Source organism: Flexivirga aerilata, assembly GCF_013002715.1.
GTDB classification, from domain to species: domain Bacteria; phylum Actinomycetota; class Actinomycetes; order Actinomycetales; family Dermatophilaceae; genus Flexivirga; species Flexivirga aerilata.
On the sequence record NZ_JABENB010000001.1, the window covers coordinates 2433104 to 2524017 of the forward strand.

Annotated in this window: 80 protein-coding genes, 4 tRNA genes, 1 pseudogene and 1 riboswitch (1 of these 86 cut by a window edge); of the genes and pseudogenes, 49 read left to right on the plus strand and 36 right to left on the minus strand. The window is 68.2% G+C overall.

Annotated elements, in window-relative coordinates:
- The 8 genes from HJ588_RS11445 to HJ588_RS11480 all read left to right on the plus strand — a co-directional run.
- Window positions 1-107, plus strand: the 3' end of a protein-coding gene (locus tag HJ588_RS11445) for a class I SAM-dependent RNA methyltransferase (RefSeq protein WP_171155052.1). It extends 1231 nt beyond the left edge of the window; only the last 107 of its 1338 coding nucleotides appear in the window; its start codon lies beyond the left edge, outside the window; it ends in the stop codon at window positions 105-107.
- A 136-nt stretch (window positions 108-243) separates the two neighbouring features.
- Window positions 244-2913 carry an aconitate hydratase AcnA gene (gene acnA / locus HJ588_RS11450; RefSeq protein ID WP_171155054.1) on the plus strand — a complete coding sequence of 890 codons (2670 nt, stop codon included), beginning with the start codon at window positions 244-246 and terminating at the stop codon, window positions 2911-2913.
- Between the two features lie 251 nt (window positions 2914-3164).
- Complete coding sequence (locus HJ588_RS11455) at window positions 3165-3956, plus strand: ATP-binding cassette domain-containing protein (protein WP_171155056.1); 792 nt, start codon at window positions 3165-3167, stop codon at window positions 3954-3956.
- The gene (locus HJ588_RS11460) at window positions 3953-4789 is read left to right on the plus strand and encodes an ABC transporter ATP-binding protein (protein WP_171155058.1); all 837 of its coding nucleotides are present in this window, start codon (window positions 3953-3955) and stop codon (window positions 4787-4789) included. The genes HJ588_RS11455 and HJ588_RS11460 overlap by 4 nt, the downstream gene beginning before the upstream one ends.
- On the plus strand, window positions 4786-5667 hold the full coding sequence (locus HJ588_RS11465; RefSeq protein WP_171155060.1) for a branched-chain amino acid ABC transporter permease: 882 nt from the start codon (window positions 4786-4788) through the stop codon (window positions 5665-5667). Before HJ588_RS11460 ends, HJ588_RS11465 begins: the two co-directional genes overlap by 4 nt.
- The gene (locus tag HJ588_RS11470) at window positions 5660-6781 is read left to right on the plus strand and encodes an ABC transporter permease subunit (protein ID WP_171155062.1); all 1122 of its coding nucleotides are present in this window, start codon (window positions 5660-5662) and stop codon (window positions 6779-6781) included. Before HJ588_RS11465 ends, HJ588_RS11470 begins: the two co-directional genes overlap by 8 nt.
- Window positions 6782-6818: 37 nt before the next feature.
- Entirely contained in the window at window positions 6819-8099 is a 1281-nt protein-coding gene (locus HJ588_RS11475; RefSeq protein WP_171155065.1) for an ABC transporter substrate-binding protein, read from the plus strand.
- A gap of 92 nt (window positions 8100-8191) precedes the next feature.
- Window positions 8192-9556 (plus strand): C39 family peptidase, encoded by a 1365-nt coding sequence (locus HJ588_RS11480; protein ID WP_171155067.1) that lies wholly within the window; start codon window positions 8192-8194, stop codon window positions 9554-9556.
- On the opposite strand, the gene HJ588_RS11485 is transcribed toward HJ588_RS11480, so the two are convergent.
- The 3 genes from HJ588_RS11485 to HJ588_RS11495 all read right to left on the minus strand — a co-directional run bounded on the left by HJ588_RS11485 (window position 9557) and on the right by HJ588_RS11495 (window position 12319).
- A complete protein-coding gene (locus HJ588_RS11485; protein ID WP_171155069.1) occupies window positions 9557-10255 on the minus strand; it encodes an energy-coupling factor transporter transmembrane component T family protein in 699 nt (232 codons plus the stop codon).
- Window position 10256: 1 nt separating this feature from the next.
- On the minus strand, window positions 10257-11687 hold the full coding sequence (locus HJ588_RS11490) for an ABC transporter ATP-binding protein (protein WP_171155072.1): 1431 nt from the start codon (window positions 11685-11687) through the stop codon (window positions 10257-10259).
- Window positions 11684-12319: an ECF transporter S component gene (locus HJ588_RS11495; RefSeq protein WP_171155075.1), complete on the minus strand. Its 636-nt coding sequence runs from the start codon at window positions 12317-12319 to the stop codon at window positions 11684-11686. Before HJ588_RS11495 ends, HJ588_RS11490 begins: the two co-directional genes overlap by 4 nt.
- Window positions 12310-12412, minus strand: a riboswitch (TPP riboswitch). Its footprint overlaps the gene before it by 10 nt.
- Window positions 12413-12584: 172 nt before the next feature.
- On the opposite strand from HJ588_RS11495, the gene dxs reads away from it, so the two are divergent.
- Complete coding sequence (dxs, locus tag HJ588_RS11500) at window positions 12585-14459, plus strand: 1-deoxy-D-xylulose-5-phosphate synthase (protein ID WP_171155077.1); 1875 nt, start codon at window positions 12585-12587, stop codon at window positions 14457-14459.
- Window positions 14456-15466 (plus strand): phosphotransferase, encoded by a 1011-nt coding sequence (locus tag HJ588_RS11505; protein ID WP_212755430.1) that lies wholly within the window; start codon window positions 14456-14458, stop codon window positions 15464-15466. The genes dxs and HJ588_RS11505 overlap by 4 nt, the downstream gene beginning before the upstream one ends.
- Here HJ588_RS11505 and HJ588_RS11510 read toward each other — a convergent pair.
- Entirely contained in the window at window positions 15429-16712 is a 1284-nt protein-coding gene (locus HJ588_RS11510) for a DUF1479 domain-containing protein (protein ID WP_171155079.1), read from the minus strand. The two genes, HJ588_RS11505 and HJ588_RS11510, sit on opposite strands and share 38 nt — an antisense overlap.
- A gap of 85 nt (window positions 16713-16797) precedes the next feature.
- Here HJ588_RS11510 and HJ588_RS11515 point away from each other — a divergent pair, with 85 nt between their 5' ends.
- Both HJ588_RS11515 and HJ588_RS11520 read left to right on the plus strand, forming a co-directional pair.
- Window positions 16798-17889, plus strand: coding sequence for an ROK family protein (locus HJ588_RS11515; protein WP_171155081.1), 1092 nt, complete (start codon window positions 16798-16800; stop codon window positions 17887-17889).
- On the plus strand, window positions 17886-18458 hold the full coding sequence (locus tag HJ588_RS11520) for a hypothetical protein (protein WP_171155084.1): 573 nt from the start codon (window positions 17886-17888) through the stop codon (window positions 18456-18458). The genes HJ588_RS11515 and HJ588_RS11520 overlap by 4 nt, the downstream gene beginning before the upstream one ends.
- Before the next feature lie 6 nt (window positions 18459-18464).
- Here HJ588_RS11520 and HJ588_RS11525 read toward each other — a convergent pair whose 3' ends face one another.
- Complete coding sequence (locus tag HJ588_RS11525) at window positions 18465-18842, minus strand: MerR family transcriptional regulator (protein ID WP_171155086.1); 378 nt, start codon at window positions 18840-18842, stop codon at window positions 18465-18467.
- 54 nt (window positions 18843-18896) lie between these two features.
- On the opposite strand from HJ588_RS11525, the gene HJ588_RS11530 reads away from it, so the two are divergent.
- Both HJ588_RS11530 and HJ588_RS11535 read left to right on the plus strand, forming a co-directional pair.
- The gene (locus HJ588_RS11530; protein ID WP_171155088.1) at window positions 18897-19772 is read left to right on the plus strand and encodes an alpha/beta fold hydrolase; all 876 of its coding nucleotides are present in this window, start codon (window positions 18897-18899) and stop codon (window positions 19770-19772) included.
- A 109-nt stretch (window positions 19773-19881) separates the two neighbouring features.
- The gene (locus HJ588_RS11535) at window positions 19882-21207 is read left to right on the plus strand and encodes an HNH endonuclease (protein ID WP_171155090.1); all 1326 of its coding nucleotides are present in this window, start codon (window positions 19882-19884) and stop codon (window positions 21205-21207) included.
- On the opposite strand, the gene HJ588_RS20190 is transcribed toward HJ588_RS11535, so the two are convergent.
- Complete coding sequence (locus HJ588_RS20190) at window positions 21156-21269, minus strand: SDR family oxidoreductase (protein ID WP_425483541.1); 114 nt, start codon at window positions 21267-21269, stop codon at window positions 21156-21158. The two genes, HJ588_RS11535 and HJ588_RS20190, sit on opposite strands and share 52 nt — an antisense overlap.
- A 120-nt stretch (window positions 21270-21389) precedes the next feature.
- Here HJ588_RS20190 and HJ588_RS11545 point away from each other — a divergent pair, with 120 nt between their 5' ends.
- Window positions 21390-22766: a DEAD/DEAH box helicase gene (locus HJ588_RS11545; protein WP_171155092.1), complete on the plus strand. Its 1377-nt coding sequence runs from the start codon at window positions 21390-21392 to the stop codon at window positions 22764-22766.
- 2 nt (window positions 22767-22768) lie between these two features.
- Here HJ588_RS11545 and HJ588_RS11550 read toward each other — a convergent pair whose 3' ends face one another.
- From HJ588_RS11550 to HJ588_RS11575, 6 genes are all read right to left on the minus strand, one after another.
- Window positions 22769-23512, minus strand: a complete 744-nt coding sequence (locus tag HJ588_RS11550; RefSeq protein ID WP_343036681.1) for a glycerophosphodiester phosphodiesterase family protein — start codon at window positions 23510-23512, stop codon at window positions 22769-22771.
- 46 nt (window positions 23513-23558) lie between these two features.
- Complete coding sequence (locus HJ588_RS11555) at window positions 23559-25088, minus strand: helix-turn-helix domain-containing protein (protein ID WP_171155094.1); 1530 nt, start codon at window positions 25086-25088, stop codon at window positions 23559-23561.
- 137 nt (window positions 25089-25225) lie between these two features.
- Complete coding sequence (locus tag HJ588_RS11560) at window positions 25226-27343, minus strand: 3-hydroxyacyl-CoA dehydrogenase NAD-binding domain-containing protein (RefSeq protein ID WP_171155096.1); 2118 nt, start codon at window positions 27341-27343, stop codon at window positions 25226-25228.
- Entirely contained in the window at window positions 27343-28578 is a 1236-nt protein-coding gene (locus HJ588_RS11565; RefSeq protein WP_171155099.1) for an acetyl-CoA C-acyltransferase, read from the minus strand. The genes HJ588_RS11560 and HJ588_RS11565 overlap by 1 nt, the downstream gene beginning before the upstream one ends.
- Window positions 28579-28629: 51 nt before the next feature.
- A complete protein-coding gene (locus HJ588_RS11570) occupies window positions 28630-29913 on the minus strand; it encodes an HRDC domain-containing protein (RefSeq protein WP_171155101.1) in 1284 nt (427 codons plus the stop codon).
- Window positions 29910-30497, minus strand: a complete 588-nt coding sequence (locus HJ588_RS11575; protein ID WP_343036682.1) for a DUF3000 domain-containing protein — start codon at window positions 30495-30497, stop codon at window positions 29910-29912. Before HJ588_RS11575 ends, HJ588_RS11570 begins: the two co-directional genes overlap by 4 nt.
- Before the next feature lie 101 nt (window positions 30498-30598).
- On the opposite strand from HJ588_RS11575, the gene HJ588_RS11580 reads away from it, so the two are divergent.
- Entirely contained in the window at window positions 30599-31438 is an 840-nt protein-coding gene (locus tag HJ588_RS11580) for a DMT family transporter (RefSeq protein WP_171155106.1), read from the plus strand.
- A gap of 26 nt (window positions 31439-31464) precedes the next feature.
- Window positions 31465-32526, plus strand: coding sequence for a uroporphyrinogen decarboxylase (hemE, locus tag HJ588_RS11585; protein ID WP_343036683.1), 1062 nt, complete (start codon window positions 31465-31467; stop codon window positions 32524-32526).
- On the opposite strand, the gene yczE is transcribed toward hemE, so the two are convergent.
- Window positions 32432-33145: a membrane protein YczE gene (gene yczE, locus HJ588_RS11590; RefSeq protein ID WP_246241809.1), complete on the minus strand. Its 714-nt coding sequence runs from the start codon at window positions 33143-33145 to the stop codon at window positions 32432-32434. The two genes, hemE and yczE, sit on opposite strands and share 95 nt — an antisense overlap.
- 61 nt (window positions 33146-33206) lie before the next feature.
- Between yczE and HJ588_RS11595 the strand changes: the two genes are divergently transcribed.
- From HJ588_RS11595 to hemQ, 4 genes are all read left to right on the plus strand, one after another.
- On the plus strand, window positions 33207-34658 hold the full coding sequence (locus HJ588_RS11595) for an aminotransferase-like domain-containing protein (RefSeq protein WP_171155108.1): 1452 nt from the start codon (window positions 33207-33209) through the stop codon (window positions 34656-34658).
- Window positions 34659-34720: 62 nt separating this feature from the next.
- Window positions 34721-36169 carry a glycoside hydrolase family 68 protein gene (locus HJ588_RS11600; protein ID WP_171155110.1) on the plus strand — a complete coding sequence of 483 codons (1449 nt, stop codon included), beginning with the start codon at window positions 34721-34723 and terminating at the stop codon, window positions 36167-36169.
- Between the two features lie 20 nt (window positions 36170-36189).
- Complete coding sequence (hemG, locus tag HJ588_RS11605) at window positions 36190-37593, plus strand: protoporphyrinogen oxidase (protein ID WP_343036684.1); 1404 nt, start codon at window positions 36190-36192, stop codon at window positions 37591-37593.
- 74 nt (window positions 37594-37667) lie between these two features.
- Complete coding sequence (hemQ, locus tag HJ588_RS11610) at window positions 37668-38375, plus strand: hydrogen peroxide-dependent heme synthase (protein WP_171155712.1); 708 nt, start codon at window positions 37668-37670, stop codon at window positions 38373-38375.
- A gap of 18 nt (window positions 38376-38393) precedes the next feature.
- Here the strand turns inward: hemQ and msrB are convergent, their stop codons facing one another.
- Together msrB and HJ588_RS11620 are read right to left on the minus strand one after the other, a co-directional pair.
- Window positions 38394-38810: a peptide-methionine (R)-S-oxide reductase MsrB gene (gene msrB, locus HJ588_RS11615; protein ID WP_171155113.1), complete on the minus strand. Its 417-nt coding sequence runs from the start codon at window positions 38808-38810 to the stop codon at window positions 38394-38396.
- Window positions 38811-38952: 142 nt separating this feature from the next.
- Complete coding sequence (locus tag HJ588_RS11620; RefSeq protein WP_171155116.1) at window positions 38953-41334, minus strand: lamin tail domain-containing protein; 2382 nt, start codon at window positions 41332-41334, stop codon at window positions 38953-38955.
- 158 nt (window positions 41335-41492) lie between these two features.
- Here HJ588_RS11620 and HJ588_RS11625 point away from each other — a divergent pair, with 158 nt between their 5' ends.
- The gene (locus HJ588_RS11625) at window positions 41493-42575 is read left to right on the plus strand and encodes a DNA polymerase domain-containing protein (RefSeq protein ID WP_171155117.1); all 1083 of its coding nucleotides are present in this window, start codon (window positions 41493-41495) and stop codon (window positions 42573-42575) included.
- 3 nt (window positions 42576-42578) lie between these two features.
- Here HJ588_RS11625 and HJ588_RS11630 read toward each other — a convergent pair whose 3' ends face one another.
- On the minus strand, window positions 42579-43631 hold the full coding sequence (locus HJ588_RS11630; RefSeq protein ID WP_171155119.1) for an ATP-dependent DNA ligase: 1053 nt from the start codon (window positions 43629-43631) through the stop codon (window positions 42579-42581).
- A gap of 37 nt (window positions 43632-43668) precedes the next feature.
- Between HJ588_RS11630 and HJ588_RS11635 the strand changes: the two genes are divergently transcribed.
- Window positions 43669-44799, plus strand: a complete 1131-nt coding sequence (locus HJ588_RS11635; RefSeq protein ID WP_343036685.1) for an alpha/beta hydrolase family protein — start codon at window positions 43669-43671, stop codon at window positions 44797-44799.
- A gap of 7 nt (window positions 44800-44806) precedes the next feature.
- On the opposite strand, the gene HJ588_RS11640 is transcribed toward HJ588_RS11635, so the two are convergent.
- Entirely contained in the window at window positions 44807-45463 is a 657-nt protein-coding gene (locus HJ588_RS11640; protein WP_171155121.1) for a dihydrofolate reductase family protein, read from the minus strand.
- 33 nt (window positions 45464-45496) lie between these two features.
- Between HJ588_RS11640 and HJ588_RS11645 the strand changes: the two genes are divergently transcribed.
- Window positions 45497-46387: a polyphosphate kinase 2 family protein gene (locus HJ588_RS11645; protein ID WP_171155123.1), complete on the plus strand. Its 891-nt coding sequence runs from the start codon at window positions 45497-45499 to the stop codon at window positions 46385-46387.
- A gap of 52 nt (window positions 46388-46439) precedes the next feature.
- On the opposite strand, the gene glgX is transcribed toward HJ588_RS11645, so the two are convergent.
- Window positions 46440-48563, minus strand: a complete 2124-nt coding sequence (gene glgX, locus HJ588_RS11650) for a glycogen debranching protein GlgX (RefSeq protein WP_171155125.1) — start codon at window positions 48561-48563, stop codon at window positions 46440-46442.
- A 162-nt stretch (window positions 48564-48725) separates the two neighbouring features.
- On the opposite strand from glgX, the gene HJ588_RS11655 reads away from it, so the two are divergent.
- The 5 genes from HJ588_RS11655 to HJ588_RS11675 all read left to right on the plus strand — a co-directional run bounded on the left by HJ588_RS11655 (window position 48726) and on the right by HJ588_RS11675 (window position 50563).
- Complete coding sequence (locus HJ588_RS11655; protein WP_171155128.1) at window positions 48726-49838, plus strand: YihY/virulence factor BrkB family protein; 1113 nt, start codon at window positions 48726-48728, stop codon at window positions 49836-49838.
- 40 nt (window positions 49839-49878) lie between these two features.
- Window positions 49879-49954, plus strand: a tRNA-Gly gene (locus HJ588_RS11660).
- 1 nt (window position 49955) lies between these two features.
- Window positions 49956-50029: transfer RNA gene (locus tag HJ588_RS11665), tRNA-Cys, on the plus strand.
- A 365-nt stretch (window positions 50030-50394) separates the two neighbouring features.
- Window positions 50395-50467: transfer RNA gene (locus HJ588_RS11670), tRNA-Gly, on the plus strand.
- A gap of 21 nt (window positions 50468-50488) precedes the next feature.
- Window positions 50489-50563: transfer RNA gene (locus HJ588_RS11675), tRNA-Val, on the plus strand.
- 990 nt (window positions 50564-51553) lie between these two features.
- Here the strand turns inward: HJ588_RS11675 and HJ588_RS11680 are convergent.
- Window positions 51554-51916 carry a hypothetical protein gene (locus tag HJ588_RS11680; protein WP_212755431.1) on the minus strand — a complete coding sequence of 121 codons (363 nt, stop codon included), beginning with the start codon at window positions 51914-51916 and terminating at the stop codon, window positions 51554-51556.
- A 374-nt stretch (window positions 51917-52290) separates the two neighbouring features.
- On the opposite strand from HJ588_RS11680, the gene HJ588_RS11685 reads away from it, so the two are divergent.
- Complete coding sequence (locus HJ588_RS11685; RefSeq protein WP_171155132.1) at window positions 52291-53409, plus strand: three-Cys-motif partner protein TcmP; 1119 nt, start codon at window positions 52291-52293, stop codon at window positions 53407-53409.
- Window positions 53410-53416: 7 nt separating this feature from the next.
- Here the strand turns inward: HJ588_RS11685 and HJ588_RS11690 are convergent, their stop codons facing one another.
- From HJ588_RS11690 to HJ588_RS11720, 7 genes are all read right to left on the minus strand, one after another.
- Entirely contained in the window at window positions 53417-54169 is a 753-nt protein-coding gene (locus HJ588_RS11690; protein ID WP_171155134.1) for a DUF5131 family protein, read from the minus strand.
- Between the two features lie 346 nt (window positions 54170-54515).
- Window positions 54516-55499: a hypothetical protein gene (locus tag HJ588_RS11695; RefSeq protein ID WP_171155136.1), complete on the minus strand. Its 984-nt coding sequence runs from the start codon at window positions 55497-55499 to the stop codon at window positions 54516-54518.
- Window positions 55500-55819: 320 nt separating this feature from the next.
- Window positions 55820-56731: a tyrosine-type recombinase/integrase gene (locus HJ588_RS11700; RefSeq protein ID WP_171155138.1), complete on the minus strand. Its 912-nt coding sequence runs from the start codon at window positions 56729-56731 to the stop codon at window positions 55820-55822.
- 839 nt (window positions 56732-57570) lie between these two features.
- Entirely contained in the window at window positions 57571-59823 is a 2253-nt protein-coding gene (locus HJ588_RS11705) for a hypothetical protein (protein WP_171155140.1), read from the minus strand.
- A 148-nt stretch (window positions 59824-59971) separates the two neighbouring features.
- Window positions 59972-62005 (minus strand): hypothetical protein, encoded by a 2034-nt coding sequence (locus tag HJ588_RS11710; RefSeq protein WP_171155142.1) that lies wholly within the window; start codon window positions 62003-62005, stop codon window positions 59972-59974.
- On the minus strand, window positions 62002-62811 hold the full coding sequence (locus HJ588_RS11715) for a hypothetical protein (RefSeq protein ID WP_171155144.1): 810 nt from the start codon (window positions 62809-62811) through the stop codon (window positions 62002-62004). The genes HJ588_RS11710 and HJ588_RS11715 overlap by 4 nt, the downstream gene beginning before the upstream one ends.
- Before the next feature lie 709 nt (window positions 62812-63520).
- Complete coding sequence (locus HJ588_RS11720) at window positions 63521-63715, minus strand: helix-turn-helix transcriptional regulator (protein WP_171155146.1); 195 nt, start codon at window positions 63713-63715, stop codon at window positions 63521-63523.
- 309 nt (window positions 63716-64024) lie between these two features.
- On the opposite strand from HJ588_RS11720, the gene HJ588_RS11725 reads away from it, so the two are divergent.
- Window positions 64025-64465, plus strand: a complete 441-nt coding sequence (locus HJ588_RS11725) for a helix-turn-helix domain-containing protein (protein ID WP_171155148.1) — start codon at window positions 64025-64027, stop codon at window positions 64463-64465.
- On the opposite strand, the gene HJ588_RS11730 is transcribed toward HJ588_RS11725, so the two are convergent.
- Complete coding sequence (locus HJ588_RS11730; protein WP_171155149.1) at window positions 64462-65463, minus strand: GAF domain-containing protein; 1002 nt, start codon at window positions 65461-65463, stop codon at window positions 64462-64464. The two genes, HJ588_RS11725 and HJ588_RS11730, sit on opposite strands and share 4 nt — an antisense overlap.
- A 16-nt stretch (window positions 65464-65479) precedes the next feature.
- On the minus strand, window positions 65480-66256 hold the full coding sequence (locus HJ588_RS11735; RefSeq protein ID WP_171155150.1) for an SDR family NAD(P)-dependent oxidoreductase: 777 nt from the start codon (window positions 66254-66256) through the stop codon (window positions 65480-65482).
- A gap of 763 nt (window positions 66257-67019) precedes the next feature.
- Between HJ588_RS11735 and HJ588_RS11740 the strand changes: the two genes are divergently transcribed.
- The 16 genes from HJ588_RS11740 (at window position 67020) to HJ588_RS11815 (ending at window position 80260) form a co-directional block, all read left to right on the plus strand.
- Entirely contained in the window at window positions 67020-67616 is a 597-nt protein-coding gene (locus HJ588_RS11740; RefSeq protein ID WP_171150739.1) for a hypothetical protein, read from the plus strand.
- 311 nt (window positions 67617-67927) lie between these two features.
- A complete protein-coding gene (locus HJ588_RS11745; RefSeq protein ID WP_171155151.1) occupies window positions 67928-68542 on the plus strand; it encodes an ATP/GTP-binding protein in 615 nt (204 codons plus the stop codon).
- A 43-nt stretch (window positions 68543-68585) separates the two neighbouring features.
- Window positions 68586-69299 carry an SAF domain-containing protein gene (locus HJ588_RS11750; RefSeq protein ID WP_246241810.1) on the plus strand — a complete coding sequence of 238 codons (714 nt, stop codon included), beginning with the start codon at window positions 68586-68588 and terminating at the stop codon, window positions 69297-69299.
- Between the two features lie 3 nt (window positions 69300-69302).
- A complete protein-coding gene (locus HJ588_RS11755) occupies window positions 69303-70097 on the plus strand; it encodes a hypothetical protein (RefSeq protein WP_171155153.1) in 795 nt (264 codons plus the stop codon).
- Window positions 70094-71716, plus strand: coding sequence for a TadA family conjugal transfer-associated ATPase (locus tag HJ588_RS11760; RefSeq protein ID WP_171155155.1), 1623 nt, complete (start codon window positions 70094-70096; stop codon window positions 71714-71716). The genes HJ588_RS11755 and HJ588_RS11760 overlap by 4 nt, the downstream gene beginning before the upstream one ends.
- Window positions 71713-72582 (plus strand): type II secretion system F family protein, encoded by an 870-nt coding sequence (locus HJ588_RS11765; protein WP_171155157.1) that lies wholly within the window; start codon window positions 71713-71715, stop codon window positions 72580-72582. Before HJ588_RS11760 ends, HJ588_RS11765 begins: the two co-directional genes overlap by 4 nt.
- Window positions 72579-73496, plus strand: a complete 918-nt coding sequence (locus tag HJ588_RS11770) for a type II secretion system F family protein (RefSeq protein ID WP_171155159.1) — start codon at window positions 72579-72581, stop codon at window positions 73494-73496. The genes HJ588_RS11765 and HJ588_RS11770 overlap by 4 nt, the downstream gene beginning before the upstream one ends.
- Window positions 73497-73587: 91 nt before the next feature.
- The gene (locus tag HJ588_RS11775) at window positions 73588-73797 is read left to right on the plus strand and encodes a hypothetical protein (RefSeq protein WP_171155161.1); all 210 of its coding nucleotides are present in this window, start codon (window positions 73588-73590) and stop codon (window positions 73795-73797) included.
- A 17-nt stretch (window positions 73798-73814) separates the two neighbouring features.
- Window positions 73815-74237: a TadE family protein gene (locus HJ588_RS11780; RefSeq protein ID WP_171155163.1), complete on the plus strand. Its 423-nt coding sequence runs from the start codon at window positions 73815-73817 to the stop codon at window positions 74235-74237.
- Entirely contained in the window at window positions 74234-74671 is a 438-nt protein-coding gene (locus HJ588_RS11785; protein WP_171155165.1) for a TadE family protein, read from the plus strand. Before HJ588_RS11780 ends, HJ588_RS11785 begins: the two co-directional genes overlap by 4 nt.
- A gap of 5 nt (window positions 74672-74676) precedes the next feature.
- Entirely contained in the window at window positions 74677-75114 is a 438-nt protein-coding gene (locus tag HJ588_RS11790; RefSeq protein WP_171155167.1) for a TadE/TadG family type IV pilus assembly protein, read from the plus strand.
- A gap of 314 nt (window positions 75115-75428) precedes the next feature.
- Window positions 75429-78386, plus strand: coding sequence for a LysM peptidoglycan-binding domain-containing protein (locus HJ588_RS11795; RefSeq protein ID WP_171155169.1), 2958 nt, complete (start codon window positions 75429-75431; stop codon window positions 78384-78386).
- A 222-nt stretch (window positions 78387-78608) separates the two neighbouring features.
- Window positions 78609-78917 carry a macro domain-containing protein gene (locus tag HJ588_RS11800; RefSeq protein WP_246241811.1) on the plus strand — a complete coding sequence of 103 codons (309 nt, stop codon included), beginning with the start codon at window positions 78609-78611 and terminating at the stop codon, window positions 78915-78917.
- 177 nt (window positions 78918-79094) lie between these two features.
- On the plus strand, window positions 79095-79469 hold the full coding sequence (locus HJ588_RS11805) for a hypothetical protein (RefSeq protein WP_171155173.1): 375 nt from the start codon (window positions 79095-79097) through the stop codon (window positions 79467-79469).
- Complete coding sequence (locus tag HJ588_RS11810; protein WP_171155175.1) at window positions 79469-79945, plus strand: hypothetical protein; 477 nt, start codon at window positions 79469-79471, stop codon at window positions 79943-79945. The genes HJ588_RS11805 and HJ588_RS11810 overlap by 1 nt, the downstream gene beginning before the upstream one ends.
- 30 nt (window positions 79946-79975) lie before the next feature.
- Window positions 79976-80260, plus strand: a complete 285-nt coding sequence (locus HJ588_RS11815; protein WP_171155177.1) for a hypothetical protein — start codon at window positions 79976-79978, stop codon at window positions 80258-80260.
- A 5-nt stretch (window positions 80261-80265) separates the two neighbouring features.
- On the opposite strand, the gene HJ588_RS11820 is transcribed toward HJ588_RS11815, so the two are convergent.
- Complete coding sequence (locus HJ588_RS11820) at window positions 80266-80865, minus strand: recombinase family protein (protein WP_171155180.1); 600 nt, start codon at window positions 80863-80865, stop codon at window positions 80266-80268.
- Window positions 80866-81173: 308 nt separating this feature from the next.
- On the opposite strand from HJ588_RS11820, the gene HJ588_RS11825 reads away from it, so the two are divergent.
- Window positions 81174-81479: a hypothetical protein gene (locus tag HJ588_RS11825; protein ID WP_171155182.1), complete on the plus strand. Its 306-nt coding sequence runs from the start codon at window positions 81174-81176 to the stop codon at window positions 81477-81479.
- A 52-nt stretch (window positions 81480-81531) separates the two neighbouring features.
- Here HJ588_RS11825 and HJ588_RS11830 read toward each other — a convergent pair whose 3' ends face one another.
- From HJ588_RS11830 to HJ588_RS11855, 6 genes are all read right to left on the minus strand, one after another.
- The gene (locus tag HJ588_RS11830; RefSeq protein WP_171155184.1) at window positions 81532-82878 is read right to left on the minus strand and encodes a dihydrolipoyl dehydrogenase family protein; all 1347 of its coding nucleotides are present in this window, start codon (window positions 82876-82878) and stop codon (window positions 81532-81534) included.
- Window positions 82879-82997: 119 nt separating this feature from the next.
- Window positions 82998-84377 (minus strand): mercury(II) reductase, encoded by a 1380-nt coding sequence (merA, locus tag HJ588_RS11835; RefSeq protein WP_171155186.1) that lies wholly within the window; start codon window positions 84375-84377, stop codon window positions 82998-83000.
- Window positions 84374-85429: a cytochrome c biogenesis protein CcdA gene (locus HJ588_RS11840; RefSeq protein ID WP_171155188.1), complete on the minus strand. Its 1056-nt coding sequence runs from the start codon at window positions 85427-85429 to the stop codon at window positions 84374-84376. The genes merA and HJ588_RS11840 overlap by 4 nt, the downstream gene beginning before the upstream one ends.
- A complete protein-coding gene (locus HJ588_RS11845) occupies window positions 85426-85956 on the minus strand; it encodes a TlpA family protein disulfide reductase (RefSeq protein ID WP_171155190.1) in 531 nt (176 codons plus the stop codon). The genes HJ588_RS11840 and HJ588_RS11845 overlap by 4 nt, the downstream gene beginning before the upstream one ends.
- Before the next feature lie 14 nt (window positions 85957-85970).
- Window positions 85971-86282, minus strand: coding sequence for a hypothetical protein (locus HJ588_RS11850; RefSeq protein ID WP_171150740.1), 312 nt, complete (start codon window positions 86280-86282; stop codon window positions 85971-85973).
- A gap of 32 nt (window positions 86283-86314) precedes the next feature.
- Window positions 86315-86698 (minus strand): ArsR/SmtB family transcription factor, encoded by a 384-nt coding sequence (locus tag HJ588_RS11855; RefSeq protein ID WP_265443906.1) that lies wholly within the window; start codon window positions 86696-86698, stop codon window positions 86315-86317.
- A gap of 99 nt (window positions 86699-86797) precedes the next feature.
- On the opposite strand from HJ588_RS11855, the gene merB reads away from it, so the two are divergent.
- Entirely contained in the window at window positions 86798-87442 is a 645-nt protein-coding gene (merB, locus tag HJ588_RS11860) for an organomercurial lyase MerB (RefSeq protein ID WP_171155192.1), read from the plus strand.
- A gap of 74 nt (window positions 87443-87516) precedes the next feature.
- Here merB and HJ588_RS11865 read toward each other — a convergent pair.
- Window positions 87517-90660, minus strand: a pseudogene (locus HJ588_RS11865) (Tn3 family transposase).
- Window positions 90661-90914: the final 254 nt, after the last annotated feature.

Sequence of the window (90914 nt, forward strand, 5' to 3'; positions counted from 1 at the left end):
CCGCGGACGCCGGTTACGGGGTGACTTCGCTGCGCGCCTTCGACGCCTTCCCGATGACGCATCACGTGGAGTGCATCGCGATCTTGTCCCGGGTGGGAGAATCGTAAGCCGGTGGACGTCGCAGACCGACCGGCGCGGAGTTAGGTTCACCTTCGCTGACTGCCGCTGGACCCCTGTGATTCACTTATCTTGACGTCAAGATAAAATGCCTGGTGAAGCAGAGAGACTGACGAAGGAGTCGGCGTGAGCCCCAGCACCAATAGTTTCGGAGCACAGGACACCCTCACCGTGGGTGGGGAGTCCTACGAGATCTATCGCCTCGACAAGGTCGAGGGCAGCAAGACCCTGCCGTTCAGCCTGAAGGTGCTGCTGGAGTGCCTGCTGCGCACCGAGGACGGTGCCAACATCACCAAGGAGCACATCAACGCGCTCGGCCAGTGGGACGAGACCGCCCAGCCGAGCACCGAGATCCAGTTCACGCCGGCCCGCGTGATCATGCAGGACTTCACCGGTGTGCCCTGTGTCGTCGACCTCGCCACCATGCGGGAGGCGGTCGCCGACCTCGGCGGCGACGCCAAGAAGATCAACCCGCTCGCGCCCGCCGAGATGGTCATCGACCACTCGGTGATCATCGATGTCTTCGGCCGCCCGGACGCCTTCGAGAAGAACGTCGAGATCGAGTACGGCCGCAACAAGGAGCGCTACCAGTTCCTGCGCTGGGGCCAGACCGCGTTCGACGACTTCAAGGTGGTGCCCCCGGGCACCGGCATCGTGCACCAGGTCAACATCGAGCACCTCGCCCGCTCGGTGATGACCCGTGACGGCGTCGCCTACCCCGACTCCTGCGTCGGCACCGACAGCCACACCACGATGGTCAACGGCCTCGGCGTGCTCGGCTGGGGCGTCGGCGGCATCGAGGCCGAGGCCGCGATGCTCGGCCAGCCGGTGTCGATGCTCATCCCGCGCGTCGTCGGCTTCAAGCTGACCGGCGAGATCCCCTCGGGCGCAACGGCAACCGACGTCGTGCTCACGATCACCCAGATGCTGCGCGAGCACGGTGTGGTCGGCAAGTTCGTCGAGTTCTACGGTGACGGCGTCGCCTCGGTGCCGCTCGCCAACCGCGCGACGATCGGCAACATGAGCCCGGAGTTCGGCTCCACCTGCGCGATCTTCCCGATCGACGACGTCACCCTCGACTACCTGCGCCTCACGGGCCGCACCGAGGAGCACGTCGCGCTCGTCGAGGCCTACGCCAAGGAGCAGGGCCTCTGGCACGACCCGAGCGTCGAGCCGCGCTTCTCCGAGAAGCTCGAGCTCGACCTGTCCACGGTCGTGCCGTCGATCGCCGGCCCGAAGCGCCCGCAGGACCGCATCGTGCTCGCCGACGCCAAGCAGAAGTTCGGCCTGGACGTGAAGAACTACGGCGTCGAGGGTGACTTCCGCGAGGCCGAGGTCACGCCGGCCGAGGGCCCGGCATACGGCCTCAAGGACGGCGCGGTCGTGATCGCCTCGATCACCAGCTGCACCAACACCTCCAACCCGTCGGTGATGATGGCCGCGGCGCTGCTCGCCAAGAACGCCGTCGAGAAGGGCCTGACCGTCGCGCCGTGGGTGAAGACCTCGATGGCGCCCGGCTCGCAGGTCGTCACCGGCTACTACGAGAAGGCCGGCATGTGGCCCTACCTGGAGAAGCTCGGCTTCTACCTGGTCGGCTACGGCTGCACCACCTGCATCGGCAACTCCGGCCCGCTCAACGAGGAGATCAGCCAGGCCGTCCAGGAGAACGACCTCACGGTCGTCTCGGTGCTGTCCGGCAACCGCAACTTCGAGGGCCGCATCAACCCCGACGTGAAGATGAACTACCTGGCCTCGCCGCCGCTGGTCATCGCCTACGCGCTCGCGGGCACGATGAACTTCGACTTCGACACCGACGCCCTCGGCACCGACCAGCAGGGCAACGACGTCTTCCTCAAGGACATCTGGCCGACGCCGGACGAGGTGGAGTCGACGATCGCGTCGTCGATCGACCGCGACATGTTCATCAAGGACTACGCCGACGTCTTCGCCGGCGACGAGCGCTGGCAGTCGCTGCCGACGCCCGAGGGCGACACCTTCGAGTGGGACGGCGAGTCGACCTACGTGCGCAAGCCCCCCTACTTCGACGGTATGGCGAAGCAGCCCTCGCCGGTCGAGGACATCACGGGCGCGCGGGTGCTTGCCAAGCTCGGCGACTCGGTGACCACCGACCACATCAGCCCGGCGGGTTCGATCAAGGCCGACAGCCCGGCCGGCAAGTACCTGTCCGAGCACGGCGTCGAGCGCAAGGACTTCAACTCCTACGGCTCGCGCCGTGGCAACCACGAGGTCATGGTCCGCGGCACTTTCGCCAACATCCGGCTGCGCAACCAGCTGCTGGACGGCGTGGAGGGCGGCTTCACCCGTGACTTCACGCAGGACGGCGAGCAGTCGACGATCTTCGACGCGGCCGAGAACTACGCCAAGGCGGGCACGCCGCTGGTCGTGCTCGGCGGCAAGGAGTACGGCTCGGGCAGCTCGCGCGACTGGGCCGCCAAGGGCACCCGGCTGCTCGGTGTGAAGGCCGTGATCGTCGAGTCGTTCGAGCGCATCCACCGCTCCAACCTGATCGGCATGGGCGTGCTGCCGCTGCAGTTCCCGCAGGGGCAGAACGTCGAGTCGCTCGGGCTGGACGGCACGGAGACCTTCGACATCACCGGCATCACCGCGCTCAACGAGGGCGGCGACGTGCCGGAGACGGTCCACGTGACCGCGACGAAGGCCGACGGTGCGAAGGTCGAGTTCGACGCCGTGGTGCGCATCGACACACCCGGTGAGGCCGACTACTACCGCAACGACGGCATTCTGCAGTATGTCTTGCGCTCGCTGGTCAACTGACGAACGAGCCTGACACAGGCCAAGATTCGGCGCCGCGGTGGCTTGATCACCGCGGCGCCGCTTCGTTTTCCGGGGCGGCTATGTAACGAATCAGTCACAGCCGCACGTGTGCTCGCCAACACTGGCCGGTAATCAGTCACAGTAACCGCCAGCGAGGATGTCTGTGGCGGGGGTCACACGCAACTCCGCGACCCCGTCCCATCCGTCAGTGCGGTGTCGTCAGCCCCGCACGATCCCCGGCGAGGAGCAACGTGCTCGCGATCTCCGATCTCAGCGCGCGCTATGGCCGTTCGGTCTCGGCGCTGCGCGGGGTGTCCTTCGACCTGCCCGACGAGTCGATCGTCGCAGTCCTCGGCAGCAACGGAGCCGGGAAATCGACTCTGCTGCGAGCGATCTCGGGCACCCTCGGTCTGCACGGCGGCCAGTTGACCAGCGGCCACATCGAGCTGGACGGTCAGCGCATCGACCGACTGGACCCGGCCGCGATCGTGCACCGCAAGGTGATGCAGGTGCCCGAGGGGCGGCAGGTCTTCGGCCGGATGAGCGTCGAGGAGAACCTGCGAGCCGGCGGCCTGGCCACCGAGCCCGGCAAGCGCGCCGCTGCCCGGGCCGCGGTGCTCGAACTCTTCCCGGTGCTCGGCCAGCGACTCGACCAGACCGCCGGACTGCTGTCCGGTGGCGAGCAACAGATGCTCGCGATCGGCCGGGCGATGATGGCCGAGCCCCGCCTGCTGCTCCTGGACGAGCCGTCACTCGGGCTCGCGCCGCAGATGATCGAGCGCATCGGCGAGGTCATCGCCGAGATCAACGGCCGGGGTACGGCGGTGCTCCTCGTCGAGCAGAACGCCGCGATGGCACTGCAACTCGCCCACCGTGCGGTGGTGCTCGAGGTCGGTGAACTCGCCCTGGCCGGCGACGCCGCCGAACTCGCCGCGTCCGAGGACGTGCAGCGCCTTTACCTCGGCGGTCAGCTGGAGGCCGACGACGCCGCACCGCAGGAGCGGCATCGGGTGCGTCGAACGCTGGGAGTGTGGGAAGCATGAGCGCCGCGGAAACGGTCGACAACCTGCCCGAGCGCAACGTCCAGCCCCTCGAGATCGACGGCGTGACAGTCGGTTTCGGCGGCATCACCGCACTGGACGAGGTGTCGTTCACGGTGCAGCCGCGGACCATCCACGCGCTCATCGGGCCGAACGGCGCGGGCAAGTCGTCGTGCTTCAACGCGATCACCGGCGTCTACCCGGTGCGCTCCGGCCGGGTGCGGCTGGGCGACACCGAGCTGACGGGCAAGTCGGCTCACCAGGTGGCGAGGCTCGGCATCGGCCGCGCCTTCCAGAACATTGCGCTGGTGGGGGAGTCCAGCGTGCTGGACAACGTGATGCTCGGCCGATACAGCCTCACCCGCGGCGGGTTCCTGTCCTACGGGCTGCGGGCGCCGTGGACGATGCGCGCCGAGCGGCGGCACCAGGACCGGGCGGCGGAGATCTGCGACTTCCTCGGCATCGGCTCCCGGTTGCACCAGCGCGCCGGTTCGCTGCCCTACGGCGACCAGAAGCGGGTCGACATCGCGCGGGCACTGGCCGTCGAGCCGACGGTGCTGCTGCTCGACGAGCCGGCGGCCGGCATGAACTCCGCCGAGACCGCGGAGCTCGCCGAGCTGATCCAGCAGATCCGGCACGGCCTCGGCATCTCGATCCTGTTGGTCGAGCACGACATGGGCCTGGTGATGGGCCTCGCCGACCGGGTCACCGTGCTCGACTTCGGCAAGCACATCGCCGACGGGCCACCCGAGCAGGTGCAGCGTGACCCCGAGGTCGTGCGGGCCTATCTCGGGACCACCGCAGACAACCCCGGCGAGAAGGAGGGGCGGCCATGACGACGTTCGTGCAGGCGATCGTCAACGGACTCGGCGAAGGTGCCGTATTTGCTTTGCTGGCACTGGGTTTCGTGATCATCTATAAGGCGACCGAGACGGTGAACTTCGCCCACGGCTCGCTGGCGCTCTTCGGCGGTTACATCATCTTCCGCGCGAAGGAGCACCTGCCGTGGTTCCCATCGGTGGTGATCGGGGTCGTCGCCGCGGCTCTGCTCGGTCTGCTGATCGAGCGGCTGTTGCTGGCCCGCGCCAAGAACGCGACGCCCGACAGCCTGGCGATCCTGACGATCGGTGTCGACATCGTCATCCTCACCGAGATCACCCGGCGTCTCGGCACGGCCGCGGCCCCCTTCCTCGGCGACCCCTATGACTCCAAGCCGATGCACCTCTTCGGGGCGACCGTCTCGCGCACCTATGTCGTCGCGCTGATCGTGGCCCTGGTGCTGATCGGGCTGTTCTTCCTCGCCTTCCGCTACACCAACTGGGGGCTGGCGATGCGCGCCCAGGCGGAGAACCGCGAGGCGTCGGCACTCATGGGCATCCGCAGCTGGCGGGTCACCGCGAGTGCCTGGCTGGTCGGCGGTGGCCTCGCCGGGATCGCCGTGATCTTCCTCGCCACCAACGACATCGGCGGCGGATCCGGTCTGTTGGCCTCACACACCGTCGCGTTCGCCGCCTTCCCCGCGGCGGTGCTCGGCGGCCTGACCTCGGCCGAGGGCGCCGTGGTCGGCGGCCTGCTCGTCGGGCTCACCGACTCGATCGCGTCGCAGTATGTCGACCTCAACTTCGCCAGCGTCGCCGTCTACCTGGTGATGCTGCTCGTCCTCGTCGTGCGTCCGGCCGGACTCTTCGGAAGGGTGGAACAAGCTCGTGTCTGAGGCAGTCGAAGCACCGGTCGTGACCGCGCGTCGCGATCACGAAACCGTCCGGACCGCAGTCAAATACGCGTTGATCGTCGCCGCGGGCATCGTGGTGTGGCTGCTCCCGGCATACGTGAAGAACGAGTGGCTGGTCGTGCTCATGTGGATCATGACCGGAGCGGTCGGCGCCATGGGCCTGACGATGCTGATCGGGCAGGCCGGCCAGCTGTCGCTCGCGCACACCTTCTTCCTGCTGGTCGGCGGTGTCGCCTACGCGGTGTTCGCCAGCAAGGGCACCAGTGAATACATCGGATTCGGTCTGCCCACCCTGCTCTCGGCGTTGCTCGCGGTGCTGGTGAGCGCCGCCGCGGGGGCATTGTTCGCGCCGATCTCCGGGCGATTGCGGGGCATCTACCTCGGGGTGGCCTCACTCAGCCTGGTCTTCCTCGGCTTCTGGCTGGCCAATCAGCTGCCGTCGCTGGCCGGCAGCGCCTCGAGTGGCCGCTACGCGCCGTCGCTGAATTTCTTCGGCTTCGACTTCGGGGTGCAGACACCGTCGCTCTACGTGCTGAACGTGCCGATGGGCCAGACCGAGCGCACCTTCTGGCTGTTCGCCGCGCTCACCGCGATCGCCTACGCGCTCGGCCGCGGCGCGATGAACGGGCGCGTCGGCCGCGGCTGGCGTGCGGTGCGCGACAACGAGGCGATGGCCGCGGTGATGGGTGTCTCGGTCGTGCGGCAGAAGGCGATGGCGTTCGCGATCTCCTCGGCATACGCAGGGCTGGCGGGAGTGATGACCGTCTGGTGGTACTCCGGGCTGATGAAGCCGGACGAGGCGGTCGACCACGGCACCTACAGCACCACGGTCGCCATCTCCTTCCTCGCGATGTGCGTGATCGGCGGACTCGGTTCGCTCGGCGGATCGGTGATGGGCGCCGCGCTCGTCTTCGGCCTGCCACTCGCGATCCCGCTCATCCGGTCCGAGGACACCGTGAGCGCCGGCGGCACCGCGTTCACGCCGGTCGTCATCACCAACCTCATCTACGGCGCCCTCATCGTGCTCATCGTGATCTTCCAGCCGCGCGGCCTCGCCGGGCTGTGGGATCGGGCAATCCGATTGGTGCGCCGATGAACTCGCCCCGTCATACCTCCAGGAAAGGACTGCGAATATGCGGCTGAATCGACTGACCACCACCGGACTGGTCACCACCTGCGCGATCGGGCTCGCGCTCAGCGGCTGCAGCGTGAAGGACCCGGAGGCCGGCGGCATCGGCGGCGGAGGAGGCGGCGCGCGCGGCATCAAGACCGACGTCGGCGTCACCTCCGACACGATCACGCTCGGCGCGATGACCGACGAGTCCGGCGTCTTCAAGGTGCTCGGCCTCGGCATCACCCAGGGCAACCAGATGTGGGCCGCGGACGTGAACAAGTCGGGCGGCATCTGCGGTCGCAAGATCAAGATCGTGCCGGCCGACACCGGCTACAGTGCGGAGAAGGCCGTCCCGCTCTACAACCAGCTGAAGGGGCAGGCCCTCGGGCTGGTCCAGCTGATCGGTTCGCCGATCCTCGCGGCGCTGAAGAAGCCGATGGTCAACGACAAGATCGCGGCCATCCCGTCGTCGTGGGCGTCGACCAACCTCGACGTGCCCAACGTGGTGATGGTCGGCCCGACGTACGACGTCGAGATGATCAACGGGCTGAGCTATCTGCAGTCGCAGGGCAAGATCAAGAACGGCGACACGATCGGGCACATCTACGTCGACTCCGAATACGGCAAGAACGGCCTGCTCGGCTCGAAGTACTACGCCAGCAAGCACTCGATGAATGTCGTGCAGGCGCCGGTGAGTTCGACCGCGAGCGACCTCACCTCGGCGGTCACCAAGCTGAAGGGCGCCGGCGCGAAGGCGGTGCTGCTGACCACCACGCCGGCGCAGACGGCGTCGGCGGTCGGTGTCGCCAAGGCGCAGGGGCTGACCGTGCCGTTCTACGGCAGCGGCCCGACCTACACGCCGCAGTTGCTCGACACTCCGGCCGGATCTGCTTTGTTGTCGGGGCAATTCCTCACCGACGCCCTGATGGTGCCGTGGAACAGCACGGTGCCGCAGGCGGCCTCGATCCGGTCCCAGTGGACCAAGGACAACCCGAAGGGCGAGCCGACGTTCGGCCCGATCCAGGGTTACGTCTTCGGGCTGGTGTGGGGCCAGATCCTGCTGCAGGCGTGCTCGGACGGCGACCTCACGCGCGCCGGTGTGCTGAAGGCCGTGCAGAAGGTGTCGGTCGACACCCGCAACCTCACCGCGTCGCTGGACTTCACCCACCCGGGCCAGCCCTCGACCCGGGCGCAGTTCCTGATGAAGCCGGCGCGGGTGCCGGGCGGCCTCGACCTCGTGCAGCCGCAGGCGTACGTCTCGAAGGAGGCGCTGAGCTACAAGACGCCATTCCAGAAGTAGCGTTCTGGAAATCTTTGCCACGCTTTGACCCAGGTCGGCTGTCATTTCCGCAAGGCTGAGGATGAACAGACCACCGAACGAGGAGTCGAGCAATGTCCGAGCGTTCCCTGCAGGATGTGTGTCGTAGCATCGCGCTGAGCCGACGCCAGGTCCTGGGCGGCAGCGTCGCGGCCGGGGGAGCCTTGTTGTGGGGCGCCTCTGCGGCGCGTGCCGAGACGCGCCCAAAGCCGGCCCGTCGCACGCGGGTGGCGGCAGGGGCGCCGCGCCACATCCGGTTCCATCGCTTCGAGGGCATCGGCTCGTGGGCGTCGGGCACCCGCCAGGGTGTGGCCGTCACGGCAGCGGGTCTGCGGATCGGCACCCCGACCGGGACGGTGCACTATGCCGACCCGATCCCGGCCGGATCGCCGTCACGCACGTATGACGTGGCCAGCTGGGTGTCGCCGGTGCAGCGCAGCGGGTTTGCGCTCACCGAGCTGATCGCGTCGTGGAACGCCGACACCCCGAAGGGCACGTGGGTGCAGATCGACGTGCGGGGCCGCGCCGAGGACGGCACCCAGACCGGCTGGTTCGTGCTCGGCCGCTGGTGCCGCAACGACCCCGACCAGGGCGGTGCGATCCGCCGGACGTCGGTCGACGGGCAGGGGACCGCCTACGCCACCGTGTGGACCGACACCCTGCACCTGCTCAACAACCACAGCATGACCGACTTCCAACTGCGGGTGCAGCTGATGCGCCTGCACGGCACCAGCGCGACGCCGACCGTGCGATCGCTCGGCGCGATGGCCTCGGCGCTGCCCGACGACACGACCGTCCCGGTCAGCACCTTCACCCTCGGCCGCGAGCGGATCCTGAACGTGCCGACCTACTCCCAGGAGGTGCACGCCGGTCACTACCCGCAGTGGTCGGGCGGCGGCGAGGCGTGGTGTTCGCCGACGTCGTCGTCGATGGTGCTGGCCTCGTGGGGTCTCGGGCCGAGCAAGGCCGACCTGTCGTGGGTGCAGCCGCCGGTCGACGCCCAGGTCGACTACGCGGCGCGCGACACCTTCGACTACACGTATGACGGGTGCGGCAACTGGCCGTTCAACACCGCCTACACCGGCAGCTATGGGCTGGACGCGTTCGTCACCCGGCTGCGCAGCCTCGCCGAGGCCGAGGCGTTCATCGCGGCCGGCATTCCGGTCATCACCGCAGTGTCCTTCGACAAGAGCGAGCTCGACGGTGCCGGCTACTCGACGGCCGGGCACCTGATGGTGCTCGTCGGTTTCACCGCGGCCGGCGACCCGGTGATGAACGACCCGGCGTCGCACCTGAAGCCGGACGACGCGCAAGTGCGGGTGACCTACAAGCGGGCGCAGTTCGAGAACGTCTGGATCCCGCGCAGCGGGGGCACGGCATACATCAACCACCCGGCGAGTGTGCGGCTGCCGCGCGCTCCCCAGGAGGCCAACTGGTGATCAGCTGACCGCCAGCGCGAGCGGCAACGCCACCGTCACTGCGACGCCGACGATCGCGGCGACGGTGTCCACCCGGCGCCACGGAGCCGGCTCCGCCCAGGTGCGGTGGGTTGCAGAGCCGAAGCCGCGGGCGTCCATCGCCAGCGACAGTTGCGTGCCGCCGCGCAGCGCCGCGACGAGCAGCGCGAAGGTCATGCCGGCGGCCCACGGGATCCGCGCCAGCGGGTTGCGGCCGGGGCCGGTGCCGCGCGCTCGACGCGTGCGGTCGAGCTGGTCCCAGACCTGGCCGAGAGACGTGAAGCGGGTGAGCGCAGCCGTTGTCGCCGCGACGAATCTGCCTGACAGCTTTACCCTTTGGGCGAGTTGGTCGCCGAGGCTGGTCGGGTCGATCCACGGCGTGAGCAGTGCGCCGGGCACGGCGAGCACGAGCACCCGCAGTGCCGCGATGCCGGCGTTCGCCGCCTGATTGCCGCCGAGCAGCCAGGTCGACCAGAGCACCGACAGCGCGGCGAAGGCGACGAAGCCCAGCCGCCAGAACACCCCCTTGGTCCACGGCACGAACACCCCCGCCAGCACCGCGTATGACGCAAGCACGACCAGCGCCTGCGGCGTCGTCCGGACGAGGAGGGACCCGAAGACGGGCAGCACGCCCAACACGAACAACACGAGCGGATTGACCTGCGGCAGAAGACGTTTCACGCTAGGCCACCTGCTTGCGGGCGAGCGCGACCTCGGCGTCGGAGAGCGCGATCAGATCGGTGTCGTGGGTGGCGACCGCGACCGTCGCCCCGGCCGCCGCCGCGGCGGTGCACCAGCCGGCGACCGCGGCCCAGGTCTGCCGATCCTGCCCGACGGTGGGCTCGTCGAGGAACATCGCGGCCGGCCGGTGGGCGAGCGCGGCGATGAGGGCGACGCGGCGCTGCTCGCCGCCGGAGAGCTGATAGGGGTTTGCGCCGCCGAGGTCTGCGAGCCCGACGAGGTCCAGCAGTGCGTCGACGTCGACGCGTCGCCCGAGTTTGCCTGCGGTGAGCGAGATTTCGTCGCGGACGGTGCGCGCGAGAAAGCCGTGCTCCGGGTTTTGCGGGGCCCAGCCGGCGGCCGCCGCCAGCTGGGGAGAGCGTCGTCGCTGCAGCGGCGGGGTGGGTCCGGCGATGCTGCCGCCGGTGAGTGGTTGCAGTCCGGCGAGCGCGGCGAGGAGCGTCGACTTGCCGGCGCCCGAGGGGCCGGTGAGCGCGGTGAGGTACCCCGCGGCGGCCCGCGCGGTGACGTGGTCGAGCGCGCGGGTGCGGACGGCCCCGCGCAAGGTGCGCAGCTCGAGGTCGACGCTGATCGACTCGGCGTCGACGTCGACGCCGGGGGAGTCGGGCGTGACGAGGTCGCCCGGCACGGCGAGCGGGGCCGGCGCCGCGGCCCCCGGCATCCACACACCGGCACGCAGCATGCGGTCGTGCTCGGTGCGGGCGAATGCGCCGGGAGTGGTGTCCGCGATCACTGCGCCGCGCTCGAGCACGACGACGCGGTCGACGTGCGGCAGCCACGGCCCGATGCGATGCTCGACGACGAGCATTGCGGCGCCGGTGGATGCGGCGGCTCGCACGATGGCTTCCCGCACGGTGGCCGCGGTCTCGTCGTCGAGCATGCTGGTCGGTTCGTCGAGCAGCAGCAGGCCGGGACGCACGGCGAGCACCCCGGCCAGCGCGAGCCGCTGCAGCTCACCACCGGAGAGGGCGGCCGTCGACCGGCCGGTCGGGTAACGCAGCCCGACCGCGTCGAGGCACTCGTGCACCCGCGACCAGATCTGGTCGCGGGGGAGCGAGAGGTTCTCCGGGCCGAAGGCGACCTCGCGGCCGATGGTCGCGGCGACCAGTGAGTCGGCCGGGTTCTGCAGCAGCAGACCCGCCCGGCCGTCCACCTCGACCAGGCCCGACGGGTCACCGGCGACCGTGCTGCCGAGCGCTCCGGTGAGGGCGCGCAGCACGGTCGACTTGCCGGCGCCGCTGCCGCCCGCGAGCAGCACGCGCTCGCCCGGCGCCACCGTCAGGTCGAGACCGGTGATCACCTGCTGTTTGCGGCCGAGCGGCCGCCAGCCGAACCCTTGCAGACGCGCGATCGGTGACGCGGCTCCCGTCATACCGAACGACGGTCGTGGAACTCCCGGCCCGGACCGAACGCGTCGAGCGCTCCGGTCGAGGCGAGCGCGCGCACCAGCAGCCAGCCGCCGATGCCCGCGACGACCGCGCCGGAGAGCGCGAAGAAGCCGAGGTAGGCCAGCTTGTAGTTGAACGTCCAGTAGTCGTAGTAGGAGTGCCACTCGTAGAGCACGACCTCGAAGACCGCCGCGAGCGTGCCCGCCGCCGCGGCGACCGCGGGGCCGAAGCGCCGGTAGGCGAAGGCGAGGAAGACGAGTTCGGCGCCGATGCCCTGCAGGAAGCCGGACACCATCACACCGCCGCCCCACTGGCTGGTCAGCAGGTATTCGACGTTGGCGCCGATCAGCTCGGTGACGAGGGCTGCTCCGGGGCGGCGTACGACGAGGCCGCCGACGACACCGCCGAGCAGCCAGGGGCCGGACAGCAGGCCGGCGGACGGCGGGAAACCGAACGCCGAGAGGGTGCTGAGGCCGGCGAACGCCTTGCCCCAGCCCCAGAACGCGACGCCGATGGCGACGCCCAGCGTGACGACCGTGACGATGTCGATGGTGCGGTAGGCGAACAGCGACCGCAGGCCGGACCGGCCGGTTTCGGGCGTGCTGACAGTGGCCATGGATGACTCCCTTCGCCGGTGCTAACCGGGGCAGGTTCGAGGGTCTGCGGCGAACCGCACTCTCAGCGCCGAGGCGCTCCCCTGTCTTTTCTGGTTGGTTTCGCCAATCTAGCAGCGGGTAGGACGTGGGCAGGCCAGGGGGAACGGGCTGGGGAACGATGGGCAACCCCGGGCGGCCGCCGTGCGTCTTCACCGAAGCGGTCCGCCCGGCCGCGTAGACTCGACCGACGCCGCAAGTTCGCGACCGAAAGGGCCAGGAAGACCAGTGGGACTGCTCGACACGATTTCGTCGCCCCGTGATCTGCAACGGCTGCCGACCGACCGGCTGGACGACCTGGCGGGCGAGATCCGTGAGTTCCTCGTCGACTCGGTGTCCCGCACCGGCGGCCACCTCGGACCCAACCTGGGTGTTGTCGAGCTGACCATCGCTCTGCACCGCGTCTTCGACTCCCCGCGCGAGAGCATCGTCTTCGACACCGGCCACCAGTCCTACGTGCACAAGCTGCTCACCGGACGGCACGACTTCTCCAAACTGAAGAAGCAGGGCGGCCTGTCGGGTTATCCGTCGCGGGCCGAGTCCGAGCACGACGTCGTGGAGAGTTCGCACGCGTCGTCGTCGCTGTCCTGGGCGGAGGGCATCGCCAAGGGGCGCGTGATCGCGGGGGAGCGGCAGCGTCATACGGTCGCGGTGATCGGGGACGGCGCACTGACCGGCGGTATGGCGTGGGAGGCGCTCAACAACATCGCGGTCGAGCGGGACCTGCCCCTGGTCATCGTGGTCAACGACAACGAGCGCAGTTACGCGCCGACGATCGGCGGCCTCGCCGACCACCTCGCGGCGCTGCGCACCACCCGCAGCTACGAGCGCATGCTCGACTGGGGCAAGCACGCGCTGCAGGGCACCCCGGTCGTCGGTGAGCTCGTCTACGACACGATGCACGGCGTCAAGAAGGGCATCAAGGACATCGTCGCCCCGCAGCAGGGGATGTTCGAGGACCTCGGCATCAAGTATCTCGGTCCGGTCGACGGGCACGACGAGCCGGCCCTGGAGCAGGCCCTGCGCCGGGCGCGTGCCTATGGCGGGCCGTGCATCGTGCACGTGATCACGCAGAAGGGCCGGGGCTATCAGCCGGCACTCGACGACACGGCCGACCACATGCACGGCATCGGCAAGATCAACCCCGAAACCGGTTTGCCCTTCGAGGTTTCCGGCCGCATCTGGACCGACGAGTTCAACGACGAGCTGGTCCGCCTGGGTGCCGAACGACCGGACCTGGTGGCGATCACCGCCGCGATGATGATCCCGGTCGGCCTCGACGGCTTCGCCGCCGCCTACCCCGAGCGCGTGATCGACGTCGGCATCGCCGAGCAGCACGCGGTGACGATGGCGTCGGGCCTGGCGTATGCCGGGATGCACCCGGTCGTCGCGATCTACGCGACGTTCCTCAACCGCGCGTTCGACCAGATGTTGATGGACGCCGCCCTGCACAAGGCCGGCGTCACGTTCGTGCTCGACCGGGCCGGCATCACCGGCTCGGACGGCCCGTCGCACAACGGCATGTGGGACATGTCGATCTGCTCGATCGTGCCGGGGCTGCGCCTCGCCGCGCCCCGCGACGGCGAGCAGGTCAAGGCGCTGCTGCGCGAGGCGGTCGACGTGGACGACGCGCCGACGGTGGTGCGCTTCCCCAAGGGTGACGTGGCCGACCCGATCGAGGCGATGCGCACCGACGGCACCCTCGACGTGCTGCACGACGCCGAGGCTCCTGAGGTGCTCGTGGTCGGGGTCGGCGCAATGTGCCCGACGGCGCTGCAGGTCGCCGAAAAGCTTGAAGCACAAGGTCATTCGGCCATGGTTGTCGACCCACGCTGGGTCCTCCCGGTGTCGCCCGACCTGGTCCGCCTGGCCGGCACCGTGCGCCACGTGGTGGTCATCGAGGACAACCTGGTGACGTCCGGCATCGGCGCCGCGGTGAGCCACGCGCTGCAGGAGGCCCGCGTCGCCGCCCGGCTGCACACGTTCGGCGTGCCGAAGGTCTTCCCGGACCATGCGTCGCGCGGGCAGGTGCTGGAGGCGGTCGGTCTCACCCCCGACGTCGTCGGCACCGAGCTCATCGCCCGCCTCACCACCGCAGAGTGACTGCCGGCGAGCAGCCCGCTTCGCAGCTGTGGCAGTCGGATCCGTGGCGCCGTGAGGCGACCCGGTGGATCGACGAGTCTCTCGAGCGGCGCGGCGTGGCCCGCGTGCCGGTGACGCCACGACAGCCGCGGGTGCGGCCCTGGTCGACCCAACTGGTCGTCGACACCACCGACGGCCGCCGCATGTGGTTCAAGGCGTCCTCGCTCAGCACCTCGCCGGAGCCGGCGATCTACCGGTCACTGGCAGCGGTTGCGCCGGACCGGGTGCCGGAGATCTGGGCCGGTGACGACGACCGCGGCTGGCTGCTGATGGCCGACCAGGGTCCGCTGTTGCGCGAGGTGGCCGACGCGGACTCGATCGTCGGACTCTGGTCGGGCGCGCTGCGGCGCTATGCGCGGATGCAGCGGGCGACCGTCGACGTCGCGGACACTCTCGTGGCGGCCGGGGTGCCCAGATGGGAGCCGGACGACCTGGTGTCGTGGTGGATGGCCGGGCGGGGAGCCGGCCACCGCGAGACCGAGCGACCGTTGCGGGAGGCCGCCGCGCGGCTGTCGTCCGTCGGGCTGCCGCCGACGATCGACCACAACGACCTGCACGCCGGCAACGTCTTCTGCGCCGACGGGTCGGCCGGTGCCATCCACGACTCCAGGTTTTTCGACTGGGGTGACGCGTATGTCGGAAACCCGTTGGGATCACTGCTGATTGCGCTTGCCGGCCCGGCATACCACTTCGGCATGCCGTCGGACCCCGAGCGCGACGCTCGCCTCGTGCGGGCCTACCTGTCGGTGTGGGCGGACCTGGTGCCGAGCAGCCGGCTGCAGGCCGTGCTGCCGGACGCGCTGCTGATCGCCAAGCTGGCGCGGATGCGCGCCATGGAGCGGGCTCTGGAGCAGGCGACGCCGGCGGAGCGCGCGGAGTGGACGCCGCGGGTCATCGACACGACGGTGCGCGACGTCCTGCGCGAAGCCGCTACTCCAGGCCCATCCCGCGGCGACCGGTCCGGTTGAGTTCGGCCTCGGTGAAGCGACCCGCCCAGTCGCGCTCGTAGTGCTCGGCCGGGAAGTCGGCGGGGCTGTCGCCGCTGCGGAACGCCTCGCGCACCGACACGGCATAGCGCTCGTTCTTCGGGCACCAGGGAGCCGCCGGGATATACATCACGTTGCCCCAACCTTGTTGATCCACAACCGAATCCACGCCGTGTACCAGGTCGCAGTGCCACCACACGGAGTCGCCCGCCTGGATGTCCGGCAGGCCGCAGGTGGCCTCCATCAGCAACGGGTGCCACTTCCAGTTGACCGGGAAGGCGCGGCCGATGCCGACGCCGCACATCTCGTCGCTCGGCACGTCGTCGAGCAGCGGGCGCAGCATGAGGTAGGCCATCGCCTCGGGGATCGGGACGGTGTGCAGCACGCCCTGGTCGTGAGCCATGTCGGAGAGCGCGGTCCAGCCCTGGAAGGTGCGGAACGCCGAGCACATGGTGCTGCCGGGATATTGCGCGCCGTCGGTGCGGTGGGCGGCGTCCCACGGGTCGTAGAGTTCGACGTCGCCGTCGAAGAGGTGCCGGAAGGCCTGCTGATAGCTCTGCGTCATCCAGAGGTCGAGAGTGCCGGGGTCGAGGTGGGTGCCGAGCCCGGCCGAGTCGGCGCCCGGCGGCCGGCGGCGAATGCGGTCGGGGTAAAGGCTGTCGCGGTCGGGGTCGAACCACGTGCGCCCCTCGGAGTCGTGCTTCCAGACGCTGTTGAGGAAGCCCTGCACGGTGGCCATCCGGTCGCTCTGGCGGGCCTCCATCTGCGGGTATGACCAGTAGACGGGATAGATCTCCGGCGCGGAGTCGACGCTGTCGAAGAAGTCGTCGCCCGGGCCGCGGTAGTGCTCGAAGAACTCGTTGCGCTCGACGTAGTCGACGATCTGGGCGTCCCAGGCGAGTGCCTGCTCGCGCGGGAAGTGACCGCGTATGACGGCGCACCCGCGCCGGCGCACGAGGTCACGGAGTGCGTCGAGGTCCTTGCCGTCCGCGATCTGGTCGAACTCGAGGACCGGCCAAGGGCTTTCGCCACGTGCCTGGACTTCGCGCAGCTCGGCGATCCGGGCCGCGACGGTGCGCTCGATGACCTCGAACACCTCCTCCGGCGTGCGCCCCGAAGCCTCGATCCGGCGGCGGAGGGCATGCTTGACGTGGCGGACGGCACCGGCCAGGTCGGCGGGCGGTTCCTCCCAGTGCGGCAGGGCGGGCTGCGAAGTTGTCGAGGTCATGCGTTGTGTCCTTTGTTAGGTGCCCTTACAAAGGACTAAGATAGGCGCGCTGGGCCGGACCTGCAAGCCGACGAAGGGATTTCCCGTGGTGGCGACTGCCGGACGAGACGTGGTGCGCGCGCTCACCGACGAGCGTGTCGTGACCGCGTTGATCGATCGCGGCGCGCAGTCGCGCGCCGACCTTGCGGCGGCTGCCGAGGTCTCGCGGCCCACCTCGTCGGAGAGTGTGCGGCGGCTGGTCGAGGTGGGGCTGGTGCGGGAGACGGCGGAGGTCCGGAAGGGCGCCGGTCGGGCCGGCAACCTGGTCGACCTCGGGCCGGCAGTGGGCACCGCGCTCAGCGTGGTGGTCGCGCCCGAGGGTGTCACGACCGAGGTGCTGGACGTGCGTGGCCAGGTGGTGACCGAGCAGCGGGTCCATCTGCGCGGATCGAGGACGCGTCCGAGTGCCGCCGTACGGCAGGCGCTGCGTGGGCAGGGCGGCGGCCCCCATGTCGCCGCGGCGGTGAGTGTGGCCGATCCCGTGGATCGCACGACGGGACGTGCGGTGGAGCTCGCGGATGCGCCCTTCCTCACCGGGTCGCTCGACCCGCGCACGCTGCTCGCGGGCGTGGTGGCCGGCCCCATCGAGGTCGACAACGACGTCAACTGGGCGGCCCGTGCGGAGCTGGCCGCGGGTGCGCCCGGCGATTTCGCTTACCTCCACCTCGGCGAGGGCCTTGGTGGCGCGATCGTCAGCGAGGGCGCGATCGTGCACGGCGGGCGCGGGCTGGTCGGAGAGGTAGCGCACGTCGTCGTGGCGGGTCCGCGGGGCAAGGCGATGCCGTTCACCGAGGTGTTTGCGAAACTTGGCCTGCGTCAACGGGATTCGACGGCCCTGGACGTCGATGCGGTGCTGCGCCTGCTCGATCGTGACCCGGGTCCGGTGGTGCGGGCGCTTGCCGGCGTGGTTGCCGGAGTCGTTGCGTTCGCGGATCCGAGCGAGCTCGTGCTCGGCGGCCCGTGGGCTGCGCCGGCGGTGGCGCCGGTGCGGGCGGAGCTCTCGTCATACCCGAGGGATGTGGTGGTGCGCGAGGCGCGCGTGCCCGACGATGCGGCGTCGCGCGGGGTGCGCGACGGGGCGGTCGCGTTGCTGCGAGACCGTGTGCTGGAGCAGGTGCGTGGCACACTCGGGCCATGAGCAGGAGTGGTGTGTCGACGGTCGCCTTCCCGCCGGGTGACCTGGCACCGGGGCGGGTGGCGAAGCGGGCACTCTTCCTGCCCGGGCGCGCTTATCCGATCGACGCGCCGCTCCTCTTCTGGACGGCATCCGCGCTGGTCCGCGACGGGTGGACCGTGCGGGCGGTGCGCTGGCAGCCACCGGAGGGCGCCGGCGGCGAATTCGTCACGGAGGCCTTCGAATTGGTCGAACGCGAAGCGCCCTCCGCGGACGTCACGCTGCTCGTCGCGAAATCGCTCGGCACGCTGGCGGCGCCGGCTGCCGCGCAGCAGCGGCTGCCGGCGGCGTGGCTGACACCCGTGCTGACGGATCCTCTTGTCGCGCAGACACTTTCGTCATACCCGGTGGAGCAGCTGGTGGTCGGCGGCTCCGCCGACCCGCTCTGGCCGGCAGGCACCGCCGTCGCCGGTCAGACGATGTATGTCGAGGGCGCCGACCACGCGATGCACCGCGGCGGGCTCCGCGAGTCGGCCGGGTTGCACGTCGACGTCGCCGAGCGGGTCGTGGAGTTTGCGAAGCAGGTGGGTTGACGGAGCTTACGTGCTCGCTGCGTCTTCGGCGTACGCGCTGCAGGCGGGGCAGCGGGTGAGGAGGTCATGCCGGCAGTCGATGACGTGCGTCAAAAACTGTTCGGTGCGCTCGAGTGCGATCCGCTGTTGCCGGACGCGATGCAGTTGGTGGGTGATGGCGGTGGCGCGGCCGGGCGCACCTCTGCGCAGGACGTTCCGGATCTCGGCCAGGCTCATCCCGATTCCCTGACAAGCCTGCAGGATTCGCAGACGATAGAGATGCTCCTCGGTATAGATGCGGTGTCCCGAGGCGCTGCGATCGGCGACGACGACGCCCATGTCGTCCCAGTGCCGCAGCACGTGGATCGGTACGTCGAGACGCTGCGCAACTTCGCCGATCTTCATGAGTGCATTGTGCATCTTGACCTCAGGTCGACCTGAGGTTCTAGCGTCCAAGCCATGGAAACGTCCCTCCCCGCACTCCCGGATCCCGAGCTGGTGCTCATCGACGGCATGAGCATTGCGACCTACCTCCTCGAGCCGGAGGGTGCGGCTTCCGGCGGCGACGTCGTGATCTGCCATGGCACCCCGTGGTCCGCGCGCGTATGGGCGGGGCCTGCGTCATACCTGAGTCGGAAGTATCGGGTGTTCCTCTGGGACATGCCCGGATATGGCCGTTCGACAATGGATTCCGCGGTCCCGGTCGACCTGGCGTCGCAGATGCGCCGGCTCGCGAGGTTGCTCGAGGCATGGCGTCTCGATCGCCCGCACGTGGTGGCGCACGACATCGGGGGAGCGGTCGCGCTGGGTGCGCACCTGCTGCATGGAAGCGATTTTCGCTCGCTCCACCTCTGGGACATCGTGACGCTCGACCCATGGGGCTCGCCGTTCTTCCGGCTGGTTGCCGAGCACCCGGACGTCTTCGCCCAGCTGCCCGAGGCACTTCATGCCGCCCTGGTGAAGGAGTACATCTCCAGTGCGGCGGCCAAGCGGCTCTCGCCGGCGTGGCTGGAGGCGTTGGCGGAGCCGTGGCTCGGCGAGGTCGGTCAACCGGCCTTCTATAGGCAGATCGCTGCGCTCAGTGCGGAACACACCCGGCCCGTCGCTGAGCGGTTGGCCGAGGTGAGGTGTCCCGTGCGGATCGGCTGGGGTCGGCAAGATCCATGGATCCCGCCCGATCAGGCCTATCGGCTCCAGAGTCTGCTTCCGGGTGGTGTGGACGTGGTGGAGGTGCCGGACGCGGGGCATCTCGTCTCGATCGAGGCGCCGCGGGAGGTGGAGCGTGCGGTGGCGGACTGGATCGTGGACGTCGCCGGCGCGTCCGAGAGACCCTGAATCAGCCCGCAGGTTGTCCACATCCCCGATGGGTCACAAGGGTGATGTGGACAACTTCAGCTCATGAAAAATGTTGTAAGACAGGGCAATTGGGCGTAACATCGAACACATGATCGACATACTCGCGACCACCACCACGGGATCACATCCGACCCCGGCGGAAGATCTGCGTCGTGTCATCGCCAGTCTGCCGGCACTGGAGGCGACGTCGGATCCGGAGGACTGTCTCGCGCTGATCCGGACGCTCGAAGAGCTGAAGAATGTCGCGTCGGCGGTGCAGGCATCGCTGACGGTGACCGTGCACGATGCGCAGCTCGCGCGGGATCGGGCTCGTGGCCTGTCCGCGGCCGACTCCGCGCGGGTGGCAGGGCAGCAGGTCGCGTTCGCACGGCGCCAGTCCCCGCACCGCGGATCCCGTCTGCTTGGTCTGGCGCGCGCGATCACGCACGAGCTTCCGGCCACGCGGGGCGCGATGCGGCGGGGGTTGATCGGCGAACACCAGGCGTTCGTCATCTGCCGCGAGACCTCGCATCTGCGCCGAGATCACCGCCAGCAGGTGGATCAGCACGTTGCGAAACACCTGGGCGGGGTGTCCGACCGCCGGCTCGAACAGTTGGCGCGCGCCCGCGCCTACGAGCTGGATCCGGGCGGGGCGGTGACTCGCCGGGCCAACGCGGAGCACGACCGATATGTCAGCCTCCGCCCCGCACCCGACTGCATGACCCTCCTGACCGCGCTGCTCCCGGTGAAGGACGGCGTCGGCTGTTGCGCAGCCCTGAAACAGGCCGCCGATGCGGCGCGCCCTGAGGGTGACGAGCGAGGACGTGGCCAGGTGATGGCCGACACCCTCGTGGAGCGTGTCACCGGCCGCGCGCCGGCCGACGGCGTCGACGTACAGGTCAAACTGCTGATGCCGCTGGCGACCCTGATCGGGGCAAGCCCGGACGCGGCCGTCCTGGACGGTTTCGGCCCGGTCCCGGCCGACCTCGCACGAGAGATCGTCGCCCATCCCGACGGCGAGCGGTCCCGGTGCTTCCTCCGGCGCATGTTCACGGCGCCCGGCACAGGTGAGCTGGTCGCCATGGAGTCGCCCGCCCGGGTCTTTCCGAAGCTCCTCGCCGAGCTGATCGCCGCGCGCGACCAGCTGTGCCGAACACCGTTCTGCGGAGCGCCGATTCGGCATACCGACCACATTCTCCGGCACGTCGACGGTGGCGTCACGAGCTACGACAACGGGCAGGGGCTCTGCGAACGCTGCAACTACGTCAAGGAGCACCCGGACCTGCGGGTCACCGGCGATGCCAGGCGGACGACGGCGAGCACGGCCGGCTTCGACATCGAGTCGCGACCGCCGCCGTTGCCAGGTCGGCCGGTTTCGCCGATTCAGCCGAACGGACCTCGCACACTGGCTCCACCGTCGATGGTGAGTGCCTGACCGGTGATGTATGACGCCGCGTCCGAGGCGAGGTAGGCAACACACTCGGCGACCTCGTACACTATGACTCATCGACTCGTCACAGTCCCCGCCGCGAGTTGGTGCGCATGTCGAGCTTGCTCCATGCCCAGCCCACAATCTGGCTGATCGGCGGGGCGACCGACCAAGAATGTAGCTTTTTCATGAACTCTTTCGCTGAGCTCGGCGTGCCCGCACGCCTGGCCGAAATCCTTGCGGCACAAGGGATTACCACCCCGACGCCGATCCAGGCAGCAACGCTGCCCGACTCCCTCGACGGGCGCGACGTGCTCGGCCGCGGGCGCACCGGCAGCGGCAAGACCTACGCCTTCGCGCTGCCCGTCGTCGCACGGCTCCAGGCGCAGCGCACCAAGCGCACGCCGGGCCGCCCCCGTGCACTCATCCTCGCGCCGACCCGTGAACTGGTCACCCAGATCCAGGCCGCGATCACCCCGTTCGCCGACGCCGCACAACTCAACGTGCTCACCGTCTTCGGTGGGGTCGGGCAGAACCCGCAGGTGCGCGGCCTGCGCGCCGGCGTCGACATCCTCATCGCGTGCCCGGGCCGGCTGGAAGACCTGATCGCCCAGGGACACTGCTCGCTGGACGCGGTCGAGATCACCGTGCTCGATGAGGCCGACCACATGGCCGACCTCGGCTTCCTGCCCGGTGTACGCCGGTTGCTCAAGCAGACTCCGCGCGACGGTCAGCGGCTGCTCTTCTCCGCCACGCTCGACAAGGCGATCGACGTCCTGGTGCGCGAGTTCCTGCGCAAACCCGTGACGCACGAGGCGGATTCGCCCCAGTCGCCGGTCGCCAAGATGCGCCACCACGTGCTGCACATCGACCGTGAGCTGCGCATCCCCGTCGTCGCCGACCTTGCGTCGGCCCCCGGCCGCACCGTCGTCTTCACCCGCACCAAGTACGGCGCCAAGGCCCTCGCCCGGCAGCTCAACAAGCGCGGGGTGCCCGCGGTCGAGCTGCACGGCAACCTCGGTCAGGGCGCGCGGACCCGCAACCTCGACGCCTTCCACTCGGGAGCCGCCTCGACGCTGGTCGCCACGGACGTCGCCGCCCGCGGCATCCACGTCGACGACGTCGCGCTCGTCGTGCACGCCGACCCGCCGGCCGAGCACAAGGCCTACCTGCACCGCTCCGGTCGCACCGCCCGAGCCGGCGCCGAGGGCACCGTGGTGACCCTCATGACCGACGACCAGCGCGGCGATGTGCGCAGCCTCACCAAGGCCGCCGGCATCAACCCCACGACCACCAAGGTCGCGGCGACCGACCACCCGGTGCTGCGCGAACTCGCGCCGGGGGAGCGGCAGCTCGTCGAGGGTGGCTTCGTCGTGCCAGGCCAGGCGCCGGCCAAGCCGAAGGCGGGCGGGGGAAACGCCAAGCGCCAGAACGGTGCCGGCCGCCCGCAGCGCAACCGCAACGACGGCCGGTCTCCCAAGAGCGGCGGCGCCGGCGGCAAGTCACGCTCGCGCGGTGCCGGCGGACACTCCGCGGCTGCGTTCAGCTCACGCCGCGGTCGCTGACCTCAGTCCCACTGACCGCGCTGCTGCAGCACGCTCTTCAGCGTGTCGGCGCGGTCGGTGATGAGGCCGTCGACGCCGAGGTCGAGCAACCTGTGCATGTCGTCGGCCTCGTCGACCGTCCAGACGTGCACCTGCGTGCCGTCGGTGTGGGCCCGCCGCACCATGCGCGCGGTCACCACCGGTAGCGGTCCCGCCGCCTGCGGCACCTGCACGCAGTCGACCCCGTCGAGGGCGCGCATCCCGAGCACGAAGCGGGTGATCACCGACTGGCCGCCGGACGTCGCGACCGGCCTTGTGAGCCGGCGCAGCACGGCACGACGCCGCTTGTCGGAGAACGACGCCACGCACACCCGGTCGTGCGCGGCGTGCCGCTCGATCGCGTCGGCGAGCGGCGCCACCGCACCCGCAGACTTGCAGTCGATGTTGACGCGCAGCTCCGGCCAGGACTCCAACACCGCGTCGAGCGTCGGAATCTCTTGTGTGCCAGCGATTTTCGCCGCGCGCACCGTCGACCACGGCAACGCGGCGATCTCACCAGAGCTGTCCGTGACGCGATCCAGCTTGTCGTCGTGGAAGGCGAGCAGCACCCCGTCGGACGTGGCGTGGACGTCGGTCTCGACATACGAAAAGCCGAGATCGACGGCAGCGCCGAACGCCGCGAGCGAGTTCTCCGGCGCACCGCGGCCGGTGAAGCCGCGGTGCGCCATCGCGATCACGCCGAGGTGATCGAGATACGGAGTGATCACGCGCGGAATCGAGCCTGGCCCGACGCGCGGAATCGAGCCATCAAGCTCAGATGTCGCGGAAGGTCTGGATGTTGGCACCCAGCTTGTTGAGGCGGGTGTCGAGCTGCTCGTAACCGCGGTCGATCACGTAGATGTTGCGCAGCACCGAGACCCCGGGGGCGGCGAGCATCGCAAGCAGGATGACCACGGCCGGCCGCAGCGCGGGCGGCGACATGACCTCCGCCGACCGCCAGCGGGTCGGGCCTTCGATCAGCACCCGGTGCGGGTCCATCAGCTGCACCCGCACGCCGAGCGCGGTGAGCTCGGTCAGGTAGATCGCGCGGTTCTCGTAGACCCAGTCGTGCAGGGTGGTCGCCCCGTTGGCGTAGGCCGCGATCACCGCGAAGAACGGCAGGTTGTCGATGTTGAGCCCCGGGAACGGCATCGGGTGGATCTTGTCCTTCGGCGCCTCGAGCGGACCGGGCTGCGTGGTCAGGTCGACCAGCCGGGTCTTGCCGTTGTCCGAGACGTACTCCTCGCCGAGGCTGTACTTCATCCCCATGCCCTCGAGCAGGGTGAGCTCGATCTCCATGAACTCTATCGGCACCCGGCGGATGGTGATCTCCGACTCGGTCACGACCGCGGCCGCGAGCAGCGTCATCGCCTCGATCGGGTCCTCCGACGGGTGGTATTCGACGTCGACGTCGATCTCCGGCACGCCGTGCACCCGCAGGGTGGTGGTGCCGATGCCCTCGATGCGCACGCCGAACTTCTCCAGCATGAAGCAGAGGTCCTGCACCATGTAGTTCGGGCTGGCATTGCGGATGACGGTCTCCCCGTCATAGAGAGCCGCCGCGAACAAAGCGTTCTCGGTCACGGTGTCGCCGCGCTCGGTGAGGATGATCGGCTTACGCGGCCGCACCGACGAGTCGACCTTGGCCTCGTAGTAGCCGTGCGAGGCCACCACGTCGAGACCGAACGCCTGCAGCGCGTGCAGGTGCGGCTCCACGGTGCGCGAGCCGAGGTCGCAGCCGCCGGCGTTGGGCAGCTTGAACCGGTCGAACTGGTGCAGCAACGGCCCGAGGAACATCAGGATCGTGCGGGTACGACGGGCCGCCGTCTCGTCCATCGCGTCCAGGTCGAACTGCGCCGGCGGCACGATCTCCAGGTCGCTGCTGTCCGGCAGCCAGCGGGTCTTGACCCCGATGGAGGTCAGCACCTCGGTGATGCGGTTGACCTCCTCGATGCGGGCGAGGTTGCGCAGGGTGGTCTTGCCCTTGTTGAGCAGTGCGGCGCACAGACACGCGACCGCGGCGTTCTTGGAGGTGCGCACGTCGATCTCGCCGGACAGCTTGCGGCCGCCCTCGATGCGCAGGTTGAGCGGCGTGGAGGAGGCGACTGCCACGACCTCGGTGTCGAGCGCTTCGCTGATGCGCGCGAGCGTCTCCAGACTGAGGTTCTGTTTGCCCTGCTCGATGCGGGCTACGGCGCTCTGCGAGGTCTGCAGGGCCTCGGCCAACTCGCTCTGGGTGAGCTTCTTGTGTCGTCGCGCATCGCGAATCAGCGTGCCGACGCGGACCAGGTAGTCATCGGTCATGTCGAGAAGTGTAAACCACATATGAGATGGAATGGCCCCGTGACACCAGGCGAGATGTCACGGGGCCGTCCTCACCCCTGGGGATTAGTCGCCCCGGGGTATTTTCCGCAGCTGTTTGGCGGAGTGTATGACGGGGGCTACGCCTCCGGCACGCTCGCCACGCCGATCGGCAGGAATCGTGATCCGGTCACCTTCTCGGCGATCCCGGTGCGGTCCAGCAGCGGGGTGACGCCGCCGTTCCAGAACGGGAAGCCGGCCCCGGTGATCATCGCCAGGTCGATGTCCTGCGGTGCCTGCACGACGCCCTCGTCGAGCATGCGGCGCACCTCGTCGGCCAGTGCCTCCAGCGCCCGCTCGCGCACCTGCTCTGCGGTGAGCACGACCGGCTCCGCCGGCGCCTCGAAGAGCTCGAGCACCTTCGGGTCGAGCGTGCCGTCGCTGCCGTAGAAGCTTGGCAGCTTGGCCTCGACCACCTTCGCCAGATTGGGCGACGCGGCGAACCGGTCGGGGAAGGCCGCGGCCAGTGTCTCGCTGTTGTGCAGCGCGATCGCCGGGCCGACCAGGCTGATGAGCATGAACGGCGGCATCGGCGTCAGGCCGGCGAACGCCTGCTCGACGACCTCGATCGGCGTGCCCTCGTCGACGATGCGGCCCGACTCGCCCATGAAGCGGCCGAGCAGCCGGTTGACCACGAAGGACGGGCTGTTCTTGACCAGGATGCTGGTCTTGCCGAGGCTGCGCGAAGTGGCGAATGCCGTTGCGAGAGTGGCGTCGTCGGTCGCGTCCCCGCGGATGATCTCCAGCAGCGGCATGACCGCGACCGGGTTGAAGAAGTGGAAACCGACGACCCGCTCGGGGTGCTTCAGGTCGGCCGCCATCTCGGTGATGTCGAGCGAGGACGTGTTGGTCGCGAGCACGCACTCGGCCGGCACTGCCGCCTCGACCTGCGCGAAGACCTGCTTCTTGACCGACATCTCCTCGAAGACCGCCTCGATCACGAAGTCGGCGTCCGAGAAGGCCGTGAAGCCGTCCGCCGAGACCGAGCCGGTGACGAGCGCCTTCAACCGGTTGCTCGCGTCGGGGCTGAGCCGGCCCTTGCCGGCGAGCTTGTCGATCTCGTCGTGCACGTAGGCGACGCCCTTGTCGACCCGCTCCTGGTCGAGGTCGGTGAGGACCACCGGCACCTTCAGCTTGCGGGCGAAGAGCAGCGCCATCTGGCTGGCCATCAGACCGGCACCGACGATGCCGACCTTGGTCACCTTGCGGGCCAGCGACTTGTCCGGCGCGCCGGCCGGTCGCTTGGCGCGCTTCTGCACCAGGTCGAACGCGTAGAGACCAGAACGCAGTTCGTCGCTCATGATCAGGTCGGCGAGTGCCTGGTTCTCGGCCTCGAAGGCCTCCTCGCGGCTCGCGGTGCGCGCCAGCCGCATGAGGTCGATCGCCTTGTATGCCGCGGGCGCCGCCTTGCCGGTGCGCCCGTCCGCGTCCGCGGACGCCTTGTCCAGCGGGCCCTCCCAGGCCGCCTCGGAGGTGTCCACGGTCGCGCGCTCGACCTGCTCGGTGCCGGCGATCACGCCGGCGGCGAAGGCGAGGGAGTCCTCGAGGAAGGTCACCGGCTCGATCAGCCGGTCGGCGAGCCCGAGCTCGAAGGCGTTCTTGCCCTTGATCATCCGGTTCTGCGACAGCGGGTTGGTGACGATCAGCTGCGCCGCCTTCTCGGTGCCGATCAGGTGCGGCACCAGGTAGGTGCCGCCCCACCCGGGCACCAGCCCGAGGAAGACCTCCGGCGTGGCGTATGCCGGCACGTCCGACGAGATGGTGCGGTAGTCGGCATACAACGCGATCTCGACGCCGCCGCCCATGGACGCACCGTTGATGAACGCGAAGGTCGGCACCGGCAGGGCGCTGATCTTGCTGAACGTCTCGTGGCCGAGTCGGGCGATCTCCAGCGCCTGGTCGCGCGAGGTGATCGCGGGCACCGCGGTCAGGTCGGCGCCGACGGCGAAGATGAACGGCTTGCCGGTGATGCCGACGCCGACGATCTCGCCCGCCTCGGCCCGCCGCGCGACGGTGTCCAGCGCCTCGCCGAGCTCGCGCAGGCCGGCGGCGCCGAACGAGTTGGGCTTGGTGTGGTCGAAGCCGTTGTCCAGGGTGATCAGCACGAAAGTGCCTGCGCCACCGGGCAATTGGACGTCCTGTGCCCGCGCGTGGGTGACGACCTCGTCGACCTCGGGCAGTGCGGTGGTCGTGGTCATCAGGCGGCCCCTTCCGTGTCGGCGCTGACGCTGCTGACGTAGTCCTTGTGGTGCGGGTTCTCCCAGATGACGGCGCCGCCCATGCCGATGCCGATGCACATCGCGGTGAGGCCGTAACGCACCTCCGGGTGCTCGGCGAACTCGCGGGACAGCTGCGTCATGAGACGGACGCCGGACGAGGCGAGCGGGTGGCCGGTGGCGATCGCACCGCCATACGGATTGACGCGCTCGTCGTCGTCGGCGATGCCGAAATGGTCGAGGAAGGCCAGCACCTGCACTGCGAAGGCCTCGTTGAGCTCGAAGAGGCCGATGTCGTCGATGGTCAGGCCGGCGTTCGCCAGGGCCTTCTCGGTGGCCGGCACCGGGCCGATGCCCATCACCTCCGGCTCGACGCCGACGAAGGCGTAGTTGACCAGGCGCATGCCGATCGGCAGCCCGTGCTCGGTGGCGGCCTGCTCGGAGGCGAGCAGGCAGGCGGTCGCGCCGTCGTTGAGGCCCGCCGCGTTGCCGGCGGTGACGTTGCCGTGCGGACGGAACGGGGTCTTGAGCGTGGCGAGGTCGTCGACGGTCGTGCCTGGCCGCGGCGGCTCGTCGGTCGTGGCCAGCCCCCAGCCCTTCTCGTCATGACGCGTCGCAACGGTGACCAGGTCGGGCTGGATCTTGCCGTCGTCATACGCCTTGGCCAGCTTGTCCTGGCTTGCGACCGCGAACGCGTCGCAGCGCTCCTTGGTGATCTCCGGGAAGCGGTCGTGCAGGTTTTCGGCGGTCTCGCCCATCACGAGCGCGGACGGGTCGACCAGCTTCTCGGCGATGATCCGCGGGTTGGGGTCGACGCCCTCGCCCATCGGGTGCCGGCCCATGTGCTCGACACCACCGGCGATGCCGATGTCGTAAGAACCGAAGGCGATGCTGGAGGCGGTGTTGGTCACCGCGGTCATCGCACCCGCGCACATGCGGTCGATGGAGTAGCCCGGGGTCGACTTCGGCAGGCCGGCGAGCAGGCCCGCCACCCGGCCGAGAGTCAGGCCCTGGTCGCCGATCTGCGTGGTGGCCGCGATCGCGACCTCTTCGACCTTCGCGGGGTCGAGGTCGGGCTGGCGGCGCAGGATTTCACGAATGCATTTGATGACGAGGTCGTCGGCGCGGGTCTGGGCGTAGATGCCCTTGTCACCGGCCTTGCCGAACGGCGTGCGGACGCCGTCGACGAAGACGACCTCGGAGAGCGTGCGGGGCACGATGCCTCCCGAAGGTGAGACGAGTTGACGGGCTCGACTCTAACCGCTTTGTTACTCGTCAGTAGCAGCGGGTTCGGTGGGCGCCTCGAGGAGCAGCGGAGTGACCAGGTCGACCTGCCACTGCCGCGCACCGAGCTCGGTCAGCCGATCGCGAATCACGTTGTCCACGAAGGGTTCCGGGGGAGTCCACAACACTCGCCGCAGCGTGTCGGGCGTGATGAGGTTTTCCAGCGGGACGTGCTGTTGCTCGGAGAAGTCGGTCAGCCGCTCGCGCACCCACGCCAGCCGCGCCGCGGCCTGCGGGTTGCGGTCCGCCCAGGCCCGCGGGGGCGGCGGCGCGTCATTGCGCACGGTGGCGGGTGGCAGCTTCTTGTCCGGCAGCGCGGCCACGGCGGCGATCGCGTCGAGCCACTCCCGCTGATATCGGGTGAGCCCGCGATGGGCGATGCGGCCACGGCTGCGGCTGCGCGAGGACGAACGGGCCGAGGCACCGACTTCCTGCAGCTCCTCCGGCGTGGCCGGAGCCCGGTTGGCGAGCTCGACGATGATCGCGTCGGGCAGCACCCGCCCGGGTGCGGTGTCGAGGTCACGGGCGATTCGGTCCCGGGTCAGCCACAACTCGCGGACCCGCGCGATGGCCCGTTTGTTCTTGATCTTGTGCATGCCGGAGGTGCGGCGCCACGGCTCGGCGCGCTGCGGCGGCCCGGTGAAGTGGGTGAGCGCCTCGAAGTCCTGCAGTGCCCACTCCAGCTTGCCCTGCTGCTCCAGATCGGCACGGAGGCGGTCGCGCACCTCGACCAGCACCTCGACGTCGAGTGCGGCATACGTCAGCCAGGGCTCGGGCAGCGGTCGCGTGGACCAGTCGACCGCGGAGTGCTCCTTGGCGAGCGTGATGCCGAGGTAGTGCTCGATCACCGCCGCGAGGCCGACCCGGGGAAGGCCGGCGAGGCGGGACCCCAGCTCGGTGTCGAACAACGCCTTCGGGTGCATGCCGACCTCGGCGAGGCACGGCAGGTCCTGGGTCGCTGCGTGCAGCACCCACTCGGCGTCGCCGATCGCATCCTGCATCGGCGAAAGATCAGGCAGCGCAATGGGATCGATCAGGAAGCTGCCGGCACCCTCGCGGCGCAACTGCACCAGGTAGGCGCGGTTGCCGTAGCGGTAGCCGGCGGCGCGCTCGGCGTCGACCGCCACCGGACCGGTGCCGCCCGCGACCGCGCCCGCGGCAGCCTGCAGGTCGCGCTCGTCGGTGAGGACGTCGGGAACGCCGTCGGCCGGCGCCGTGAGGACCGGGTATGCCGGAGCTTCGTCGCCTGTGTCGGGGCTCTCGCTCATCGCCGCTGGCCGGGCAGGGCGACCACGCCCTCCGGCAGCGGCGGCAGACCGGCGACGGTCGACAACAGCGAGGTCCAGGCGGCCAGGTGGGTGCCGAGGTCGGGGCCCACCGGGGTCCAGGACGCCCTGATCTCCAGCTCGACGGTGGTCGCGTTGTCCGCCAGTGAGCCGAAGCCCTCGGAGACCACGCGGGTCACGGTGCCGGCCTCGGCACGAAACTCCGCGCCGCCGTCGCGCAGACAGTCCATGAGCCAGCTCCAGCCGACCTCACCGAGCAGTGGGTCGGCCCCGGTCTCGGCCTCGAGTTCGGCGCGGGCGAAGGTGACCACCCGCCAGGCACCCTCCCAGGGGTCCGGCAGCGCCGGGTCGTGCAGGACGACGAAGCGGCCGGTCGCGAGTTCGTCGTCGTCCTCGGCCGGTCCGCCGAGCACGTCGGCGGTCATGGCGACGGAGTATGGCGCGATGCGACCAGGAGCCGGCGTCTCGGTCAGCCGCAACTCCGGGCGCAGGCGCACAGCCTGCAGCGCCTCGACGGCGCGAGAGAAGTCGAGCGCGGCGTCCCCACCCAGGTTTCGTGTGCCCACGACGGCAAGCGTAGGTCGTACAAGCCTTCGATGGACGGACCTTTCGGCGCCCGGCGGGTCGCGTGCGACCATGCGGTCATGCGAGCGAGGAACATCACCTGATGGGCGTGGTTTTCGCGCTCGCGTCCAGCCTGGTGTGGGGCACAGCGGACTTCTTTGGCGGCCTCTTCACCAAACGCATCGTGGCCCTGCGGGTCGTGGTCCTCTCCCAGTGCGGCGGCCTGATCGCGATGTCGCTGCTGATGATCGTCGAGGTCGCGCGCAACGGCTGGTCCGGCGGCCCGTGGTGGCTGTGGGGCGGGCTGTCCGGACTGGTCGGCGGCCTCGGGCTCTGCAGCTTCTATGCGGCGCTGTCCAGCGGGGTGATGGGCGTCGTCTCGCCGATCGCCGCCCTCGGCGCGGTCGTGCCGGTGGCGCTCGGCCTGCTCACCGGCGACCGTCTGGGCCTCGTCGTCGGGCTCGGCCTGGCGCTCGCGCTCGCCGGCGCCGCGCTGGCGTCCGGGCCCGAACTCTCCGGCGCGGCCAGTCGCCGGTCGGTGTTGCTTGCCGTCGCGGCCGCGATCGGGCTGGGCCTGTCGCTCTACTTCCTGCACCAGGCGTCGGGCCACGGGGTCGTGCCCTCGCTCTGGGCGATGCGGGTCGCCAGCGTCAGCGAGCTCGCGCTGGTGTGGTGGTGCTGGCCCGGGGGAGTGCCCGGCGGTCGCGCGCAGGCCCGCGTCATACCTCTGCTGATGCTGGTGGGCTGTGGTGACCTCGCCGCGAACGGCCTCTTCGCCCTCGCCTCGAGGCACGGGGCGGTCAGCGTGGTGAGTGTCCTCGGCTCGCTCTACCCGGTGGCCACCCTGGTGCTCGCCCGGGTCTTCCTGCACGAGCGGCTGCGGCCGGTACAGCTGGTCGGTGTCGCGCTGGCGCTCGTCGGAGTGATCCTCGCCGTCTCGTGATCGCGGCTCGTGCGAGGATCGGGGCCGTGACGCAGCCCCCCGGCGCCCCCGCCGACCCGAAAGACAGCAACCTGGTCCGCGCCGCGCGTGGACTGCCGACGACGCACACCCCGGTCTGGTTCATGCGCCAGGCGGGCCGGTCGCTCCCCGAATACCGGCAGGTGCGCGCCGACGTGCCGATGTTGCAGGCCTGCCGGACGCCGGAGCTCGTCTGCGAGATCACCCTGCAGCCGGTGCGCCGGCACAAGGTCGACGCGGCGATCTTCTTCAGCGACATCGTGGTGCCGCTCGCGGCCGCTGGCGTCGAGGTCGACATCAAGCCGGGTGTCGGACCGGTCGTCGCGTCGCCGGTGCGCACCAAGGCCGACGTCGACGCGCTGCCCGAGCTGGACGCCGACGACATCACCGACATCGCCGAGTCGGTGCGCCTGATCACGGCCGAGCTCGGCGGGACCCCGCTGATCGGTTTCGCCGGCGCGCCGTTCACCCTCGCCAGCTACCTCGTGGAGGGCGGGCCCTCGCGCAACCACGAGCACACCAAGGCATTGATGTATGGCGAGCCGGACGTCTGGAATGCGTTGTGCGCCAAGCTGGCCCGCATCTCCGGCACGTTCCTGCGCACCCAGGCCGAGGCCGGGGCGAGTGCCGTGCAGCTCTTCGACTCGTGGGTCGGTGCGTTGTCGCTGCGGGACTATCAGCGCTTCGTGCAACCGCACTCGGCCGCCGCGCTCGCGGCCGTCGACGGACTCGACGTGCCGCGCATCCACTTCGGGGTCGGCACCGGCGAGCTGCTCGTCGCGATGGGCGAGGCCGGCGCCGACGTCGTGGGCGTCGACTTCCGGGTGCCGCTGGACGAGGCGGCGCGTCGTGTCGGGGCGTCATTCAGCCTGCAGGGCAACCTCGACCCGGCGCTGCTCTTCGCGCCGTGGGAGCCGCTCGCGCAGCAGGTGGAGGAGATCCTCACCGCCGGTCGCGCTGCCCGCGGGCACATCTTCAATCTTGGCCACGGGGTGCTGCCGGACACGGATCCGGGTGTGCTGACCGCAGTCGTGGAGCTCGTGCACGAGAAGTCGAATCGTCAAGGCTGACAATCGAATACGGCAGGAAGAACTGCACGAGCGGACCGATCGCGACGGCGTAGAGCACGGTCCCGACGCCGACCACACCACCGAGCAGCCAACCGACCGCGAGCACGGTGAGCTCGAGGCAGGTGCGGACCAGTCGCAGGCTGAGCCCCGTCCGCCGGTGCAGGCCGGTCATCAGCCCGTCGCGCGGGCCCGGGCCGAGCTGGCTGCCGATGTAGAGCGCGCCACCGAGCGCGTTGATCACGAGCGCGGCCACCAGGAAGACGACCTGGGCCGGCAGCCCGTGCGCGGTCGGCACCACGGCGAGGGCGAGGTTGGTCGCGACCCCGATCCAGATGGCGTTGGCGATCGTGCCGAGCCCCGGCCACTGCCGCAACGGGATCCAGAGCAGCAGCACCGGGAAGCTCACCAGGATGACCGCCGTGCCGAGGTCGAGGCCCAGGTGCTTGGCGACGCCGTAGTGGAAGACGTCCCAGGGGTCCAGCCCGAGCCCGGCCCGCACGAAGATCGCCATCGCGGCGCCGTAGAGGCTGAGGCCGACGAACAGCTGCACGAGGCGGCGTGGCAGCCGGCCCGCGGTGAGTTGCTGGCGCGGGGTGAGCGTGGCGAGCGTCGGCGTCATACCGACATCGTCCCGCTCAAGTGGCCTTGCAGAAAATAGCCACTTCGCCGAGAGTGGCCTCATGGCACCGACCCTGAGCGCGCACCGGCTGGCCAGCATGGTCGGCTCCCCGGCCGACGACGGCCCCGCCTACCGTTGGCTCGCCGACACGATCCGGGTGCTGGTCAGCGACGGACGGCTGGTGCACGACACCCGGCTGCCGAGCGAGCGTGACCTCGTGAGCGCCCTCGGCCTCAGTCGCACGACGGTCACTCGCGCCTACGGACTGCTGCGCGACCAGGGCTACGCGCAGGCGCGACACGGCTCCGGCACCCGTGTGGTGGTGCCCGGTGGTCCGGTCGCCGGCGGCGGCGAGCCGATGCCCTCGGCGCTGGGAGCGCTCTCGGCGCCACCGGCCGGCGCGATCGATCTCACCTGTGCGGCACCTCCTGCCGCACCCGGATTGACTACGGCGTATGCCGATTCGGCGCCTCGGCTGGCCGGCTACACGAGTGGGGCCGGTTACTTCCCGCTCGGCGTGCCCGAACTACGGGAAGCCGTCGCGGAGCGCTTCACCGCACGCGGCGTGCCGACCGCGGCCGACCAGATCATCGTGACGACCGGCGCGCTCGCCGCACTGGCCACGGTGTTCCGCGCGCTCGTCGGTCGTGGCGACCGCGTCGTGATCGAGAACCCCACCTACCCGAATTCGCTTGCCACACTGCGGCATTCGGGTGGTCGCCCGGTTGCGGTGCCGGTGCTGGGCGACGTCGACGGCATGAGCGGGCTGCGGTCGACGCTGGCCTCGGCGAAGGCGATGCTGGTCGTGCCGGACTTCCACAACCCGACCGGGCGGCTGTTGGACGATGCGGCGCGCGCCCGGCTGGCGGGGGAGTGGCGACGGGCCGGTGTGGTCGGCGTAGTCGACGAGACGATCGCCGAGCTCTGGCTCGACGGCACCCCCGACGTGCTGCCGATGGCGGCGCACAGCCCCGATTGCGTCACCGTCGGCACCGCCTCCAAGACACTGTGGGGTGGTCTGCGCGTCGGCTGGATTCGCGCGCCCCACAAGCTGATCGGGGCGATCGCGACCGCGCGACTCACCCTCGATCTCGGCGGTCCCGTGCAGGAGCAACTCGTGACCGCGTCGATGATCCGCGAGCACGGCGGACTCCCCGAGGACGCCGCGCGGTCGATCCGGGAGGCGCGCGATGCCGTGCTGGGGCTTCGCGACCTCCTGCCCGAGTGGTCGGTGACCGTGCCGCGCGGCGGACTGCTGCTGTGTGGCGACTGCCCGTCGCCCGCTCGTCGGCGCTGGCGAGAGCGGCGGCGGCCCGGGGAGTGCGCATGGTGCCGGGCTCGGCCTTCGCGGTCGACGGCCACGGCCTCGAGACGTTCATCCGCACGCCCTACGCCTTGCGTGCCGACCAGTTGCGCGACGCCGTGCCGCGGATCGCTGCCGCCTGGCACGACCTGCGTGGTTAACGGATTTAACCAAGCCGGAACGACATTCGGCGCTCTGACGAACGTCTAGCGTGAAGCGTGCGAGCCGGGCCTTCCCCGGGGCTCGGCCGCTTCACTCATCTGGAGGAAGCCATGTTCACGAGGCGATCAATGCTGCTCGCCGCCGCCGTCACCAGTTGCGGCGCAGCGTTTGCGGCCGTCCCCGGAGTGCCCGCCGCGCATGCGGCCGGCGACGTGCACACCGGTCAGGCATATGACCCGGCATCGAGTTACACGATGAAGTGGACCCGCGCCGACGCGATGAAAATCATGCAAACACAGAACAATCCGAATGTGCCGCCCGGCGCGAACTCTCTGCTGCCGTCGCTCACGATGCCGGCGATCCCGCGGAACTTCCCGGTCATGACCGACCCCAACGGCAAACAGGTCTGGGTCTGGGACACCTGGCCGCTCACCGACCTGCAGGGCAACAACGTCAGCTACAACGGCTACAACATCATCTTCTCCCTGGTCGCCGACCCGTATGCCGGATACACCTTCGACGACCGGCACGTGCATGCCCGGATCGGCTACTGGTATCAACCCTCGGACAAGCCGACCAGTGGCTGGACGTATGGCGGTCAGGTATTCGCCGGCCGCACCCCCGCGACGCAGGCCGAGTGGTCCGGCTCGGCGAAGATCGGCAAGAACGGTCAGTTCCAGCTCTTCTACACGCACATGAACTTCGCCGACCGCAGCAAGCCGAAGGCCGTGATCACGTTGTCGAACGGGCGGATTCGCACCGACCATCCGGCCGACGGCCCCGCGCTCAGCATCACGATGGGCAAGGACCAGCCACTGCTGGAGCCGGATGGCAAGTGGTACCAGAACGTCGCCCAGAATCCCTACTACTCGTTCCGGGATCCGGCAGTCTTCACCGACCCGGCCAACCCGGGTAAGACCTACATGGTCTTCGAGGGCAACACGGCGGGGCAGCGCGGCGCCTACCAGTGCCAGCAGTCCGACCTCGGAGCGAGCGGCGAGAACCCGGCGCAGGTCACCGCGAGCGGCGCCAACTTCCAGATGGCCAACATCGGCCTGGCCGTCGCCACCGACAGGAAGCTCACCTCCTGGAAGTTCCTGCCGCCGATCCTCTCCGGCAACTGCGTCAACGACCAGACCGAGCGGCCGCAGTTCGTGATCAAGAACGGCAAGTACTACCTCTTCACGATCAGCCACGCCTTCACGTATGCCGCGGGTCTGCGCGGCCCGGACGGCCTCTACGGGTTCGTCGGCGACGGCATACGGTCCGACTTCAAGCCGCTCAACACCTCGGGTCTGGCGATGGGCAACCCGACCGACCTCAACCTGAGCCCGACCGATCCGCGGCAGAACGGCCGCCAGTATCAGTCGTATTCGCACTACGTGATGCCCGGTGACCTGGTCGAGTCGTTCATCGACGACGTGGACGGTCGGCGGGGCGGGACGCTCGCGCCGACGGTCAAGCTCAACATCTCGGGCGCGACGACGAGCGTCAACCAGCAGTTGCTGCCCTACGGCTACATCCCGTCGAACGTCGCGGTCGGACATCCCGGAAAGTAGTTTGGTGAGACGCTGGTGTCGTGGCACGCATCGCGATCATCGGTGGAGGCATTTCCGGTCTGAGCGCCGCGCTGGAGAGCGCGGCCTCCGGGCACGAGGTCGTCGTGCTGGAGGGATCCGCGCAGGTCGGCGGGAAGCTCCGGACGGCGCAGGTGGCCGGGCACCGGGTGGACGTCGGCGCCGAGTCGATGCTCGCCCGGCGCCCGGAGGCGCTGGAACTGCTCGCCGACCTCGACCTGGCGCCGGTCCACCCGGCGGCGGTGGGCGCGTCGGTCTGGAGTCATGGGGCGCTCGACCCGATGCCGCCCGGCACCCTGCTCGGGGTGCCGTCCGACCCGGCCCGTCTGCGTCCGTTGCTCTCGGAGGCGGAGGTCGCGCGGGCGGCGCTCGAGGAGCCGGTGGCGGTCGAACACGACCTGACCGTCGGCGACCTGGTGGAGCGGGCGCTCGGTGCCGCCGTGGTCGACCGTCTCGTCGAGCCCCTGCTCGGTGGCGTGTATGCCGGGCACGCCCGCAGGTTGTCCGCGCAGGCGTGTGCGCCCGCGCTCTTCGCGGTTGCGCAGCGCGGAGAGTCGCTCACCGAGGCCGCGCGGGCGGCGGCCCGCCGTGCGCGCGCCGGAGGCGCGGGTCCGGTCTTCGCCGGCCTTCGCGGTGGTGTCGGGTCGCTGCCCGACCGGATCGTCGATGCGCTGGCGCAGCGGCACGTGCAGGTGCGCACCGATGCCGTCGTCCGGGAGCTGTCGCGCCGGCCGGAGGGCTGGCAGGTGGTCGTGGGCGAGACCCGCACGCCGGAGGCGCTCGACGTCGACGCCGTGGTGCTGGCCACTCCGGCTCGGCCGACCGCCCGACTGCTGCAGCAGGTCGCGCCGGAAGCGAGCACGTTGCTCGGCGACATCGACTACGCCTCGATGGCGATTGTCACGTTCGCCTTCGCCGCTGCCGAATCCGCAGCGTTTGCAGGAAGTTCCGGCTTCCTGGTGCCACCGGTGGAGGGGCGGGCGATCAAGGCATCGACGTTCAGTTCGACCAAGTGGCCGTGGCTGGCCGACGCCGCCCCGGGCGTGGTCTTCGCGCGGGTGTCGCTCGGTCGGCAGGGTGAGGAGGCCGAGCTCCAGCGGTCGGACGAGGAGCTCGCGGCGGCCGGACTGGCCGACCTTCGGGCGGCGCTCGGTGCGGCGCCCGACCCGATCGACGTGCACGTGCAACGGTGGGGCGGCGCGCTGCCGCAATATGCCGTGGGCCACCTCGACCGGGTCGCGCGGGTGCGGACCGCGGTTGCCGAGCACGCCGGCCTGGCGGTCGCCGGCGCGGCATACGACGGGGTCGGCATCCCGGCGTGCATCGGCTCCGGACGGCGCGCGGCGGCGGAGGTGCTCGACCACCTCGCAGGCGCGTCGGCGGCGCGCGGGAGAATGGGGGCATGAGCGACGACCGAGTCGAGGACACGAGCGAGGCACGAGCGAGGCCCGCAGACGAGGAAAGAGGCGCGACCAACAGCATGAGCGAGCGACTGCGACCCGGTGCCAAGGCGATCAACGAGATCAACGACACGGTGCGCTACACCATGTATTCGGTGTTCCGCGCGGCGCGGGAGTTGCCGGCCGATCGTGGCGAACTGAGCGCCGGTGCCGAGCGGTTCTTCAAGGAGCTGTCGGCCGACGACGTCGTGGTCCGGGGCACGTATGACGTGGGCGGCCTGCGCGCCGACGCGGATCTGCTGATCTGGTGGCACGCGCCGAGCATCGAGCCGCTGCAGGCGGCATACCACGGGTTCCTCGCCACGGAGCTGGGCCGCCACTTCGAGCCGGTGTGGTCCAACGCGGCGGTGCACCGTCCGGCGGAGTTCAACAAGTCGCACGTGCCGGATTTCCTGGTCGATCCCGACCCGAAGAAGTACCTCTGCCTCTACCCGTTCGTGCGTTCCTACGAGTGGTATCTCCTCCCGGACGCCGAGCGCCGCACGATGCTCAAGGACCACGGGCTGGCCGCCCGCGACTATCCCGACGTGCGCGCCAACACGGTGCCCGCGTTCGCGCTCGGCGACTACGAGTGGCTGCTGGCCTTCGAGGCCGACGAGCTGCACCGCATCGTCGACCTCATGCGCGACCTGCGCGCGACCGAGGCCCGGCGGCACGTGCGCGAGGAGACGCCGTTCTTCACCGGACCGCTGACGCCGATCGGCGACCTGGTGCAGCGGCTGCGCTGAGCAGCCGCCGCACGCCCGTCACTCCTTCGGGTCCAGCTTCAGCGACACCGAGTTGATGCAGTAGCGCTGGTCGGTCGGGGTGTCGTAACCCTCACCCTCGAAGACGTGGCCGAGGTGGGATCCGCAGTTGGCGCACCGCACCTCGGTGCGCACCATGCCCATCGAGCGGTCCGTGATGAGCTCCACGTTGTCGTCCTCGGTCGGTGCGTAGAAGGACGGCCAGCCGCAGTGGCTGTGAAACTTGGTGGTGCTGCGGAACAGCTCGGCACCGCAGGCCCGGCAGCTGTAGACGCCCTCGGTCTCGGTGTCGGTGTATTCGCCGGTGAACGGGCGCTCGGTGCCGGCCTGGCGCAGCACGGCGTACTCCGCCGGGGACAACTGCTCGCGCCACTCGTCGTCGGTCTTGGTGACGTTGTATGCCGTCTGGTCGGTCATCGCACTCTCCTTGAGGCCGCCGGTGAAGTCTTTCCATGTGTATCAACAAGGAGCCGCCCCGGTACGTTCCCGGGGCGGCTCCCTGTCGACTGCGCGTCGATTGCGCGTCGATGGCAATCCGATGGCAATCCGACGGCAGGGGCTACTGCACGCGCACCACCTGCGGGTCGTGGTCGGAGTCCTGGTCGTAGAACTCGGAGTTGGTGTGCACGATGTCGTACGACCACTTCTTGCCGAAGCCCTGGCTGATCAGGATCTGGTCGAGCACCTGGCTGTTGCCCTGGTAGTCGTAGGTGTAGCGCTCACCGACCGGCAGCGTGCGCGGCAGGTCGGTCAGCGCGGTCTTGCCGGACCCGACCAGGATGTCCGCGGTCTGGCTGAAGTCGAAGTCGTTGAGGTCGCCGAGCACGACGACCTGAGCGTTCTTGTCGGCGGCCAGCAGGTCGTCGACGAAGCCGCGCACGACGGTCGCCTGGGCATGCCGCTGCGTCTCGCTGCCGCGCACCGGCGGCTGGAAGCGGCCCATGATCGAGTCGTCGCCGCCCTTGGAGTTGAAGTGGTTGGCGATCACGAACAGCGGCTTGCCCTGCCACTCGAACTGGCCGACGAGCGGCTTGCGCGAGTTGTCCCATGCGGCGTTGGTCGGGTCGATCCGGCCGGGGGAGAAGGTGATCGACGTCTTCGGCCCCTTGCCAACGACCTGCGTGGAGGTGGTGGCGGTGCCGCCGTCCTTCTGCACGAAGCTCATCCCGCGGTCCGTGCGGTAGAGGAACACCTGGCGGATGTTGCCGCCCGGCTGCCCGCCGTCGGTGTCGTTCTCCGGGTTCACCCACGTCGCCTGGTATGCCGGGCCGCCCGCGGCGGCGATGGCCGCGATGAGCTTGTCGCTGGTCGCGGTCGAGTCGACGGTGCCGTCGTCGGCGGCGCCGCTGTTGTCCTGGATCTCCTCGAGCGCCACGATGTCCGGCGCCTGCAGGTTGCGCACGATCTGCCCCGCCAGCCGGTCGTACTTGGTTTGCGGGTCGGACGGGGCGAGGTTCTCGACGTTGAAGGTCGCGATCGCGGCCTCCTTGCCCGACTGCGCGGTCGTCGTCTCGCGCTGCAGGCCACCCGACTTCAGCGCCGGCACCTCGGTGCCCATCAGCACGAAGTTGCCGAAGTTGTAGTCCAGCACGCCGACCGTGGCTCCGGGGAGGCTGTCGCCGACGTTGGCCGGCGCGACCGAACCCGTGGGCAGCAGCGCGTCGCTGAGGATCAGCCGCATCGCGTTGGGGGTCTCGTAGCTCTTGTAGAGGATCCCGCCGCGCGGCGTGTTCGTGACGTCGGTGGTGTTGCCGGGGATGATCGGGGTCTCGCCATAGTTGGTCGCGGTCGGGCCGACGACACGGGCGTCGTCCTCCTGGATCCGCATGCCTTCCAACGACTCCCAGAAGTCGAGCGCGTTCTTGGCCGGGTCGAGGGTGAGACCGGCCGTCTCGACGTTGCCCGGGGCGCCGGACTCGACGACCTGGGCCGGCGGAACGTGACCCGGCGAGCCGACGACGACCGGTGCGGGCAGCTGGTTGCCGGAGCTGTTGACGATGACCGTCGGGGCGGTGAGCTCGGTGGTGGTCAGGTTGCCGGTGCCGCTGCGGCCGCCGGGGCGATATTCGGTCACCTTGGCGGCGACCGTCACGTCGTCACCGACCTTGGCGGTGCTGCCGCCATACACGTAGATGCCCTCGCTGGTGCGCGGGTCGTCGTCCGGGGTCGCCGCCTGCATCCAGAAGCCGGAGGTGCCGTTGACGGCGGTCACGATGCCGCGCACGTCCCGGACGTTCTTGCCGGCGAGCGGCGACTGGAAGCCGGTGCCCTGCACCTGCTCGATGGTCGCTGGCTCGCCAGTGGGCGGCGGGGGAGTCGTGCTGCCGGAGCCGCAAACTCCTTGCGGCGCAGACGAATTCAGCGGGGATGGTGCACCCGAGACGAAGTCGCTCGCGTTGTTGTCGGTGTCGGTGCAGCCCTTGGTGCGGATGTCCGAGAGGGTGTTGGACATGGCGGGCGCGGGGGAGCTCTCGACATACGTCGAAGTCACGTTGCCGTAGCCGACGGTGTCGACGGTGGTGCCACCCTGGGCAAGGACCACGCTACCGGCGGTGGCCGACATGTTGAGCGTCCCGGTCGCGTCGGGCGCCGGCAGCGCCGCCGCGGAGCCGCTGCCGGCGCCTTCCTGCACCAGGAAGTGGCCGCCCGGCGCGATGCTGCCGGTGAGCGCGGTGCTGCCGCCGCTGCCACCACTCGCGGAGCGATAGGTGAGCGACCAGCCGGACAGGTCGATCGCGGACGAGCCGGTGTTGTAGAGCTCGATGTAGTCGTTCTTGTAGGGCGCGCCGCTGTTGCCGCCCCCGCCATACACCGCGGAGATGACGACGTTGGGCGACGCGGCGTGCGCGGCCGGGGTGGCGAGGGTGACGGCGCCGGCGCCGCCGAGGGCAGTGGCGGCAAGCAGCGTGACGAGGCGCACGCGGGCAGACCGGTGGGACATGGAGGACCTCTCGGGGGATGCGTTCGTTGCGGGTGACGGAGCGGTACAACCATCGGACTTTACGGACTGCGGTGGCCCGATGGGGCCGTGTCGTGTGACGTGTCCTTGAACGTCCGGCGAAAAGCGCGAACGCCGCCGGTGCCACTAGCGTGGGCCGTATGGCGAAAACCCCTGCAGCCGAGGTGGCGGCCGGCGACCGCGACGTGCGCGTGACCAGCCCCGACCGCGTCATCTACGAGGCGACCGATCGCACGCCGGAGATCACCAAACTCCAGGTCTGCCAATACTTTGCGACCGTGGGCGACGCGATGATGCTGAGCATCGGGGAGCGACCGACCGCGATGGAGCGTTGGCCGGACGGCTGGCGCGAGGGGATGCGGCTCGCGGTGGGACCCAAGGACCGCGACGCCGACGGCTTCTATCAGAAGCGGTTGCCGAGGGGCGCGCCCGACTATGTCGAGACGGTGCCGATCACCTTCCCGAGCGGGCGCACCGCCGACGAGCTGTGCCCGACCGAGCCGGCGTCGCTGGTCTGGGCGGCCCAGATGGGCACGCTCGTCTTCCACCCGTGGCCGGTCCGCCGGCCCGACGTGGATCACCCCGACGAGTTGCGCATCGACCTCGACCCGCAGCCGGGCACCGACTTCGCCGACGCGCAGCGCGTCGCCGGCGTCGCCAAGGAACTGCTCGAGGAGCTCGGCCTGCGCGGTTACCCGAAGACCAGCGGTAACAGGGGGATTCACATCTACGTGCGGATCCGCCCGGAGTGGACCTTCGACGACGTGCGGCACGCGGCGATCGGCTTCGGCCGCGAGCTCGAGCGGCGCGACGACGGTGTCACGACCGCCTGGTGGAAGGAGGAACGCGGGGCCCGCATCTTCGTCGACTTCAACCAGAACAACCGTGACCGCACCATCGCCGGTGCGTGGAGCCTGCGGGCGCGCCCCGGTGCGCCGGTCAGCACGCCGATGACCTGGGCCGCCATCGCCGACGTCAAGGACCCGGCCGACTTCAACCTCACGACGGTGCCGGACTACCTGTCCGACGGCAACCCGTGGGCCGACATGGACGACGAATCCTATTCACTGGCACCGCTGCTCGACCTCTGGGAGACGCTGCCCGGTGGCGAGCTCAACTGGCCGCCGGACTACCCGAAGCAGCCCGGCGAGCCGCCGCGCGTGCAGCCCAGCAAAAAGGTCGCCGAGCACTGGGACGCCGACGGCAACCGGATCGAGCAGTAGCGCTCAGCGCAGGACTTCCCCCAGGTCGTATGCCGGGGCCCGCTCGACCTGCGAGAGCTTGCACGACTCCGGGTCACGATCGGGGCGCCAGCGCAGGAAGCCGACACCGTGCCGGAAGCGGGCGCCCTCCAACTGGTCGAACTTGACCTCGACCACCTTCTCGGGCCACAGCCGCACGAAGGACACGTCCTTGTTGCTGCTGAAGCGCGACCGGTCGGTCTCACCCTTCAGCGCGTCCCCGGCGTCGTCGGTCTCGACGAGGGGAGCGAGCTCGTCGATCAGCTCCAGCCGGCGTTTCGCGGTGAACGACACGATGCCGCCGACATTGCGCAGGTGGCCGTTGTCGTCATACATGCCGAGCAGGAGTGAGCCGACACCGTTGCCGCTCTTGTGGATTCGATAACCGATCAGCACCGCCTCGGCGGTGCGCGAATGCTTGATCTTGAGCATCGTTCGCTTACCCGGCTGGTATGACGACAGCTTTGGTTTGGCGACGACACCGTCGAGGCCGGCGCCCTCGAAGCGCGAGAACCAGTCCTCCGCCACCGCGGCGTCGTCGGTCACCCGCGTCACGTGGAACGGCGCGCCGACGCCCTGCATCGTCGCGACCAGCGCCTCTCGCCGGTCCGCGAACGGCGCGTCGAGCAACGACTTCCCGTCGACCACCAGGGCGTCGAAGAGGATGATTTCCGCGGGCGTCTCCTGCGACAGCTTGGTGATCCGCGACTCCGCCGGGTGGATGCGCTGCCCGAGCGCCTCGAAGTCCAGGCGGGCCGCACCGTCGGCGCCGGAGCGCACGACGACCTCACCGTCGAGCGCGCACCGGTCGGGCAGTTGCTCGCGGGCTGCCGCGACCAGCTCCGGGAAGTAGCGGGTCAACGGCTTGGATCCCCGTGACGCCAGCTCGATCTCGTCGCCGTCCCGTAGCAGGATGCAGCGGAATCCGTCCCACTTCGGCTCGTAGAGCATCCCGCCGTCGACGCTGTCCGCGGCGGGCACCTTCGCAGTCGCCTTCGCGAGCATCGGGGTGATCGGCAACTCCAGTGGCAGGTCCATGGCGCCATTCTGCCCATGTCCCTGAGACGATGGCGGGGTGCCGAGCCGAATGCCACTCGCCGTGCCGCCCACCGTCGCCGCTGCGGCCGGAGGCGCGGCAGTCGGCGCCGCCGGTTACTTCGTCCGGCAGATCCTGACGCCCGAGCCACCCGTCGACGACCTGCCGGTGCTGGCGATCGACGGCGACCGCATCGTGCTGGCCCGCACCGAGGAATCCGTGGCGCCCGGTCGATATGGCTTGTGGCAGAACGGTTTCCAGACCCACGCGCGCCTCGGTGAGGTGCTCGAGGTCGGCGATCGGGAGGTCGTGCGCGAGCTCGACGGGGTCGACTTCGGCACACTCGACGCGGCACCGGCCCGGATGAACGGCTACTACTTCTGCGGGCCGCCCTCGACCCCGCTGGGGGTGGAGCTCCGGGATGCCGTGCTCGACCCGCCGCTGGGTCCGATGCCGGCGTGGCTCGCCGAGGCTCCGGGGAGCAACCGCTGGGCGGTGCTGGTGCACGGTCGGGGCGCGCAACGCGGCGAGTGCCTGCGCGCCATGCGCACCCTGCACGCGCTCGGCATCAACTGCCTGATCCCCAGCTACCGCAACGACATCGGCGCGCCCGCCTCCCGCGACGGTCGCTATCACCTGGGTCTGTCGGAGTGGGAGGACGTCGAGGCCGCGCTGCTGTATGCCGTGGAGCGCGGCGCGCGCGAGGTGCAACTGTTCGGCTGGTCGATGGGCGGCGCCGTCGTGCTGCAACTGCTCGACCGATCCTGGCTCGCCGACGTGGTGACCCGGGTGGTGCTCGACGCACCCGTCGTCAGCTGGCCGGCGGTCTTCGACTTCCACGCCGGTCTCAACAACCTGCCGCGGCCGATCGACCGGCTCGGACAGCTGCTGATGCGCAGCCCGCTGCACCGGGTGGTCGCCGGTCTGGGGGAGCGCCTCGACCTGCGTCGCACCGACTGGGTCGCCCGATCCGGGGAGCTCCGGGTGCCGATCCTGCTGATCCACTCCGCGGTCGACGAGTTCGTGCCGTTCGCGCCGTCCGCCGCCCTCGCGGCCGCGCGCCCCGATCTGGTCCGGCTCGAGCGCTGGAACGTGGCGCGACACTGCCGCGAATGGAATGTCGACCCGGCGCGTTGGGAGCGACTGGTCGCTGAGTTCTGCTCCGGCTGAACGGGATTCAGCCGACCTGCCACCGACCGATGAGCGTGCCGTCTTCCTCGAGCATCGACAGCAGAGTCAGCGGGCGGTCCATCTGCGGGCCGCGGGTGATGCGCGGCCCGTCGCCTCCGACGACCATCGGGGTCCAGGTCAGGCACAGTTCATCGATCACGCCCTGTGCGAGTGCTTCGCCGGCGATTGTCGGTCCGCCCTCGAAAAGGATGCGTCGATAACCCTTTTCGTGCAGTTGGTCGATCACCTCGGAGAACGGGCGGGCGGCGGACGACCGCACTCCCAGGACCTCGCCTCCGGTGCTGGTGTCGACCTCGGACGGCACCGTGCCGGACGAGGTCAGCACGGCCAGTGCCGGATCCGCCGGTCTGCCCTCGCGCAGTTTCGTCCATCGCGGGTCGGTCACGGCCGCGTCGTAGTGCTCGGCCAGCACGGTGCCCGACCCGGCGACGATCACGTCGGCCCATGCGCGCAGCAGTTGGAACACCCGGTTGTCCGGCGGCGTGTTGATCGATCCCGCACGGTTGTCGTCGCCGGTCGCCGAACCATCAACGGTGGCAGCCATGTTCAGCCGCACGAGCGATGGGTCGGTGGCGGTCCCGGCATACAACTCGATCAGGTCGTCATCGCTGAGTTCGGCACCCGTCGGCAGCAGTCGTCGCATGCATCCATGGAACACCATGTGCGACGATGTGGCATGGCCAAGAAGGATGCGAAGAAGTCCAAGAAGAAGGCGAAGAAGAACGGCAAGCCGAAGCCGACGATCGCGGAGTTGCTCCGTGTCACACCCGGTTTCCAGCTCGCCGACGTCGATCCTGCTGCCACGCCTGGGTTTTCGGGTGACAAGAAGGACGCCGAGAAGGCGATGGCGGCCGTGCGTGACGAGATCGACGACCTCCAGGAGCGGTTGTATGCCGGGGGTCGCGACGGCGACGGTCCCGCGATCCTGCTGGTGGTGCAGGGCATGGACACCGCCGGCAAGGGCGGCATCATGCGCCACGTGGTCGGCACGGTCGACCCGCAGGGGGTGAAGCTGCACGCGTTCAAGGCGCCGACCGCCGCGGAGCGTCGGCACCCGTTCCTGTGGCGCATCCGGCGGGAGCTGCCCGAGCCGGGTTACATCGGTGTCTTCGACCGTTCGCACTACGAGGACGTCCTGGTCGTGCGGGTGCACGATCTCGTGCCGCCGGCGACGTGGAGCCGCCGCTACGGGCAGATCAACACCTTCGAGCGCAGCGCGAACGCCAAGGGCATCCACATCATCAAGGTGATGCTGGACATCTCCCCGGACGAGCAGAAGAAGCGGCTCACCGAGCGGCTCGACCGCCCGGATAAGTATTGGAAGTTCAACCCGGGCGACATCGACGAGCGCGAATACTGGGACCACTACATGGAGGCCTACCAGGCGATGCTCGAGAAGACCTCCACCGACGAAAACCCTTGGTATGTCGTGCCCGCCGACCACAAGTGGTATGCGCGCCTCGCGGTGCAGCAACTGCTGCTGGACGAGTTGCGGTCGCTCGACCTGCAGTGGCCGAAGGCCGACTTCGACGTCAAGGCCCAGCAGAAGCGGCTCGCGGCCACCTGATCGGGCCGGGCTCGGGCTACCCGGGCTACTCCGTCCGCTGCGGGCGGTCGCGTCACTCGTCGGTCGCGACCGCCTGCAGCACGACCACCGACCGGCTCTCGACCGAGATGCCGTCGCCGGAGGCGTAACTGCGCTCGGCGTCGACCTGTTCGGGGTCGGAGGTGTGCAGCGCGATGGCCCACTGGCCGTCGTGCAGGTCTTTCGGCACGGTGAAGTCGACGCTCTCGTGGTGGCCGTTGAAGAGCAGCAGGAAGTGGTCGTCGACGACCTCGCGGCCCTTCTCGTCGGGGGTGTGGATCGCCTGCCCGTTGAGGAAGACCATGAGGGCCCGCGCATAGCCGTTGCGCCAGTCGAGTTCGTTCATCTCGGTGCCGGTGGGGGAGTACCACTCGATGTCGCCGACGTCACTGGCCCCGCCGTGGTGGGCGTCGCCCTCGAAGAACCGCCGGCGGCGGAACGTCGGGTGGTCCCGGCGCAGCGCGATCACGTCCCGGGTGAAGTCGAGCAGCGAGTGCTCCTGGTCGTCGAGCGCCCAGTCGACCCAGGAGATCTCGTTGTCCTGGCAGTAGACGTTGTTGTTGCCCTGTTGGCTTCGCCCGAGCTCGTCGCCGTGGGCGAGCATCGGCACGCCCTGGCTGAGTAGAAGAGTGGCGATGAAGTTGCGCTGCTGGCGGGCCCGGAGTGCGTTGATCTGCGCGTCGTCGGTCGGTCCCTCGACGCCGCAGTTCCAGGACCGGTTGTGGCTCTCGCCGTCGCGGTTGTCCTCGCCGTTGGTCTCGTTGTGCTTCTCGTTGTAGGACACCAGGTCACGCAACGTGAAGCCGTCGTGCGCGACGACGAAGTTGATCGAGGCGATCGGCCGACGGCCCGAGTGGGCGTAGAGATCGCTGGAACCGGTGAGGCGAGAGGCGAATTCGCCGAGCGTTGAGGGTTCGCCGCGCCAGAAGTCGCGGACGGTGTCGCGGTATTTGCCGTTCCACTCCGTCCACAGCGGCGGGAAGTTGCCGACCTGGTAGCCGCCGTCGCCGAGGTCCCAGGGCTCGGCGATCAGCTTGACCTGGGAGATGACCGGGTCCTGCTGGATGATGTCGAAGAACGCCGACAGCTTGTCGACCTCGTGGAACTGCCGGGCGAGGGTCGCGGCCAGGTCGAAGCGGAAGCCGTCGACGTGCATCTCCTGCACCCAGTAGCGCAGTGAGTCCATGATCAGCTGCAGCACGTGCGGGCTGCGCATCAGCAGGCTGTTGCCGGTGCCGGTGGTGTCGTAGTAGTGCGACTTGTCGTCGTCGACGAGCCGGTAGTAGGCGGCGTTGTCGATGCCGCGGAAGGCGAGCGTCGGGCCGAGATCGTTGCCCTCGGCGGTGTGGTTGTAGACGACGTCGAGGATGACCTCGATGTTCGCCTCGTGCAGCGCCTTGACCATCGCCTTGAACTCGGTCACCTGCTGGCCGTCGGTGCCGGAGCTGGCGTATTCGTTGTGCGGGGCGAGGAAGCCGATGGTGTTGTAACCCCAGTAGTTGCGCAGGCCCTTCTCCTGCAGGGTCGCGTCCTGCACGAACTGGTGCACCGGCAGCAGCTCGACCGCCGTGACGCCGAGCTCGGTGAGGTGGTCGATGATCGCCGGGTGTGCCATCGCGGCATACGTGCCCCGGATCTCGTCGGGTACGTCGGGGTGGGTCATCGTGAGGCCCTTGACGTGGGTCTCGTAGATCACGCTGTCGTGGTATTCGTGCTGCGGCGGCCGGTCGTGGCCCCAGTCGAAGAACGGGTTGACGACCACGGACAGCATCGTGTGGCCGAGTGAGTCGTCGTCGTTGAACTCGTCGGAGTCGTCGAAGCGGTAGCTGAAGAGCGCCTCGTCCCCGTCGACCTGACCGTCGAACGCCTTGGCGTAGGGGTCGAGCAGCAGCTTCGCGGGGTTGCACCGGTGACCGTTGGCCGGGTCGTGCGGGCCGTAGACCCGGTAGCCGTAACGCTGACCGGGCTGTATGCCGGGCAGGTACGCGTGCCAGACGTGGCCGTCCACCTCGGACAGCGGAACGCGTGTCTCGGTGCCGGATTCGTCGACCAGACAGAGTTCGACGCCGTCGGCGATCTCGGAGAACAGCGCGAAGTTGACGCCGGTGCCGTCATACGTCGCGCCGAGCGGGTAGGGCTTACCGGGCCAAATGTCCATGAGGGGATGAAGTCTATGCGCGCTCGGCCGGCGCTCCGAACCGCGTGACTGATGTGACACACGGGACAGGCGAACACCAGTGAGGTCCACCGGATTCGGCCGTTCCGCCGATACCGTGACTTGAGTGACTGACGAGGCCGGGCGATCGAACGAGGCGCGTTCATGGGAGTGAAGGCCGTCGCGCGACGCGAATTGTCGCGGGTGCCAGGCGCTTTGGCCCTCGCGCGATTGACGATGGGGACCATCCGGGTCTGCATGCGCTACCGGGTCACGGGTCTCGCCGCGGAGTCCGGTTTTTTCGCGCTGCTTTCGTTGCCGCCGCTGATTTTCGGGTTGCTCGGCGCGGTCGGTTATCTCGGAAAGTGGTTGGGCCCCAATGCGGTTGGCCAGGTCACCACCAACATCGAGACCTACGCCTCGCAGTTCCTCACCGAGCAGAGTCTGCGCGACGTGCTGATGCCGACGATCAACTCGGCGCTCGGCGCGGGCCGGCCCGATGTGATCTCGGTCGGCTTCCTGTTGTCGCTGTGGTCGGGGTCGCGGGCGCTCAACGTGACGATCGACACGGTGTCGATCATGTACGGCCGGGGCGGGCACCGGGGGATCATCGGCACCCGGTTGCTCAGCCTGTCGCTCTATCTCGCGGGTCTGGTCTTCGGGGCCATCGTCATACCGCTGATCGTGATCGGGCCGGATCTGCTGACCAGCTGGTTGCCGCCGGGTCTGCGCTTCCTGATGACGTTCTACTGGCCGCTGGTCGGCGGGCTCACGATCCTCAGCCTCGCGACGCTGTTCTACATCGCGACACCGTCGAAAACGCCCTGGGTGCGCGACATTCCGGGCGCGACGCTTACGCTCGCGATCTGGGTGATCGCGTCGATGGCGCTGCGGTGGTTCCTCGGCCGGTCGATGGGTGACGCGAGCACCAGCATCTACGGGCCGCTGGCGGCGACGATCGTGGTGCTGACCTGGCTCTACTTCCTCGGCATCGCCGTGCTCATCGGAGCCGCGATGAACGCCGCGTCGGTGCGCCTGTGGCCGCCGCCGGAGAAGGTCACCGTGCGGGACCGGGCGGCCCAGTGGATCGGCGACGGTGTCAACAAGGGCGTGAACCGGTTGAAGGACGCCAACGTCACCGACCTCGCGCCGTTGCCGCGGCTCACCGCCATACGTGGGGGAGCGGCGGATGCCCGTCGCGACGCCACGGAGTCGGCGACGCTGGCCGACACGACCGCCGACGAGGCGGGTTTGGATTCGCGCCGGGCTATCGGATAATGTTTCGCAGCACGCACCGCAGTTCGTCTGCGAGCTGCAGGCGGACATAGCTCAGTTGGTAGAGCGCAACCTTGCCAAGGTTGAGGTCGCCGGTTCGAGCCCGGTTGTCCGCTCCACGGTGGAGTGGCCGAGAGGCGAGGCAACGGCCTGCAAAGCCGTCTACACGGGTTCAAATCCCGTCTCCACCTCCAGCATTTTTCGGCGCGTATGGCGGTCTTTGATGCGCCGGGTCGGCTAGGAAAATCCGCGCAGTCGCATCCGCAGACCTGTCGAGTCCGGTCAGCCCCAGGTCGCGTGACGCCCTGTCCGCACCTCCGAAGCGCCACGTCGCGCGTCACGGCGTGCCGGCCACGAAACGCTGCCGATCCGTCGTCCTGAGGTGCCCAGCTCATCCTGGTCGGTCAGCCTGTCGCCGGCCACCATCTGTTGCCGTCTCGATGATCGCGCCAGCGATGTTGCTCGCGAAAGCGACACAGGGCCGCCCGTTTTGGATGTTGGGTGGGGAGTGGGATAAAGTTCATCTCCGTTGCCCCGGTCGACACGGCCAGGGTTACAGGCGGACATAGCTCAGTTGGTAGAGCGCAACCTTGCCAAGGTTGAGGTCGCCGGTTCGAGCCCGGTTGTCCGCTCTGCGGTTGTCATATCGCATTGGACGATTGGCGCAGCGGTAGCGCGCTTCCCTGACACGGAAGAGGTCACTGGTTCGATCCCAGTATCGTCCACCAGCTCGAAACTGCCCCTGACCTGCGGAAACGCAAGGTTAGGGGCTTCTCAATTTCGGGGGTGCACTACTTCTGCGCTACTTGGGGACATCGGATCTCAACGACGTCGGCTGGATCGTGAGCCGTTCCTCGGCGGGAACACGTCCGAGTCCGCAGCGGAGACTGATGCGCTGATCTTGCCCGCTGTGGGTACCGCCCAACGAGCAGGCCATCTCCAACGGATCCCTTCGCTACTGGCTCAAGGTCGAAGTCCCGCGGCGACGCTTGCGCGTCCGCGATGTGCACCCTACTGACCCCGGTTCTCGGTCTGGCTGGACCGAACCCGAAGGATTGGGTGGATCGCCGCGCAGATGGCGGCCGGACCCACGATGCGCTACGAGCCGGGCGCGCTGCTGGGATGCCGATGCGGCGGCGAAACTGCCGCGGCCTACCGTGACAGGGCTGGGCTCGCGAGGGCTTTCGCCTTAAGGCCTTCCCGGCCCAGCATCCGGAACCGACTACGCGGCGGTATGACGCCTGTCCTATACGACCTTGCGACGGAAACTGCTCCTCCATTCATCGAGTGCCACCACAACGGCCCAGGCCACGCGCCAGCGCCTTCACTGACTCCGACTCGTGCTCGCCGATTCGAGACATGGACTTCGTTTGTGCTCAATTGGTCTCGGGGCCAGGAGTTTCGCTGCTGGCACGCTAGTTCAGCGCCACGGTGAAGCGGCTGCCTTGAGCGCGCATAGCCTCTAACCGGTGAATCCCGTTGATCACTTAGCCAGCCGTAGCGCAGATCGGCTCGACGAGGAGAGATCCAAGCGCCCATCGGTCGTCGGCTGCCCACGCGTGGGAGATGCGCTCGATCTGGTCCGTGTCGGGGAACGCGTCCCGTGCGAACAAGTCGAGTGCCGCGCGGTTAACGGTTGGGCCAGTCAACGCGCGCCGCCAGTGCTCGAGTTGACTCACGGTAACTAGCTTCCGCTCGAGCCTGGTTCACATCGATCACTACCCATCGTGCGTCGAGCCCGTGCCTGCGGCTTTGACCGGCTCATAGATGCGGCGCGCAACCACGGCCTTTGCACACGAGTGAGACCCCGCTGGGGCCGCGACGACATCACCGTCGTGCTCAATATCGGCCGGGTCGACTTCATAGAGATACGTATTCGGCTGATTCCAAGGCATCGTTCCGAGCACCTGCAGCGGATCGGAACCGTCGATGCGCGAGACATAGACACGATCGTCGCGATACCAGGAATACATCCTGTAGTTTTCGTCGGGAGCGAAGGTGCGGGGTCGCTTGCCGGTGACAGTCGGCGGGAGTACTTCGGCTCCGACTGCAAGGTCCGTGGGCGAACTGTGAAGCCACATGAGGACAACCTAGAAGCTGACGCTGACAGCGCGCCGGAGGGCCATGGATGCGCGGTTTCGGTGGCAGCATGCGTCCTCGGTGGAACGCCACACGTTCAGACGCCGCGCCAAGACCTCGATCCCCAGCTTCATCAGTTGCCGCCGATACGATGGCCAGGGAGAAGCGCCCCGAGCCGGCGGTGCACTGGGCCACAAGGGGGAGAGCATGTCGACCGTCGCGAACCGAAGGTCCAGCCTCAACGCGGCCAAGGGGGCGAAGGACGGCATGACTGCCCGGTCGAAGAGCGGCTCGACGAACCTGACCGCTCCATGCGACACGCAACCGTGCCAAAGGCGACAGGTGACGCGGCAGGTCAGGGAGCGAGGAGGCGATCGTGGCCAAGGGTGACAGCCTCCCGACCGTGTGGGAACGGCCAGCACACACCATGGTCAAGCATGACATCTTGGTCCGCTACCTCGGTGCGTGGTTTGCCATCTTCGGGCGCAGCCCCTATCACTCGAGCGTCAATATTCTGGATGGGTTCGCTGGACCCGGACAATACGCGAACAATGAACCTGGCTCGCCGGTGCTGACACTGCGGGCGTTGCTCGATCATCAGGCGTTCGCCGGCTTCGGCGACACCCAGTTCACGTTCGCGTTCAATGAGTGGGACAGCGAGCGGTTCGCCTCATTGCAGACCGTCCTCGCCGAGCTTCAGGCAAGCCGAACGCCTTGGCCGAAGAACATAGAGGTAAAGGTCGAGAACCAGAACTTTCAGGAGTTGGCGCGCGGCATCCTCGATTCAATCCCGTCCGGTCACCAGCTCGCGCCGACCTTCGCCTTCATCGATCCGTTCGGGTACAAGGACGTCCCGATGTCGTTGATCCGCGACCTCGTCAGCCATCAGTCCTGCGAACTGTTCATCTACTTCGACTTCAACAGCGTCAATCGGTTCGCGAACGCGGGCAACGTCGACCCCCACTTTACTGCGCTGTTTGCTTCCGACGAGTACAAGAACGCGCCCCCGAAGGATCAGGGTCGTGCCGAGTTCATCCACGATCTCTACGAGCGGCAGCTGCGCAAGGAGTGCAACTTCGCCCACATCTGCAGCTTCAAGATGGTCACGAGCACCGGGCATACCGGCAGTTACCTCTTCTTCTGCACGCGGAACGACCAGGCCTACAACAAGATGAAACAGGCGATGTGGGCCCTGGCCCCAGGTGGTGGTTACGAGTTCGATGACAGGCTCGCGGGTCTCCAGGTCCTCTTCGGCGACGAGGCCAACACAGGCCCGCTTCAGGACGAGTTGGCTCAGCACTTCGCTGGCCGGACCGTGCCGGTTCAAGAGATCATCGACTACGTGATCACCGAGACGCCGTTTCACAGCGGTCAGGTCAAGGTGAAGACCCTCAAGCCGATGCAGGCGGCCGGGCGCATCTCATCGCCCAATCAGAAGAGGAAGGGCACGTTCCCGGATGGGACTCGCATCGAGTTTCCCATCCTGGGCGACTAGAGCTTGTCTAAGCCGGCTCCACGGCCAGTTGCGGCATATCGTCCCAGGTGCGGCCTTCGAGTTGCCGTCCGTTGGCCTTCGGTGTCCGGCCTCCCCACTGCTTGAAGAAGAAGGACACTCCGGCCCGAACACACTGGTCGCGGATGTCCTCGACCCAGGCCGGGTCCATCGGCCGCGCCCGCGGCCCCGATTCGCCGCCGGCGATCACCCAGTCGATGCTCTCGAGGTCCAGCCCCGGTAACGCGGTGAGGAGCGGCTCGCACGACAGGAACCGCGTGGCTGCCGGGACCATGCGGAGGTGGTCGATCCGGTCGGTGACGTCGAACGACTCCACCGACACGCCCATCCAGAGGTTGTCCGGCCAGTCGAGTCTGTCGGAGATCCTCGCTGTACGGTGCGCGCGCTTGGTCAGCACCTGGTAGGTGTGCTGCGGCGTCTCGCGGATCACGTCGAAGACGTCGCGGATGAAGTCGAGCGGCACCTTGGCGTGGAAGAGGTCGCTCATCGAGTTCACGAAGACGACCTTTGGTGTGCGCCACTTCAGCGGTTGTTCCAGTGCGCGTGGATGGATCGTGACGCCGAAGCCGGGGCCGGAGGTCCTGGGGTCGCCGTCGTTCTGGTACTTCTCCGCGCCCATCGCCTTGAGGCGTTTCGCCAGCGCCAGTGCGTAGCAGTTGTCGCACCCGGCGGCGACCCGGTCACACCCGGTGACGGGGTTCCAGGTGACCTCGGTCCACTCGATCGCGCTATTCGTGGCCAACGACTTCACCTCTTCCTTCTGTGAGCGTAGCCGCCACGACGGGGCGACCCGACCTGAACCACCGCACGCTTCAAAAATCTCATCAGACACACGCGTCACTGCCGCGCGATGCCGATCGTTTCATCCGGCGCAAACATGCTCTTGCCCATGACGGCCGAGTCTGAATCCGACTCCACTGTCGCTCACGCGGCGGTATGACGCACTCCCAACAGTGTTCTCACGACCCGACTCGATTCGGCTGACAACGTGGGGCCTGGCATCGGCGCGCCGCACAGAAACTGCGTTACGACGGCCCCAACGGGGTAGCCGCCACCGACTCTGGGGTCGACAGCTCAACAGAGATCGACTAGAACACCTCGAATCGCTCCGCGTAGCACGAACCGCACAGCTGCGAGTCCCCGCCATCCGTTGCATCACCGCAGATGAGGCAGTTGATGATGTCTTGCTCAGCGGCAGTCATGCTGCATGCGAAGCACAACCAGTGGGGCTCGGCATACGGATCATGTGGGTCGCCGGTGTTCGCTTCGTTGTCCTTCACGGGGTGGACGCCCGCGAGTAGGGCCGGGGTCTCGCACGCGGTGCAGGTTTCTACCGGTCCGGCAGCTCCCGGGTAGCCTAGATACTCCTCGGCGACTTCCTCACCAGGACCGGCCCGGTAGCAGTAGAGGCATTCGGGGGCAGCGCCATCGCGAGGGGCCAGGGTGTTGTGGGTGCAGTAGGGGCACTGATAAAGCCGTTCCTCGGCATCGAGTAGCTCCTTGATGTCGTCCAACCGCTGCTTAGCTAACACTTCGATCGCAGTCAGCTCGGCCGATATTTCCTGCTTCACTTCCTCGATCTTGGCCGCCTCCGCGTCCGGCGCGTCGGGCGCGAAGTGGTGGTCGAGGAACCACAGCGCGAAGCTGAGCCCTGTCCCGAGCTTGTCCAGCATGGTTGTTGCCGCACCTGCACCGGTAGGCGGCGCAAAGTGGACCACCTGGTTGCGCAGAGTCATCAACGTCGTCATCTGGGTAGCTCGTGATGTTGGTATGTCCAGGCCGACCACATCGCGCAGCCGGTCAAGCCCTTCGCCTGGCGTGACGGTTTTTGCCGCACCGGCAAGGAACTTCGCCTTCGTCGTGCCCTTGCCGATTGGCTGGATGACCAGCGTCCAATGCTCCCGGATTAGACGGGCCTTGATCAGGGTCTCGACTGCAACTGCGAGGTCTAGCACGGCATACTTGTGATGCGCACGATTGGCGTTTGCCTCTGTGACGGCACGCTGTAAGAAGTCCAGCGCGTTGTCCGCTATCGCCCAGCTGTCGGTGACAGAAGCCGTCGTAGTTGCCATGGTCGTCTCACTCCGCTGGTCCGCTCGATCTGCTGTGTTCGGCCTCGCCCGTAAGGGCGCCGCACAATAGCGTGAAAGAGATGATCGTAATGGCGATGAAGACGTACCAGGGGCGCGCTATCCGGAGCGATGAAGCGGGCTGCCGATACCAACAGCTGTCCGGTGTGGATCGGCGCCATCCGAGGTGCGCCTTACGTGCAGTTGGTCTTCGCGTGCAATGGCCGAAACCCCGGCCATTGACTGTCGATGAGGCGTTGTCTATAGCGGCGACGAGTTGACGGACGGCGGGTATAACTGGGCGGATCCGGGGTCGCGATCGTTCAGACGCCGGCGACGTATGCAGTGAGGAAGTGGACGCCGTGGCGGTCGAGGTTGCCACGGGCTCGGTCGTAGTGCTCGGTGGTACGTGGGTCGGCGTGCCGAGCGAGGATTTGCGCGTCACGTAACGGGACTCCGGCATCGAGGGCGTTGGTGATCGCGGCGTGGCGCAGCGAGTGCGGGCTGATGTGTCGCGGGATCGCGGCGGCATGAGCGATGCGGGTGACCATCCGGTAGACGTCTCGGCGGTCGACCCGTTTGCCGGAGAGTGGTCGCAGGATGAGGGGTCCGCTGGTGCGCTGACCACGGCATGCTTCCAGGACTCGGAGGACGGGGATGGTCAGGGGCATGGTGGCGGGCTTGTTGCCCTTGCCGACCAGGTGCAGCACCCGGTACCCGCGGAGGGTGTCGGTGTAGTCCTCGATGCGGACGGCGGCGGCTTCGGAGGCGCGTAACGCGTTGATACCGAGCAGATACGCGAGGGCGCCGTGGTGGACGGTGATGGTTTGGGCGACCTGTAGGAACCGGATTAGTTCGAGCCGGTCGAGTCCTTGGGTGCGGGTTTCGTCGCGGTGGATTTTGGGCAGTCGGGCGTACACGGCGGGGTCGGAACTGATGAGGCCGTCGATATGTGCGAAGCGGAAATATCCGCGTACGGCGTGCATCATGGTGTTGATCGAGGAGTCCATCAGCCCGCGTTCGCCGAGGCTACGGACGTAGAGCTCGACGTGGGCTCGTTGGATGCCGGTCAATGGTTCCAGGCTGTTGGCTTCGCACCAGGTGAACCATTCCCGTAGCTGGAAGTCGTAGAGCGTGTGCGTTCGTCCGGAGTAGCGGGCGAGGAAGGAGACTGCCGCCAATTGGGCGGTCGACATCGTCGCCGGCTGAAACGGCGACATGGTCGTGGTGGACATGGGACACCTCGCGGCGACCAGGGACTCATCCGGTGGCGCGTGCCGCCAACGCGGGGCCGGACACTCGGACACCAACGACGCTACGTTCCCCAGACCCCGAGGCACCACACAAACCTGGCGGCGGAGTGACGCCGACTTCTCGACTTATCGCGCTCGCGCCGGTGAACGGTGCAGGACGGATTCGGAGTGAGATCGCTACCGCAAACGGGTGCGGGATATCCGGAGCGGGGCAGTCCGGCTCGCGGGCGGTCGCGGAGCGATGCGGTGGATCTCGGAATCGGTGGGGCTGGATCGACATCAGCCCGTTCTGGCCCGAACCCTGCTCATTCGCGGATAGAGTGGAGCGGTCGTTGGCTCAGGACTGCCAGTGTCGGAGGGTTCAACCCCCTCCTATTTGCAGTGGGTGTGCTCTCCGTCCTGGTCCTCGCGCTTGTCCGCCTTCTCAGCGAGCGTCGTTTTCGGCGCTCAAGGAAGGAGCCGCCGATGGGCAGTCAGAAGCACAAGAAGTCGAAGCGCATTACCAACAACCCTAAAGAACGTCACTACGTACAGTTTGTACTTGAGACCATCTGGGCGGGCTACGCGGGAGCAGCGGTCGGATGCTGGCATCCCTGAGCCAACGACACGGCATCCGATGTCTCTGCCTTCGCCCTTGCGGCGGTAGGACGCACTGATCGCGGCCGATCCCCGAAGTCGCACGTTATGCGGCAGGCGGTCTATGGAGGGCTCGCGTTGCGTTGTCCGGGGCTCGGTCAGAGGCTGGGTGACCGCATTCGCGGCGTCGGACCGCGATTAGGACGCGACCGAAGGCGTGGCACGTCACTGCGGCAGTCCGTGCGCTACTTCTTCATCTGCGACGGTGCGGTCCGGTCGCCGGGCACCTCGAGCATCACGATGTGGCTCTCCGCGGCATCGAGGGTCACCTCGAAAGCCGCGTGCGTGACGAGGTCGCGCAGGTTGGGGTGGGGCGAAGTGGCCTTGGGCGCCTTTGAACGGAGCACGACGAGGAATCCGATGCGAACGTCGGCGGCTCCGTAGGTCACGGCCTGCTTAATGTAGTCGACCTTGCCCTCGACAGGGGTCTGGGTCGCGGTCTCCTTGAGCTCGATGTAGAGGTGGAACCCGGGGAAGGTGACCATCAGGTCGACACGACCACCGCCGACCTGCTGAACCTCGACGTTGGTGGCGCTCGAGAGCTCACCGCGCATCAGCCAGTCGTAAAGGTCCTTGTGCAGGTCGGCCTCGTCCGCGTCGGGCTTGAACAGGTACTCGCACCATGACGGCTGCGCGCCCTGTCGGGTCGCGACGAACCGAATCAGCTGATCGAGAACCAGGGTGACCGCGTCTGCGACGTCACCAGTGAAGTCGGCGCTCGCGGCCAGTTTCTCCAGCATTTCCCTGCGGACGGCGGTCACGACGAGGTCTGGTTCGAGCAGGGTGGATGCTCTCCGGTCAGCGAGAGCGGCGGCGAGCTGGTCGAGCTTCGCCTGATCGAGAGCGTCCAGGCTCGTGTTCGCGTCGAGGCCGACCATCTCGGCGAGCAGGGGCGGGACGTGTCGCTCCTGCTCAGGCGGTTTTCCCGGCGGCTCCGCAACTGCGGCTTCGGCACTAGTCTTGGCCGCTGTGAGCACCGTGTCAGCGGTGGCGAGTCGGTCGCTGAGGTCGGCGAGTTCCTGGGCGAGGCGGTCCGTGGCATCCGCGTCGTCTTCGGGTCCGAAGTCGCCAAGTTCGATGCGCGCATCGAGGGCGGCGACGCGACGGCGCATGGACTCTGTGTGGTCGACGAGGTTGCGCAGGAGACCGCTGCGGGCAGCGAAGCCCTTCGAGATGGCCGGTCGGATGATGCGGACGACGTTGTCGACGCCGCGACCGGGCGCGATCACATCGAAGGCGTTCGACGTCGTGTAGATCGTGAAGATGTCGTCGATGACCGTCGCTGCATCGTAGATGCTGTCGCGGCCGAGGTGCTCGCGCAGGTAGCCGAGGTCGGCCGCGAACCGGTCCCACGCTTGGAGCACGGCGACCTTGCGGTCGCCGCTCCAGTGGCTGAGGCCGTGGGTGTCGACAAGCAGCTCACGTGCGCGAGCGGCCACGTCGCTGACGCTGTGGAGGGTTATCGCCCATGCCTCGGCATCCTGCGGGCCGGTGTCGGTGCTGAGCGACGACAGCAGGTTGCGCAGTAGCTCGAGTGCGGACTGCAGGAGCACGGCATCGGGTCGGTCGCCCTGGGCGATGACGAACGTCAGCGACGCCAGCGCGTCGTCGAGACGCGCAACGAGTTCGGTCCCGGACTCGGTACGGACGGCGCGGGCGACGTCGGTGTGGGCCTTGGCCCAGGCGGCGTCGCCCGCGATCTCGCGTCGCAGTTGCTCGTCCGCGGCGGCGAGGACTCGGGCCTCTTCCTTCGATGCTGGAGCCGCACGCGTCGCGGAGGTGACGCCCGTGAGGACGTCGAGCACGTCGGCGACGTCGTCGATTCCCCCGGCGGCGTCCCAGTGGTCGTAGGCAACTTCGACAGTTCGCGCGACAGCGCGGGCGTAGCGCAACGGCTGAGGCTCGTTCACCTTCGCTAAGGTCGCGAGGATCTCGTGGCGGGTGCCGTGTCCGAGCAGCGCCAGGCGAGTCGCTGACTCCAGAGCCACCGCATGACGCAGCACCTCGGCCTCAGTAGGCGTCGTGGTGCCGGAACGCGGTGGGCTGGCGAGCGCCACGCAGGCGGCCGCGACCTGGCCGCCGACCACGTCGGCGAGATCAGCGTCCGAGCAGATGCTGCCCAACGTGTCTTCGAACAGGCCCGGGTCGGTCGTGGCCGTGATCGCGTCGGCAAGCGCGGCGGCCGCCGGCCGGAGCGCGGCAACGATTGCCCCGGCGTCGTTTCCGGCATTGGTTTCGCCAGCGTGGGCCTTGGCGATGCCACGGGCCAGGAGCCTCAGCGTCGGCCTCAGGAGCGGCTCGTTGACCAGCGTGGGAGCGAGCACCTCGACGGCGTCCCAACCGCCGAGGATGTCGACGAGGTCGGATCTGGGCTCCGCCCCGGTGAGGTGTCTGAGCAAGGTTCCGGCGATGGTCGCGGGGTCCAGCTCGCCTGCCACGGTCTTCCTCCCATCGCGTCGTGCATGTTCGGCCCTACGGTGCCTGGTGCCACGGATGACGCAGTGATCCGGCGAGCATGTCACCTCTCGGATGTAGCCGCTGCCCGACCCGGCGCCCCTCGGCTGACGGCTGTCGGGCGGGCCATGATCACCACACGTAGTCGTCGCCGGTCGCGACGAGAAGGTGGTCGGCGTCGAGGACGTCGCTGAGCGTCGCAGCGTGCGTAGTCGCGACGACGATCTGAAGCTCGGTCTCCGCAGCGACCTCGATCATCGCCTCGAGCATAGTTCGCAGCACCGACTCCGGTATTTCCTCGGCGGCGGGTGAGTCGACGAACAGCAGCCCGGGATGGCGACCGACGTTATCTCGGAATCCGACCTGGATGAGGGCGATTGCGGTGGACAACTTGATCCGGAGCTTCTCACCGTGGGTCAGGGCGCTGTAGGTCGCCTTTACGCCGCCCTTGACGATGTCCATGTTGCCGTTGCCCTTGATGCTTACCGACTCCAGGGTGGAGACCCCAAACCTGCGGGCGAGGTCGGCGATCGCCTCGGACACCTTAAGCAGCATCGGGTCCTGGTCGCGCTTGACCCATCCCTTGACGACTTCCGAGGCCGTGTCGAGCACCAAGATTTTCTCGTCGCGCTCCGACGTCTCCGCGTCAGGTTCGTCGGGACCCTCGGGTTCGACCTGGCGTTCGAGACCTTCGAGAGCGTCCAGGGTCGCCTGGGCAGCGATGAGTTCCTGGGTGGCCGCGGTGCGTGCGCGGGCTCGATCGAGGCTCGCGCGGGCGGTGTTCGCCTCCGCCTCAGCGTTCACGCGTGCACTCTCGGCTGCCTGGTAATCCTCGCGGAGCTTCGAGACTGCCGCGTCGGCCTCTGTGACGGCTTCGGTGAGGGCGGGGAGCGGATCCTGGGGGTCCTCGACCTCATCGTCCAGGTCGTCGCCGGCAGGCTCGTGCTCGTGCGGCGTAGGCGCGTTGCTGGCGACGGCCACGTCGAGATGCAAGGTGTTGTGGCACAGCGAGCAGTTGTGGTCGGTGACCTCTGCTTCATAGGCCTCAACGGTGACCGCGCTGGCACATCGTGGGCACGCGGTCGGCTTCATTCCGTTGAACAGCGCCTGCGCGACCGCTGTCTCCTCGACCGCGCGCTTGCGGTGCTGCTCGGCGCGCAGCTGAGACCTGGCCTGCGTGAACGCCGCGCCGGCCGCCATCAGCTGCAGCTCAAGCTCGCGCGCTTCACGAGCGCGTTCGGAAGCACGGGCAGCGAGGTTGTAGACCGCGTCGACGTCCGGCTCGTCCGCGTCGAACAGCGTGAGCGCGTCCAAAGCGCGCGCGACCCGGTCCTCGGCATCGCCGAGAGCGCTGCTCGGCACCCGGGTGCTGGTCGTGCGGACCCGCTGCTCATGTTCGCCGCGTTCGAACAACAGCACATTCAGGGCCCTGGTGATCTGGGCGTCCATCGAGGCCCAGCTCGTGCCGACGAACATCTGCAGGATCTTGGTCTTCAGGTGGATGTCCGGGCCGAGGATCGGGTCGAGCTGGTCGGCTCGCACCGTCAGTGAGCTCGCGTACGTCGGCCATGTGTGCGTGTGCGAGATCCCGTCCTTGGAGAACGTTGGGATTGGGTCGAGCCGTAGCCGGCCCAGCATCACTGACCCCACGAGCGACTCGAACTCATTGCCGTCGGAGAAGTTGCCGATCTGGGTGCGCCGTCCGCCGGACTCGACCTCGATCGATCCGGTGGGCACGCCGTCGGCGACGTCGAACTCGACGAACAGGGGCACACCGTCGACCAGCAGCTCAGCCGACACGTGGTCGATCCACGACTCGACGTCGGCCTGCAGGTGGCTGCGCCCGGTCAAAGCCCATGTCGCGAAGTGCACTACGGAGGACTTGCCGCGCAGGTTCCGCTCGCTGCCGACTCCGTTGACGCCGTCGAGCGGGGTCCAGTTCAAGTCGATCGGGGCGGTCACATCGGTAGCGTCTTCACCCTCGCCTTGCTGAAACTCACGAGTGCCGGAGACGTGAACTCGCCTGATCCGCAGCTGTGCCGGAACACCGGCTGAGGCGGTCGATGAGACCGCGGCGTCGGTCAGGATCGTTTCGACGCGGTCCTTCGCGATCACCTTCTTGTGGCGCTCGAGGACCTCGACGACAGCGTCACCGAGCGTGCTCATGTGTCTCCTTCCGCGGGTGACGTCGAGGCGTCCGTCCCGCCTTCGTTCGCCTGGGCTGCCTGGGCGATCTCCAATCGTGCTGCGACGCCGGCGTGGATCGGCGCGATCTTCGTGCCGAGCTTCGTCGAGGCGTACTCGGCCTGCTGGTACTGCCGCTTTTTGAGCGTGGAGCCGTTGTCGTTACCGGCGACGAGCTTCACCAGCTCGGCCTGGCCGATGTACCACGACAGCAGCGGGTCCTTCTTCAGCTCCTCCACCGCTCCTCGACCAGCCTCGGTGAGGAAGAACTGGCTGCGCGCGGTGCTCTTGGCGCTGCCGACACGGCGCACCACGGCGAGCCCGTAGGCGCTCAGCACCGAGAACGCGTCGTCGATCACTTCGTATGCACCATGGAACCAGCGCGGCATCGGATACCAGTGCAGGTCCGGCTCTTGGCCCTCCAGGAGGTCCTCGACGACCTGGAGATAGGAAGCGCCGAGCTCGCCGTTCTCGACCTTCGTCATCAGCTCGCCGGCCAGGTAGTCCGGGTTGCGCAACCAGAAGTCGAGCGCCTGCAGCTGCATCTCCGCGCGCAGCACCGCGACGGTGCCGGACGGATCGGCCGGCACCGTCGGCAGGCCACAGCGATCGAGCAGGACCAAGAGCCGCACAGCTTGCTGCAGCACGGTCGGCTCGTCGCGGCCCTGTGGATCGGCGGCCGTCAACGGCACCGACATCGAACACCCCCCGGACACCTGAACACCCTGTGGTCCCGTCACACTACCGGCGCATGGCAGCGTCTGCAGGCCGAACAGCTCTGCAGACAAGTCCGGCAATCCGCGTTCCTGATCGTGACGGCGACTGGGACCGGGTGACAGAGCGGACCGCACCGCTCGACCTCCCCAACGACTGGCGGCACGACCAGGCGCCGACGAACGGACTCGTCGGCTAGGGGACGCGTTGATGACCCCGTGGATCGAGGCCGGGCTGGGTGTCGCGCGAGGCAGCACTCTCCATCAACGCGCTGAATGCCAGGCTCAACGCGATGAGCGGCAAGACAACGTCACCCTATTGGACGCGAGAGGCGCTCGCCCATCACGAGGCGAGGCGCTGCGTCCGAACCCTGGCGGTCGCGGTGTTGATCAAGTTCAACTGGCGTCCGGCTTTCGGCAGATCCGCGCGCCCTCTGAGCCGGACACGGTGCGTCTATCTGGGCGGTAGGCAGCAACTTTCGGACGATGGTGGTCGTCCTTAGGAGTCACAGCCATGCCGAACCACTGACCAGGTCTTGACCAGGTCTGCGGAACGTTGTTGCACGGTTCGTTCAGATCTCGGACCGTAGTCGGCGACGAACCGTTCGTGTCATTTCTGCAGTGGAGGACAGCGCACGTCATCCCGGCCGCGATCTGCCGGACGATCGAACTGAGGCTACGGGGACGGGCCGGCAGTCTGTCCACCAAGATGTCGACTCGATCGTCGACGAGGACCACGGCAACGCGACCATCAGGTTGTCTTGTGCGCGAGTCATATGAGGTGTTACGCCGTTGGAATGAGGACCATGAGCCGATCGACGTCGGCAGGGTCAACGCGAAGTGCGCGAGGTCCGCTGCGGTAGGCGGGCAGTTGGCCGGCGGCGATTCTGCGACGCAGGGTTCGGATGCTCAGGCCGGTCCGCTCAGCCGCGTCGGACAGCGTCTCGAACTGGCGGCGGGGTGTTGTGGGGGTAGGCATACTGTTCTCCTTTCAAGTTACATAAGGACAGATGGCGCCTCTGGCGGTCACACGCGAGGATGGAGATTTGTGGGCATGTGGTCGACGGCCTCGTGGACCGTCAATGGCTACTCGCATCGCGCCGAATACTTCGGCCCCTGGTCACTGGAACAAAGGTGAAAGCGCGACGACTTGGCAGCGGAGAACCCGAAGTCTGCTCAGCCGGTGCCCAACGGATGTCGACGAAGCTCCAGCGCAGCGGTCACCGGTCCAACCAACGAGTGACGACCCAACCCGTGCGAGGGCGCACCAAACGAATACGATCCCATCGTGTCCGGTCATTCACCATTGCGTGCGGAAGCGCTGCGTGACGCCCGGGTGAACGCTGGTTTGACCCAGCATCAGCTGGCTAACCGGATTGGCGTTGCTGGGGGAGAGCGGGTGTCCCGCTGGGAGCTGGGTACGTCCACGCCGACGCCGGCGATCCTCAGCAAGCTCGCGAAGGTTCTCGGGGTCCGGATTGCGGACCTACTTGTGGATGCCGACGGGCCAGCCGATTTGCGGCTGCTGCGGCTGGAGGCCGGCTACGGCTCGCGAGAGACTGCGCGTCGCGCGCACTTGGCGGCCGCGACATATATCCGGTGGGAGGCAGGGGCCTTCAGTAGGATGCCGGCTGACGCGGAACTGACGCCGCTGGCCCGTGTGCTCGACGTCCGCCTGAAGGTATTACGTGACGCGCTAGAAGAGTCTCGGCGGCGGCGCGGGGTTTAGCTGCCCGAAGAGTTCACGTCGATCGTCCAGAGCGCGGCTGTCGTCGAGTTGTCCAGCAGCATCGGTTGACTGGTCACGTTGACGGCCGCCCACTCTGTATCAGTGCCTCGCAGGCGGATCGACCGTGTGACCGCGCCGTCGACCAGGCGGTTGAGATTGTGCACCACTTCGGCATCGTCTGGATGGAAGATGTCGATGCCCGGCACGGCCCAGTCGATCGACGAGGGCGGTGAATCGACCCACTGGATGATGTGGCCGGTGCGGACATCGACGATCGCGCGATGAGTGCCCGATTCGGCGGCAGCGTCCAGAACTCGACGCTCAAGGACAGCGAGGTGTGGTGCCTGCGGGACGTCGTCCGCGGGGCCGATGTCGTGGGTGATGCCGTGTAGGACGATCTGTGGGCCGTCCTGGGTATCGTGCCGCAACGCTCGGCAGGAAAAATGGGCTGCGCGCCGATCGCCGTCGTCGCAGACGACTGTCCAGATTGCCTGGTGTTCGGTGCCGGGCTCGGACTGCACGATCTTGGCCAACGCCTCGGAGGCATCCGGTCCGGCAGTAAGTCGAGTGAAGGCCTCACCCATGGCTCGCTTGGTGCGCCGCTGCTCCACGGGTTGGCGGTACAGATCGAGCAGCTCGTCGGATCCGGCTACCTCGAAGCTGCTGAGATTGAAATACCACGCGCCGGCGATGTCATGCGGGAGGGCTGGCCCAGCGTCGCCCGGGCCTCCCAGCCATAGCCAGGCGCCGTTCACCTGGCCGTCGTACGCGCTGAGCGGATGAGCCAGACACCGGCGGCCGGCGGAAGTGGTCACATCGTATGGCTGCGCGGCCGCAGTGACGTGCTCGAGAGCCCTGTGCGCCATGGCCAGGGACGTCCGGCTACGGGCAAAAAACTTGTCCAACGGCACCATGCTCCGGGGCCTGGAGCCAAGGCCGACCAGCGTCGGTGGCTTGAGGCCGAACGTCTCGACAAGACACCATTCAGGCCCGGACATCGCTGCACCCCCAACGTCAGATACGCGGAAGTCGAGTGTAACGACCAGCGGCGCGCGCAAGCAGAGCCGCAACCCGGGAATCCGGCCCGGCGTAAATGATGCGCGAGCCGCGTTGCTGGCCGCGCACGACAGCGCGAGCGATGTCGTCTGCCGACGACCGTGCGACGCGGCGGTCGAAGCTGGCCACCCGTTCCGTTGGATTCTCGTTCTCGGCGAAGCTGCCGTTGCGCAGGATGTCGGTATGCACGCCGCCGATGAGGGCCGTACTGACGCGGACCCCAGCGCCGTCCTGATCCAGCTCGTTGGCCAGGGTGCGAGTAAACCCATAGACACCCGCCTTACTGGCGACATACGACGCGTGGCGGGGAACCGCAATGCTTTCGATCGCGCTGGACGCGGTCACGATGCTGGAGCCGCGTTCGAGGTACGGCAGGCATGCGTGCACGGTGGCGATTGTGCCGATCAGGTTTATGTCGATGACTCGCACCAAGTCCTCGAAGGTGCTCTGGAGCACCGTTCCTGTATGCATAACGCCCGCGAAGGTAAAGACACAGTCAAGAGCCGGTGCTTTTTCAACCCAATTTGCGAGGTCGTGTCGGTAGTCCGTGGCCGTGACGTCCAACGGCGCGACCACCGCTTCACACGGCAGCTCCGCGGCCAGTGCATCGAGCGAATTCCTATCTGTGTCAACGAGAATCAAGGACTCATAGGTGCCAGCGAGACATCGTGCAAGGGCGCTGCCGATGCCCCCGCTCGCGCCGGTGATGAGGGCGCTACGAGGCTCTGCGCGCATAGCGCGATCGAACCTGTGCGGGGTAAAATCTCGCTGCCGCTCACGTAGGTGAGATCGGCTCTGCGCCTGATGTTTCGGCCGGAGTCCTGAGCTAAAAAAGTGGTGCCTCACGGGCACTGCATAGCACGGCGTTCCCTCTCGGGGAAGGCGCCGGAGGGACTAGAGCATGTCGTCGAACAGCTGGCGCGCACTCCAGGGGGGAGGGCGCTGCATCAGCAATCCAGGACGCCATCCGCATTCCACGGTGGGCAGGCTGCTACCCGCACATCGTCATCCAGGTTCTGCGGCATATCGCCGTGGACGACGTCATGGTGGTTCGCAGCGACGACGACCAGATCTGCGTGGCGATGCCGTTGCAGCCTGATCTTGCGGACCAGCTCACGGCAGCTCGCCCGAACGTGGCGGCGCGAGGGCGAGACCTTCGAACTGCGGTTGGGGTCGGCGTCCCGCGCAGAACTCCACGAATGGAACGACCTGATCCTTGCGGCGGAGCACGCCGAGGTGCTGGCCAAGCGTCTTCGGCGCGCATCACCGGTGGCTATTCGACGGCCGGCGCATCGTGCTCAGGCAGGGTGAAGAGGCGGCGGAACCCATGACGCCGCGCGGAAGGGAGGCTCTGGTGGCACAAGAGCGACACGAGGTTGTGGACGAGCACCTTCCAAAAGTCATAATGCACTAGTGTAAGTGCATCGATTTGAGCCGACGTGACCGCCAGGACCCCTCAAACGGACCTTCTGGCAGGCGAGACAACAAGGAGACCGACATGACGAAGGCGATGCGGATGGCAGGCGCGACCTTGGCTATGGGGAGCGTGCTGCTGGCCTCTGCGTGCGGGAGCAGCGACGGCGGCAAGGCGCCATCGACGACCGCCACGCCGTCTCCCGGCACCAAGTCGTCAACGACCCCTCCGAAGCCGGCTAGCTCGTCCACAACAACGAGCGCTGACCCATTGGCGAAGAAGAAGGCAGCGGCCACCGCGGCGGTGGTCGCGTTCTGGAAGAAGGTCGACGTTCTCGAGACCAACCCGAAGGGCGACTTGACGAGTCTTGATCTCGTCGCGCGCGGCCAGCAGCTCGCGCAATGGCAGTACAACATCGGTGCCGAACGGCAGCGGGGCGAAACAGGAGAGGGCTCCTTCCGAGTTCTGCACCCGGTGGCGTCGAGCACCACCGATCCCGCGACTTATCGCGTGAATGCGTGCCTTGACGGAACCAACTTCCACTTGGTGAAGAAGTCTGGCAAGCCTGTGTCGAGGCCGTCCGGTGCGCCTCACCGAGTGGAGTACCGGTACGGCGTCACGCAGGATCCCAAGACATTCAAGTGGTACGTCACCACAGAGAAAGTCCTCGGGAAATGCTGACGCGCACACGAGCGGGTGCACTTGCGGCTGGGGTCTCGGTTGCGTTCGTCGGACTCGCGACCCCAGCTGCGCACGCTGCCGGCGGAGTGAAGTGCCCGCCCGGGAGCGTGTGGGATCCCACCTCACAGACCTGCGTGATCCGCGTAGTGGTTCCACCGACGCAGCCGCCGAGCCCAGGTCCGCCGACGCCTACCCCGCCAGGCAAGAAGCCGCCCAAAAAGGGGAAGGGAAAGTGCGAGAGCAGCGTGACTGGCAAGGAAGTTCCGTGCTCCAAGGGCGATGCGTGGTGGTCGCCGTCGAAGCAGTGCTACGTGAGCGTTGCCAAGCCGCAACCGGCGAAGTCTGACCCCGCGTGGCAGGGGCACAAAGACGGCACGATCTACCAATGCGACCTGATTACGTCTCGGTTCTTCTTCTGGTCTGCGACGCAGCCGGATGGGCCGAAGGCACCGCCTGACCCGGTGCAGTTGGCGCGCGAAGCGGTGGCCGCGATGGGATTGAAGGCGATCACGATCGGGATCGTCCCGGGTAACGAGCCGGGCAAGGTCGGGCTGGTCGGGCTGCCGCAATGGATGTGGGTGAAGAATCCGACTCCGAATACCTTCGGGCCGATCACCAAGAGCGTCTCCGCAGCTGGATACACCGTGACAGCGATCGGCAAGGTCGACCGCGTCGTGTGGAACATGGGCGACGGTCAGACCATCACCTGCGATGGTCCGGGCACGCCGTACACCGCAGCGACAGGCAAGGCGAAGTCCCCGACGTGCGGGCACAACGAATACACCAAGCAGGGCAGCTACACGGTTACGGCGACGAGCTACTGGACGATCACCTGGTCTGGCATCGGTCAGACCGGCACGATCCCGGTCACCACGGCCCGCAGAACGACCATTCGAATCGGCGAGGCCCAAGTGCTCACGAAGTGAGCGGTATCCAACGGAACACGGACTGACTGGGGAGACAGCAGCCATGGCAATTGCACCAACAGACGAGCAGCGCAGCGCGCGCCGCCGCGACCGGGGGACCAAGGATCCCGAGGACGCGATCGGACCCGCGGCTTCGAGTGACACCGTGGCGCCGCCGCCGAAGATGCGCCGGCGACCACTGCTTATCGCCGCATCGGTGGCTGCGGTCTGTTTGGGGGCGTTGCTGGCCGTGATGGCTTTCACGTCGATGAACTCCGCGAAGGAAGTCCTCGCGGTGCGATCGACGGTGCACCGCGGCGAGGTGATCACTCGTGGTGACGTGATGATCGTCCGCGTGGGAGTGGACCCCGGGCTGAAGCCGCTGCCAGCATCCGAACTGAACAATGTGGTCGGAAAACGCGCGGCGATGGACATCGCCGCGGGCGGGCTGGTCACCGGTGACGAGATCACCTCGAGCGTGGTGCCGGGTGCAGGTCAGAGCGAGGTCGGGATCAGCCTGGCGTCCGGTGCTCTTCCGGCCAACGGGCTGGAGAACGGCGACGATGTCCGGATCGTGCTGACACCTGGCCAGCAGGGGCAGTACAAGGCCGACTCGATACCCACGGACGTCGCCGCGACCGTAGTCGGCGTCTCGAACGGCGGCTCGAACGGGCAGAAAGTGGTGGACGTGCTGGTCCCCGAGGACCAGGCGCCCGACGTGGCATCGATGGCTGCCACTGGAAAGGTCGCTCTCGTCCTGGACTCGCGAGAACACTGAGCCATGGCGATCATCGTTCTCACCTCAGCCTCGGGATCGCCCGGCGTGACGGCTACCGCCCTGGGCTTGACGCTGACCTGGCCGCGTCCAGCTGTGCTGGTCGAGGCAGACCCGACTGGCGGCAGTGGACTCCTGGCGGGTTACTTCCACGGTGAGGTCGCCCACTCTGGCGGTCTCATCGACTTGGCGGTGGCGCACCGCGAAGGCAACCTGGCGCAGTCCCTGTGGTCTCAGATGGTGCCCATCCCGGGTTCGAACGCGCTGCTGCTTCCCGGGGTCCGCAGCCACGCTCAAGCGCGCAGCCTGACGACGTTGTGGGGCCCCCTCACGAGCGCACTACGCGGGCTGGGGCGCAACGGTCAGGACGTCATCGTCGACGCGGGCCGACTCGGCCTGGAAGGCGCGCCGGGGCCATTGATGATGGGCGCAGATCTGGCGTTGCTGACGATGCGGACAACCCTGCCGGCGCTATCGGGTGCCAGGTCCTGGGCCGAGTCACTGCGCGAGGAGTTCGAGAAGATCGGTTCTTTGCCCCGGCTGGGCACCCTGCTGATCGGGGAGGGGCAGCCATACGGCGCGCGAGAAGTTCGCAAGGTCCTCGGACTGCCCGTCATAGAGAGCGTTCCGTGGGATGCCGCTGGCGCCTCCGTGTTCTCCACCGGCGCTAACCGACCGCGCAAGTTCGACAACTCCGGCCTGGTGCGCGGCTTGCGCGCGACCGGGGCAGCGATCCAGGCAGCGATCGAAAGCAACCGCGCCGACCTTGAGGTCACCAAGAATGTAGGGAGCCCCGCATGACCCAGTCGAACCCCTGGGTGTCCGATCCGGATGACCCGACAGACCCCACCTCCTTGCCGCTCTTCGCCGGCGACGACGGCGCGGACACGGATAAGCCGAAGACCGGCCGGGCGCGGTCATCGTTTTCGCTGGGAGAGGAGTCGCATGACCGCCCCGCCTACATTCACGCAGTCGACCAACCACGATCGGATGACGACTCGACCGATGCCGGTCGAGGGCGTCAAGCAGGCAGATCGGCACGACGACGCAAAACCGGCGCGAACGCGCACGACGGCATCGACTGGGGGCTGGTCGCGGCATTCCGGAGCCAGGCATCAGAACAGCTCAGTGCAGCGATCGGCAAGGACCGCACGCTCGATGAGCAAGCCCAGGAGGAACTCGGCCGCTCGATCATCCTTGAGCTGCTGGAGAGCGAGGCCGCTGAGGCGGTCTCGGCCGGGCGCCAGTCCTGGTCCCTGGACCAACAAGACGACATGGCCGACGCGATCTTCAACGCACTCTTCCGGCTGGGACGGTTCCAGCCGCTGGTCGACGACGAGACCGTGGAGAACATCGAGGCCTATGGTCACGATCACGTGCTGTTGCTGCACAGCGACGGCCGGATCGAACCGGGCCCACCGGTCGCCGAGAGCGACGAGGAACTGATCGAGTTCCTCACGTTCCTCGGCAGCAAATCCGGCAGCGGGCGACCCTTCTCCGAGGCGCAACCCCGGCTGCACATCAACCTGCCTGGAGGAGCGCGGCTTGCCGCAGCCTGCTGGAGCACCAACCGGCCGACGGTGGTGATCCGCCGGCACCGCGTGCGCGACACCGACCTGCGGGAATTGGCCGCGACCGGGATGCTCAGCGACCTGCAAGCCGATTTCCTCGAAGCAGCCGTCAAGGCCCGCCTCAACATCATCGTCGCCGGCCCGCAGGGCGCAGGAAAGACAACCATGGTGCGCGGATTGTGTGCGTCGATCGACCCATGGGAAAAGATCGGCACCTTCGAGACGGAGTACGAGCTCTTCCTAGAAGAGATGCCCCGGCACAAGCGCGTCATCGCCTTCGAGTCCCGACCGGGATCGGGAGAGGTGGGCATCAACGGCCGACAGGCCGGCGAAGTGACCCTCGACGACCTGCTCATCGACAGCTTCCGGTTCATGCTCGGACGCACGATCGTGGGCGAGGTCCGTGGCCCGGAGATCCTGTCGATGATCAAAGCGATGCAGTCGACCGCCGGGTCCATCAGCACCACCCACGCGGCCAACGCGAAAGCCGCGATCAGGAAGCTGGTTACCTGCGCGATGGAAGCAGGAGCGCACATCTCCGACGGGTACGCGGTGAGCGCGGTGGCCGGACACATCGACCTGATCGTGCAGCTGCACTACCAGCCCGGTGCCCAGGAGGGGACCGACCAGGAAAAGCGGCCGCAGCGATGGATCTCTGAGATCGTCTCGGTCGAGCCTGGGGAAGAAGCCACCGGATATGCGACCCAGCATGTGTTCCGGCCGAAATTTGGCGGGCCGGCGGTCGCCAGCGTGCTGCCGGAACACATCCGAGGGGTGTTGGATGAGCACGGATTCGACACTCGCGCCTTCGAGAACGAGCGCCGGATCCATGGAGGCGAAACCTCATGACCGCCCTGGTCTCTGGCCTGGCCGGTGCGCTCATCGTGGCCGGCGTGCTGGGCGCTGTGCTGGGTGTGCGGCCCGCGCCAGAGAAGCCACCTGCACCAGCCTGGACGCACCTCCCCTTGGTGGCACGGCTGGGTCAAATCTCCCCTAGAACCCGGGTGCTATTGCTGGTCGGGGCTGGTGCAGGTCTCATCGTGGCGGTCGTCACGGGATGGTTCATCGCGATCCTCGCGGTGCCCGCGATCATCGTCGGACTTCCGATGCTGCTGACTGCACCTCGCGCGGCTTCCGAAATCGAGCGGCTCGAAGCGATGGAGGAGTGGACCCGATCACTGTCCGGGGTGCTCACGGCCGGTGTCGGCCTCGAGCAGGCATTGATCGCAACGTTGCGGTCGACGCCGGACGCCATACGCCCGGAGGTGAACAGGCTCGTCGCGCGACTCGGCGCCCGATGGGGTACTGAAGACGCCCTACGGGCATTCGCCGACGACCTCGACGACGCCACAGGAGACTTGGTGGCCGCCAACCTGATTCTCGGGGCTCGGCGCCGCGGGCGTGGCCTGGCCAACGTGTTGGAATCACTGGCCGAGTCGGTGGCTGCCGATGTGCGGGCACGCAGGCAGATCGAGGCCGACCGCGCCAAGCCTCGCGCGACAGCCCGCTGGATCACCTTGATCACCGTCGGGGTGCTGGCGTTCCTGGCACTCACGGGACGCTACGTCGCACCGTACGGATCACCCTTGGGGCAAATCCTGCTGGTCGTGCTGTTGAGCGCCTACGTCGCCACCTTGATCTGGATGCGCACGATGACCCGCGGCGCAGCTCTCCCACGCTTCATCGGGATGCAGACTGGGGGATGGAAAGCATGATCACGGGACTGCAACTGGCGCTGGTCGGTGGTGGATTCATCGGCCTCGGCCTGGCATTGCTGGTGTGGCGGCTGGTGCCTGCTCAACCTGACCTCGGGGACGCCCTGGAACGTCTCTCCCCGGACCAGCCGCGTCGCGTCCGTGATCGTGCCGAGACGACCGCGCAGCCGGCGGACACGCGTGAGCGGGTCGGGCAGTGGGCGCTCAAGACGTTCCCGCCCGGCGCGTGGGCCCGCACCCCACACAGGGAGCTGGCGCTGCTGCGGATGCCGCTGACCCGCTTCTACGGCGAGAAGGTTCTGTTCGCCCTTTTCGGCCTGGTTGTCCCGCCGTTGTTGATGAGCTTCTTCGCGGTGATCGGACTGCGGCTGCCGTTCGTCATCCCGGTCGTTGCGACGCTCGTGTTCGCCGGGGTGATGTTCTTCCTGCCCGACTACAACGCACGCGACGACGCCAAGAAAGCCCGAGACGAATTTAACCGGGCGCTGGGCGCGTACATCGATCTTGTTGCGCTGGAACGTAATTCAGGGTCGGGGTCCCGGCAGGCGATGGAAGTCGCGGCGGGTGTCGGCGACAGCTGGGTGTTCCGCAGGCTGAGCGAAGAACTCACCCGGTCACGGTGGTCGGGCGAGGCGCCCTGGGAGGCCATCAGGGCGCTGGGGCACGAGCTCGGCTTGACCGAGCTGGAGGACCTGGCCGACATCATGCGGCTGTCCGGGGAGGAAGGAACTCAGATCTACACCCAGCTGCGCGCCCGCTCGGCTTCGATGCGGACCGCGATGCTCAACTCCGAACTCGCCAAGGCCAACGAGGTAGGCGAACGGATGAGCATCCCGATGAGCTTGCTCGGGGTGATCTTCATGGCATTGCTGATCGCGCCGGCGCTGCTGCGAGTAGTCGGGGGTGGCAGCTGATCGGACCTATTGCCCCGCCACACCAGACCAACCGAACTGAACCGTCACCACACCGGGCCACCGGCCACTAACTAGAAGAAAGGCACAAACCATGATTCAGCTCATCGCCACTTTGCACACTCTCGGCGCACGCATGCAGAACAGCCTCGACGAGGCCCGCATCACCATGCGTGACAACCAGGAGGAGGGCTCGGTCTCGATCGAGTCCGTTGTCTGGGCGGTTGCCGTGATCGCGATCGCCGGCATCGTCGTGACAGCCATCACCGCCTATGTCCGCAGCAAGTCCGGCGACATCAAGTAGACGGACCGGACAGACCAATGACCAGGATCGTCACGCTGTTGCGCACCCGACTCGGTCGCCGAGTCGGGGCGGAACGCGAACGCGGATCGAGCTCCATCCAGATGATTGTGCTCCTGCCTGCGCTCTTCACGGTGATGTTCCTGGGCATGCAAGCCGCACTCTGGTTCCATGCACGGTCCGTCGCGATCGCTGCGGCACAAGAAGGTGCACGCACTGCCGGTGCGCAGAACGGGTCCGCGGCGGCCGGGATCAGCGATGCTGCCTCTTTCGTCAGCGATGCCGGTGGCAGCGATGTCCTCGCCGGCGTCCACGTCAGCGGCGGCCGCTCCGGAAACCGGGCAACGGTCACCGTCAGTGGGACCTCGATGAGCATCATCCCTGGCTGGACCATCACGGTGCACCAAAGCGCCACGGTGCCGGTGGAAAGGCTCACCCGATGAGCTGGCTACGCATCCGTCGCGATCCGGAGGAGGGCTCGGCCGCCATCGAGGCAGCCATCGCGGTGCCAGCGTTCATGCTCTTTGTGCTGTTGGTGATCTTCGGCGGCCGGGTCGCGATGGCGCACCAAGCGGTGCAGTCAGCAGCAGCCGAAGCCGCCCGGACAGCATCACTGGAACGGACCGAAGGAGCCGCACAGGGCAGCGGGGCCAGTGGTGCGGCGGCAAGCCTGACATCACAGGGCCTGCACTGCATCTCGCAACAGGTCGACGTCGACGCCTCCGGTTTCGCCGCTCCGGTGGGGACGCCGGCCACCATCCGGGCGACGGTTCGCTGCACTGTCGACCTGTCGGACGTGTCCGTGCCTGGTGTTCCGGGGTCGATGACGATCACCGAGACGATGACCAGCCCGCTCGACACATACCGGGAGAGATGATGCAGATGGGCAAGAAGCAGCATCAGGGACTCGACCGCGAACGCGGTTCGGTAACCATCTTCATGGCCGCGGCGGCCTTCGTGATGATCGTGCTCGTAGGTCTGGCCGTCGACCTCGGCGGGCAGGTCGCTGCTCAGCAGCGCGCCCGGGATGTGGCCGGCCAGGCCGCACGTGCAGGCGGCGAGCAGGTCCTCGGTGGGCCCGCTGTCGAGGGCCAGGGTGCCCAGATCGACACCAATGCAGCGGCAGCCGCTGCCCGCAGCTACCTGGCAGCGGCCGGAGTAGACGGCACGGTTGCGGTCACGAGTAACGACACCTTGGTGGTGACGACCTCGCAGAACTACCAGACCAAGTTCCTGTCGGTCATGGGGATCGGGAGCCTGCACGTCACCGGCCACAGCAGCGCGCGTCTGATCCGCGCGCAGAATGGAGTAGCCCGATGAGAGGCATCCGCGCCCGGCTCGCCGGACTGTTCGCCACCTTGCTGATCCTGGGCATCATCATCGGGTTGCCCCTGGTGCTGCTTGCCGTGGGAGCCAGCCCGGCGCACCTGTCGGTGCCGACGCTCGACGGCATCAAGACCGCATTGACCAACCCCGACGACGGCACTCTCGCCCTATCTGCCGTCAAAGTCATCGCTTGGGTGGCATGGGCGTTCCTGACGGTGTCGATCGTGCTGGAGATCTTCGCCCGCGCGAGAGGAGTTCGAGCACCGCAGCTGCCCGGCCTGCGCATGCCGCAGTCGGCCGCCAAGGGCATGGTCGGCATGGCCATTCTGCTGTTCACCGCCTCGCCGGTCACCGCTCAGCTGGCCAACGCCGCCCCGCTGCCCGCGTCGCAGAACGTGACGGCCTCCTCTGTCGCCCACCCGGGCAGCAAGTCCGCCCCGCAGGCCAAGGGCACGAGCCACGGGCAGCAGGCCACCACGCCGGCAGCCACCCACACGGTCAAACACACGGTGCAACCCGGAGAAACCTTGTGGTCCATCGCCCGAGATCACCTGGGTTCGGGCGAGCGATACACCGAGATCGCCGCGTTGAATCACGACGTGCTGGGCAACAAGCCAGGCTTCTTGAAACCCGGCTGGACCCTCCACTTGCCGGCACCCGCGGGGCAGACGTCAACGAGTGAGCACACCGTGACCGTGCACGCCGGGCAGACCTTGTCCGGGATCGCGCAAAAGCAACTCGGCGACGCCAACCGATACCCCGAGATCGAAGCGGCCTCGAAGGCGATCGTGCAGCCGGGCGGCACCCACCTGACCAACCCCAACCAGATCGGCGCAGGATGGACGCTGGTCATCCCTGGCTCAACGAGCAGCGATCACGTCAAGCCCGTGATCACCAAACACACGGCGCCAAAGCATGCGCCCGCACCGAAACACAGTGCACCGAAACACAGTGCACCGGCGACACCACCTGCGGTCCCGGCTCCTACCCATCAGGCGCCCGCACCGAAGGCCACGCACGAAACCCCAGCGCCGTCGCAAACGCACAGCACGCCGACGCCGACACAGTCCGCGGATCAGCAGACCGTTCCGCACGAGGCCCAGCTGGACCAACAGCACGCGAGCAGCGCGCCCTGGATGCTGACCGGCCTCACGGGCGCCGGCGCGATCCTGGCGGGTTCGGCGTGGCTCACGCTGCGCCGGCGTCGTCGCACCCAGTTCCGAGCCCGCCGTCCGGGGCGCACGATCGCCGTACCGGAGCCCGAGCTGGCACCGGTCGAGAAGACCATCACCGTTGTCGGTGCGACGTCGGCTCCCACGGTCGAGCAGATGGACACGCTGCTGCGGAGTCTGGCGGCCCACGCCACAGACGCCGGGTTGGCACTGCCGCCGGTCGCCGCGGTTGAACTCGGCACCACACAGATCGTGGTGCACCTGAGCAGCCCGAGCTCCCTGCCCGAGCCATGGGAAGGCACCGACGATCGGCTGCACTGGGTGTGCCCGGCTGATGGCCTTGCCGGTGTGCCCGCCGACCTGGACCAGGACCAGCCTGCGCCCTACCCGCTCCTGGTCACGATCGGTTCCAGCGACGATGACCGCGTGTGGCTGCTCAACTGCGAGGACCTCGCCGCGATCAACCTGACGGGAGACGCCACCTACGCGCGCGACTTCGCCCGGTACCTCGCGGCAGAACTCGCGCTGAACCCGTGGTCGGCCGGCGTCACGGTCGACTGCATCGGCGTTGCCAGCGAAGTCGCCGGGCTGAACCCCGAGCGGGTCCGCTACCACGACGCGTCCGGTGACGCTGCCGCGGAGGCCGTCGCCGATGCCGTGGCGATGATCGACCGCGCCGAAGCGCAACAGGTCGACGTGGCAACCGGCCGCGGCAGCAAAGCCGATGACGATGTGTGGCCCGCCCGGCTTCTGCTGGTTGATGCCGACCGGACTGCGGATCGGAAGGTCGTCGACCAGCTGCTCGACCTGGTCGAGCAGCACAGCGGAAAGACCGGCACCGCGATCGTGGTGTCAGCCACGCAGAGCGAAGAACCCCCGACTGGAACCGTGCTCAACCTCAGCTCCACCGGGCGGCTGACGATGCCTCGCGCCGGCCTGGACCTGGTGGCGGTCGGACTGACCGCCGACGAGGCCAAGGGTTGCGCCACGCTGTTCGCGAACAGCGAGGTCCTCGATGACGTCGAGATCCCGGTCGACAAGGACGCCACCGACGGATGGCGGTCGTTCACCAATGAGGCCGGCGCGCTGCGGGAGGAGCACACTAAGCCGCGCGAGGACCGCGACGACGAGACAGCCGAGAGCGTGCTTGACGCCGAGGACGCCGATTACGTCGCCGCGGCCGCGACGACCGAAGAAGACCTGAAAGCGCTGGCCCCACAGGTCCCGGCCCAGGTCCGGGCAGACATCGAAGCCGCCGACCCGACCCTCGATGACGACGTCACGGCCTGGTTCAACGACGATTGTCCGTTGCCGCGTCTGACTCTGCTGGGCCCGATCCATGCACGAACGCACGGCTCCGCCGTGGCGGTGGCCAAGCGCAAGCCCTACGCCACCGAGCTGCTGGCGTACCTGGCAACACGGCCCTATGGTGCGACCCCGGCCCAACTGGCTGAGGCGTTCGACCTCACCGAGGGACGGGCCCGCAGTGACATCAAGATGGTGCGCGACTGGCTTGGGGTGAACCCACGCACCGGCAAAAAGCACCTGCCGAACGCACGCGAATCGGCAGCAGCCAAATGCCGCGGCGTCGGGGTGTACGAGGTGGAGGACATCCTGGTCGACATCGACCTGTTCCGCAGGTTGCGCGCCCGAGGTGAGGCCCGCGGCGGGAGCGAGGGCATCGCCGATCTGCTACGTGCCCTCCAGCTGGTCGACGGTCGGCCCTTCGATCAGATGCGCCCCGGCGGCGGAGAGTGGTTGGCCGGTGGCGACCGGATCGATCACCACATGAACGCCGCCATCGTCGACGTCGCGCACATGGTCACCACCTCGTGCTTGGAATCCGGAGATCTTGTCCGTGCCCGGGCGGCGGCCGAGATCGCCACCGCTGTCGCACCCGACTCAGAAATCGCCAAGCTCGACCTGGTCGCCGTGTTCGAGGCCGAAGGCCACCGAGCCGACGCCGAGCGGATCCTGCGCGACGAGGTCTGCAACCGGTCAGACGACGGTGGGGCACCCGTCGAGCTGTCCGAGCGGACCGAGGCGATCATCCGTAACCACGAGTGGCTCAACCCGGACCGGGCGGCCAGCTGATGGCCGCCGAACGGTTCGACCCGACGTCCGAACGGGCAGCGGTCGCGGTGCGGGTCCGCAGGGTCAGCGGCGATCTCACCGGCCAGCGCGATGTCGACGCACTGGTCAACACGTGGAACCGCAACTACATGCCACGCTGGTTGCTGTACCCAAGCGGGGTCAGCAGGGCACTGAAGCGACATACCGGGACAGGACCATGGGAAGCAGCTCGCCGGCGCCGGATTGCTTCTCTCCGGCGGGTGCGTGGTCACCGATGCGGGCGAGCTGAGCACAGACCTGAAGCTCATCCACGTGGCCGGACTCAACCTCCGATGGAGAGCCACCGAGGCCACCATCCAAACATCGGTTCACTCGGCCATCCGGGCGGCAAGCATCTACCGGATGCAGCGCATCGCGATGCCACTGATCGGGGCAGGGTCGGGCGGCCTTGATCGGGCGACCTCATTGCGGTGCATCAAAGAGACGCTGAGTGAGTACAACGTTGGCGACCCACTCGAGGTGCTGGTCGTCGAACCCGACCGGAATGCCTGAAGCTCGACGCGGCGAGCATGGCAAATGACGTCACACCCAGCACAGACGATGGCCTGACCTGCGACCCGATCGCCAGGCCAGACCCTGATCGACATTGGAGCTCGGCACCATGGCACAGCCTGCGAACGAACCGGAACCCGAACACGAGGACGACGTGGACGCTATTGGAGGTGGGCGATGAACGTCAGCGCCGGCCAGGGAAAAGGGCCATTTGACCCGGGTGACGTCGAGAAGCCGACGCAGGACGTGGTGACGCACCTAGCGCTGTTGGTGCCGGGCATCGGTCCGGTGACCGTGGACCGTCTGGACGGGCACGCCCTGCGACTGGAACGACGCGACGTGGTGCTGTTCTCCCGGTACTCCGGTCGGCTCGAGCTCCTGGACCCGGCTGCGTTGTCGCAGGGCTACGACGCCAACGGAACGCTTACCGTCGTCGACGACAGCGGTACCCGGTATGTCTTCCCGTCCGGTGGCTGGCCGGGCATCAGGTTCACCGTGACTGAGGCACGGTCAGCACGAGTTGGTGGCAACGGCTCGGGAGGTGGCCGGTGATGGGCGGCCGCGGAGTCTTTGATCTCGGCGGACTCGCTCCGCAGCCCGACGAAGCCGAACAGCTGCAGATCCTCGCCGACGCCGGGATCAGCGCCGAGGCCGTAGATCTGGTGGTGCAAGCCCGCATTACGCACGAGCACGAGCGCGCGCTTGAGGACGTCAGGGTGTTGCGGGCGGCAGAGAATGCGCTCTACCGGCATGCCGACGTCGGCATGCCGGTACCCGAGCAGGACCGGTGGGACAAAGGCACCAAGGTCACCGAGACGGACGATTCTGGCGCCCGGCGGATGCTGGCCGCGGCGATCGCGTCGGCCGAGACCACAGCCAGCGCCGTCGACACATCGGAACAAGTCGCGCAGACGCGCAGCGCAACGATCGGCGGTATGTGCCGGCGCGAGGCCGAGGGGAAGCACGCGGACAACCTGCAGTTGATCGATGGCGCGCGACCGCGCGGGCGCACCGGCACATGGATGTGACGCCGGCGCCACCGATAAGGAGTGCCCGGTATGACAATTTCCATTGAGGGGGGGGGGAAGCCCATGGCACATCACGATCATCAGAGTTCGGCAATGCAGCCGGGTAAGGGACACTTCCAGGTCGCGCACGAGTGGCTGACCGGGAGGGTGGAAGATCCCCGCAGGCTGGATCCTTTGCTGGAGGATCTGGTCGCGTTGTCGTACGCCGATCCGGGGTCGAGGAACAACGGAACAGTGGTTAGCGGTAGCCGCTGCCTGCGGCGGCTGGTAACGGTGCTGTCACCAGCCGCAATCAAACTGATTCGTACGGGGTGATGACGTCAGTCGTCTGACGGACTGCCTTCGGGTTCTCCGGCGCGTTTGACCGCGCGGTAGACGGTGGAGCGGCCCACATTGAACAAGTCGGCCAGCTCGGCCGAGGTGTGCTTGCCACCGCGCCACAGCTCAACCAGGTGCGCCTCCTGGGCGGCCTTGAGCTTGGGTTCCTTGCCCCGCAGCCGGCCCTTGGCCTTGGCGACCTTCATCCCTTCCCTGGTGCGCATCCGAATTAGGTCCGACTCAAACTCAGCAATCATCGCCAGAACGTTGAACAGCAGCCGGCCGACGGGGTCCGTCGGGTCGTGCACGGAGCCGCCGATGTTCAGCTTGACCTCGGCGGCGGTGAGTTCTTCGACGATGTTGCGGGCGTCGGTCAAGGACCGGGCGAGCCGGTCCAGTTTGGTCACGACGAGGGTGTCGCCGGTGTGGCATGCGGCCAGGGCCTCGCGTAGCCCGGGTCGAGCTCGGTTGGTGCCGGTCAGGCCGTGGTCGACGTAGATCCGTTCCGGCTGTACCCCGAGGGCCTCGAGCGCGTTGCGTTGGGCGGTGAGGTCCTGGTCGTCGGTGGAGCAGCGGGCGTACCCGACGAGCATTCTGGCCATCCGGTGACTGTACCGGTTGAGCGGCCTTCACCGGGCATTAAATCGGGCGGGTCTTACGGGATTGACTGATCGCTGGGGCTCTGCGAAATCGACGGCATCGCGGATCCACTGGGATGTGTTCCGTTGAGGGTTCCTGTTGCGGCGACTGACCGGGAGCCCGGAACATGCCTCTGGCCAGCTCGCCCGGCCGGTCTCGTCGTATCTGTCCGAGCGACTCGCTAACGGGTCCAGACGTGATTGATGGCGAGTGACCGCGCAATACTGGATTCCCTCGACACCGAAGCCGGCTCGACGATGAGGAGCGCTTGATGACAGCACAGACAGAGCTGCAGGATCCCTCAGCGGGCAGGTCGGAGTGCTGGTGCTGTGGCGTGGTCGAAGACCCAGATCGGTTCGTGCACCTCGGCAATCATCCTGAGGTGACGGTGTGCACCCGATGCGCCCATTCGCTACACACCTGGGCTTGGGAGTTGGAAGATCAGGCCAAGACGGGGCCGGCTGTCCGCGCGCGGGATGCGTTTCGAAGGCTGCGCGCTCACGGTATGGAGCACGGGTGGCATCACAATCGGGTCATCGGCAAGCCGCTGCGCTGGCTGGGTAAGCATCTGCCGTGAGCCACATCTACCGAAGCTTGAACCGGAGCGTTAGCTGGGCGGCGCAGTGCAGCTACGCCAGCGCTTCGATCGCGGCGAGGTAGGCCTCGCTGTAGGTGGGGAATTGGGCGACCTGGTCGCGGAGCGCGTCCAGCGGGATTCCGACGCGGATGGCCAGTGCGGCTTGGTGGATCCATTCGCTGGCGAGTGGGGCGACGGCGTAGGCGCCGAGGAGGCGCTGCTCGGTGGCGTCGGCGACGAGGCCGAGGGTGCCGCGTGGTTGCTTCTCGTACGTCCATGGGCGGGCGATGCTGTCGGCGAGGTCGAGTTCGGCGGTGAGGATGTCGTGGCCGGCGGCCTGTGCGGCGGCGGCGGTGATGCCGACGGCCGCGATTTCGGGGTCCCCGAATACGACGCGGGGGATGCCGTCGTAGCGGGCGGTGTGGGTGTGGCCGAGGATGGCGTCGACCGCGACCCGGGCTTGGTACATGCCCACGTGGGTGAAGGGCATGACGGCGGTGACGTCGCCGACCGCCCACAGACCCTCGCCGGCGCGGCACGAGCCGTCGACGGGGATGGCGCCGCGCTCATCGACGGTGATGCCGGTTGCCTGCAGGTCAAGGTCGGCGGTGCGAGGGCGGCGGCCGGCGCCGATGATGATGACGTCAACCCGCAACTGGGTGCCGTCATCGATGGTGACGACGGTGTCGCCGCCTTCTCGGCGGGCCTGGCGAGCGGTGCGGGAGGTGTGGATCGCGACACCGGCCTCGCTCAGCTGCGCGGCGACGAGTTCGCCGACGCGTGGGTCTTCGCGGTCCAGGATCCGGTCTGCTGATTGCACGATGCTGACCTGGGTGCCGAACCGGGCCAGGAAGGTGGCCAGTTCGACGCCGACGGCGCTGCCGCCGATGATCAGCGCGCGGGCGGGGATGTCGGTGAGGGTGGTCGCTTCCCGGTTGGTCCACACCGGCACGTCATCGAGTCCGTCGATGGGCGGGATGATGGGTTCGCTGCCGGTGGCGATGACGATGTTGTCCGCGCTCAGCTCCCGACCGGCGACGGTGATCGTGCGGGGGCCGGTGAACGTGGCGTGGCCTTTGATGACGGTGACGCCCCGATCGGCGTAGCCCTGCACTTGGTCGGTGTCATCGAGGTGGCGGACCATGTAGTCGCGGTAGTCGCGCAAATCGGCCCAGTCCAGCTCCGGGGTGCTGACGCCTTGGGCCCGCTCGGCCTCAGTGTGGACTTCCGGGGCCCGCAGCAGCGTCTTGGACGGGATGCACGCCCAGTAGGCGCATTCCCCGCCGATTAACTCGGCTTCGACTACGGCCACCCGTTGACCGCCGGCGTGGAGCCGGCCGGCCGCGGATTCCCCGGCCGGTCCGGTTCCGATCACGATGGCATCAAATGATTCAGTCATGTCTAGCGGTCTCCTCGGTGCTGGTCGCGCTGGCGGTTGCTAGCGGGCGCGGGTGGTGGCCGACGCGAGGGTCGGGTGGCGCCAGCGCGGGTGCTGGGCCGTGGATGCTGGGCTATGGGTTAGGCGCAGCAGGAGGTGGGCAGTTGCTCGCCCGGCTCAAACAGCTTCGCGGCGACGCGCAGGCTTTCAGCCATCGTCAAGTAGGGCGCCCACGCGTCGGCCATCTGATGCACAGTCATCCCGGTCTTGATCGCGTAGGTGGCGGCGAGCATCAGCTCACCGGCGCCCTCGGCCGCGGCGTGCACACCGAGGAGGCGACCGGTGGTGGCGTCGGCGACCAGCTTCACCGCGCCCAGGGTGTCGAAGTTGACCAGCGCCCGGGGTACGTCGGCCAAAGCCAGGGTGCGGCAGGCGCACGTGTAGCCGGCGTCCAGGGCCTGCTGTTTGCTCAGCCCGGCTGAGGCCAGCTGCGGTCGGGTGAACATGACCGCTGGCAGCCCGGTGTAGTCGACGTGATCAGTGGCGCCGAAGGCGTTGGCCGCCGCGACCCGGCCTTGCGCGGCGGCGACGTAGACGTACTGCGGGCCGCCGGTGACATCGCCGGCGGCGAAGACGGCCGGGTTGGAGGTGCGCTGATGCTCATCAACGACGATGAAGCCACGCTCGTCTGTCTTCACCCCTGCCGCGGTCAGGTTCAGTGCCGAGGTCCGCGGGGTGCGCCCGGTCGCGATCAGCACCTGGGCGGCGCTGATCCGTAGGCCGGTGTCACTCACTACGGTCACGCCCGCCGCGACGGCCTCGACCGCGCGGGCGCGGTGTTCCACGAGGCGGATGCCGTCGCGGGTGAAAGCCTCGCGCATCACCTGCCGAAGTTCCGGTTCCGCAGCCGGGGCCAGCCGCCCCAGCAGGGTGACTTTCACGCCCAGGCCGGCGAACAGTTGGGCTTGTTCCATGCCGACGTAACCGCCGCCGATGACCAGCAGCGACTCGGGCAGCTCGGTGAGCTCCATGGCCGTGGTCGAGGTCAGGTAGCTGACATCCTCCAGCCCGGGCAGATCCGGGCGCTGAGGTTCGGCGCCGGTGGCCAGCAGGACCGCGGCAGCAGGGAGGGGGCGCCCGTCGACGGTGAACACGCCGTCCTGGTCGAACGCGGCGGTCCCGGAGCGGACTTCGAAGCCGTAGGCATCAGCGACCGCGGCGTACTTGCCCTGCCGCAAGTGCGCGACCAGCTCGTCCTTCTGGCTGATGAGGGCTGCCAGGTCCACCGGCCCGGCGGAGGTGGGCGCCCCGGCGTAGGGGTTTGCAGCCGCGGCGGCGCGGTGGCCGGAGATGTGCAGCAGGGTCTTGCTGGGGACGCAGCCGACATTGACGCAGGTGCCCCCGAGAGTGCCGGCGTCGACCAGCAGAACGGTCTTGTCGGCCTGGCGGGCGCTGATCGCGGCGCTCATCGCCGCTCCGCCGGATCCCACCACTACCAGGTCATATTCGGTGTCAGTCATTCGTAGTGCCCTTCTTTCCAGTTGCGTGCCCGGCGGCGGGTGTAGCTAACGGGGTGGGAGTCAGATCCCATTCGGCGACGCTCACCTGCGTCACCGGGGTCCCGTGCGGTGTTCGGGGCTGAGGCGCTGGGCGCCGGCGCGGGGGCGCAGCAGTCCTCCTCTACCGATTCGACGGTGTGACCCTCGACCGTGCAACGATCGCCAGCAACGTGGCTGTTGTTCCGGCTGGCGCGGGCCGCCACGGCGACAGCCAGGACGAGGGCAAGGACCACCCCGGCCGTCACGGCGGCCTGGCCGGTGTGGGCTTGCAGCCAGGTCGACGTAGCTGCGGACCACCGGTCGATGCTGGGCAGCCCGTGGCCGACCCGGGCCCGGCCGGTGACCGCCGGCCACCAGTACACCGCCACGTAGGCGCCGGTGATCACCAGCAGGCCTGCGGTGATCCGGGCCTGTTGGCGGGCCAGGGCCCGGACCCAGCGGGTCAGCGCGGCGCCGGTGAGTGCCGCTGCGGCGGACAGCACCAGCAGCAGTGCGATGGAACCGGCGGCGTATGCGGCAAACACCCCGAGTTGCCCAACGAAGCCGGTGGTGGCCTGGGCTTGGGCGATCACGGCCAGCAGCACTCCGAAGGTGCAGGCCAGCGACGCCGCGGCGTAGCCGACTCCGAACAGCGCCCACCGGGCGATACCGGTGTGCGCGCCCGGGTCACCGAGGGTTGGCAGTCGAAGCCGCAGTTGCGGTCCGCGGCCGATGAATCCGACCAGCCCCAGGATGATCAACAGGAGTCCGACCCCGAATCCGAGCCACGGGGCGGCGCGGATCAGCTGATGCGCGCCGGCGCTGATCGCTAGGCCTGCGGTGGCCAGAGTCGCGGCGAACCCGAGCGCCAGGGCTGTCCCCACGCCCAGGGCATGACCGAGCCGGCGGCTCAGCGGCGCGTCAGGCTGATCGGCAAGGGTGTGGGTGAGGTAGGCCGGTAGCAGCGCGAACCCGCACGGGTTGAGGGGGGCGAGTAGGCCGCCGGTGAAGGCGAGCGTGAGCAGCCCGTTCACGATGAGTGCGCGACCGCGGCGGTGATCGCGTTCGCGGTGGGGTTGACCGCGCGGTAGGTGACTTTGCCGGCCGGGTTGATGACGATCACGCTGCTCAACGCGGAGACCTGGTACTTGCCGGTCAGGGCCGCCTTCTCATCGACCACGGACGGCAGGTTCTTCGCGTTGACCGAGCTGAGGAACCCGCTCAGGTCCCGGGGCGCCACCCCGGGGTCGAGGTCCACGGCCAGGAAGGTGGCTTTGTCACCGCTGGTGCGGGAGGCCTGCGCGACAGCCTTCGCCGCGGCCGAACAGTCCGCGCAGCTGATCGAGATGAACACCAGCACGCTGGGTTTGCTGCTGGGCACGCGCACCGTCGAACCGTTGATAGTCCTCAGGGCGGTGCTCACCGCCGGGGCCGCGCCGGAATGTGGCCCCGCCGCAGCTGACGGGGTCTGGGGGCTGCTTGCGGTCGACGTGGCGCCGCACCCGGTAAGGACTGCTCCCGCGGCGAGCATGACGAGCCCGGCACTGGCGCGGCGAGTCATGCTGCTCCTGCGGTTCACCGTGTCCTCTTTTCCACGAGATTGGAGGGTTCGTCCACAGGGTGCGTCGGGAAGTTGTCCCCACCGGCCTTGGTGCGGGTGTGCGGCGGGCAGCACTCATCCGAGCCGGCAGCACCGCCGTGGACGCTGCGGCGGTGGTGGCGCGCGAGAGTGAAGCCCGCAGCGGCCACCACGAGCACCACGCCGGCGGCAATCAGCCACGGGCTGCGCACCGCCCCACCGGTTACCGCCAGCGCACCACCAGCCAGCAGCGCCGGGCCGGCACAGCACAGCACCACCACACCAGCAACCCCGAGCATCGCGAACATACCAGCCGACGACGACTGACGAGGCTCGTTCATCACTGCACTTCCCGTTGTTCTGACGCGGCCGGGATCCGCACGCATGCCGCCAACGCTGCGGCGTTGTCCGCGGCCAACGACCGCGCCAACATCACCAAGTCAGCCACCCGCGGGTCGACCACCTTGTAGTGGGCGTAGCGACCCTCCCGGCGGAGCTGGACGTAACCGCAGTCGGCCAGACACGCGAGGTGGCTGGACACGCGGCCTTGGGACAAGCCGACGAACCCGACACAGTCACTGACGGTGTGTTCCTCGGCGAGCAGGAACTCCAGCAGCCGCAGCCGCGTCGGGTCAGCCAGCGCCCGGAAAAACTTGGCCACCATCTCCACCCCGCTATCAGTCTCCGGCAGGAACGCCAGACCCAGATCGGATGTGCTTGTCACAAGATCACCCCTCAAATTTCCTATTCGCTTCAACGGATATAACTGTACTATGCTCATATCCGTTAAAGCAAATAGGTACATGTGAAAGGACCGTCCGTGATGACGTCTCAGGTCGAACAACTCAGCGCCCGGCTCGACGCGGCCTTCGACCGCACCGGCTCCACGGCCGATCTGCGCACCCTGACCCAGCCGCTGCTGCAACTGCTAACCGCCGGGCAACCCGTCAGCGCAGAACAGCTCGCCGCGGCCACCGGCCGATCCGTAGCACAGATACACGCAGCGCTGCCGAACCTGCCCAGCATCGAACTGGACGCGCAGGCCCGAGTGATCGGCATGGGCATCACGCTCACCCCCACGGCCCATCGCTTCGAGGTACAGGGCACCCGCCTCTATACCTGGTGCGCGCTGGACACCCTCATCTTCCCGGCCCTGATTGGCCGCACCGCGCACGTCACCTCCTCCTGCCACGCCACAGGGGAACCCGTCCGGCTGACCGTCAGTCCCGACCATGTCTTCGACATCACCCCAGCCGACGCCGTCGTCTCTATCGTCACCCCAGATGACGTCTCCGCCGTCCGCACTTCCTTCTGCAACGAAGTCCATTTCTTCGCCTCCCCAGAGGCCGCCGCCCCGTGGCTCGCCGAACATCCCGGCGCGACCGTCCTGCCCATCACAGACGCGTTCGCCTTGGGCCAGGGCATGGCCGCGAACCAGTTCACCTCCCAGCCCCCGGCCTGCTGCTGAACGCCGCATCGAGCAGTTCGCCTGACGACCTCGGACGTTCAAGTCTCGATAGAGGATCCCCTTACGGGGCGATATCAGGACTCGTCGCCGTCGCGTGTGTCCGGGTCGCGCAGGGGTCGTAGCCCGGCAGGCGGCTGGCTGGTGAAGGCGTAACGGCCCAAACAGTTGAGGTGTGCGTATCCGAGCGGAGAGAGCCGGGCGATGTCTTCCTCGCGCACCGGGTGGCCGTCGTCGCGCAGCTGCTCGACGACGGCGTCGAGGTAGCGGGTGTTCCACAGTACGACCGCGTTCAGGACCAGGCCGAGTGCGGCGAGCTGGTCTTCTTGGCCCTCGCGGTAGGCCTGCCGGATCTGGCCGCGGTTGCCGTGGCAGATCTTGCGAGCCAGCGCGTGCCGGGATTCCTGCACCGTCAGCTGGCGGTTCATGCGCCGCTGATAGGTCCCATCGACCGGGTCTACCAGCGCCAGGAGATGCAGCGTCTTGGCGATCCGGCCGTACTCGATAAACGCCTGCCCCAGCGGGGTAGGGTGCCCGTCGCGGCCGAACATCCGCACCAGGTCGTAGGCGCGCACCTGATCGGTGACCAGTGACCCAGCCACCCGCAGCACGTCCGGCCACTGGGTTTCGATCTTGCGCACATTGATGGTGTGCCGGGCGATCTCCTCCAGCGGGCCGTAGTCGCCGATGGCGGACTGCTCGGGCGACAGCGCCACGCCGGCGGGGAGCGGGTCGGGCAGCGGCCCCCGCCAGTACCGCTGATCGGGCAGGTCCGCGAAGCGCGGCGCGAACCAGTAACCCAGGATCGCGAACAGGCCAAAGACCATGTCGCTGTACGAGGCGTTGTCCGTGGTCACGATCTCCGGTTTCGGTCCTGCGTCCAGGTTCAGCAGCGCATCCAGGATGAACAGCGAGTCCCGTGGGGTCCCCGGCACCACCATCTGCCCGATCCCGGCGACCTGGTCGTTGACCGCATTCAACCAGGTGATCCCGCGCTTGTGCCCGAAGTACTTCGGCGAGGGCCCGGCGTTGATCGTGCGCACCGGCACCACGAAACGCAGCCCGTCGACCGAGGCCAGCAACCCGCCGCCCCAGGCGCGGGCGATCGGGACCTGGGCCTGCGCATCGATGAGGACGGCGTTGGCGGCGGCGTGGTTGTCCGCGCGCAGGTAGTACTGATCGACGTGCGCCAGCCGGGCACGGGACAACGCGCCGTCACCGGGCTTGATCACCGGAGTCAGCCCCACGTTGCAGGCCTCGGCGACCAGCAGCGCCGCCACCGAGACCGGCAGGTCCTTGGCCCGGGTCGAGGCCCCGACCAGGTGCGTGTAGGAGTGAAGGAACCCCGTCCAGGCGTGCACCTCCAGCAGCAGCTCGGGCAGATCTACCCGGGGCAGCATCGCCTGCGCCGTGCTGCGTAGCCACCGGAGGCTGGCGGGTTCGCCGAGCGCGTCGAGGTGATCGACGTGCACCCGGGCCCGGCCATCCGGCCCGGCCACGACCCGGGCGCGGGTGTCCTCGCCGGCCTCACCGAGGCGGGCAGCGGTCTGCTTCCACGCTGCGTCCAGGGTGACCAGCTGGCGGGCGAGCACCACCGGTGCCGGTTCGGTCAGGCCAAGGCCAGCCAGTACGTCCGCACTGACCGCGTCCCATCGCTCACCTTCCAGCAGCAGAGCCCGCGGGTCAGCCCAACGGCGCGAGGGTGTAGCGAACACGTCTCGTCGGCCCAGCGCCCTGTACAGCTGTTCCAGCACGCACACCACGTACGCGTCCCGGTCCACGCAACCGTCCGGCAGACCGGGCGCGTGATGCACCGCTCGTTGCCAGGCCGGGCTGACCAGGTCAGCGTCAATCTCATTCTGTTCCAACGGTTTCTGTGTCACCCGACGACGAGCCAGCTCCGGCAGCCTGCGGACCGCCGCCAGGATCCGTTCACCACCGGGCGCGGCCTGCAACGCCACCGACTCACCCAGCAGGTTCAGGAACGGGCGCACCGTGTTGTACCGGCCGGCAAGCGCGGCACGCATCGCCGCCTCGGCCGATCCGCCATCGTCGGGTACCAGCTCCTCGACAATCTCGATCGCCTCGGCCACCACGATGCGTGGCGCGACCGCCTCCAGGGCCGACCACAACGACGCGACGTCAACAGGCCCGGTCGAGGCTTCAGCTGCCGCGAGCTGTTCCAGCAGCGCCCGGCCGGCCCGGGCGATCGTCCTGGACGCCTTCTCCAGGCGCGGCAACCCGGCAAGCCGCTGCTCGGCCGAGGCGCGCCGGGCCGGACTGAACAGCCGGGTGGCCATCAGCAACGCGAACAGATCTAACGTGTCATCGACCGCGGTCGCCTCCAAATGAGCGACCACCGCGACCAGGGTCGCGGTCCGCTTCGGCTCACTCAGGCGCGCCAGCGCGGTGGCCTTGCTGCCCAGGCCAGTCCGGGCCAGCGCCTGCAGCCGGTTGGCCGGGAGGTCCGCCACCTCGACCAGACCCACCCCCAGCTGCGCGATCTGCTCGGCACGCTACAACGCCCGCACCATTTCCGGGCCCGAGCTGCGGCGCGGCGAGCGACGCAACTCCTCCAACACCGAGAGCCGCGACCCCTCCGGAACCTTCAACAAGTCCACCAGCCGCCGGGGCAAACCCGCATCCGCGCGAGACGCCGACTCCGCCATCACCGTGTGCAACCGAACCTCGGCGTTCTCGCGGGCCGAAGCCACCTGCCGGGTCAGCACACTCACCCCCGGCAGCAGCACCCGGCGCCGCCGCAGCCACGCCACCGCCTGATCGAACAAGGCAACCGGGCCCTCAGCCTGCGTCCACGCACGACCCGCGAGGAACCGCGCGAACTCCTGTGCCACGGCCTGATCCTCGAACGTGCGGTAGCCATACGCATCGCGGATCTCCCAGGAGTGCTCGTACGCCGTCTGAGGTCGCTGGGCGTACTTCTTCACGCACGACGGATCATCGATCCCCAGCTGCTCGGCCACAAGCTCGACCGCAGCCCACGGCACCAGCAGCGGATCCTCCAAGAAGCGGCCCACCGAACGCAGCGTGCCCAACTGCACCGCGAAGCCCAGACGCTGCGAATCTGATCGACGGCGCGCAATCAGATCCCGATCGGCGTCATCAAGGTAGAAGAACCGCTCGACCTCAGCCCGCGACGGGCTCCCGACGAAACACCCGTACGCGGCAACCTGCTCATCGCTGAGGAACTCCACCGGCATGAATCACGACGGTAGACCCCCCGGCCACCACCACACAGGCGAGCTGCCACCCTCCGCCCAATCGCGGCTACCGCTAACCACTGTTCCGTTGTTCCTCAACCCCGCGATCTCGCCGTGCAATTGGCCGGGTTGGGACTATCGCAATTTCGGTGTTTCTGGTCCGTGACACGCCCCATGGTTGGGGCGGGACCGGAGTAGTAACGCATGACACTGCAGGACGTGAACAACAGCAACGAGGAGCCGGCAGGGACGCG

What these genes read in the sequence shown, in the direction of transcription:
- HJ588_RS11460 (WP_171155058.1), top strand. Translation starts at nt 3,953, where the DNA reads ATGAGCGCCGCGGAAACGGTCGACAACCTGCCCGAGCGCAACGTCCAG.
- HJ588_RS11465 (WP_171155060.1), top strand. Translation starts at nt 4,786, where the DNA reads ATGACGACGTTCGTGCAGGCGATCGTCAACGGACTCGGCGAAGGTGCC.
- HJ588_RS11475 (WP_171155065.1), top strand. Translation starts at nt 6,819, where the DNA reads ATGCGGCTGAATCGACTGACCACCACCGGACTGGTCACCACCTGCGCG.
- HJ588_RS11480 (WP_171155067.1), top strand. Translation starts at nt 8,192, where the DNA reads ATGTCCGAGCGTTCCCTGCAGGATGTGTGTCGTAGCATCGCGCTGAGC.
- HJ588_RS11490 (WP_171155072.1), bottom strand. Translation starts at nt 11,687, where the DNA reads ATGACGGGAGCCGCGTCACCGATCGCGCGTCTGCAAGGGTTCGGCTGG.
- HJ588_RS11495 (WP_171155075.1), bottom strand. Translation starts at nt 12,319, where the DNA reads ATGGCCACTGTCAGCACGCCCGAAACCGGCCGGTCCGGCCTGCGGTCG.
- HJ588_RS11510 (WP_171155079.1), bottom strand. Translation starts at nt 16,712, where the DNA reads ATGACCTCGACAACTTCGCAGCCCGCCCTGCCGCACTGGGAGGAACCG.
- HJ588_RS11520 (WP_171155084.1), top strand. Translation starts at nt 17,886, where the DNA reads ATGAGCAGGAGTGGTGTGTCGACGGTCGCCTTCCCGCCGGGTGACCTG.
- HJ588_RS11525 (WP_171155086.1), bottom strand. Translation starts at nt 18,842, where the DNA reads ATGAAGATCGGCGAAGTTGCGCAGCGTCTCGACGTACCGATCCACGTG.
- HJ588_RS11530 (WP_171155088.1), top strand. Translation starts at nt 18,897, where the DNA reads ATGGAAACGTCCCTCCCCGCACTCCCGGATCCCGAGCTGGTGCTCATC.
- HJ588_RS11535 (WP_171155090.1), top strand. Translation starts at nt 19,882, where the DNA reads ATGATCGACATACTCGCGACCACCACCACGGGATCACATCCGACCCCG.
- HJ588_RS11545 (WP_171155092.1), top strand. Translation starts at nt 21,390, where the DNA reads ATGAACTCTTTCGCTGAGCTCGGCGTGCCCGCACGCCTGGCCGAAATC.
- HJ588_RS11555 (WP_171155094.1), bottom strand. Translation starts at nt 25,088, where the DNA reads ATGACCGATGACTACCTGGTCCGCGTCGGCACGCTGATTCGCGATGCG.
- HJ588_RS11560 (WP_171155096.1), bottom strand. Translation starts at nt 27,343, where the DNA reads ATGACCACGACCACCGCACTGCCCGAGGTCGACGAGGTCGTCACCCAC.
- HJ588_RS11570 (WP_171155101.1), bottom strand. Translation starts at nt 29,913, where the DNA reads ATGAGCGAGAGCCCCGACACAGGCGACGAAGCTCCGGCATACCCGGTC.
- HJ588_RS11580 (WP_171155106.1), top strand. Translation starts at nt 30,599, where the DNA reads ATGGGCGTGGTTTTCGCGCTCGCGTCCAGCCTGGTGTGGGGCACAGCG.
- yczE (WP_246241809.1), bottom strand. Translation starts at nt 33,145, where the DNA reads ATGACGCCGACGCTCGCCACGCTCACCCCGCGCCAGCAACTCACCGCG.
- HJ588_RS11595 (WP_171155108.1), top strand. Translation starts at nt 33,207, where the DNA reads ATGGCACCGACCCTGAGCGCGCACCGGCTGGCCAGCATGGTCGGCTCC.
- HJ588_RS11600 (WP_171155110.1), top strand. Translation starts at nt 34,721, where the DNA reads ATGTTCACGAGGCGATCAATGCTGCTCGCCGCCGCCGTCACCAGTTGC.
- hemQ (WP_171155712.1), top strand. Translation starts at nt 37,668, where the DNA reads ATGAGCGAGCGACTGCGACCCGGTGCCAAGGCGATCAACGAGATCAAC.
- msrB (WP_171155113.1), bottom strand. Translation starts at nt 38,810, where the DNA reads ATGACCGACCAGACGGCATACAACGTCACCAAGACCGACGACGAGTGG.
- HJ588_RS11620 (WP_171155116.1), bottom strand. Translation starts at nt 41,334, where the DNA reads ATGTCCCACCGGTCTGCCCGCGTGCGCCTCGTCACGCTGCTTGCCGCC.
- HJ588_RS11625 (WP_171155117.1), top strand. Translation starts at nt 41,493, where the DNA reads ATGGCGAAAACCCCTGCAGCCGAGGTGGCGGCCGGCGACCGCGACGTG.
- HJ588_RS11630 (WP_171155119.1), bottom strand. Translation starts at nt 43,631, where the DNA reads ATGGACCTGCCACTGGAGTTGCCGATCACCCCGATGCTCGCGAAGGCG.
- HJ588_RS11640 (WP_171155121.1), bottom strand. Translation starts at nt 45,463, where the DNA reads ATGCGACGACTGCTGCCGACGGGTGCCGAACTCAGCGATGACGACCTG.
- HJ588_RS11645 (WP_171155123.1), top strand. Translation starts at nt 45,497, where the DNA reads ATGGCCAAGAAGGATGCGAAGAAGTCCAAGAAGAAGGCGAAGAAGAAC.
- glgX (WP_171155125.1), bottom strand. Translation starts at nt 48,563, where the DNA reads ATGGACATTTGGCCCGGTAAGCCCTACCCGCTCGGCGCGACGTATGAC.
- HJ588_RS11655 (WP_171155128.1), top strand. Translation starts at nt 48,726, where the DNA reads ATGGGAGTGAAGGCCGTCGCGCGACGCGAATTGTCGCGGGTGCCAGGC.
- HJ588_RS11680 (WP_212755431.1), bottom strand. Translation starts at nt 51,916, where the DNA reads ATGTGGCTTCACAGTTCGCCCACGGACCTTGCAGTCGGAGCCGAAGTA.
- HJ588_RS11695 (WP_171155136.1), bottom strand. Translation starts at nt 55,499, where the DNA reads ATGGCAACTACGACGGCTTCTGTCACCGACAGCTGGGCGATAGCGGAC.
- HJ588_RS11700 (WP_171155138.1), bottom strand. Translation starts at nt 56,731, where the DNA reads ATGTCCACCACGACCATGTCGCCGTTTCAGCCGGCGACGATGTCGACC.
- HJ588_RS11710 (WP_171155142.1), bottom strand. Translation starts at nt 62,005, where the DNA reads ATGAGCACGCTCGGTGACGCTGTCGTCGAGGTCCTCGAGCGCCACAAG.
- HJ588_RS11720 (WP_171155146.1), bottom strand. Translation starts at nt 63,715, where the DNA reads ATGCCTACCCCCACAACACCCCGCCGCCAGTTCGAGACGCTGTCCGAC.
- HJ588_RS11730 (WP_171155149.1), bottom strand. Translation starts at nt 65,463, where the DNA reads ATGTCCGGGCCTGAATGGTGTCTTGTCGAGACGTTCGGCCTCAAGCCA.
- HJ588_RS11735 (WP_171155150.1), bottom strand. Translation starts at nt 66,256, where the DNA reads ATGCGCGCAGAGCCTCGTAGCGCCCTCATCACCGGCGCGAGCGGGGGC.
- HJ588_RS11740 (WP_171150739.1), top strand. Translation starts at nt 67,020, where the DNA reads ATGACGAAGGCGATGCGGATGGCAGGCGCGACCTTGGCTATGGGGAGC.
- HJ588_RS11750 (WP_246241810.1), top strand. Translation starts at nt 68,586, where the DNA reads ATGGCAATTGCACCAACAGACGAGCAGCGCAGCGCGCGCCGCCGCGAC.
- HJ588_RS11755 (WP_171155153.1), top strand. Translation starts at nt 69,303, where the DNA reads ATGGCGATCATCGTTCTCACCTCAGCCTCGGGATCGCCCGGCGTGACG.
- HJ588_RS11760 (WP_171155155.1), top strand. Translation starts at nt 70,094, where the DNA reads ATGACCCAGTCGAACCCCTGGGTGTCCGATCCGGATGACCCGACAGAC.
- HJ588_RS11765 (WP_171155157.1), top strand. Translation starts at nt 71,713, where the DNA reads ATGACCGCCCTGGTCTCTGGCCTGGCCGGTGCGCTCATCGTGGCCGGC.
- HJ588_RS11770 (WP_171155159.1), top strand. Translation starts at nt 72,579, where the DNA reads ATGATCACGGGACTGCAACTGGCGCTGGTCGGTGGTGGATTCATCGGC.
- HJ588_RS11775 (WP_171155161.1), top strand. Translation starts at nt 73,588, where the DNA reads ATGATTCAGCTCATCGCCACTTTGCACACTCTCGGCGCACGCATGCAG.
- HJ588_RS11780 (WP_171155163.1), top strand. Translation starts at nt 73,815, where the DNA reads ATGACCAGGATCGTCACGCTGTTGCGCACCCGACTCGGTCGCCGAGTC.
- HJ588_RS11785 (WP_171155165.1), top strand. Translation starts at nt 74,234, where the DNA reads ATGAGCTGGCTACGCATCCGTCGCGATCCGGAGGAGGGCTCGGCCGCC.
- HJ588_RS11790 (WP_171155167.1), top strand. Translation starts at nt 74,677, where the DNA reads ATGGGCAAGAAGCAGCATCAGGGACTCGACCGCGAACGCGGTTCGGTA.
- HJ588_RS11795 (WP_171155169.1), top strand. Translation starts at nt 75,429, where the DNA reads ATGGTCGGCATGGCCATTCTGCTGTTCACCGCCTCGCCGGTCACCGCT.
- HJ588_RS11805 (WP_171155173.1), top strand. Translation starts at nt 79,095, where the DNA reads ATGAACGTCAGCGCCGGCCAGGGAAAAGGGCCATTTGACCCGGGTGAC.
- HJ588_RS11810 (WP_171155175.1), top strand. Translation starts at nt 79,469, where the DNA reads ATGGGCGGCCGCGGAGTCTTTGATCTCGGCGGACTCGCTCCGCAGCCC.
- HJ588_RS11815 (WP_171155177.1), top strand. Translation starts at nt 79,976, where the DNA reads ATGACAATTTCCATTGAGGGGGGGGGGAAGCCCATGGCACATCACGAT.
- HJ588_RS11820 (WP_171155180.1), bottom strand. Translation starts at nt 80,865, where the DNA reads ATGGCCAGAATGCTCGTCGGGTACGCCCGCTGCTCCACCGACGACCAG.
- HJ588_RS11825 (WP_171155182.1), top strand. Translation starts at nt 81,174, where the DNA reads ATGACAGCACAGACAGAGCTGCAGGATCCCTCAGCGGGCAGGTCGGAG.
- HJ588_RS11830 (WP_171155184.1), bottom strand. Translation starts at nt 82,878, where the DNA reads ATGACTGAATCATTTGATGCCATCGTGATCGGAACCGGACCGGCCGGG.
- merA (WP_171155186.1), bottom strand. Translation starts at nt 84,377, where the DNA reads ATGACTGACACCGAATATGACCTGGTAGTGGTGGGATCCGGCGGAGCG.
- HJ588_RS11845 (WP_171155190.1), bottom strand. Translation starts at nt 85,956, where the DNA reads ATGACTCGCCGCGCCAGTGCCGGGCTCGTCATGCTCGCCGCGGGAGCA.
- HJ588_RS11850 (WP_171150740.1), bottom strand. Translation starts at nt 86,282, where the DNA reads ATGTTCGCGATGCTCGGGGTTGCTGGTGTGGTGGTGCTGTGCTGTGCC.
- merB (WP_171155192.1), top strand. Translation starts at nt 86,798, where the DNA reads ATGACGTCTCAGGTCGAACAACTCAGCGCCCGGCTCGACGCGGCCTTC.